Annotated in this window: 92 protein-coding genes and 1 pseudogene (1 of these 93 running past the window's edge); 43 read left to right on the top strand and 50 right to left on the bottom strand. The window is 65.5% G+C overall.

The window, feature by feature from the left end:
- Both aceA and aceB read left to right on the top strand, forming a co-directional pair.
- On the top strand, positions 1 to 1,230 hold the 3' portion of the coding sequence (aceA, locus tag ACP7AX_RS15090) for an isocitrate lyase (protein ID WP_426227460.1). Its footprint begins 87 nt before the window's first position; 1,230 of the gene's 1,317 nt are visible here — the last part of the coding sequence; its start codon lies beyond the left edge, outside the window; it ends in the stop codon at positions 1,228 to 1,230.
- A 225-nt stretch (positions 1,231 to 1,455) separates the two neighbouring features.
- Positions 1,456 to 3,108 carry a malate synthase A gene (gene aceB / locus ACP7AX_RS15085; protein WP_426227458.1) on the top strand — a complete coding sequence of 551 codons (1,653 nt, stop codon included), beginning with the start codon at positions 1,456 to 1,458 and terminating at the stop codon, positions 3,106 to 3,108.
- Positions 3,109 to 3,445: 337 nt separating this feature from the next.
- Here the strand turns inward: aceB and ACP7AX_RS15080 are convergent, their stop codons facing one another.
- Positions 3,446 to 4,627, bottom strand: coding sequence for a CynX/NimT family MFS transporter (locus ACP7AX_RS15080; RefSeq protein WP_426227505.1), 1,182 nt, complete (start codon positions 4,625 to 4,627; stop codon positions 3,446 to 3,448).
- A 144-nt stretch (positions 4,628 to 4,771) separates the two neighbouring features.
- On the opposite strand from ACP7AX_RS15080, the gene ACP7AX_RS15075 reads away from it, so the two are divergent.
- Positions 4,772 to 5,731, top strand: a complete 960-nt coding sequence (locus tag ACP7AX_RS15075; RefSeq protein WP_426227456.1) for a D-2-hydroxyacid dehydrogenase family protein — start codon at positions 4,772 to 4,774, stop codon at positions 5,729 to 5,731.
- A 5-nt stretch (positions 5,732 to 5,736) separates the two neighbouring features.
- On the opposite strand, the gene ACP7AX_RS15070 is transcribed toward ACP7AX_RS15075, so the two are convergent.
- Positions 5,737 to 6,948: an ROK family protein gene (locus ACP7AX_RS15070; RefSeq protein ID WP_426227454.1), complete on the bottom strand. Its 1,212-nt coding sequence runs from the start codon at positions 6,946 to 6,948 to the stop codon at positions 5,737 to 5,739.
- Between the two features lie 134 nt (positions 6,949 to 7,082).
- On the opposite strand from ACP7AX_RS15070, the gene ACP7AX_RS15065 reads away from it, so the two are divergent.
- From ACP7AX_RS15065 to ACP7AX_RS15055, 3 genes are all read left to right on the top strand, one after another.
- Positions 7,083 to 7,841, top strand: a complete 759-nt coding sequence (locus ACP7AX_RS15065) for a sugar phosphate isomerase/epimerase family protein (RefSeq protein WP_426227452.1) — start codon at positions 7,083 to 7,085, stop codon at positions 7,839 to 7,841.
- Entirely contained in the window at positions 7,838 to 8,986 is a 1,149-nt protein-coding gene (locus ACP7AX_RS15060; RefSeq protein ID WP_426227450.1) for a Gfo/Idh/MocA family protein, read from the top strand. The genes ACP7AX_RS15065 and ACP7AX_RS15060 overlap by 4 nt, the downstream gene beginning before the upstream one ends.
- An 84-nt stretch (positions 8,987 to 9,070) precedes the next feature.
- The gene (locus tag ACP7AX_RS15055; RefSeq protein ID WP_426227448.1) at positions 9,071 to 11,545 is read left to right on the top strand and encodes a glycoside hydrolase family 95 protein; all 2,475 of its coding nucleotides are present in this window, start codon (positions 9,071 to 9,073) and stop codon (positions 11,543 to 11,545) included.
- On the opposite strand, the gene ACP7AX_RS15050 is transcribed toward ACP7AX_RS15055, so the two are convergent.
- From ACP7AX_RS15050 to ACP7AX_RS15030, 5 genes are all read right to left on the bottom strand, one after another.
- Positions 11,542 to 12,474 (bottom strand): aldo/keto reductase, encoded by a 933-nt coding sequence (locus ACP7AX_RS15050; RefSeq protein WP_131684170.1) that lies wholly within the window; start codon positions 12,472 to 12,474, stop codon positions 11,542 to 11,544. The genes ACP7AX_RS15055 and ACP7AX_RS15050 overlap by 4 nt on opposite strands.
- Before the next feature lie 281 nt (positions 12,475 to 12,755).
- A complete protein-coding gene (locus ACP7AX_RS15045; protein WP_131684171.1) occupies positions 12,756 to 13,742 on the bottom strand; it encodes a hypothetical protein in 987 nt (328 codons plus the stop codon).
- A 171-nt stretch (positions 13,743 to 13,913) separates the two neighbouring features.
- On the bottom strand, positions 13,914 to 14,135 hold the full coding sequence (locus ACP7AX_RS15040) for a hypothetical protein (RefSeq protein ID WP_131684172.1): 222 nt from the start codon (positions 14,133 to 14,135) through the stop codon (positions 13,914 to 13,916).
- Between the two features lie 153 nt (positions 14,136 to 14,288).
- Entirely contained in the window at positions 14,289 to 14,630 is a 342-nt protein-coding gene (locus tag ACP7AX_RS15035; protein ID WP_426227445.1) for a hypothetical protein, read from the bottom strand.
- Complete coding sequence (locus ACP7AX_RS15030) at positions 14,627 to 15,331, bottom strand: alpha/beta fold hydrolase (protein ID WP_426227443.1); 705 nt, start codon at positions 15,329 to 15,331, stop codon at positions 14,627 to 14,629. Before ACP7AX_RS15030 ends, ACP7AX_RS15035 begins: the two co-directional genes overlap by 4 nt.
- An 87-nt stretch (positions 15,332 to 15,418) precedes the next feature.
- Here ACP7AX_RS15030 and ACP7AX_RS15025 point away from each other — a divergent pair, with 87 nt between their 5' ends.
- A complete protein-coding gene (locus ACP7AX_RS15025) occupies positions 15,419 to 16,114 on the top strand; it encodes an LmeA family phospholipid-binding protein (RefSeq protein ID WP_426227441.1) in 696 nt (231 codons plus the stop codon).
- On the opposite strand, the gene ACP7AX_RS15020 is transcribed toward ACP7AX_RS15025, so the two are convergent.
- Positions 16,098 to 16,952, bottom strand: a complete 855-nt coding sequence (locus ACP7AX_RS15020) for a CPBP family intramembrane glutamic endopeptidase (protein WP_426227439.1) — start codon at positions 16,950 to 16,952, stop codon at positions 16,098 to 16,100. The two genes, ACP7AX_RS15025 and ACP7AX_RS15020, sit on opposite strands and share 17 nt — an antisense overlap.
- A 288-nt stretch (positions 16,953 to 17,240) precedes the next feature.
- Between ACP7AX_RS15020 and ACP7AX_RS15015 the strand changes: the two genes are divergently transcribed.
- From ACP7AX_RS15015 to ACP7AX_RS15000, 4 genes are all read left to right on the top strand, one after another.
- The gene (locus tag ACP7AX_RS15015) at positions 17,241 to 17,690 is read left to right on the top strand and encodes a MarR family transcriptional regulator (RefSeq protein WP_131684210.1); all 450 of its coding nucleotides are present in this window, start codon (positions 17,241 to 17,243) and stop codon (positions 17,688 to 17,690) included.
- Entirely contained in the window at positions 17,687 to 18,949 is a 1,263-nt protein-coding gene (locus ACP7AX_RS15010) for an MFS transporter (RefSeq protein ID WP_426227437.1), read from the top strand. Before ACP7AX_RS15015 ends, ACP7AX_RS15010 begins: the two co-directional genes overlap by 4 nt.
- 536 nt (positions 18,950 to 19,485) lie before the next feature.
- On the top strand, positions 19,486 to 19,842 hold the full coding sequence (locus ACP7AX_RS15005) for a hypothetical protein (RefSeq protein ID WP_426227435.1): 357 nt from the start codon (positions 19,486 to 19,488) through the stop codon (positions 19,840 to 19,842).
- A gap of 99 nt (positions 19,843 to 19,941) precedes the next feature.
- Complete coding sequence (locus tag ACP7AX_RS15000) at positions 19,942 to 21,357, top strand: MFS transporter (protein ID WP_426227433.1); 1,416 nt, start codon at positions 19,942 to 19,944, stop codon at positions 21,355 to 21,357.
- A 16-nt stretch (positions 21,358 to 21,373) separates the two neighbouring features.
- Here ACP7AX_RS15000 and ACP7AX_RS14995 read toward each other — a convergent pair whose 3' ends face one another.
- The 3 genes from ACP7AX_RS14995 to ACP7AX_RS14985 are packed head-to-tail and all read right to left on the bottom strand — an operon-like array spanning position 21,374 to position 24,899.
- Positions 21,374 to 22,393 (bottom strand): LacI family DNA-binding transcriptional regulator, encoded by a 1,020-nt coding sequence (locus ACP7AX_RS14995; protein WP_426227431.1) that lies wholly within the window; start codon positions 22,391 to 22,393, stop codon positions 21,374 to 21,376.
- Between the two features lie 17 nt (positions 22,394 to 22,410).
- Entirely contained in the window at positions 22,411 to 23,985 is a 1,575-nt protein-coding gene (locus tag ACP7AX_RS14990; RefSeq protein ID WP_426227429.1) for a family 43 glycosylhydrolase, read from the bottom strand.
- Positions 23,982 to 24,899, bottom strand: a complete 918-nt coding sequence (locus ACP7AX_RS14985; protein ID WP_426227427.1) for a PmoA family protein — start codon at positions 24,897 to 24,899, stop codon at positions 23,982 to 23,984. Before ACP7AX_RS14985 ends, ACP7AX_RS14990 begins: the two co-directional genes overlap by 4 nt.
- Before the next feature lie 298 nt (positions 24,900 to 25,197).
- On the opposite strand from ACP7AX_RS14985, the gene ACP7AX_RS14980 reads away from it, so the two are divergent.
- The 7 genes from ACP7AX_RS14980 to ACP7AX_RS14950 all read left to right on the top strand — a co-directional run bounded on the left by ACP7AX_RS14980 (position 25,198) and on the right by ACP7AX_RS14950 (position 33,899).
- Complete coding sequence (locus ACP7AX_RS14980) at positions 25,198 to 26,502, top strand: ABC transporter substrate-binding protein (RefSeq protein WP_426227425.1); 1,305 nt, start codon at positions 25,198 to 25,200, stop codon at positions 26,500 to 26,502.
- A 47-nt stretch (positions 26,503 to 26,549) separates the two neighbouring features.
- Complete coding sequence (locus ACP7AX_RS14975) at positions 26,550 to 27,503, top strand: carbohydrate ABC transporter permease (protein WP_131684217.1); 954 nt, start codon at positions 26,550 to 26,552, stop codon at positions 27,501 to 27,503.
- 10 nt (positions 27,504 to 27,513) lie between these two features.
- Positions 27,514 to 28,410 (top strand): carbohydrate ABC transporter permease, encoded by an 897-nt coding sequence (locus ACP7AX_RS14970; RefSeq protein WP_131684218.1) that lies wholly within the window; start codon positions 27,514 to 27,516, stop codon positions 28,408 to 28,410.
- A gap of 102 nt (positions 28,411 to 28,512) precedes the next feature.
- Positions 28,513 to 30,513 (top strand): pectinesterase family protein, encoded by a 2,001-nt coding sequence (locus tag ACP7AX_RS14965; protein ID WP_426227422.1) that lies wholly within the window; start codon positions 28,513 to 28,515, stop codon positions 30,511 to 30,513.
- Entirely contained in the window at positions 30,485 to 31,987 is a 1,503-nt protein-coding gene (locus ACP7AX_RS14960) for a pectinesterase family protein (RefSeq protein WP_426227420.1), read from the top strand. Before ACP7AX_RS14965 ends, ACP7AX_RS14960 begins: the two co-directional genes overlap by 29 nt.
- 95 nt (positions 31,988 to 32,082) lie before the next feature.
- Positions 32,083 to 32,781, top strand: a complete 699-nt coding sequence (locus ACP7AX_RS14955) for a ThuA domain-containing protein (protein ID WP_131684221.1) — start codon at positions 32,083 to 32,085, stop codon at positions 32,779 to 32,781.
- The gene (locus tag ACP7AX_RS14950; protein WP_426227417.1) at positions 32,766 to 33,899 is read left to right on the top strand and encodes a Gfo/Idh/MocA family protein; all 1,134 of its coding nucleotides are present in this window, start codon (positions 32,766 to 32,768) and stop codon (positions 33,897 to 33,899) included. Before ACP7AX_RS14955 ends, ACP7AX_RS14950 begins: the two co-directional genes overlap by 16 nt.
- Here ACP7AX_RS14950 and ACP7AX_RS14945 read toward each other — a convergent pair.
- Genes ACP7AX_RS14945 through ACP7AX_RS14935 form a run of 3 tightly spaced genes read right to left on the bottom strand, consistent with a single transcriptional unit; the run spans position 33,889 to position 36,977 of the window.
- On the bottom strand, positions 33,889 to 34,980 hold the full coding sequence (locus ACP7AX_RS14945) for an SDR family oxidoreductase (protein ID WP_426227415.1): 1,092 nt from the start codon (positions 34,978 to 34,980) through the stop codon (positions 33,889 to 33,891). The two genes, ACP7AX_RS14950 and ACP7AX_RS14945, sit on opposite strands and share 11 nt — an antisense overlap.
- A 32-nt stretch (positions 34,981 to 35,012) precedes the next feature.
- Positions 35,013 to 35,780, bottom strand: a complete 768-nt coding sequence (locus ACP7AX_RS14940) for an ABC transporter ATP-binding protein (protein WP_426227413.1) — start codon at positions 35,778 to 35,780, stop codon at positions 35,013 to 35,015.
- Between the two features lie 33 nt (positions 35,781 to 35,813).
- Entirely contained in the window at positions 35,814 to 36,977 is a 1,164-nt protein-coding gene (locus ACP7AX_RS14935) for an ABC transporter permease (protein ID WP_426227411.1), read from the bottom strand.
- Positions 36,978 to 37,143: 166 nt separating this feature from the next.
- On the opposite strand from ACP7AX_RS14935, the gene ACP7AX_RS14930 reads away from it, so the two are divergent.
- The 6 genes and pseudogenes from ACP7AX_RS14930 to ACP7AX_RS14905 all read left to right on the top strand — a co-directional run bounded on the left by ACP7AX_RS14930 (position 37,144) and on the right by ACP7AX_RS14905 (position 43,565).
- A complete protein-coding gene (locus ACP7AX_RS14930) occupies positions 37,144 to 38,460 on the top strand; it encodes a sensor histidine kinase (protein WP_426227409.1) in 1,317 nt (438 codons plus the stop codon).
- Positions 38,460 to 39,113 (top strand): response regulator, encoded by a 654-nt coding sequence (locus ACP7AX_RS14925; RefSeq protein ID WP_131684227.1) that lies wholly within the window; start codon positions 38,460 to 38,462, stop codon positions 39,111 to 39,113. The genes ACP7AX_RS14930 and ACP7AX_RS14925 overlap by 1 nt, the downstream gene beginning before the upstream one ends.
- Before the next feature lie 49 nt (positions 39,114 to 39,162).
- Positions 39,163 to 40,305 carry a GGDEF domain-containing protein gene (locus ACP7AX_RS14920; RefSeq protein WP_426227407.1) on the top strand — a complete coding sequence of 381 codons (1,143 nt, stop codon included), beginning with the start codon at positions 39,163 to 39,165 and terminating at the stop codon, positions 40,303 to 40,305.
- Positions 40,306 to 40,482: 177 nt separating this feature from the next.
- Positions 40,483 to 41,703: pseudogene (locus ACP7AX_RS14915) on the top strand (MFS transporter); the annotation flags it as partial.
- Positions 41,704 to 41,746: 43 nt separating this feature from the next.
- The gene (locus tag ACP7AX_RS14910; RefSeq protein ID WP_426227405.1) at positions 41,747 to 42,709 is read left to right on the top strand and encodes a LysR family transcriptional regulator; all 963 of its coding nucleotides are present in this window, start codon (positions 41,747 to 41,749) and stop codon (positions 42,707 to 42,709) included.
- Between the two features lie 73 nt (positions 42,710 to 42,782).
- On the top strand, positions 42,783 to 43,565 hold the full coding sequence (locus ACP7AX_RS14905; protein WP_426227402.1) for an SDR family NAD(P)-dependent oxidoreductase: 783 nt from the start codon (positions 42,783 to 42,785) through the stop codon (positions 43,563 to 43,565).
- A gap of 51 nt (positions 43,566 to 43,616) precedes the next feature.
- Here ACP7AX_RS14905 and ACP7AX_RS14900 read toward each other — a convergent pair whose 3' ends face one another.
- From ACP7AX_RS14900 to ACP7AX_RS14865, 8 genes are all read right to left on the bottom strand, one after another.
- Positions 43,617 to 44,408, bottom strand: a complete 792-nt coding sequence (locus ACP7AX_RS14900) for an SDR family NAD(P)-dependent oxidoreductase (RefSeq protein ID WP_426227399.1) — start codon at positions 44,406 to 44,408, stop codon at positions 43,617 to 43,619.
- A gap of 1 nt (position 44,409) precedes the next feature.
- Positions 44,410 to 45,408: a fumarylacetoacetate hydrolase family protein gene (locus ACP7AX_RS14895; protein WP_426227397.1), complete on the bottom strand. Its 999-nt coding sequence runs from the start codon at positions 45,406 to 45,408 to the stop codon at positions 44,410 to 44,412.
- Between the two features lie 10 nt (positions 45,409 to 45,418).
- The gene (locus ACP7AX_RS14890; RefSeq protein WP_131684233.1) at positions 45,419 to 46,489 is read right to left on the bottom strand and encodes an amidohydrolase family protein; all 1,071 of its coding nucleotides are present in this window, start codon (positions 46,487 to 46,489) and stop codon (positions 45,419 to 45,421) included.
- Positions 46,486 to 47,610, bottom strand: a complete 1,125-nt coding sequence (locus ACP7AX_RS14885) for an FAD-dependent oxidoreductase (protein ID WP_426227394.1) — start codon at positions 47,608 to 47,610, stop codon at positions 46,486 to 46,488. Before ACP7AX_RS14885 ends, ACP7AX_RS14890 begins: the two co-directional genes overlap by 4 nt.
- Positions 47,611 to 47,680: 70 nt before the next feature.
- Positions 47,681 to 48,724, bottom strand: a complete 1,044-nt coding sequence (locus tag ACP7AX_RS14880; protein ID WP_426227392.1) for a cyclase family protein — start codon at positions 48,722 to 48,724, stop codon at positions 47,681 to 47,683.
- Positions 48,721 to 49,683, bottom strand: coding sequence for a fumarylacetoacetate hydrolase family protein (locus ACP7AX_RS14875; protein ID WP_131684236.1), 963 nt, complete (start codon positions 49,681 to 49,683; stop codon positions 48,721 to 48,723). The genes ACP7AX_RS14880 and ACP7AX_RS14875 overlap by 4 nt, the downstream gene beginning before the upstream one ends.
- A gap of 7 nt (positions 49,684 to 49,690) precedes the next feature.
- Positions 49,691 to 50,710, bottom strand: coding sequence for a VOC family protein (locus ACP7AX_RS14870; RefSeq protein WP_131684237.1), 1,020 nt, complete (start codon positions 50,708 to 50,710; stop codon positions 49,691 to 49,693).
- Between the two features lie 133 nt (positions 50,711 to 50,843).
- A complete protein-coding gene (locus tag ACP7AX_RS14865) occupies positions 50,844 to 52,379 on the bottom strand; it encodes a SulP family inorganic anion transporter (RefSeq protein WP_131684238.1) in 1,536 nt (511 codons plus the stop codon).
- 214 nt (positions 52,380 to 52,593) lie between these two features.
- Between ACP7AX_RS14865 and mptB the strand changes: the two genes are divergently transcribed.
- The gene (gene mptB / locus ACP7AX_RS14860; protein WP_426227389.1) at positions 52,594 to 54,222 is read left to right on the top strand and encodes a polyprenol phosphomannose-dependent alpha 1,6 mannosyltransferase MptB; all 1,629 of its coding nucleotides are present in this window, start codon (positions 52,594 to 52,596) and stop codon (positions 54,220 to 54,222) included.
- Positions 54,223 to 54,271: 49 nt separating this feature from the next.
- Here the strand turns inward: mptB and ACP7AX_RS14855 are convergent, their stop codons facing one another.
- The 3 genes from ACP7AX_RS14855 to ACP7AX_RS14845 all read right to left on the bottom strand — a co-directional run bounded on the left by ACP7AX_RS14855 (position 54,272) and on the right by ACP7AX_RS14845 (position 58,274).
- On the bottom strand, positions 54,272 to 56,698 hold the full coding sequence (locus ACP7AX_RS14855) for a hypothetical protein (protein ID WP_426227387.1): 2,427 nt from the start codon (positions 56,696 to 56,698) through the stop codon (positions 54,272 to 54,274).
- A gap of 35 nt (positions 56,699 to 56,733) precedes the next feature.
- Positions 56,734 to 57,435 carry a peptidoglycan-binding protein gene (locus ACP7AX_RS14850; protein ID WP_131684240.1) on the bottom strand — a complete coding sequence of 234 codons (702 nt, stop codon included), beginning with the start codon at positions 57,433 to 57,435 and terminating at the stop codon, positions 56,734 to 56,736.
- Between the two features lie 107 nt (positions 57,436 to 57,542).
- Positions 57,543 to 58,274 carry an SDR family NAD(P)-dependent oxidoreductase gene (locus tag ACP7AX_RS14845; RefSeq protein ID WP_426227385.1) on the bottom strand — a complete coding sequence of 244 codons (732 nt, stop codon included), beginning with the start codon at positions 58,272 to 58,274 and terminating at the stop codon, positions 57,543 to 57,545.
- A 163-nt stretch (positions 58,275 to 58,437) separates the two neighbouring features.
- On the opposite strand from ACP7AX_RS14845, the gene ACP7AX_RS14840 reads away from it, so the two are divergent.
- Positions 58,438 to 58,740 (top strand): DUF4193 domain-containing protein, encoded by a 303-nt coding sequence (locus ACP7AX_RS14840; protein WP_426227503.1) that lies wholly within the window; start codon positions 58,438 to 58,440, stop codon positions 58,738 to 58,740.
- Positions 58,741 to 58,770: 30 nt separating this feature from the next.
- On the opposite strand, the gene ACP7AX_RS14835 is transcribed toward ACP7AX_RS14840, so the two are convergent.
- The 6 genes from ACP7AX_RS14835 to ACP7AX_RS14810 form a co-directional block, all read right to left on the bottom strand.
- Complete coding sequence (locus ACP7AX_RS14835; protein WP_426227383.1) at positions 58,771 to 59,997, bottom strand: glycosyltransferase 87 family protein; 1,227 nt, start codon at positions 59,995 to 59,997, stop codon at positions 58,771 to 58,773.
- A gap of 61 nt (positions 59,998 to 60,058) precedes the next feature.
- Positions 60,059 to 61,348, bottom strand: coding sequence for a glycosyltransferase 87 family protein (locus ACP7AX_RS14830; RefSeq protein WP_426227501.1), 1,290 nt, complete (start codon positions 61,346 to 61,348; stop codon positions 60,059 to 60,061).
- A 182-nt stretch (positions 61,349 to 61,530) separates the two neighbouring features.
- The gene (locus ACP7AX_RS14825) at positions 61,531 to 62,640 is read right to left on the bottom strand and encodes a (p)ppGpp synthetase (protein ID WP_131684243.1); all 1,110 of its coding nucleotides are present in this window, start codon (positions 62,638 to 62,640) and stop codon (positions 61,531 to 61,533) included.
- A 113-nt stretch (positions 62,641 to 62,753) separates the two neighbouring features.
- The gene (fdhA, locus tag ACP7AX_RS14820; RefSeq protein WP_131684244.1) at positions 62,754 to 63,974 is read right to left on the bottom strand and encodes a formaldehyde dehydrogenase, glutathione-independent; all 1,221 of its coding nucleotides are present in this window, start codon (positions 63,972 to 63,974) and stop codon (positions 62,754 to 62,756) included.
- Between the two features lie 85 nt (positions 63,975 to 64,059).
- Positions 64,060 to 65,475 carry a ferredoxin reductase gene (locus ACP7AX_RS14815; RefSeq protein WP_426227380.1) on the bottom strand — a complete coding sequence of 472 codons (1,416 nt, stop codon included), beginning with the start codon at positions 65,473 to 65,475 and terminating at the stop codon, positions 64,060 to 64,062.
- Entirely contained in the window at positions 65,472 to 66,776 is a 1,305-nt protein-coding gene (locus tag ACP7AX_RS14810; protein ID WP_426227378.1) for an aromatic ring-hydroxylating oxygenase subunit alpha, read from the bottom strand. Before ACP7AX_RS14810 ends, ACP7AX_RS14815 begins: the two co-directional genes overlap by 4 nt.
- A gap of 165 nt (positions 66,777 to 66,941) precedes the next feature.
- Between ACP7AX_RS14810 and ACP7AX_RS14805 the strand changes: the two genes are divergently transcribed.
- On the top strand, positions 66,942 to 67,874 hold the full coding sequence (locus ACP7AX_RS14805) for a LysR family transcriptional regulator (protein ID WP_426227376.1): 933 nt from the start codon (positions 66,942 to 66,944) through the stop codon (positions 67,872 to 67,874).
- 12 nt (positions 67,875 to 67,886) lie between these two features.
- Here ACP7AX_RS14805 and ACP7AX_RS14800 read toward each other — a convergent pair whose 3' ends face one another.
- The 3 genes from ACP7AX_RS14800 to ACP7AX_RS14790 form a co-directional block, all read right to left on the bottom strand.
- A complete protein-coding gene (locus ACP7AX_RS14800; RefSeq protein WP_426227374.1) occupies positions 67,887 to 69,467 on the bottom strand; it encodes a succinic semialdehyde dehydrogenase in 1,581 nt (526 codons plus the stop codon).
- A 121-nt stretch (positions 69,468 to 69,588) separates the two neighbouring features.
- Positions 69,589 to 70,548: a polysaccharide deacetylase family protein gene (locus ACP7AX_RS14795; RefSeq protein ID WP_131684249.1), complete on the bottom strand. Its 960-nt coding sequence runs from the start codon at positions 70,546 to 70,548 to the stop codon at positions 69,589 to 69,591.
- A 17-nt stretch (positions 70,549 to 70,565) separates the two neighbouring features.
- Positions 70,566 to 72,089: a purine-cytosine permease family protein gene (locus ACP7AX_RS14790; protein ID WP_426227372.1), complete on the bottom strand. Its 1,524-nt coding sequence runs from the start codon at positions 72,087 to 72,089 to the stop codon at positions 70,566 to 70,568.
- Between the two features lie 110 nt (positions 72,090 to 72,199).
- On the opposite strand from ACP7AX_RS14790, the gene ACP7AX_RS14785 reads away from it, so the two are divergent.
- Both ACP7AX_RS14785 and ACP7AX_RS14780 read left to right on the top strand, forming a co-directional pair.
- A complete protein-coding gene (locus ACP7AX_RS14785) occupies positions 72,200 to 73,768 on the top strand; it encodes a PucR family transcriptional regulator (RefSeq protein WP_426227369.1) in 1,569 nt (522 codons plus the stop codon).
- A gap of 182 nt (positions 73,769 to 73,950) precedes the next feature.
- Positions 73,951 to 74,901, top strand: coding sequence for a DUF559 domain-containing protein (locus ACP7AX_RS14780; RefSeq protein WP_426227367.1), 951 nt, complete (start codon positions 73,951 to 73,953; stop codon positions 74,899 to 74,901).
- A 199-nt stretch (positions 74,902 to 75,100) separates the two neighbouring features.
- Here the strand turns inward: ACP7AX_RS14780 and purU (ACP7AX_RS14775) are convergent, their stop codons facing one another.
- The 7 genes from purU (ACP7AX_RS14775) to glyA are packed head-to-tail and all read right to left on the bottom strand — an operon-like array spanning position 75,101 to position 84,021.
- Positions 75,101 to 76,000, bottom strand: coding sequence for a formyltetrahydrofolate deformylase (purU, locus tag ACP7AX_RS14775; RefSeq protein ID WP_426227365.1), 900 nt, complete (start codon positions 75,998 to 76,000; stop codon positions 75,101 to 75,103).
- 3 nt (positions 76,001 to 76,003) lie between these two features.
- A complete protein-coding gene (locus ACP7AX_RS14770; RefSeq protein ID WP_426227363.1) occupies positions 76,004 to 77,377 on the bottom strand; it encodes an L-serine ammonia-lyase in 1,374 nt (457 codons plus the stop codon).
- Positions 77,377 to 78,012, bottom strand: coding sequence for a sarcosine oxidase subunit gamma (locus ACP7AX_RS14765; protein WP_426227361.1), 636 nt, complete (start codon positions 78,010 to 78,012; stop codon positions 77,377 to 77,379). The genes ACP7AX_RS14770 and ACP7AX_RS14765 overlap by 1 nt, the downstream gene beginning before the upstream one ends.
- Positions 78,005 to 80,959 carry a 2Fe-2S iron-sulfur cluster-binding protein gene (locus ACP7AX_RS14760; protein WP_426227359.1) on the bottom strand — a complete coding sequence of 985 codons (2,955 nt, stop codon included), beginning with the start codon at positions 80,957 to 80,959 and terminating at the stop codon, positions 78,005 to 78,007. Before ACP7AX_RS14760 ends, ACP7AX_RS14765 begins: the two co-directional genes overlap by 8 nt.
- Positions 80,956 to 81,408 carry a sarcosine oxidase subunit delta gene (locus tag ACP7AX_RS14755; protein ID WP_426227357.1) on the bottom strand — a complete coding sequence of 151 codons (453 nt, stop codon included), beginning with the start codon at positions 81,406 to 81,408 and terminating at the stop codon, positions 80,956 to 80,958. Before ACP7AX_RS14755 ends, ACP7AX_RS14760 begins: the two co-directional genes overlap by 4 nt.
- Positions 81,409 to 81,448: 40 nt before the next feature.
- Entirely contained in the window at positions 81,449 to 82,669 is a 1,221-nt protein-coding gene (locus ACP7AX_RS14750) for a sarcosine oxidase subunit beta family protein (protein WP_426227355.1), read from the bottom strand.
- Positions 82,666 to 84,021 carry a serine hydroxymethyltransferase gene (gene glyA / locus ACP7AX_RS14745; RefSeq protein WP_131684265.1) on the bottom strand — a complete coding sequence of 452 codons (1,356 nt, stop codon included), beginning with the start codon at positions 84,019 to 84,021 and terminating at the stop codon, positions 82,666 to 82,668. The genes ACP7AX_RS14750 and glyA overlap by 4 nt, the downstream gene beginning before the upstream one ends.
- A gap of 175 nt (positions 84,022 to 84,196) precedes the next feature.
- Here glyA and ACP7AX_RS14740 point away from each other — a divergent pair, with 175 nt between their 5' ends.
- The 9 genes from ACP7AX_RS14740 to ACP7AX_RS14700 all read left to right on the top strand — a co-directional run bounded on the left by ACP7AX_RS14740 (position 84,197) and on the right by ACP7AX_RS14700 (position 96,900).
- Positions 84,197 to 84,850: a GntR family transcriptional regulator gene (locus ACP7AX_RS14740; RefSeq protein ID WP_426227353.1), complete on the top strand. Its 654-nt coding sequence runs from the start codon at positions 84,197 to 84,199 to the stop codon at positions 84,848 to 84,850.
- Between the two features lie 39 nt (positions 84,851 to 84,889).
- Complete coding sequence (locus ACP7AX_RS14735) at positions 84,890 to 86,110, top strand: MFS transporter (RefSeq protein ID WP_426227351.1); 1,221 nt, start codon at positions 84,890 to 84,892, stop codon at positions 86,108 to 86,110.
- Positions 86,111 to 86,284: 174 nt separating this feature from the next.
- On the top strand, positions 86,285 to 87,094 hold the full coding sequence (locus ACP7AX_RS14730) for an IclR family transcriptional regulator domain-containing protein (RefSeq protein ID WP_131684266.1): 810 nt from the start codon (positions 86,285 to 86,287) through the stop codon (positions 87,092 to 87,094).
- A gap of 311 nt (positions 87,095 to 87,405) precedes the next feature.
- The gene (locus ACP7AX_RS14725; RefSeq protein ID WP_426227348.1) at positions 87,406 to 87,570 is read left to right on the top strand and encodes a hypothetical protein; all 165 of its coding nucleotides are present in this window, start codon (positions 87,406 to 87,408) and stop codon (positions 87,568 to 87,570) included.
- Between the two features lie 55 nt (positions 87,571 to 87,625).
- Positions 87,626 to 89,569, top strand: coding sequence for a BCCT family transporter (locus ACP7AX_RS14720; protein ID WP_426227346.1), 1,944 nt, complete (start codon positions 87,626 to 87,628; stop codon positions 89,567 to 89,569).
- A gap of 113 nt (positions 89,570 to 89,682) precedes the next feature.
- Positions 89,683 to 90,570 (top strand): formyltetrahydrofolate deformylase, encoded by an 888-nt coding sequence (gene purU / locus ACP7AX_RS14715; RefSeq protein ID WP_426227499.1) that lies wholly within the window; start codon positions 89,683 to 89,685, stop codon positions 90,568 to 90,570.
- A gap of 60 nt (positions 90,571 to 90,630) precedes the next feature.
- A complete protein-coding gene (locus ACP7AX_RS14710; protein ID WP_426227344.1) occupies positions 90,631 to 93,138 on the top strand; it encodes a GcvT family protein in 2,508 nt (835 codons plus the stop codon).
- A gap of 106 nt (positions 93,139 to 93,244) precedes the next feature.
- Complete coding sequence (locus ACP7AX_RS14705; protein WP_426227342.1) at positions 93,245 to 94,855, top strand: DUF222 domain-containing protein; 1,611 nt, start codon at positions 93,245 to 93,247, stop codon at positions 94,853 to 94,855.
- A gap of 353 nt (positions 94,856 to 95,208) precedes the next feature.
- Positions 95,209 to 96,900, top strand: coding sequence for an alkaline phosphatase D family protein (locus tag ACP7AX_RS14700; protein WP_426227340.1), 1,692 nt, complete (start codon positions 95,209 to 95,211; stop codon positions 96,898 to 96,900).
- On the opposite strand, the gene ACP7AX_RS14695 is transcribed toward ACP7AX_RS14700, so the two are convergent.
- Positions 96,845 to 99,184, bottom strand: coding sequence for an FdhF/YdeP family oxidoreductase (locus tag ACP7AX_RS14695; RefSeq protein ID WP_426227338.1), 2,340 nt, complete (start codon positions 99,182 to 99,184; stop codon positions 96,845 to 96,847). The genes ACP7AX_RS14700 and ACP7AX_RS14695 overlap by 56 nt on opposite strands.
- Positions 99,185 to 99,549: 365 nt before the next feature.
- Here ACP7AX_RS14695 and ACP7AX_RS14690 point away from each other — a divergent pair, with 365 nt between their 5' ends.
- The 3 genes from ACP7AX_RS14690 (at position 99,550) to ACP7AX_RS14680 (ending at position 103,192) form a co-directional block, all read left to right on the top strand.
- Positions 99,550 to 100,953: an MFS transporter gene (locus tag ACP7AX_RS14690; protein WP_426227336.1), complete on the top strand. Its 1,404-nt coding sequence runs from the start codon at positions 99,550 to 99,552 to the stop codon at positions 100,951 to 100,953.
- 59 nt (positions 100,954 to 101,012) lie between these two features.
- Positions 101,013 to 102,269, top strand: a complete 1,257-nt coding sequence (locus ACP7AX_RS14685) for an aminopeptidase P family protein (RefSeq protein ID WP_426227334.1) — start codon at positions 101,013 to 101,015, stop codon at positions 102,267 to 102,269.
- 101 nt (positions 102,270 to 102,370) lie between these two features.
- A complete protein-coding gene (locus ACP7AX_RS14680) occupies positions 102,371 to 103,192 on the top strand; it encodes an IclR family transcriptional regulator (protein WP_426227332.1) in 822 nt (273 codons plus the stop codon).
- A gap of 119 nt (positions 103,193 to 103,311) precedes the next feature.
- Here ACP7AX_RS14680 and ACP7AX_RS14675 read toward each other — a convergent pair whose 3' ends face one another.
- The 5 genes from ACP7AX_RS14675 to ACP7AX_RS14655 all read right to left on the bottom strand — a co-directional run bounded on the left by ACP7AX_RS14675 (position 103,312) and on the right by ACP7AX_RS14655 (position 106,269).
- Positions 103,312 to 103,614, bottom strand: coding sequence for a hypothetical protein (locus ACP7AX_RS14675; protein WP_131684273.1), 303 nt, complete (start codon positions 103,612 to 103,614; stop codon positions 103,312 to 103,314).
- The gene (locus ACP7AX_RS14670) at positions 103,601 to 104,344 is read right to left on the bottom strand and encodes a GAF domain-containing protein (RefSeq protein ID WP_131684274.1); all 744 of its coding nucleotides are present in this window, start codon (positions 104,342 to 104,344) and stop codon (positions 103,601 to 103,603) included. Before ACP7AX_RS14670 ends, ACP7AX_RS14675 begins: the two co-directional genes overlap by 14 nt.
- A gap of 138 nt (positions 104,345 to 104,482) precedes the next feature.
- Entirely contained in the window at positions 104,483 to 105,265 is a 783-nt protein-coding gene (locus ACP7AX_RS14665) for an ANTAR domain-containing protein (protein WP_131684275.1), read from the bottom strand.
- A gap of 10 nt (positions 105,266 to 105,275) precedes the next feature.
- Positions 105,276 to 105,524, bottom strand: coding sequence for a hypothetical protein (locus ACP7AX_RS14660; RefSeq protein ID WP_131684276.1), 249 nt, complete (start codon positions 105,522 to 105,524; stop codon positions 105,276 to 105,278).
- 1 nt (position 105,525) lies between these two features.
- Positions 105,526 to 106,269: an ANTAR domain-containing protein gene (locus ACP7AX_RS14655; protein WP_131684277.1), complete on the bottom strand. Its 744-nt coding sequence runs from the start codon at positions 106,267 to 106,269 to the stop codon at positions 105,526 to 105,528.
- Positions 106,270 to 106,676: 407 nt separating this feature from the next.
- On the opposite strand from ACP7AX_RS14655, the gene ACP7AX_RS14650 reads away from it, so the two are divergent.
- Entirely contained in the window at positions 106,677 to 107,480 is an 804-nt protein-coding gene (locus ACP7AX_RS14650; RefSeq protein ID WP_131684327.1) for a serine aminopeptidase domain-containing protein, read from the top strand.
- 107 nt (positions 107,481 to 107,587) lie between these two features.
- Here ACP7AX_RS14650 and ACP7AX_RS14645 read toward each other — a convergent pair whose 3' ends face one another.
- The 3 genes from ACP7AX_RS14645 to ACP7AX_RS14635 form a co-directional block, all read right to left on the bottom strand.
- Positions 107,588 to 110,749, bottom strand: a complete 3,162-nt coding sequence (locus ACP7AX_RS14645; RefSeq protein WP_426227327.1) for a hypothetical protein — start codon at positions 110,747 to 110,749, stop codon at positions 107,588 to 107,590.
- 139 nt (positions 110,750 to 110,888) lie between these two features.
- A complete protein-coding gene (locus tag ACP7AX_RS14640; protein ID WP_426227325.1) occupies positions 110,889 to 113,414 on the bottom strand; it encodes a rhamnogalacturonan lyase in 2,526 nt (841 codons plus the stop codon).
- Positions 113,415 to 113,578: 164 nt separating this feature from the next.
- The gene (locus ACP7AX_RS14635; RefSeq protein ID WP_426227323.1) at positions 113,579 to 114,586 is read right to left on the bottom strand and encodes a LacI family DNA-binding transcriptional regulator; all 1,008 of its coding nucleotides are present in this window, start codon (positions 114,584 to 114,586) and stop codon (positions 113,579 to 113,581) included.
- Between the two features lie 333 nt (positions 114,587 to 114,919).
- On the opposite strand from ACP7AX_RS14635, the gene ACP7AX_RS14630 reads away from it, so the two are divergent.
- A partial coding sequence (locus ACP7AX_RS14630; protein ID WP_426227321.1) for an extracellular solute-binding protein occupies positions 114,920 to 115,343 on the top strand: 424 nt, incomplete at its 3' end.

Genomic DNA, 115,343 nt, shown 5'->3' with positions numbered 1-115,343 from the left:
GAAGGTGTAACCCGCGACTACAAGGCCTCCGACGTCGTCAAGCTCCGCGGCCGCGTCTCCGAAGAGCACACCCTGGCCCGCCGCGGTTCGGAGAAGCTGTGGAAGCAGCTCACCCAGGAACACAAGACCGGCGGCTACACCAACGCCCTGGGCGCCCTGACCGGCAACCAGGCCGTGCAGCAGGTCAAGGCCGGGCTTCGTGCCATCTACCTCTCCGGCTGGCAGGTTGCAGCGGACGCTAACAACTCCGGCCACACCTACCCGGACCAGTCCCTCTACCCGGCCAACTCCGTTCCCACCGTGGTCCGCCGCATCAACAACGCCCTGCTCCGCGCCGACCAGATCGAGTTCTCCGAGGGTGTCCAGACCGTTGAGGACTGGATGGTCCCGATCGTCGCCGACGCCGAGGCCGGCTTCGGTGGCCCGCTGAACGCCTACGAGCTCATGAAATCCATGATCCAGGCCGGCGCCTCAGGCGTTCACTGGGAAGACCAGCTCGCCTCGGAGAAGAAGTGCGGCCACCTCGGCGGCAAGGTCCTCATCCCCACCCAGCAGCACGTGCGGACCCTGAACGCCGCCCGCCTCGCCGCCGACGTCGCCGGCACCCCGTCCGTGGTCATCGCCCGCACCGACGCCGAGGCAGCCACCCTGATCACCTCCGACGTCGATCCCCGCGACCGGGAATTCGTCACCGGCGAGCGCACCCCGGAAGGCTTCTACAAGGTCCGCAACGGCATCGAACCCTGCATCGCCCGCGCCAAGGCCTACGCCCCGTACTCCGACCTCATCTGGATGGAAACGGGCACCCCCGACCTGGAGCTGGCACGCAAGTTCGCCGAGGCCGTCAAGGCCGAGTTCCCGGACCAGATGCTCTCCTACAACTGCTCCCCGTCCTTCAACTGGCGCAAGCACCTGGACGACGCCACCATCGCCAAGTTCCAGCGTGAACTCGGCGCCATGGGCTTCACGTTCCAGTTCATCACCCTGGCCGGCTTCCACGCCCTGAACTACTCGATGTTCGATCTCGCCCACGGCTACGCCCGTGAAGGCATGAGCGCCTACGTCGAGCTCCAGGAAAAGGAATTCGCCTCCGAATCCCGCGGCTACACCGCAACCAAGCACCAGCGCGAAGTCGGCACCGGCTACTTCGACGACATCGCAACTGCGCTCAACCCGAACGCATCCACCCTCGCCTTGGTCGGATCGACCGAAGAGGGCCAGTTCCACTAACACTTACCGTCCGACGGCGGCGCTCATCTCCGGCCTTCGGACCGGAATCGCTCTGCCTGCTATTCCCCACGTCCCGGTTTCGACCTCGCTGAGCGAGGACGGACCGGGACGCAGGGCCCCTTTTACGCAGGCTGCCGCGTTACCGGCTCCTCGGCCTTGTGCCTCAGTCGCCCACGTGCCGCCAACCGCCGTCGAACTCCCCTTTTCGTCTTTAAGGAGACAGAAATGAACAGCTTTACTGACGACTTCACGATCAACGGAATCACCATGACCGCGCAGCCCATCTGCCGGCAGAACGAGGTTCTTACTCCGGACGCTCTGGAGTTCGTCGCCAAACTGCACCGGGCAACTGCCGATCGCAGGCAGGAACTGCTGCAGGCACGGCGGACCCGGCGGGCCGAGATCGCCGCCGGCCAGGACCCCCGGTTCCTCCGGGCAACCGAGGATATCCGCAACGATCCTTCCTGGCGCGTCGCTCCCCCAGCGCCGGGCCTGGAGGACCGCCGCGTGGAAATCACCGGACCGGTGGACCAGAAAATGACCATCAACGCCCTGAATTCCGGGGCTAAGGTCTGGCTCGCGGACATGGAGGACTCCTCCACCCCCACCTGGCGCAACGTCATCAAAGGCCAGCTGAACCTCACCGACGCCCTGGAACGCCGGATCGATTTCACCTCCCCCGAGGGCAAGGAATACAAGCTCCGCCCCGCCGGCGAACTGCCCACGATCGTGGTCCGCCCCCGCGGCTGGCACCTGCCTGAGAAGCACATGATCATCGACGGCGCCCCGATCGCCGGCGGCATCGTGGACTTCGGTTTGTTCTTCTTCCACAACGCCCGCCGGCTCCTGGCCCAGGGCAAAGGCCCCTACTTCTACCTGCCCAAGATCGAGAACCACCTCGAAGCGCGGCTGTGGAACGACATCTTCATCCTCGCCCAGGACCTGCTCGGCATCCCGCAGGGCACCATCCGCGCCACAGTGCTCATCGAAACCATCACCGCCGCGTTCGAAATGGAGGAAATCCTCTACGAGCTGCGCGATCACGCCGCGGGCCTGAACGCCGGCCGCTGGGACTACATCTTCTCCCTGATCAAGAACTTCCGCACCCGCGGCCCCCGCTTCGTCCTCCCGGACCGCGGCCAGGTGACCATGACCCAGCCCTTCATGCGCGCCTACACCGAACAGCTGGTCCGGGCCTGCCACAAGCGCGGGGCCATGGCCATTGGCGGCATGGCAGCAGCAGTCCCCAACCGCAAGGACGAGGCCGCCAACACCAACGCCTTCGAGAAGGTCCGCGCAGACAAAACCCGCGAGGCCAACGACGGCTTCGACGGCTCCTGGGTGGCCCACCCCGACCTCGTTCCGGTCTGCCGCGAAGTGTTCGACTCCATCCTCGGCGAGCGCCCCAACCAGCTCGACCGCACCCGTGAGGACGTGATCCCGGACGACGCCGCCCTCATCAACGTGGCTGCCACTGAAGGGACCATCACGGAGCAGGGCATCCGGAACAACATCGAAGTAGGCATCCGCTACATCGAATCCTGGCTCCGGGGCAACGGTGCAGTGGCCATCCACAACCTCATGGAGGACGCCGCCACCGCCGAAATCTCCCGGTCCCAGCTCTGGCAGTGGATGTACGCCTCCGCCATCACCGATCATGGCGAAATCATCACCCACCACTGGATCGAGGAACTCCTGGACGAAGAGTTCGCACGGCTGGAACGCTTCGACGGTGACCGCTTTGAAGACGCCCGCGACATCTTCGAGGAAGTCACCCTCGCCCGGGACTTCCCGTCCTTCCTGACACTCCCCGCCTACGCCCGCTACCTCACGGAAGCCAAGACGAAGGCCTCCGCAGAGGAGCTCGCCGCAGCCTAAAGGCAGCAGCCGCATAGAATTCCGTCCGCCGGGCCGGCACGCCCTTCGCAACAGGAACCCCGAAATCCGGGGAGCCGGCCCGGCGACGGAACCACCCTCCAGCCCACCCCGTTGGGACGCTCTCTCACTTAACGCAAAAGATTCGACGACGCTCTCTCACTCTCTTAAAGAAAGTGAGAGAGCGTCGTCGTTTTTGTTGCAGGAACTGATAGAGCGTCAGCGTGGTCTCTGCAGGATCTGCCAAAGCGTCTGAAGGGGTGGGGGGACGGGGGCGCCGGGGGGGGGGGGGCCGCGGGGGGGGGGGAAGGCGAAGAACGCACGACGGCGGCGGGCCGGGTCAGCGGCCCTTGGGCACCAGCCGCACGGAGAGGGTGGTGCTGAGGAAGAACGTCAGCGTCGAGGCCAGAACCAGGAGCAGCGCCGGGGTCCAGGAGCCGGTGGCGTTGTGCACGAAACCCACAAGGGGCGGCGCCACGGCAGCGAAGCAGTAACCGAGCCCCTGGACCGTGGCTGACATCCGGCCCGCGGACACCTGGTCCCGGGCCAGTTTGATGATGGCGATGAAGATGACGGTGATGCCCCCGCCCTGGGCGACGCCGCCGAAGGTGGACCAGAGCCACCACAGGTCCGGCGCGAGCATCAGCCCGCCCGGCACCGTCACCCACATCACTCCCAAGGTGACGGCCGTCGTCGTCGTACTGAAGTATTTGGTGGCGAGGGGCACACCCAGGCCGCCCACGATCGCGAAGATCTGGAACAGGGAGGACCCTGCCCCGGCGGCCGAGGCGGACATTCCCAGCTCGTCGTTGAGGAAGCTGGGCAGCCAGGCGGTCACTGCGTAATAGGAAAAAGCCTGTCCGGCGAAACCTGCTGTCAGCCCGGCGGTAATCCAGCCCGAACCCTTGACCGCCGGATGCTCCTGGCCGCCCGGAACGACGTCAGCCGCGGGCACAAACGCAGTGCGGGCGCCCACAGCCATCGTCCAGAAAATGATGGCCACCACGGCCAGGATGCCGACCGAGGCGAGGGAGATTTGCCACCCCGCCAGCTCGGCGAGGGGCGCGGCCACCATGGACGTCAGGAACGATCCGATGTTCAGGGCCGCCGTGTAGACGCCCATCGCTGTGCCCTGCCGCCGCGGCGAGAAGTCGCGGCGGACGATCAGCGGCACCCCGATGTTGCCGATGGTGATGGCCAGGCCGATCATCACGGTCCCCACGATCACCAGTGCCGGGCCGCCGGCCGAACGGACGATCACGCCTGCCAGCACGCCCAGGATGGTGAGCGTAACGGCGAACTCAGCGCCGAACCGCCGGGCCGTCAGTGACGCCAGCGGGGCGGCGAGCGCAAAACACAGCACCGGGATGCTGGTGAGGAGCCCCAGGACAACCGGCGAAAACCCGAGGTCCGCCTGCATGATGTCCACCACGGGTGCAACGGCTACGAAGGGTCCGCGCAGGTTCAGCGCCAACAGCCCGATGCACGCGAGCAGGATCCAGGATTTCGGGACCCTCGCCATGAGCCGTCCGCTCACGGCATTTCCTGAGGGCTTAAAAATGATTTCATCACCCCCATTGCTATCACGCCCCCACTTGGCTCCGCGCGCGTTGGAGGGGGCCTAGGATGAACATCACGGCCCCGGACCACGGACGAAGGACCAGATATGCAGCAGCGGCTTGCCATCCTTGACGACTACCAGGACGTTGCGCACGGCTTCGCCGACTGGGCTTCACTGGAACAGGCCGGCGTCACAACGTCAGTGTTCCGGGAACCCTTCCAGTCGCCGGATGCGCTGGTGGCAGCGCTTATCGACTGCCGGATCGTGGTGGCGATGCGGGAGCGGACGCCCTTCCCCCGGGCCGTGCTGGAAAAACTTCCTGCCTTGAAACTGCTTGTCACCACCGGCATGGCGAATGCCGCCATCGATGTGGAGGCGGCCAGCGAACTTGGCATCACGGTCTGCGGGACACCCGGCTCGCCCACCGCCGCTCCGGAACTGACCTGGGCCCTGCTCCTGGCACTTGCCCGGAATCTTCCGGCCGAGGAGAACTCCCTGAGGGCCGGAACCTGGCAGACCTCCGTGGGCATCGAGCTCGCGGGCAAGACCTTGGGAATCGTGGGCCTGGGCAAAATCGGGCGGCGGATCGCAGCCTACGGGCAGGCGTTCGACATGGAAGTGCTGGCCTGGAGCCAGAACCTGACAGAGCAAGTGGCTGCGGAGTCGGGCGTCCGGAAAGTCAGCAAGGAGGACCTTTTCAGGAATTCCGACGTCGCCACCTTGCACCTGCGGCTCTCTCCCCGTTCCGAGGGGATCGTGGGCGAGCAGGAACTGCGCCTGCTGGGCCCGGAGGGCCTGCTGGTGAACACGGCGCGGGGACCGTTGGTTGACCAGGACGCCCTGGTCCGGGCGTTGGGCGAGGGCTGGATCCGGGGAGCTGCGCTGGACGTGTTCGACGAGGAGCCAGTCCCCTCGGGCCATCCGCTCCTCAGCGCCCCGAATACGGTACTGTCCCCGCACCTTGGCTACGTCACGCGGGAGAGCTACCGGCAGTTTTACGGGGGCGCTTTCGAGGATGTCAGCGCGTGGCTGGCGGGTTCGCCGGTCCGTGTGATCGGTTCCTGACGCGCTTAGCCGGCCGCCTGGAGGGTTGCCTCAATCGCGGCAGGCGAGAGCACATGTTGGGTGACCATCTGGCTCGCGCCGAGAATGGCCGCCTGGTCACCGGCGATGGACAGGGCGATCCGCAGGTGCGAGGTGGCCAGCGGAAGCGAGCGCCGGTACACCACCTCGCGCACGCCAGCCATCAGATGCTCGCCCACCTGGCCCAGGCTTCCGCCGAGGACGATCACCGAGGGGTTGAGCAGGTTCACCACCGTGGCCAGGACGTCCCCCAGATCGCGTCCGGCCTGGCGCAAGGCCTGGACGGCCAGCGGATTGCCCTCGTTGACCAGCCGCCGGACATCGCTGCCCTTGCTGGCCGGAACGCCCAGCCGGCTGAGTTCTGCGGCTATCGCGGGCCCGGACGCAAGTGCCTCCAAGCAGCCCGTGTTGCCGCAACGGCACAGCACGTTATCACCGCGGGGCACCCTCACGTGGCCAAGATCGCCCGCCGTTCCGTTGGCACCGCGCTGCAGTTCACCGTTGCCGATGATCCCCGCGCCAATGCCGGTGGCTACCTTGATGAACAGGAAATTGCTGTGCTCGGGCCAATGAGCGGCGCGCTCCCCCAGCGCCATGATGTTGACATCGTTGTCCACCAGCACCGGCACCGGCAGCGAACGCTGGACGTAAGTGACGACGTCGAAACCGTCCCAGCCCGGCATGATGGGCGGCTTGACCGGCCGCCCCGTGGCGTGTTCCACGGGACCGGGCAGGCCAATGCCTATGCCGGCAAGCTCGCCGGCTGTCCGCCCGGCCTTGGCGCTGACCGCCAGGCCCTCCTCCACCACACGGTCCAGCACAACCTCCGGGCCGGCTGCCACATCCTGGGCCAGTCGCTGTTCGGCCAGCACCCGCCCGCTGAGATCGGTGACGGCAACGATCACGTGGGTTGCCCCGACGTCGACGGCCAGTACGGCCCGTGCCGCCGGGTTGAAGGCAAAGCGCGACGGCGGCCTGCCGCCACTGGAGTTGGCCTCCCCCGCCGGACCAACCAGGCCGGACAGGAGCAGGGCATCGATCCTTGACGCCACGGTGGAGCGTGCCAGCCCCGTCGTGAGGGCGAGGTCGGCGCGGGTCCGTGCCTTGCCGTCCCGCAGGAGTTGGAAGAGGTCACCGGCACGCGCCAGATTGCCGCCTGAATCGGCTGCAGGCTGGGAGAGGCCGGGGTGCGTGGTCATGAATCATGGATAACACACCAAGCTTCTGCATGTCACGCGGGAAAAGAAATTATCGGTTCAAGCAACTTTTGCTTGACGTCCAGCAAAAGTCGCCTTAGCTTTAGGGGAAATCGTCGTCACTTCAGGAGAGCCCCATGCCGTACTCACTCCAGCTGTACACCGTGCGCAATGCCATTCAGGAGGACCTCCCGGGCACCATCCGGCGGGTCGCCGGGATGGGCTTCACGCAGGTGGAGCCGTACAACTTCGTCGCCACTGCGAAGGAACTTGGCGCTGCCCTGAAGGAAAACGGCCTCACCGCGCCGTCCGGCCACGCACCCCTGCTCAGCCAGGACCAGGATGAAATCTTCGCCGCGGCCAGGGAGTTGGGCATCAGCACGGTCATTGATCCGTTCATCGCGGCCGAGCGCTGGCAGAGCGCTGAGGATATCCAGGCCACAGCGGCCGGACTCAACGCCGCCGCCAAGAAGGGCGCTGACTACGGCATCCGCGTGGGTTACCACAACCACGCCTGGGAGCTGGAGTCCACCATCGAGGGGCGTACCGCGTTGGAGTACTTCGCCGATCTCCTCGATCCTGAACTCGTCCTCGAGGTGGACACGTACTGGGTGGCCGTGGGCGGCCAGGACCCCGTGGACATCCTGGCCAGGCTCGGGGACCGGGTGAAGCTCATCCACATCAAGGACGGGCCGCTGACCACCGACACCAAAGCCCAGCTGCCTGCCGGGAAGGGACAGGTCCCCGTGCTGGACGTCATTGCCGCGGCGCAATCCCTGGAGACCGGCGTGGTGGAGTTTGATGACTATGACGGGGACATTTTTGAAGGGATCGCCGAGAGCCTCGCCTTCCTGAACGCCGCCAATTCTTCCGCAGCCGACGGCGGCAAGGCATGAGCGGCACAGCACCCGCCGGCGCAGGAAATGCAGGCACAGCCTCGGGCCGGGGGCCGGTGGGTGTCGCCGTCATCGGCGCCGGAAACATCAGCAAGCAGTACCTGGACAACCTCACGGTCTTCCCTGACCTCAAAGTCCTTGTCATCGCCGACCTGTTCGAAGAAGCCGCCCAGGCCCGCGCCCAGGAATACGGCATCCCCGAGTGGGGCGGCGTGGAGGCTGCGCTGAACCACCCCGAGGTTGAAATCATCGTCAACCTGACCATCCCGGCGGCCCACGTTCAGGTGGCCACCGCCGCCGTCAAGGCGGGCAAACACGTCTGGACGGAAAAGCCGTTTTCCCTGGACCGGGAGTCCGGCCTCGGCCTGCTGAAGACCGCCGACGACGCCGGGATCCGCCTCGGCTGCGCCCCGGACACCTTCCTCGGCGCCGGGCTGCAGACCGCCCGCCGGATCATTGAACGCGGCGACATCGGCACCCCACTGACCGCCATGACCACGTTCCAGACCCCCGGCCCGGAATCCTGGCACCCCAACCCGGCCTTCCTCTTCCAGTCCGGCGCAGGGCCGCTGTTCGACATGGGCCCGTACTACCTCACCACCCTGATCCAGACGTTCGGCTCCATCCGCAAGGTCGCCGCCGTCGGGTCCAAAGCCAAAGAGGTCCGCGTCATCGGCTCCGGGCCCAAGGCCGGGCAGGAATTCACCGTCGAGGTCCCCACCCACGTCTCCGCGATGGCGCAGTTCGAAAACGGCGCCTCCTCCCACAGCGTCTTCTCCTTCGAATCCCCGCGCGCCCGCATGGGTTTCGTGGAAATCACCGGCACCGAGGCCACACTCTCCCTGCCGGACCCCAACCATTTCGACGGCGACCTCCGGCTCTGGCACGCAGGGGACGAGGCCTGGACCACCGTTCCCGCAACCGGACCGGCGAACGGCCGCGGCATGGGCGTCCTGGACATGGCCCGCTCCCTGCGCGCCGGCGTCCCCCACCGCGCCACCGGCAACCTCGCCTACCACGTCCTGGACACCATGGTCTCGATCACCGAATCCATGGAATCCGGCACGTTCGTGGACGTCACCAGCACCGCTCCCGCATCCCCGGCCGTCCCCGAAAACTGGGCACCCGAAACAGCCACCCTCTAGGAATTGCCCATCTCCAGTGCACAACACTGATGCGGCCCCAGCACTCAGACCCATTTGGCCAAACAGCAAGGAACCACCCTGCACATGAGCACCCCACTTCTTGGAGATCTCTGGTTCAACCGCCCTGCATCGACATGGACGGAGGCTTTACCGCTCGGAAACGGCTCGCTGGGCGCCATGGTGTACGGCGCTGTGGGGACCGAACACCTGCAGATTAACGACAGCACTGCGTGGTCGGGCAGCCCGGCAAGTGAGGCAGTGCCTCCGGTTATTTCCGCTGACGCCGCCGCGGCATCCCTGTCGTCAGCCCGGGCTGCAGTCGCTGCGGGCGACTACCCGGCAGCTGACCAGCAGCTCCGGGGATTGCAGCACCGTTACTCACAGAGCTACCTTCCGTTCGTCGATTTCCATGTCCGGACCGGTGTCACAGGGACTGGCGTGCCAACAACGGAAGGCAATGCCTCGGATTACCGGCGTGCCTTGAATTTGGCAACGGCAACCCACGAAGTCCGGTACTGCACGGACGACGCCTGGGTGACCCAGTGTTCGTACATCAGCCATCGTCACGGTGTGCTGGTGCTGACCATCAGCACAGACCACGCCTCCGGGCTTGATATTTCAACTGCAATGACCTCTCCGCTCCGGATCCTGAGCACTGGGACTACGACGGACACGTCGTTCCTCAACGTCCGGTTACCCTCAGACGTGGAGCCCGCACACGACGCAACCTCGGGGCCGGTGAAATACTCAAACTCCGATGACGGCACGCTGCGCGGCGCCGCCGTGGTCGGCTGGACCCACGACGGCATCCCAGAGGACCACCAGGACGGACTCGCGGCGTCAGGTGTCCACCATGCAACGATTTATCTTGCAACCCAGACCACATTTGTTGGGGTTGGACGAATTCCCTGCGGTGACGCCGAATCCGCACGGCGAAAGGCTATGGAACGGATCAGGACGGCACTGGATCTGGGCGAGCCCGCCCTGCGTACGGCTCACGTGGCGGACTACGGTGCGCTCTTCGACCGGGTGAAAATGTACACGGGAAACGGCCCTGACCTTCCCCTTGACGAACGCTTGTACCGTGCCAACAATCACCCCGGGGGCGTGCTCGCAGCGGACCCAGCTCTGGCAGGGCTGCTTTTCACGTTTGGCAGATACCTGCTCATCTCGTGCTCACGGCCCGGGGGAGTCCCGGCGAACCTGCAAGGCATCTGGAATGATTCCCTCCAGCCGCCGTGGAGCTCGAACTACACCACCAACATCAACCTGCAGATGAACTATTGGCCGGCAGAGGTTGCGAACCTGTCCGAATGCGCCGCTCCCCTCTACGACCTGATCGACGCCCTCACGGTCACTGGCAGCGAGACTGCCCGGCGGCTGTACGGCGCACCCGGTTGGGTGGCTCACCACAACACTGACATCTGGGCATATTCCCAGCCGGTCGGACTCGGAGAGCACGACCCGAAGTGGGCGTTTTGGCCGATGGCAGGGCCGTGGCTGGTCCGCCACTTGTGGGAACACGTCCTGTTCGGGGCTGACGACGACTTCGCCCGTACGCGGGCGTGGAACCCCATCCGTTCCTCGGCGCAATTCTGTCTGGCCTGGCTTCAGGAGCAACCCGACGGCACCTTGGGCACGTCCCCCTCGACGTCCCCGGAAAACCAGTTCGTCTCCAGCCAGGGGATAGTCTCCTCGGTGGGGGCATCATCAACCCTGGACCTTATCCTTGTCTCGGATGTGCTGAAGATGGTGACCTCCCTTGCCGCCCGGCTGGGTGTGGTTGGAGATGACGTTGTAGCGGCCGCCGCTGCGGCCATGCCCCGCATTCCAGGGCCTGTGCCAGGGCAGATGGGAATGGTCCCGGAATGGGTAGCGGACCATGCCCAGGCTGAGCCGCAGCACCGGCACATGTCTCATCTGTTCTTCCTGTACCCGGGCGACACCGCCGTGGATATGGATCTGGCGGCTGCGGCCGCCCGCAGCCTGGACGGACGCGGCGATGAGTCAACGGGATGGTCGCTGGCGTGGAAGCTGTGCCTGAGGGCCCGGCTGGGCCAGCCCGACAAAACAGCAGATCTCATCCGGCTCTTCTTTCGTGACGCGGGCACCGGCCAGGGGCCGTTTGCAGGGGGTCTCTATGCCAATCTGTTTGCCGCCCATCCTCCTTTTCAGATCGACGGTAACTTTGGCTACGTTGCTGGTGTGGCGGAGTGCATTCTTCAAAGCCACCGAGGAGAAATTGAGCTGCTGAAGGCGCTTCCCCCGGAGCTGGCCACGGGTTCGGTGTCCGGTCTGGTTGCACGCCCCGGAGTGGACGTTTCGGTGAACTGGACACATGACCCGGACGGACGGGTGCATCTTGGGCATGCCACTCTACGGGCGCGGCACGAGGGCGCCGCAGGTACACAGCTGGTCACCTTCCGGGGCAGCACCATCGAGGTGGCCTTGCCGTGGAGTCCGAATGAAGCGGACTCCGCGGTGGTGCTGCTCTCGGCAGAAAGTTTCCGCCATGCCGGCAAGCATTTCGGTGATCCGGCCGTGACTGCGGGGATTTAGCCCAGCTCGCCGGTTCCCGCGACGGCGAGGGGGAGGATGCGGGACCAGAATTCCTCAGGAATGTCCCACCCGGCCAGGCGGGCCGTTTGGCCCACCCGGTCGGGTGAAGACATGCCCACAATCGTCGAGGTTATCCTCGGATCCCGGGTGGAGAATTGAAGTGCCGCGGCGGCCAGTGGCACCGAATACTCGTGGCAAAGATCCTGCATCTCCCGGACACGCTCAATGATCTGCCGGCTCGCGGGACGGTAGCAGTAGTTTGGTGCAGCATCCGGGCCCTTGACCAGCATTCCCCCGCCAAAGGGCGCAGCGTTGACAAATGCCACACCGCGGGTTTCCGCCTCGCGCAGGAGCGGCTCTGCGCTCTGATCAACCAGCGTGTACCGGTTGTGGCTGATAACCACGTCGAACACGTCCGTGGCCAGATATTTCAGCTCGAGATCGATCGGGCCGCCGGCAACACCAAGGTGTCCAATGATGCCCTGATCCTTCAGCTCAATCAGGGCTTCGAGGGGGCCGCCCGCTGCAACACCGTCCTCGAAGGAGATCTTCTCAGGATCGTGAAGATACACCAGTTGGAGCCGGTCCAGACCGAGACGTTCGAGGCTTTCCTCAACTGACCGCCGGACCCTCTCGCCTGAAAAATCCGCGGTGCCCGGGACCGGATCCACTTTGGTGGCCAGCACAAACCCATCAGGCAGGCCACCCGCCACGGCCAACGCCTGCCCGATCCGGAGCTCGCTGCCGCCCCCATTGCCGTATTCGTTGGATGTGTCGATGAAGTTATAAGGACCATCCAGGGCACGAAGAATGGTCGCCACGGCCACGTCCGTCCCGTGCGGGGCCGGCGGGCTGCCCAAAGAGCTGGTGCCCACACAAACAGCGGACACAGAGTATCCGGTGCGGCCAAGAGCCCGGGGTGCGTTCATTTGCCGGTCTTCAGCCAGAAGGTGAACCTTGCGATGGGGGATGGCGTAAGAGTCATGCTGCGTCCTTGCATTCAGTGTTCCACCGTGGGCCGAGTTAGTTTATTGCCTGAACTATATTGGCCCGTCTGGCTGGGGTCAATAGGGGCCAAGCAGCGAAAGGCGGCTTTGGTTTTTCATAGGCATAACGCCTAGCCCCGACGCAACAAACGGCGGCCGCCCCGAGGGGGACGGCCGCCGTCGTTCATTCAATTACTAAGCGGGCAAGGCACCCACCTCGTTGCTTAGGACGCCGAAGATGCGGTGGTGTAGGTCTGCTGGATCACTGAACCCCAGTACGGGCCGTACATCTTGGTGGATTTACTGCCGTAGCCGTAGCTGTTCACGGAGTTCTGGTAACCGCTGGAGCTGGCGCCGACGAACCACGGGCCGCCTGAGGAGCCGCCGGTCATGTTGCACGGGATGCCCTGGGAGTTGAACTGCGGGTTGTAGGGATCGTTCGTGGCCGTGCCGGTGCAGCTCTTCAGGGATTCCCCGTTGAACGGCGAGGCTGCGGGGTAGCCGAATGCCTTGTAGGCGAGGCCGCGGGCCGCGTTGAACTGCACGCCGGAGGCTCCGACGACGTCGGCGAGGTTGCGGCCGTTCAGCTGGGACATGACGGCGAACCCGGTGTCATACTGCATGCTGCCTGAGGAGCTCCACTGGGTGGGGGCGTAGAGGGCCTTGGCCGTCCACTGGCCGTAGGGTGCAGCGCCGTTGAGGTACGCGGGAACAAAGGTGAACCGCGTTGCAAAGGCGCCGGGGCCTTCGTTAAGGCAATGCCCGGCGGTGGAAACGGTGTTTTTGTTGGTAGAGACCACCGAGTTTGCCGAGCAGACGTAGTTTGCCCCGCCCAGGGTGAAGAACACCTTGCCGATATGCGGAACGGGGCTTTCGCTGGCGTTGGCCTTCTGCTGGACCTGCGGCGACGAACCCTGGACCTTGCTCTCCGGTGCCGTCGCCTCACGTTCTGCGACGGCGGGCTTGTTGGCCTTCTGCCGGTCAAGCGCCTTCTTCGCCAGGACATCGCCGGGGATGGCGGCGCGCATCCGGTCCGCCGTCCAGTAGCCTGCGTCCGCGGAGGCTGCGACATTTGAGCTGCTGACGCCTCGCGATTCCTCGTTTTCCGGCGCGGGGGGTGCAGCGTTTGCTCCTCCCGCCGAGCAAAGGGCGAGCAACGCGGCTGTGGAGAGGCTCAGAAGGCTTGTGGCCAGAGTCCTGGTAATTGTCATAGTCATCCTCTTCGAACGCATAAAGCGGATCTAGATGTGATCCGCTGGGGATGCTAAGAATTTAGCCGCGTATGACAGGTTTGTAAATAAGTTAACTGAACTTGTTGTGTTGCTTAAACCAAAAGATCCGGCCGGTGCAGGCACCGGCCGGATCTTTCTGACTTCTCGGAATTAGTCCACGTGGTTGGACAGTGCCACCAAGACGCCAGCGGTGGCAAAGTACTTGTTGCTGCCGAGATCCCGGATCGTCTTGATTCCCAGCCCGGCGAGGAGTTCGGCGTGCTTTTCCGTGAGGCCGGCAAGGGCCGACGGCGGAGCGTCGAGGACTTCCTCCAAGCTCAAGTTCTCGTAGTTCTTGTCGAGTTTCTTGCCCAGCTCAATTGAAACGGCCATGATCATCCTTTTCTCGAACGAACAAACAGACATAACCCGGCAGCGTCGCCGGATCGTCAGGGTCCGGGACGTCCCGGGCCTCTGTTGGCAAGGCTAGCCCAGGGTTTGGCGCCGGGGGCGGTATTCCGGGCCTTTTCTCCGGGCGTTCCGCGTTCAGCCCGCCCCCGAAACAACACGCCGGGCCGCGAATCCCGTCAGTACGGCCACTGTGGCGGCCATCAGCAGCCCGGCCAGCAGGTAGACGGCGAACAGAATCGGCACAGGAGTAGTTTCGTCGATAAACGGGGACGGTGCGAGGGTCCACAGGAGGCCGACAGCCCACGCGCCGGCCAGAACCAGGGCAGGATAAACGACGGCGGCTGGTGCGGCGTAGAGGGCTAGCGAGCCGCCGGCGATCGCGGGAATGGCAAACCCTGCGGCCTCCGCAAGGGTCACGGACACAAACCAGCGGCGGAGGAAGCTGTCCCGCACCACCTCCGCAGCCCCCGGTGTCACAAGGTGCGGTCCACTGCCGCCAGGATGGCCTGGGCAAGCTCGGCCGGTTTGGTGAACTGGGGCCAGTGGCCGGTAGGCAGGTCCACGAATTCGACGTCGCGGATGCGGGCCAGTTCGGCCGTGAAGGGGTGGCCGGCGTCGATCCATTCCTGCAGCAGCGAGGACGGGAACTGGCAGGCGATCACCGTGGCGGGTACCTCGTACCTGCGGACATCGTGCAGACGCTGTTTGCCGTAGGCCACGCCCTTGGGTTCGGGGATGGCACGGGCGCGGAACACCATGCGGAGATCCTCCGTGAGATCCACCAGGTCGGCATCCTCGAAGCCATCCCAAGGCGGGAAGGGGACGTCGTCGCCGTCGGCCGGCAGTTCATCATTGATGACGCCCCCTTCGCCCAGGGGCCCGCTGTCCACGTAAATGTTCCGCGCCACGCGGTCAGGCCGTGCGTCCGCCACCCCGTGGATGACCGCACCGCCACCGGAGTGCCCCACCAGCACCACCTTGCCCTCGAGGGCGTCCACCGTTTTCACGACGGCGTTGATGTGGTCCTTGAGGGTGATGCCGGCACGTTTTGCATCCTTCGATTCAAGGCCAGGGAGGGTGAGCGGATGGCAGGTGTGCCCTGCAGCCTCCAGGGCGGGGGTGACCTCCTCCCACGACGAGGCGTCCAACCAGAAACCGGGTACCAGGATGATGTCCATGACGGCACCCTACTCCGCGGCACTGACAGCGGGTAGGGCCGGGCGTACGGGTTCGCGCCGCAGCCTGCGAGCCAGCAGACTGTCCTCATGGAGTGGACGCGTGTGAAGGACTGGCTGATCGGTGCTGCTGGGATGGTCGTTGTCCTGGGGGTTGTGCTTGCGGTCCTTTGGTTGGTGGTGAGCGCTCCTGCCGGTGGGGGCGAGGCGGGGGCTGCTGGGCCGTCGCCGTCTCCGTCGATGGGCGCCGAGACTGATGCAGCGCCTCCGGCGGACCTGCGTGAGGACGAGGTGTGGCTCGCCGACCTTGAGCTTGAGGCAGGAACAGTGGTGGCCGCGGGCTCGACGCTCCGCGACGTCCGGGCTGTCGGGCAGGAGGTGGTTACCGGGCCGGAGGGGCTGGTCGCCGCAAGGCTTTCAGTGGACGCGACGGTGCCGTTCGACGTCGTCGCCGGTGAGCTCGGTGGCGGGACGGTGGTCCGGGCCGCTGGCGGCGGCCAGGCCGCCGTCGTTCGCACTGTGGAGGCCCTTGGCCGGGAACTGCGCGTGACCGCGACCGGCACGGTGGAGGTGGAATCCGGCAGGCTGGTTGTTGAACCGCGATCCATCGATTTTGGTGGGCCGGACTTCCTCTCGGACGCCGTCGGCGCAGTGGTGCGGGGGCTGGTGACCATCGAGCACGAGATTGAGGGCCTACCCGAGGGCCTGGTGCTTCAGGACGTCTCCGTCCAAAGCGACGGCTTCCGTGCCAATCTCCGGGGCGAGGACGTCAAGCTGGTTCCGTAGCTTCCGATGGACCCGATTCCGTTGTCCGCCGCAACCGGGACGCCCGGGGTGCCGTGGCTGCGGCGACCACTCCGAGCAGGACGATCAGGGCGGCAATCTGCTGCCAGCCGCCGTCGAACACGTCCAGCTTTGTCGACGCGGAGGCGTTGAAGGAGGCGTGCAGCAGCCCTACGATGAGCAGGCTGTAGCCCGTGCCCAGGTAAGCGAGTCCCATAAGTAAGCGGAAGAACGGGGCAAGAACGAACAGGACCGCCCAGGTGACCGCGACGTCGGTCCAGGAGGTGCCGGAGAAGCCCCGCTCGGAGAAAGCGAAGGGCAGGTGGATCAGTGCGAACGGGATGGCTGTCAGTAAGGCGGCCTTGGCAGGTCCGTGCCTGTCAATGAGCCGGTGCTGCACCACACCGGTCCAGGCGAGCTCCTCCCAGATGTTGGCCAGCAGGGCGCCGATGATCACGGTGTTCAACAGGTAATTACCGAGTTGGGGCAACCAGCCGCCACCGGGCGGGTGCGAGGTTCCGGTGACCGCTGCAATGAGCACCGTGAGCGCGGGAAGGGCCAGCACCGCTGCTACGTACCAGCCGGGGGAGACCCTCCAGCGGAACGCCCGGCGGAACAGCTCACGCACGGCTGGCCGGCCATCCGCGGCGGCGGTGACCAGGGTGGCCGTTCCCAACAGGATCAGCAGCTCGGCGAGGATCCCCGGCAGGATGTTACCCACCAGCACAAGGGCGAGGATCTGCGCTGCCCAGGACAGCGGGATGGCGATGACCACGAAAGATGTCACCGGATGCCGTTTGATGACGGACGGGAGGGTGGTGGGGGTGCCACGCGAGTTCATCGGGAGTACCGCCGTTCCGGGGTTCCGATAGGAAGGGCGCCGCAGCGTATGCCGCCACGTGCCGCAGGATCGCTGAGCCGCTGACGTGGGAATCAGCACCATTATCTGCCGCCGGAACGCCGGCGACAAGGGGATGCAGGTCAGCACTCGTCGGCGAATACGACGGCGGCGGGAGAGGGACTGGCCATCCCGGCGCCGAGGATCCATAATGGTTAGCAGGACTAATTAGCATTGCTAACTATCGTCCGGGGCGGGGGCCCCGCGACGGTAATGAAAGGGATGAACGCCATGGCCAGCCCGGTCGCCAGCGAGCAGGACAGCATCCAGCCGGATACTTTGGCAATCGACTTAAGGACAGCGGTGATGCGTACGTCCCGCCGCCTGCGCATCGAGGCAACGGGGGATGTCATCACTCCGGGCCAATACACCGTCCTGGCGCACCTCCGGGTGAAATCCCAGACCCTCCGCGAACTGGCCGACCAGGAACACGTGCAGGCCCCGTCAATGACACGGATCGTCAACGCCCTCACAGATCAGGGATTCGCGTCACGATCACCCCATCCGGAGGACGGCCGCCAGATCCGGGTCAGTATCACCCCGGCCGGGGAGGCCGTGCTCGCCGAGGCCCGCAGCCAACGGACCGCGTGGCTGGCCCAACGCGTCGCCCGGCTCAGCGACGAGGACCGCCGCACCCTCAGCCGCGCCGCCCACATCATGCAGGAACTGAGTGCCCGATGAGCGCCATGTTCCAGGCACTCGAAAACCGCAACTACCGGTTGTGGGCTGGCGGGGCGCTCGTGTCCAACATCGGAACCTGGATGCAGAGGATCGCCCAGGACTGGCTGGTGCTGACCGTCCTCACAAACAACTCCGGCACCGCCGTCGGCATCACCACGGGACTTCAATTCCTCCCCATGCTGCTGCTTGGTCCGTACGCGGGAGTGCTCGCAGACCGCTACCGGAAACGCGTGATCCTGCTGTGGACGCAGACGGCCATGGGTCTGGTCGGGCTCATGGTGGGCATCTTGGTGCTGACCGGGACGGCGCAGTTGTGGCAAGCCTACGTCGCGGCGCTTTGCCTCGGCCTGGCCAGCGCCATTGATGGACCGGCCCGCCAGGCGTTCGTCTCCGAAATGGTGGGTCATAAACACATAGCCAATGCGGTGGCACTGAACTCTGCCTCGTTCAACACGGCGCGGCTCACCGGTCCCGCGATCGCAGGCCTGCTCATCGCGTGGATAGGCACAGGTCCGGTGTTCCTGCTCAACGCGGCCAGCTTCGCCGCCGTCATCCTCTCGCTGTGGCGGATCCGGACGTCGGAACTGGCACCTTCCGAGCCCGCAGTCCGGGGCAAGGGCCAGGTCTCAGAGGGCCTGCGCTACGTCCGGCAGCGTCCGGACCTGGTGCTTATCCTCGTCATGGTGGGGATCCTCGGGGCCTTCGGCATGAATTTCCCCATCATTAACGCACTGATGTCCACTGCGGAATTCGGGATGGGTGCGGGTGAATTCGGGCTCCTGGGGTCCGTTATGGCCGTTGGGACTTTGGCAGGAGCGCTGCTTGCGGCACGCAGGTCCGGTCCGCGGCTGCGGTTTCTGCTCGGCGGCGCTGTCGGGCTGGGCCTGTTTACCCTGATTGCGAGCGTATCGCCGTCGTTCTGGCTTTACGCAGCGGTCCTTATTCCAGTGGGCTTGGCCGCCATCACGTTCCTGAACAGCTGCAACACCAGCATCCAGCTGTCCGTGGATCCACAGTTCCGGGGACGCGTTCTGGCCCTCTACCTGGCAGTCCTGCAGGGCGGCACAGCCCTGGGGGCGCCATTGATGGGGTGGATCGGTACAGACTTCGGGGCGCGCTGGTCCGTAGCAGTTGGCGGGGCGGTGGTGCTGCTGACCGGGCTTATTTCGGTGATTGTGGTCAGCCGGAGGAGCAGGCTGACATTTCCGCAGCAACTGAGGGCTGTAGTCGTCCGGAAGCGCTCACGAGGTGCTGCGTAACATAAACGATGCCGCCGGTGCTTATGGCGGATATACCGGCGGGTAATGACGAAATGGACGCAGTCTGCCTTGGAGAGCTGGCGAAAACACCTCTCCAAAACATGGTGGCAGGGATTTCCGAGTAATAAAACCCTGACTCTTCCCCCTTTTCAAGGACCCCAGTATTCTTGATTCCACGTCCCTCCCAACGAACATAATGGCGGACGGAAGCTGATCACCTGAGAGTCCACAGACCGGCACGAGGGTCTTGAATCCGGCGCTCAATCTAAAGTGCCCCTCTGCATCTGACGTGAATCAGCAATCACTCACAGCACCCTTCACCAAATGAACCGGGGGAAGTAAAAGGTTCATTGTCTTGGTGCGGGGGCTGGCACCCTCAAGCGCGGTGCCTCTTACGCACCGAACAGGCTTGGGAGAAAACCGTAGACAGGCGTGTCAACAATGGAGTGGACCGCCCAATGACGAGTTGTGCCCACTCATCCTGCGCTCCTGTTCCTGCGGATTTTCGATCATTCGATTACGCAAGGAATATTCAAATGAACAAAGCATCCCGCCTCTTTGGCTCCGTTGCACTTGCAGCAGGTCTGACCCTCGGCGGTTCAGTGACAGCCGGCGCAGCCTTTGCTGACGGCGGTTCAAGAGATGACCACCGCTCGTCCCATCACCATGATCGCGACCGGGACGGCGACCGCCATCGCTACGATACGAGCGGTTATGACTACTGGGGCTACGACAACAGGGGTTACAACCGGCATGGGTTCGACAAGAACGGCTACGACTGCAACGGTTACGATCGGCACGGCAAAGACCGGTACGGTCACCACCGCAATCACCATGCCTGGTACACGGACCGCTACGGAAATGTTCGCTACATCATCTACATCCTGAAGTAGTGATTCCAGGTTGGCAGCGCCCGGTGAACCCGGCCGGGCGCTGCCAAACCCCGCCGAAAACCATGTCCCCCTCAAGCGGTTCTCAGTAAACTGGACCCCATGACCGAGCACGAACCGGCCCCTTCCACGGCCGCGGAGGCTCCCGCCGCCGTCGACACTTCTGTGCGCAGCCCGGCGGAGCGGTCCCGCACCTTCGCGGGCATCCTGGTGAACACCGGCGTCGCCAACATCACCACCAGTTACCTGTGGTTCGCCCTGACCTTCTGGGTGTATCTGGAGACGCGGAACGTGATAGCCACCGGGGTGATCGGCGGCGCGTACATGCTGCTGATTGCACTCTCCAGCATCAGCTTCGGCACCTTCGTGGACCGCTACCGCAAACTGGCCGTGATGCGATTCGCCGCCGGCTTCACCCTGGTGATGTTCGTGCTGTCCGGGGTGTTGTTCCTGCTGACGCCACCCGCCATGATGCTGGACCTCACGCAGCCGTGGTTCTGGGTCCTCACCGTGATCATCCTGATCGGCGCGGTGGTGGAAAACATGCGCAACATCGCCCTGTCCACCACCGTCACCATCCTCATCGAGCCGGACCGCCGGGACAAGGCAAACGGGATGGTGGGCATGGTGCAGGGCCTGATGCTGATCGTCACCTCGGTGCTCTCCGGGCTCTCGGTCGGGTTGCTGGGGATGGGCTGGACGATCGTTGTCTCGTTGGTGCTCACGGCGCTCGCCTTCGCACACCTCCTCACCCTGCGCATGCCGGAGGAGGTGCAGGCAGCCGCTACGGACGCGCACGGCGGATTCGACCTGCACGGCTCCCTCGCCGCAGTACTGGCAATTTCCGGCCTGTTCGCGCTGATCGTCTTCTCCACGTTCAACAACTTCATCGGCGGCGTCTACATGGCACTGATGGATCCCTACGGCCTGGAGGAGTTCCCTGTGGAGCTCTGGGGGACTTACTTCGGGGTCGCTTCCACCGGGATTCTCGTGGGCGGGGCGCTGATCGCCAGGTTCGGGCTTGGGCCCAACCCCCTGCGTACCTTGCTCGTCGCCGTGATTGTGCTAGGGGTCCTGGGGGCGGTGTTCACCTTGCGGGAATGGGCGTGGCTGTACATCGCGGGCATCTGGCTGTACCTGGTCCTGGTGCCCTTTGTGGAGGCCGCCGAGCAGACCGTCATTCAGCAGGTGGTGCCGCTGCCCCGGCAGGGCCGGGTGTTCGGCTTCGCCATGGCGTTCGAGTCCGCGGCAGCGCCGGTCACTGCCTTCCTCATCGCCCCGATCGCCCAGTTCTGGATCATCCCTTATGCGAGGACGGCCGACGGCGCCGCGCAGCTGGAACCGCTGCTGGGCGAGGGCGTCTCCCGGGGGATCGCCCTGGTGTTCCTGGTGGCCGGGATCATCATGATCATCGCCGCGCTGCTGGCATTCCTCACCCCGGTTTACCGCCGGCTCTCGGCGTCATATGCCCAGACGGCAGCTGAGGCGGCGGAGAACCGCGCGACGGCGGAACCCTAGCCAGCCTGCGCGCGCCTTAGCCCGAGCGCGGCGGGGCGGTGCTGCCACGCACCACCATTTCTGTGGCCAGTTCCAGGGCAGCCGGTGTGGCCGGCCGCTGCTGGTCGAACTGTTCCGTCAGCATGCTCACGGCCATGGATGCCAGCTGGGCGAGAGGCTGGCGGACGGTGGTCAGGGGCGGTGAGGTCAGGGCCGCCTGTGCAATATCGTCGAACCCCACCACGCTCAGATCCGCCGGAATCTTCAGCCCGCGCCCCGTGGCTGCGTTCATTACGCCCAGGGCCTGCAGGTCATTGGCGGCGAAGATCGCCGTCGGAGGCTCCGGCAGGTCAAGGAGTTCACCGCCGTGCCGGACTCCGGCCTCGATGCTGAAGTCGCCGTCGCGCACCAGCTCCGGCAGGACCGGCAACCCTGCTTCGTGCAGGGCGGCGGCATACGCGGCATACCGCGCGCGGCTGTGCCCGGACCCGTGCCCCCGGCCGGTGATGGTGCCGATCCGGCGGTGGCCCAGTTCCAGGAGGTGGCCCACCGCGGACAGGGCTCCGGAGAACGACGCCGGGCTGACGCTGGGGATGGTGAGACCCTCCGTGCTTTCGGGGTCAACAGCCACAGCGGGGATGTTGAGGCTGCGGAGGGTGGTCACCAGACGCGAACCGCGGCGCGGAGCCAGGAGCACCACGCCGGCCAGCCGGTTGGCGGACGACTCCCGGAGCTTCCGCCAGGACTCGGCCGTGGCGTGCTCCGCCCGCGTGTAAACGACGGAGTAGCCAAGCCTTGCGGCGGCCTCCTCCGCCCCGGCCATGATCTCCAGCACCCACGGCGAATCGAAGTTATTGACCACCAGCTGCAGCAGCCCCGGCTGGTCCGCAGGCACGTTCCGCTTGGTGTAATCCAGCTCCTCCAGGGCCTGCCGGACCTTGGCTCGCGTGGCTTCGGAAACGTGCGCCCGCCCGTTGAGGACCTTGGACACAGTGGGGACCGAGACGCCTGCCGCGGCGGCCACATCTGCGATCTTGGGGCGCGGAGTGGCGGTCAACAGAGCAGTCCTTGGGGTCATCGGGAAGCGGCGGCGAGATGCGCTGCGAATGCCCGGCGGACCGGCGCAGTCTCAACCCGCACGGGACCAACGATAACACTGCCGCTTTGCGGTGATCCCAGCGGCGAAGCCGTGAAGATCCCCAGTTCCGCGCCTATCCATTTGCCTTCCACCACCTCGAAGTTCCACCCCTGGACTTCCCAGGGGTCAGCCCGCCCGGCACGCCAGGCGAACGTGGAGCGCGGGGTGCCGTCCGTGCGGATCTGCAGTTCAATCCGCGGGCCCGCCAACGGGACCGGCCTGCCGAGCGGCAGCTCGTTCGGGGAGTCGCCGCCCGTGCCGCTTCCCAGGATGTAGCCGTCGGCGGTTTTGATGATCCCGAGCCACGCGTACCGCTGCCCGAGGACGACGACGCCGGCCCGGGTACCTCCCGGGACGCCGTCCAGTTCCAGCGTGGTGGTGAACACGGACGGCGTGCCCGGCAGGATCTGGCCCAGCACGTTGGGCAGTTCGCGAAGGTTCCCGGGATCGTTGGCCTGCGGACAAAGAACCAACTGCCCACCTCCGGGCTGGCGCGACCACGAATCCACAGGGTTTGCCTGCCAGTGCCACTGCGGCCCCAGGCCAGGGGATTCGAAGGTGTCGCCGGCCGGCGGCGCCGCCTCGTCAATTACTGTTCCCGCAGGGTACGGGTGGCTGACTACGGGAGTCCCCGGGCCGCCGTCGTCCGCTGGTGTTCCCATCCACGGCCAGCCGTCCTCGCCCCAGCCCATCGGCTGGAGGTGGACCACCCGGCCGTAGGGACCGCGGTCCTGGAAATGCACGAACCAGTCCTGGCCCTCGGGCGTGGTTACCCAGGCGCCCTGGTGGGGACCGTTGACCTCGGAATTTCCCTGTTCCAGCACCTTGCGGCCCTCGTAGGGGCCGAACGGGGAGCGGGAGCGGAAAACCGATTGCCAGCCCGTGGCCACCCCGCCAGCGGGGGCGAAGATCCAGTACCAGCCATCGCGTTTGTAAAACTTGGGGCCTTCCAGCGTGGTGTAGCCGGGGAGGTCCGTCCCTTTGATCACGTGGGTGCCATTGTCCAGGAGCCGGTCCGCGTCCGGGCTCATGCGGTGGACCGTCAGCCGGTTTTTGACACCAACCCGGCTGTGCGCCCAGCCGTGGACCAGGTAGGCCTCGCCGTCGTCGTCCCAGAGAGGGCACGGATCGATGATCCCGCGCCCGGCGTACAGCAGGTGCGGCGTGGTCCAAGGCCCTTCGGCACGTTCGGCGCTGAGGACGAAGATGCCGTGGTCCGGGTCCGGGTAGAAGATCCAGAAGCGGCCGTTATGGTGGCGCAGAGCCGGCGCCCAGACCCCGCTCCCGTGGCGCACCAGCGAGTAGTGGCTGCCCTGCGGCAGTTCGGCGAGGGCGTGGCCGGCGTGTTCCCAGTCCACGAGGTTCCGCGATTTCAGGACGGGCAGCCCTGGAACCCGGTTGAAGCTCGAGGCGATGAGGTAGTAGATGCCGTCCACCTGCACCGCATCAGGGTCCGGCCAGTCGCCATTGAGGATGGGATTGGAGTAGAGGGGGGTGATCCGGGTTGTCATGGTGTCCTGTCGGATGTGCCGGGGCGGCTGGTTCGTGGGTGGTGTTGGAGAAGGTCAAGGGCGCGGGTTGCCGTGCGCACGGGGCCATCGTGGATCACTGCGTGGAGACTGAGCCTGAGCGGGCGGCTGTGGTCCACGGCCGCTGCATCCGACCAGGCAACCGCGGGTCCTGCCCCCAGGTAGCCCTCGGCCCTGATGAACCACGGGAGTGGGAAATCGGGGGCCTGGGCGAGGACAACGCTGACCGGTGCACCGTCGATCTGCATGGTGACCGAGAGCCACGGTGACCTTGACCCGTGGGTGGCGTCGGCGCCGCTGCCGGCGTCGGACAGGATGTGCGGGTCTCCGGTGCCCCGTGGAAATCTCCAGAAGATTCCGCCGTAGCCCGCGCCTGCCCTGCCCTTCACGGCCGACGACGATACCAGCAGCCGCTCGACGCCCGCCGCCGGGGAGATCACCGAGGTCAGGGAAAGGCTCCAGCTTCCGGCCTCAGGGTGGGTGAAGCGCTCGATGCGCCGCTGCTCAACGGCGAGCTCGTTATCCGATTCCGACCGCCAGGAGATGCTGCCCGCTTCTGTTGAGCCCGCCTCGTTTTCGGATGATTGCCAGCCCAGGGGGAGTTGCCTGCCGTGGTTGGCCAGGAGCATGGGGCCGGTGGCGGCGCTGTAGGTGGACCCGCCCCAGAAGTTGGTTCCGTTGACGTCGGAAAAGGCAACGGACAGGCCCAGGTGATGCGGGTGGTCCGCCGGCCCGGCCTCGGTCACCGTGGCGCCCGCGAGGGAACGCACTGGATGGAGGAAGGGGCGGGGCGAACTGCTGGCGGGCTGCCGCAGGGTGGTGACGTGGTGCGCAAGCTCCTGTCCCGCTTGTGCAGGGCTACTGGGTGCTTCCGCCGGGATCGCGTGGGTGGCCACAGGACCTCCTGGTTGATTGATGACCGGTGATGTGGGGATCAGCATAGCCATCACGGAAAGCTCCGGCAAGTAGTGCAGAAAGTTTCTGTACTCATGTTGTCTGGCGGCTTCAGAAAATTGTGTTGACAGTCACAGTAACTTCTTGATAGAAAACGTTTACTCACTTTTTCTGAAAGCTGCGGACCGAATCCATGTCATGGAGTAGAGTCCGTGGTTAGCTTCAGAAAGTTTCCTGACTCCGAGGCGGTCCACCAGCCGCCGGGAGCCAGTCCGGACATCCCTAGAGAGGCGTCATTCGATGAAGAAGACAGCGAACACCCGCATCCCGCGCAGAATCATCCTTGGAGCGGCGATCACCGCTGCAGGCCTGGCCCTGAGCGGCTGCGGCGGAGCATCCACCCCTTCGGCAGGCGGCAACGTGGAACTGAACTTCGTCTACTGGGGTGATTCCAACCGCGCCAAGATGACGGACGCCGCCATCAAGATCTTCGAGGAGAAGAACCCGGGGATCACGGTCAAGAGCGAATACCAGGACAGCGGGCCCTACGCGGACAAGCTGGCCACCCGGTTCGCCGGCGGCAACCCCCCGGACGTGCTGAACATGGCCAACCGGACCCTGCTGGAATACGCCCAGCGCGGCACCCTGGCGGACCTGAAGACGCTGCCGGAGATTGACCTGGCCAAGATTCCCGAAACCATCCAGAGCCGCGGCGAGGTGGACGGCAAACTGTATGGCCTGGCCACCGGCGTCAACCTCATCGGCATGGTGGTGAACAAGACCATCACGGACCAGGCCGGCGTCACCATCCCGGATGACAAGACCTGGAGCTGGGAGGACTACGCCAAGTTCGCCACAGAGGTGTCGCAGAAGACCGGCGGAAAAATCTACGGAGCGGGCTACGACGTCGCCACCGAGACGGGCCCCATCCTGTTCGCCCGGCAGCGCGGCGAGGACTTCTACACCAAGGACAACAAGCTCGGCGTGAGCGAGGAAACCATCCGCGAGTGGTTCCAGTACAGCGTGGACCTGCGCCAGGCCGGCGGCTACCCGCCCGCCGGGTTCTTCGAGCAGATCGGCGGTTCGCCCGCGCAGTCCTACCTCGCCAAGGGAACTGTCGCCTCCCAGATCATTCCCATCAACAACTTCAAAGGCTACAACGAGGCCTCCGGCGGGAACCTGGTCCTGCTGCGTATGCCCGGTGAGACCACTGAAAAGCGCCGCGGCTACTCCGCGGATCCCAGCATGCTCTGGTCCGTAGCCGCGAAGTCCAAGCACCCCAAGGAAGCGGCCAAGCTGCTGAACTTCCTGATCAACGACGTCGACGGCGCCGCCCAGACCCTGACCCAGCGCGGTGTGCCCATCAACCCGGACGTTACCGAGGCCATCCTGTCCAAGCTGGGGCCGGACGACACCAAGTTCGTTGAGATGGTGGCTGACATCCAGAAGGACGATCTGCCGCCCGCCTACGTCTACCCCAAGGGCGCCAGCGTAGTGGCGGACACCCTCAAGCAGCTCGGCACCGAAGTCGAATTTGGCCGCATCACCCCGGCAGACGCAGCAAAGACCTTCCTCGAGAAGAGCAATGCCGCCATCAACAAGTAGCCGCTCCGCGCCCAGACACCCAGCCAAGCAGATAGGAGCCTGACACCATGTCAGTGCTGACCAAGCAAGCCTCCGGCGCTGCCGCCACCCTCGCAGCGCCGGGGCGTGGCAAGCCGAAGCGGGGCCCCTCCCGGCGGACAAACCAGCGCTCGGGCTACCTCTTCCTGTTGCCGTGGTTCCTCGGCATGCTCTTTACGATCATCCCGTTCTTCGCCTCGCTGTACCTCGCCTTTACGGACTACAACCTCTTCACTGAGCCGAACTTCGTGGGGCTGGCCAACTTCCAGGCCATGTTCGAGGATCCCCGGCTCCTGCAGTCCCTGAAGGTCACGTTCATCTACACCTTCGTCTCGGTGCCGATCTCGCTGGCCATCGCGCTGCTGGTGGCACTGGTCCTGAACCGCGGACTCAGCGGCCTCTCGATCTACCGGTCCGTCTACTACCTGCCGTCCCTGCTGGGCGGCAGCGTGGCGATCGTGATGCTGTGGCGCTACATCTTCGGCAACGACGGAATCGTCAACGGGTTCCTGGGCTGGTTCGGCATCCAGGGTCCGGCCTGGGTCACCGACCCTGAATTTGCCTTGAGCACCCTGATTGTCCTGAACGTGTGGACGTTCGGCTCGCCCATGGTGATCTTCCTGGCCGGCCTGCGGCAGGTGCCCACCATGTACTACGAGGCCGCCTCCATTGACGGCGCTTCGAAGTGGCGGCAGTTCCGCGCCATCACCCTGCCGCTGATCAGCCCCATCATCTTCTTCAACCTCATCATGCAGCTCATCGGGTCCTTCCAGACCTTCACCCAGGGCTACGTGATGAGCGGCGGCACGGGCGGCCCGGCGGATTCAACGCTGTTCTACAACCTGTACCTGTACCAGAAGGGCTTCACCGAATTCGAGATGGGTTACGCCTCCGCGATGGCATGGCTGCTGCTGATGATTATTGCGATTTTCACGGCCATAAACTTCATCGCATCCAAGTTCTGGGTCTTCTACGACAATTAAGGCAACCGCTATGGCTCTCCTCGAACTACCCGTCAAGAACAAGCAAAAAAAGGAAGAAGCTCCGGAAGATGCGCTGACCGGCACGCCGGGAACCCGCTTCTCCCGCCACCTGATCCTGTGCCTGGTGGGCCTGGTCATGCTGTATCCGCTGCTGTGGCTGATCTCCAGCTCTTTCAAGCCAAGCAACGACATCTTCCGCCAGCTCGGCCTGTGGCCGGAGAACTGGGACTTCAGTAACTACGAACAGGGCTGGAATGCGCTGAACCAGCCGTTCCACGTCTACCTGATCAACTCCCTGATCGTGGTGGTCTTCTCGATCATTGGGAACATCTTCTCCTGCGCCCTGGCCGCCTACGCGTTCGCCCGGATGGAGTTCACCGGCCGGAAGCTCTTCTTCGCCCTGATGCTGGGCACCCTGATGCTGCCCGGCCACGTGCTCCTGGTGCCGCAGTACATCATTTTCTCCCAGCTGGGCTGGCTTGATACCTACCTGCCGCTGATCGTGCCGAACTTCATGGCAACCAACGCGTTCTTCATCTTCCTGATGGTTCAGTTCATGAAGGCACTCCCCAAGGAACTGGACGACGCCGCCCAGATCGATGGCTGCGGACCGTTCCGCACCTTCCTCCGGGTGATCATGCCCCTCTGCATCCCGGCCATGGCCACCACCGCGATCTTCACGTTCATCTCCACCTGGAACGAGTTCTTCGGGCCGCTGCTCTACATCCAGAACCAGGACCTCTACACCGTTCCCCTGGCGCTGCGTGCCTTCATGGACTCGGAAGGCCAGAGCATGTGGGGCCCCATGTTCGCCATGTCCGTGGTGTCCATCGCCCCCATCATCGGCTTCTTCATCGCCGGCCAGAAGTACCTCATCAACGGCATCGCCACCACGGGACTCAAGTAGATCCGCCCCGCACTTCTCCGTATGCATCGCTGACTGAACAACACCCTTCAATGAATACGTCCTGGCTGGAGGCTGCCCGGACACAAAACAAAGGAGTTTTGCATGAGTTTGCGACGCCTGCTCGGCGCGGCCACCGCCGTCGTGATGCTGGGGAGCCTCACGGCGATCCCGGCCGCGAACGCGGTCCCTGCCGATACCCGAACCGTCAAAGCCGGTACGGATGTTCAAGGTACTCCCGAGGCCATGTGGAAGGAGACGCCGGACGGGTTCGCTTCCCTTCCCGGCTACGGCCTGTCCGGAACCACCGGCGGCCAGGCAGGCAGGATCGTCACGGCCGCCACCATCCAGGAGCTCAAGGACTACGCGGCGGCAAGCGAACCGCTGGTCATCTTCATCCGCGGCACCCTCACTGCTGCTGACTACATCAAGATCCCGGTGGCGGCCAACAAGAGCTTCATCGGGGTGGGGGCGGATGCGGAGGTGGTGAACGCCGGCTTCAAACTCAACAGCGTCTCCAACGTCATCTTCCGGAACTTCACTGTCAGGGATTCCTACATTCCCGGGGACTGGGACGGCAAGAGCCCTGAGAATGACCGCGATGGCCTCCAGCTCGACACCACCCACCACGTCTGGGTTGACCACATGAAATTCCAGCGGATGGGCGACGGCCTGATCGACACCCGCAAGGATTCAGACCTCGTCACCTACTCGTGGAACGTCTTCGCAGACAACAACAAGGCCCTCGGCGTCGGCTGGTCCGCGAACGCGGTGACCCGGATGACCGTCCACCACAACTGGATCCGCAACACCACCCAGCGCAACTTCAGCCTCGACAACACGGCGGCCGCCCACGTCTACAACAACTACCTGCAGGACATCGGCCAGTACGGAATGATGGGCCGCAACGCCGCGAAGGTGGTCCTGGAGGGCAACACCTTCACCGCCGTCCAGGATCCGGTGGTGGCCAAGGATCCCGCCACCGAGGTGGTGAACCGGGACAACATCTTCAACGGCACCCGGGGCCGCAAGGACAACGTGGGTGCGGCATTCGATCCCACCCAGTACTACACCTACCAAAAGGACGACGCCGCCCGGGTACCGGAGATCGTGGCCGCCGGCGCCGGTCCCCGCGGGAACAGCGCACCGAACAACACCACGGAAATCACCGTTGCCCTGGACGGCACCGGCGATTACGGCAGCCTCCAGGCCGCCATCGGATCGGTCCCCAGCGGCAGCACCCTCCCGCGCACCATCACGGTCAAACCCGGCACCTACCGGGAATCCGTCAACATCTGGGCCGACCGCCCCAACCTCACCATCCAGGGCGCCACAGCCAACCCGGCCGACGTCGTCATCACCTACGACCTCCCGGCCAGCGGCGTGAAATTCTTCGGCGGCACCTGGGGTGCCGGTGGCAGCGCCACCCTCAACGTCCTCGCCGAGGGCACCACGGTGCGGAACCTCACCGTGGAGAACGCCTATGACGAAGCCGCCAACGGAGGCAGCCAGGCGCTCGCCGTCCGGACGGTGGCGGACAAAGTGACGTTCGATGGCACCCGCTTCCTGGGCAACCAGGACACCTACCTCGCGGACACCACGGGCCGCGACGCCACAGCGCGCACCTACCTCAAGGACTGCTACATCGAGGGTGACGTGGACTTCATCTACGGCCGCGGCACGGCAGTGCTGGACGGCTGCACCATCCACTCCCTGGACCGGGGAAGCGCAACCAACAACGGCTACATCGTGGCCCCGAGCACCAAGAACTCCAACCCATACGGCATCCTGATCACGAACAGCACGCTCACTTCCGACGCCGCCCCCGGCACCGTCAGCCTGGGCCGCCCCTGGTTCGCCAGCAGTGACCCGGCTGCGCACCCGATGGCAGTGATCCGGGACTCGGTCCTGGGCAACCACATCGCCGTCCAGGGCTGGGCAGACATGAGCGGCCACGCCTGGACCGAGGGACGGTTCGCCGAATTCAACAACACCGGACCCGGCGCGTACGTCAATGAATTCCATCCCCAGCTTTCGCCCGCGGAGGCCCTCACGTTCACCAAGGAAGCCTTCCTCGGTGACTGGACCCCGGAAGGACGTGGCTGAGATGGCCCAGTTACCTGAGATCAACGTCCGACGGCGGAGCCTCCTTGCGGCCGGACTGACAGCGGGCGCCGTGGTTGCGTCGGGCATGCTTGGCCCGGCAGCCAGGGCGGCGGGTCGTGCAGGACTGGACGCCGCCGTCGGCTCCAACGGCTTTGCCGAGGCGGGGCTGCCGGTGGGCCGCGCGCTCGGCGGCGCCGCGTGGACTGATGGGCCGGAAGGGTTTGCTGGCGTGGCAGCCCACGGCCGCGCCGGCACCACCGGCGGGGCGGGAGGCCAGCTGGTCCGCGCCACGACTCCGGACCAGCTCCGCGCCTTCGCCAGGAGCACTGAGCCGCTGGTGGTGATCATCGAGGGCGAACTGGTGTTCGAGCAGTACGAAAAGCTGACCGTCACAGCCAACAAGTCCTTCCTCGGGGACGGTGAAGGAGCCGCGGTGGTGAACGCCGGCTTCAAGCTCATCAATGTCTCCAACGTGGTGTTCCGCAACTTCACCGTCCGGGACTCCTACATCCCGGGCGATTTCGCGGGGAAACGGCCGGACAACGACAGGGACGGCATCCAGATGGACACCTGCACGCACGTCTGGGTGGACCACATGCACTTCACCCGGCTGGGCGACGGCCTGGTGGACATCCGCAAGGACTGCGACAACGTCACCGTGTCCTGGAACGTCTTTGCGGACCACAACAAGGCGCTGGGTGAAGGCTGGACGCAGAATGTTGTCACCCGGCTGACGCTGCACCACAACTGGATCCGGAACACGCACCAGCGCAATGCCAGCCTTGACAACACGGCAGCCTCACACGTCTACAACAACTACCTGGAGAACATTTCCAGCTACGGGATGCTGGGCCGGAACGCGGCGCTGCTGGTGGTGGAGGGCAACTACTTCCGGAACGTCCGTAACCCGCTCCATCACCAGGGATCGGGCGGCGAACTGGTGGCCCGGGACAATGTCTTCGAAGCGTGCAGCGGCAACACCGGTGTGCCGCGGGGCCAGTCCTTCGATCCGGTGGCGGCGTACCCCTACGAGCTCTCACCTGCCCAGGCTGTCCCGGCACTGGTGCGTGCCTTCGGAGGTCCGCTGGGCGGGACGGAACCCGCAGCGGCGAAGCTCCTGACCGTCGCACTCGACGGCACCGGGGATTACGCCAGCATCCGGGCGGCCGTGGGGGCAATTCCACCGAACAATCCGGGGCACGTGACCGTCCTGCTGCAGCCGGGCACCTACCATGAGCCCTCGATCATCTGGGGTGACCGGCGCAACGTCACCCTGGCGGGGGCAACGGGAAACGCCGCGGATGTGGTGCTGACCAACAGCGAGGGGGTCACCCTGCTGGTGGCGGCGGACGGCTCGACGGTGCGGGACCTTACCGTCACTTCCGACGCACGGCAGGACGGCCACGTCCTCCTGGCCACAGGACACAACTTCACCTACTCGAACGTGACAGTTCTCAACGGCACGTCCGGCTAGCCTGACATCCCGCCGCAGTGGCCTGCCCGCAACATCGGGCAGGCCTCTGCATGGGAACGCATCACCTCCCGCTGAGAACCACAAGAATGAGACCAATGAAAACCACCAAGACTGCCCTCGTGGTGCGGGGCGGCTGGGACGGGCACCAGCCTGTCGAAGCCACGGAACTGTTCATCCCGCACCTCAAAGAGCACGGTTACGACGTCAGGGTTGAGGAATCACCCAAGATCTATGCCGACGCCGATTACCTTGCCGGGGTGGACCTCATCATGCAGTGCGTGACGATGTCCACCATCGAGAAGGACGAGTTGCTGGGGCTCCGCACCGCCGTCGGGAACGGCACCGGCCTGGCGGGCTGGCACGGCGGGATCGCCGATTCGTACCGGAACAGTGCGGATTACCTGCACCTGATCGGCGGCCAGTTCGCGTGCCATCCCGGCAAACACCCGGACGAGCGGACCGGCGAACGCTCGGACAACTACGTCCCTTATACGGTGAACATGCTCCCGGCTGCAGCGGATCATCCCATTACCAGGGGTATCTCCGACTTCGATCTCGTCACCGAACAGTACTGGGTGCTCACCGACAGCTACATCGATGTCCTCGCAACCACCACCCAGCGGGTCCGCGAGTGGGACCCGTGGCACCGCGAAGTTACCTCGCCCGCGATCTGGACCCGGCAGTGGGGCAAGGGCAGGATCTTCGTGTGCACGCCGGGCCACGAGACTGACGTCCTCAAAGACACCAACGTCCGCACCATTATCGAAAGGGGTTTGCTGTGGGCAAGCCGGTAAGAGTTGGCATCATCGGCTGCGGGAAGATCGCGGGGCAATACCTGGAGAGCTTCCGCCGCCTCGAGGACGTCATCCTCGTGGCTGTGGCCGACCTCGACCCTGCCCGCGCGCAGGCCGCTGCCGACACGTGCGAAGGCGTGCGCGCGGTGCCGGTGGAGGCACTCCTGGCCGCTGACGACGTCGACCTCGTCCTCAACCTGACCGTCCCCGCAGCCCATGCCGGCGTGGCGCTCCGGGCCATCGCCGCCGGCAAACACGTGTACGGCGAGAAGCCGCTGGCCGCCACCACCGCGGAAGCCCGCGAAGTGCTCGACGCTGCCCGGGCGGCCGGTGTTCTCGTCGGCTGTGCCCCGGACACGGTGCTCGGCACCGGCATCCAGACCGCCCGGAAGGCGATCGACGACGGCCTCATCGGCGCGCCGGTCGCGGCCACAGCCACAATGCTGACGCCCGGCCACGAGCGCTGGCACCCGGATCCGGACTTCTACTACCAGCCCGGCGGCGGCCCCCTGCTGGACATGGGCCCGTACTACATCAGCGCGCTCGTCACGCTGCTGGGACCTGTCAGTTCGGTGATCGGCGCCGCCAGCGCCGGCCGCAGCGAACGGACCATCGGCTCGGGGCCACGCGAAGGGCAGCCCGTACCCGTGGCCATCGACACCCACGTGACAGGCGTCCTGGAGCACACCTCGGGTGCCATCTCCACCCTCGTCATGAGCTTCGACGCCGTCCAGTCGACGTCCGCGAACATCGAAGTCCACGGCCAGCAGGGCTCCCTCGCCGTCCCGGACCCTAACCATTTCGACGGCGACGTCCGGCTCTTCGCGCTCGGCGCCGAAGACTGGGTAGCGCTGCCGGTCTCGGCCGGGTACCTCGGCTCCGGACGCGGCTACGGCATCGCAGACCTCGCAGCGACGCCGCAAGGGGATGAGCCCCGGGCCGGCGGCACCCTGGCCTATCATGTGCTGGACGTTATGGACTCCTTGCTGGCCTCCGCGCACACCGGGCAGGCGGTGGCAATCCGGAGCACAGCCGAACGCCCGTCCGTTGTCGCGCTCGCGGACATCGCCAGCCCGGGGGTGCCGGTGCCTTCCGGCAGCACCGCGATCAGGGAATGAGTTTCTCGGCCCGGTACCGGTCGAAGAGTGCAGTGAAGGCGTCCAGGGTCCGCCGGTAACCGGTGAACCCGGCATCCCGGCTCTTGCCCATGTCTGTCACTACCTCGATGCCCCGCCCGAGGTCGCCGTCGGTGTGCCACCACGAGGCCACGCGGTCCAGGTCCGGCTCGCTGAGGTTGTGGCGCCCGGCCAGCTCCCTCCACTGGTCCGCCCGGCCTGCCATGGACTGCTCGAGGGGGCGGGGCTGGCCCTCGTAGCCCTCCCACTCCACACCGAAATAGGCGGCGAGCTTCGGCCACATCCAGCGCCAGCGGAAAATGTCGCCATTGACGATATTGAACGCCTCGTTAGCGGCCTTCGGCGTGGTGGCGGCCCAGATCATGTGCTCGGCGAGCAGGCCGGCCTCGGTCATGTCGGTCAGCCCGTTCCACTGAGTTTCCGAGCCCGGGAAGACGAACGGCTCACCGCTCTCCCTGCACAGAGTCGCCTGGGCGGCCAGCGTGAGGCCCATGTTCATGGCATTGCCCACCGCGTGCCCGATCACCGTGTGCGCGCGGTGCACAGACCAGGTGAACCCCTGCTCCGCGGCCGCAGCCCAGAGTTCATCCTCCTGGGCGTAGTAGAAGTTCGGCACCGGCAGGCGCGGCTCCTCCTCGTGGAAGGGCGTATCGGCCATCTTCCCGGCTGCATACGCCTCGAAGGGTCCAAGGTAGTGCTTGAGGCCGGTCACCAGCGCAACGTGGGCCACGTCCTTGCCCCGGAGCGCAGCGAGGAGATCGCGCACCATGCCGGCATTGACGGCGATGTTCTCCTCCTCCGTCTCGCGCCGCGACCACGCCGTGAAGAACACATGCGAGGGATTCTCCGGCCCGAGAACTTCGGTCAATGACGCCGCCGAGGTCAGGTCCGCGGAGAGCCAGCGCACCCCGGGGCGCTCCGCTCCGGGCCTGCGGGACAGGGCAAGAACGGCCCACCCCTCGGCGGTAAGGCTCTCGACGAGCGCGGATCCGGCGATGCCGGTGGCTCCCACTACAAGTGCCGTGCGCTCCGTGCCCGCTGTTGTTCCTGTGCCGATGGTCATGGCGCTCCTTCTGGTGTTTTGTTGCCGTTACCCTAGAGCGACAAGCCAGCGCCACGGGCAGATATTCCAACCGGCAACACCGGGGCGGCCAAGAGACCGTCGCGCATCACGGCGACGGCGTCGGTCAGCGGGACGAATTCGGTGTCGTGGGTGACCATCACCGTGGCCACCTGGAACTCGTCCGTCACCTGCCGCAGCAGCCCCACGATCGAGGCGCTCCGCGCATGGTCCAGCGCCGCCGTCGGCTCATCCACGAGCAGCACCTTGGGGCTGCCCATCAGGGCGCGGGCGATGTTTACCCGCTGCCGCTGGCCGCCCGAGAGCTGGTGCGGCCGCTTGTCCGCGGAGGCGGCCAGGCCCACCAGGTCCAGGAGCCCGGCCGCCCGGGCACGCGCGGCTTTCAGCGGCTTGCAGCGCAAGTGATCGCCGATCATCAGCTGCTCGACGGCGGTCAGAGAGGCCAGGAGGTTGGGCTGCTGAAAGATGATGCCCACCGTCTCCCTGCGCAGGGCGGTGAGTTCCCTGTCCTTCAGGCCGGCCGTGTTGGTCCCGTCGATGATGACGTCCCCGCTGCTGGGACGGACAAGGGTGGCGGCAACCGCCAGGAGGCTGGACTTGCCCGAGCCGGACGGCCCCACGAGGGAGACCATCTGGCCCGCCGCGACGCTCAGGGTGACGTTGTCCAGCGCTTTGATGGTGCCGCCCCCGTCCGGGTATTCGAGGGTGACATTGCTGAGGGAAAGCGGCTGGGAGAGGGTTGAGCCGGCGGTAGCTGCGGCCAGGGGTGACGTGACAGACATGGGAAGAACCTTTCGGAAGGAAAGAACGGGGGGTTAGTTGCCGCCGAGGGCGATCAGCGGATCGACGGCGGTGACGCGGCGGACGGCCAGCGCCGCACCGGCCAGCCCCAGGGCCACAATCCCCAGCACCGGAAGCAGGGTGGTGGCGGGCGTGATCAGGAACGGGGCGGCCTGGGCTGCGGCGAATCCGCCGAGGACACCGATAGCCCCGCCAACGCCAGCGCCCGCCAGCAGCACCAGGGCCGCCTGGGCCATGGCGTCGCGCAGCACGTAGCCGCCGGAAGCACCCAGCGCCTTGAGGACGGCGATATCGCGGGTCCGCTGCACCGTCCACACGGTCAGGAACGCAACAATCACCAGCGCCGAAATGCCGTAGAGGAACGCCTGCATCAGCATCAGCGAACCGTTCTCGCTCTTGTAGGAGCCCAGCGCCTGGAACGAACCGGTGCGGCTGGTGCTGACCGTTCGCGCCAAGGCGTTCGCGGCCTCCTCGTCCACCACGGCACCCTCCTTGTACGTGACCGCTACGACCGTTGCCACCGGCAGGTTGCGCTGGCCGCTGCCCGGCAGGTTGCCCTGGCCGCTGCCCGCCGGGGCAAGGTGAGCCACTTCCGCCCAGGTGGGCAGGGCAGTCCACACCACGCCCGAGTGGGAATACCACTGGTCCTCCACCACAGCGCTGACCGTCAGGTCGGTGCCGCTCACCGTGGCGGTGTCCCCGACGTCGAGCGACAGATCCGCCGCCACGGTTGAGCCGATCACCACGGACCCCGCCCGGACAGGCGCGGGAGCCAGCTGGCCGCCGTCGGCAACGCCGAACACCGCCACATTGGTGGTGCCGCCGTCGCCGCCCTGGAGGCGGGACTGGCTGATGCCCAGGGCCTCGGCCCGTTCCACTCCCGCGGCACGCTGCCAGCTGCCCACCTGAGCGGCCGTCACTTCGCTTTCGGTGAAGGACGCCGTGGGTTCGTTGGTGCCCGGCGCGCCGAACACGATGCTGTCCACCGGCCGGGACCCGGCTCCGGAACCACTGCCTGGCTCCGAGCCCAGCTTTCCGATGGCGGAGGTGGACTGGTCGCCCAGCCCGGCGGTGAGCCCGGAGAGCAGCACCAGCAGGACCGTCACCAGCGCCACGACGCCACCCATCAGGGCGAACCGTCCCTTGGCGAACCGGATATCGCGGATTGCGAGAAACACGTTGTACTTCCTTCAGTCGGGGCGGGATTTCCTTCTACCTCCACTGTCCTTTCCGGAGCCGCCGCCCACATCGGGGACTTGGTTGAGCGCGGAGGGACGTAAGGCTGATGCCGCGGTCAACCTTTCGGTTGATCCGTCCCGCCCCGCTGGCGCATAAGCTGATGAAATGCTTGCCGCGGACCCACAGACCACGCCGTCGGGTGCCGCCATCCTCCGGTTCCTGCGGGTGACGCTGCACACGGGGTTTGCGGTGCTGCTGCTGGTCGCCATTCTGCGCCTCCACCTGGGGGACGGTACGGCCGACGGCGGCGCTCCCGCGGGTGCGCAACGCTACATTTGGTCGGTGCTCGCCCTTGCCCTCGCGGCTGCTTACGTCGCCGGGACGGTGCTGGAGAAGCGGTACGCCGCGGGCCGTTCCGGCTTCAACCCGCACCCTTACGCCGTCCCGTGGCTTGGCCTGGTGACGGCGCTATGGGGTGTCCTCCTGGCTGGCAGCTCCGATTTTTCCTGGCTCGCCTTCCCCCTGTTCTTCCTGCACCTGCATGTGCTGCCGCGCCGGGTTGCCCTGCTCACCATCACCCTGATGACCGCGGCCGTGATTGCCGCGCAGTGGCTGGCCAGCGGACTGCCGGCGCCCACCCTGCCCGTGGTCCTGGGACCGCTGCTGGGTGCCGGGTTCGCCGTGGTCACCGGCCTCGCCTACCGGGCCTTGTTCATGGAAGGTGAGGCGCAGCGGCTGGCCGCGGACGAACTCCGGCGGACCCGTGCCGAGCTGGCCAGCACCCAGCACAGGGCCGGGGTGGCGGCCGAGCGGGAGCGCCTGGCCCGCGAAATCCACGACACCCTGGCCCAGGGCCTGTCCAGCATTGTGCTGGTGGCGCGGGCCGCGGAGAAGTCCCTTGCCGCCGGCGATCATGCCACCGCCGCCGGGCACTTGGCGCTGGTCCAGCAGACGGCTTCCGGAAACCTGGCCGAGGCCCGCAGCTTCGTCCGCGGGCTCACCTCCCCGCAGCTTCAGGAGTCCTCGCTGGCGGAAAGCCTGCAGCGGCTCTGCGGGGAAACCGAAACCCTGGCGGCTGCCCGGGGAAGCGGGTTGCGCTGCCGGTTCGAGCTGGTGGGCGGCCCCGCCGAGCTGCCGCCGCAGTACAGCGTCACCCTGCTCCGGGCAGCCCAGGCCAGCCTCGCCAACGTCAAGCAGCACGCAAAGGCAAGCACCGCCGTCGTCACCCTGGCGTTCCTCGGTGACGAGGTCACCCTTGACGTGTACGACGACGGCATTGGCTTTACGCCGGAAGCGGCGGATTCCGGCGTGGCCGGGCGGGCGGACGGCAGCGGCTTCGGGCTGCGCTCGCTGGCTGCCCGCGTGGGCGAACTGGACGGCTCCCTGGAGGTGGAAGCGGCACCCGGCGAAGGGACCGTCGTCGCCATCCGGCTGCCGCTCACCGCAGCCTCGGGAAACAACGTGGCGGGGGAGCGGTCCTGATGGGGCGCCTGCGTATTCTGCTGGTTGACGACCACCCTGTGGTCCGTGCCGGGCTGCGTGCCATGCTTACCGAATTCGAAGACTTCATCGTGGCGGCCGAAGCGGCAGACGGGGACGCTGCGCTGCGTGAGCTCGCCCGCCTCCGGGCCCTGGGGGAGCAGGTGGATGTGGTGTTGATGGATCTGCAGATGGGCGCCGGGATGGACGGTGTGACGGCCACGGCGGCGATCCGGAAGCTGGATTCCCCGCCGCCGGTGTTGATCCTGACCACGTACGACACCGAATCGGACATCCTGGCGGCGGTGGAGGCCGGCGCGAGCGGCTACATGCTCAAGGACGCACCACCGGAGCAGATCCGGCAGGCCGTGCTGTCCGCGGCTGCCGGTGAGACGGCGCTGGCGCCGAAGGTTGCGGCCTTGCTGATGTCGCGGATCAGCAGCCCGCAGACGGCCCTGACCGCCCGCGAGGTGCAGCTGCTTGAACTGCTGGCCACCGGGCTGACCAACCGTGCCATCGCCCGGAAACTGTTCATCTCCGAGGCCACAGTCAAGACCCACCTGGTGCACATCTACGGCAAGCTTGGCGTGGACAACCGCACCTCCGCCATCGCACTGGCGGCGCAGCGAAGGATCATCCGCACTCCAGGCCATTAACGGTGCGATACTGGGCGTTCAGCTCTTCGTCGTCAGGGGAACTTCGGAAATGGTCCTGGATACAGCTACGCTGCGGGTCGCCTTCGGCGTCATGGCTTTGGTCCTCGGATTGCTGTTCTATTTCTCGTCCTACCGGTACACGCGCTCCCCGTACAGCGGCTGGTGGTGCCTGGCGCTGGTGTTCTTCCTTGCCGGGTCCGCCGCTTTCCTCCTTGACGGGACATCCCATCAGTGGTGGGCCAATCCGCTGGGCAACGTCCTGCTGGTCCACGGCGGCGTGGCGGTCTGGGCAGGCGCCAGGTCGCTGCGCGAAGTGCGGCCCCAGCGGTGGGTTTTTACCGGCGTTCCACTCGTCACCCTCGTGGCGTCCGCACTCGATAACCCTGCCACCAACACCTGGTCCGGCGGTCCCGTGTTCCTTGGCGCGATGTGCCTGACCATTGGGCTCGCGGCCCGGGAACTATGGCGGCTGGAGCCCGGCTATTCCCGTGTCCGCGTGCCAATGGCGGCCGCCGCGGCCGGAATGTCCGTGTTCTATTTCGGCCGGACGGTTGCTTTCCTGCTGGGGGGCCAGAACGGGCACGTTTTCGTCACGTACTTCGGTTCGGCAGTGACCACGCTGGTGACCATGGTGCTGCTGGTGGTGGTGTCCTTCAGTATGTCTGCCCTCAGCAATGAACAACAGACCCGGACCCTGCGGATGGTGGCCACCCGGGATGATCTCACCGGGCTTCTGAACCGCAAGGCATTCCTGGATATGGCCGCGGAACTGCTGGCCGATCCAGCCGTCACCCAGGGCACAGGCGCCCTGATCCTTGCTGATCTTGACCACTTTAAATCCGTCAACGACACCCACGGCCACGCCGCCGGTGACGTTGCCCTGCAGTCCTTCGCCGCTGCGTGCGTGAATACGGTCCGGTCCACGGATCTGGTGGGCAGGTACGGCGGGGAAGAGTTCGTCCTGCTGCTGCCGGGGGCTTCAGCGGCGCGGGCGGAAATGATTGCGGGTGAGATCAGCCGCCACCTCGCCCAGGTCCCCACTGCCGGCGGCCTGGAAATGCCCACCGTCAGTTATGGCGTTGCCCAGTACGACGCCGGGACCTCCGGCGTGGAGGACCTCATCGCCTCCGCGGACCGGGCGCTGTACATGGCAAAGTCGCAGGGCAGGAACCGGACTGTGCACAGCGAGTAAGCATCCTGAGTCGGGCGGCACGCCTTTAGGGCCCCCAGGCATCCGCCCCGTGGATACCAGCTATCCCAAATGCCTGATTCCCCGATACCCCAAGCCTTGCCACAGTGAGGGAAGTCACTTTCGGCGCCTGAACAGCGCCGGCTCCTCCGTGACCATCAAGAGGCAAAGGAAAGTTCAATGGAGAATATTCAGCTCGCTGGTACTGAAAAAAGAGACGGGACACCCGCTGCCGGGGCGAAGACCGGGGCGAAAACACCAGGACGGCTCCAGGCCGCCCTCCTCGTCGCTGGCAGCTGCATGCCGGTCCTGGGCGCGGTCCTGCTGGCACCGGTCCTGCCCACCCTGAACCAGGCGTTCGCGGACACCCCCGGGGTGGCCATCCTGGTGCCGCTCACCCTCACGCTTCCGGCCTTGTTCGTTGCGCTCTTCTCGCCTCTCGCCGGGTACGTCGCGGACAGGGTGGGCCGGAAGCAGCTGCTCATCTTCGCCATGCTTGCCTACGCGGCGTTCGGGACGGCCCCGCTCTGGCTGGACACGCTGGAATCCATCGCGCTGTCCCGGGTGGGCGTTGGCATCGCCGAGGCCGCCATCATGACCTGCTGCACCACGCTCATCACCGACTACTACGCCGGACAGCAGCGGAACAAGTACCTCGGCCTGCAGACCATGGTCAGCGCGCTCGCGGCCACCGCCTTCTTCGCGCTCGGCGGCGCCCTGGGCAGCATCAGCTGGAGGACGCCGTTCTGGCTCTATGCCGTCAGCGCCGTCATTGTGATTCCCATGATTTTCAAGCTCTGGGAGCCGGCCAAGAGCCAGCGGACGACGGCGGCCAGGACGCCGGTGCCATGGCGGCAGATCGGCGCCCCGGCCGCGGTGACGCTGTTCGGCGGGATCGTCTTCTACGCACTGATCGTGCACCTGCCCTACGTCATCACCGGACTGGGCGTCGGCGACGCAGCGCTGATTGGCCTGGCCGCAGCCATCGCTTCCCTCGCCACGGCGGCGGGAGCGATCTCCTTCCGGTACCTGGCGAAGCTGGGCACCCGGAATCTGTTGGCGCTCGCCTTCGGGCTGGCCGCCGTCGGACTCTTCCTGGTCTCCATTGCCGGCAGCGTCCCGCTGGCCATTGCGGGTGCAGTGATCGCCAGCGCCGGAACCGGCGTCCTGCTGCCCACCCTGCTGACCTGGGCGGTCAACGGCCTCGAATTCCAGCAGCGCGGCCGCGGCACAGGCATCTGGACCGGAACGCTGTTCATCGGCCAGTTCCTCACCCCCATCGTCCTCGGCGTGGCTGCGGGCGCATTGGGCAGCCTCAGCATCGCTCTGGGTGCGCTGGGCATCGCCTGTGTGGTGGCATTCCTGGCAGTCCCGGTCCGCGGGCCCAGGATGCGCCCGTCAGTCACTGAACGGGCGGAACTCCCGCCGCGGATAGCCTATGGGTATGAAGAACCTGGACCTGAACCTGCTGCCCCAGCTGCAGGTCCTGCTGGAGCTGAAGAACGTTTCCCGGGCGGCCGAGCGGCTGCAGCTCAGCCAGCCGGCCACCAGCGCGGCGATGGCCAGGCTCCGGCGCCATTTCGACGACGAACTCCTGGTCCGCAACGGCCGCACCTATGAGCTGACGCCCTTTGCGCAGTCGCTGGTCCCGCTGGTTGATGAAGCGATGCTTCACGTCCAGCGGGCCACGCGAGTGCGGTCCGGTTTCGATGCCGCGTCGAGTGAGCGGGAGTTCATCATCGCCGCCTCGGACTATGCGGCGGCCCTGATGGTGGGGCCGCTGCGGCGGATCCTGTTGGATGAGGCGCCGAACGTCTCCGTGGACTTCGTGCCCACTGCCGGTTCAGGGATCCAGGGCCAGATGGCCGACTACTCAAAGATCGACCTGCTCGTGGGGCCCACCGGTTACCACATGCAGGGCGCCACGAAGCAGCTCTTCCGGGACAGCTTCGTCGCAGTGGCCGACGCCGGCAACCCCCTGCTCCAGCAACCCCGGCTGACGCTGGCGGATCTGGCCACGGTGCCCCACGCCGTCGGATATTTCGGCGAGGGAATCAGCACCCCGGCGGACAGGCTGTTCGACGCCGGCGGTGTGCAGCGCCGCGTGGCAGCCGTGGTGGCGGGGTTCCTGTCCCTGCCGCTGCTTGTTGAAGGGACTGACCTGGTGGCGCTGGTTCCGCGGATGCTGGCGGCCCGGGCCCAGCGCGGTGGGGACATTGTGGTGCTGGAGTTCTCCGAAGGCACCGAGGCGTCCCTGGTGGAGGCCATGTACTGGCACCCGTCCCAGACGGAGGACCCTGCCAGCGTCTGGCTGCGGTCTGTGGTGCAGCGGGCGTGCTCGCGGCTGCACGAACTCTTTCCCGTCACGGCCCACCCGGTGACTATCGACGCCGCGGATACCAGGTAGACCAAACCCGCCGTTCCCCTTCCCGGGCATCCCTGCGAGAGTCGTTGGAAACGTACTCCAGGAAGGACCACCCATGCCCGTTTCCAGCCAGCGCCTCGCCGGCAAAACCGCCGTGATCACCGGAACCGCGAGCGGGCAGGGGAGGGCGGCGGCGCTCGCCTTCGCCGCCGAGGGTGCGCTGGTGGTGGGCTGCGACATGGACGACGACGGCGCCGCGGCCACCGTTGGGCAGGTCACCGCTGCCGGTGGCCGGATGAGCAGCAGCCGGATTGATCTGACGGATGAAGCCGCCGTGGAGTCGTGGGCGCAGGACGTGGCCGCAACCCATGGCCAGGTCCATATCCTCTACGCCAACGCGGCGGTCACCCGGTTCGCGCCGGTGGAGCAACTCACGTTCGCCGACTGGAAATGGAATGTGGCGCACGAAATGGATGTGGTGTTCCTGCCGGTCAAGTACTTCTGGCCGCAGCTGATCCAAGCAGAGAACGCATCCATCATCCTGGTGGGTTCCACTGCCGGGGTCACCGGGTCCATGACCAACGGCCGCCTGGCCCACACCGCCACCAAGGGAGCCGTGGTGGCCATGACCAAACAGCTGGCAGCCGAAGGGGCTCCGCACGGCCTCCGCGTCAACGCCGTCAGCCCCGGCATGATCCGGACCGCGGCCACCGAAGGCAATCTCCTCGCTCCGGACCATCCCATGCGGACCATCGCCGGCAGCATCCCGCTGGGCCGGATCGGTGCGCCGGAGGAGGTCGCCAAGTGCGCGTTGTTCCTGGCCTCCGACGAAGCCTCGTACGTGACCGGGGCCAACCTGATGGTCGACGGCGGCTGGTCGGCTGTGCTGCCCGGCTGACCGGCAGTGCGCTGGTCGGCTGCTCAGCCAGGCTAAAGGGGTTGGGCGCGGCTAGCGCAGGGCGTCGGAGACCGACTTGGCCCCGCCGTGGCCCGATTGGCCGCCGTCCACGGGGATCTCCGCCCCCGTCACGAACGAGGACAAGGGGCTGAGGAGGAACAGCACGACGCCGGCCACCTCGTTGACGCTTCCCGTGCGGCCCAGCGGGGTTTCGGCGAGGGTGGCTTCGCGGAATTCCGGCTTGGCGCCCGCCGTCATGGGTGTGTCGATGAAGCCGGGGTGGACGGTGTTGACGCGGATGCCGTGCGGGCCGAGCTCCATGGCGGCCACCTGGGAGAGGCCGCGCAGGGCCCATTTGCTGGCGGTGTAGGCCGCCGGATAATGCGCAGTCAGGCCCGCCACCGAGCCGACGTTGACGATCGATGACCCGCTGCCCATGAGGGGAGCGAGTGCCTGGATCCCCAGCAGGGAGCCGGCGACATTCACCTCGTAGACCCGCTGCAAATCGGCCACCGAAGCGTCCAGCAGCCGGCTGCGCGCCGTGATTCCCGCATTGTTTACCAGCCCGTCAACGGCCCAGCCCTGCGCCTGAATCCAGCTTGCAAGGCCGGACCAGCCGGACGCGTCGGTGACATCCAGCTGCCGGTAGATCAGCCCGGCCCCGGCGCCAGCCGAAGCCGAAGCCGAAGGCAAACCGGCCAGCTCCGCCGGGACATCCGCCGCAAGGTCCGTGGCGATGACGCGCGCCCCGGCTTCCACCAGGAGCCGCGCCTCGGCGGCACCCTGCCCCTGTCCGGCGCCGGTGACCACCACGGTCCGGCCTTCGAGCTGAAGGGAAACCACCCTAGTGCCCTGCAGAGACCGCTGAGGCAACCCGGTTGCGGGGACGCGGCCTTGCAGCCACCCGGGTCACGGCCTCGCGCCGCGCACCCACGGTGTTCTCGATGGTCCCGATGCCCTCCACCGTCATCCGCACCACGTCGCCGGTCTGCAGCGGCGGGGGAGTCTTGGATCCGTTCCGCCCCCAGAGTTCCGCGAGGCAGCCGCTGCCGCAGGTCCCCGAGCCCAGGACGTCGCCGGGCCGAACTACCGAATCCTGCGAGGCGTAGGCCACCAACTCGGCGAACGGCCAGCCCATGTTGGAGAGCAGGTCCTGTCCGATCGCCTCGCCGTTGACCTGCACGGCCATGGAGATGGGCAGGAATCCCTCGGCATCGTGCCGGTCCTCGAACTCGTCCGCGGTGACGATCCACGGCCCCAATGTGTTGGAGAAGTCCTTGCCCTTGCACGGCCCCAGGCTGACTTTCATCTCGCGGCGCTGCAGGTCCCTAGCCGACCAGTCGTTCAGGATCGTGTACCCGAAGATGTGCCGGTGGGCTTCCTCCGCGCTCAGGTTGCGGCCGTCGCTCCCCGGCACGCGGCCGACGACGGCGGCAACTTCAGTTTCGAAGTCCAGGTCCGTGCAGCCCGCAGGAATTCCGATCACCTCGCCGGTGCCTGTCACGGTGTGCGGATTGGTGAAGTAGAAGGTGGGCGCCTCGTACCATTCGGGCACTACACCGGCCACGCCGTCGATGCTCTTCCGCACCCCTTCAACGTGCTCCTCGAACGCCACGAAATCCCGGATGGTGGCAGGGACCAGCGGCGCCAGCAGCTCCACCTCGGCCAACGGCACCGGAACGGCGGAACCGATCGTCTCCCGGGCGGCACCCAAGGCCGCTTCCAGCCCGCCGTCGAGCATGGTTTGGACGCTTTGGCCGGCCGGCAGCGCGTAGCAGTTTGCCCCATCCACAAACCCGGACTGCGTCCCGCCGTCGTGGTTCCAGCGTGCAATTTTGACCATTGAGTGTTCCTTAAACCGTGGGGTGTTCGGAGAGCAGGGCGGCTGCGGTGATGCCCAGCGTGCGTGCGTTGCCGCCCAAAACCTGGACCTCGTCGTCGGCAGGGAGTCCGGCGGCCTGGACTTCGTCCACCGGAAGGTCCGAGCCCATGTCGAACGGATAGTCGGAGCCCAGCAGCACCTGCTCCGGCCCCGCGGCAGCAACGAGAGCGCGGAGTTCGGCGGCGCTGTGGACCAGGGAGTCGAAGTAGAGCCTTTTCAGGTACGACGACGGCGGCTGGGCGCAGCCGTGTGCCTCCGGCCGGACCTTCCACGCGTGGTCGGAGCGGCCCAGGCTGGTGGGCAGGTAGCCGCCGCCATGGGCAGCCAGGACTTTGAGGTCCGGGTGCCGGTCCAGCACACCGCTGAAGATCAGGTGGGACAGGGCAACTGCGTTTTCGGCAGGCTGGGAGACGGTGTTGGCCAGGTAATAACGGTCCAGCCGCTCATCCAGCGAGCAGCCGAAGGGGTGCAGGAAAATCAGGGCGCCCAGTTCTTCGGCGCGGGTCCAGAACGGTTCAAGCCGGGGATCGGAAAGCTCAACCGTGCTGCGCTCGGCATCTCCCGGGGTGGCGGCGAACGAGCCGATTTCCACGCCCAGCAGGCCGCACTCCAGCACGGCGTGCTCGAGTGCTTCGACCATGAGGGCCGGGTACTGCAGCGGAACCAGGCCCAGCCCGTTGAGGCGTTCGGGCGCCCGGTCCACAAACTCGCGGACAGCGTGGTTGGCGGCTTTCGCCAACTCCAGGGAGAGCTCTTCGCCGGCGAAGTAGTAGAAGTGCGACGGCGACGGCGAGACCAGCTGCACGTCCACGCCTTGCGCATCCATGTCCGCCAGCCGGCGGCCCAGATCGGTCAGCTGCGGCCAGCGTTCCTTGATCATCCTGCCCGAGGCTGCCATGGATTCGGGTCCGTTGCGCCGGACCTCGAGTGCCTGCTGGGCTCCGAAGCCCTCTGGATCGGCTTCGGCCACCAACTGCTGGAGGGCAGGCAGGAGGACGTGCGCGTGGACGTCAACGGTGGGGTTGGTTCGTTCTTCGCTCATGCCGGTTCCTTGACCATGCTCGAGATGGAATGCATGAGGCCTGGCACGTCGGCGTCGCGGACGCCGTCGAGCATCCACTGGCCCAGCTGGACGGAAGCGGTGACAACCGCTTTGGTGCGGTCCAGCCGGCGGTCGGTGAATTCCTTCCACAGCGTCTCGGAGACCTCGTCCGCATTGATCAGCAGTTCCGCCAGCACGGCAGCGTCCTCGAGTGCCATGGCCGCACCCTGGGCAATCGTCGGCGGGCAACTGTGCGCGGCGTCGCCGATGATGACCGACCGGCCGCGGTTCCACGGCCCGTCCACCAGGTGGGTGGTGAACCACGTGTAGTTGATGCGGGCGCTGTGGTCCAGGTTGGCGCGGATCTCGTTCCACGGGCCGCCGTAGTCCGCGGCGAGCTCGGTCATGATGCGCGGGCCGTGCTCGGGCTTGCGCTCCTGGGCCTTTTCCACGAGGTACGCGTAGATGGTGTCCGGGCCGGTGGGGCAGTAGCCGGCAATGAAGCAGGGACCACCGTAGGTGAGGTCCGTGCGCACCACGTCGGCGGGCCGCTCCACGAAAGCACGCCAGATGCCCATGCCAGTGGGCTGGGGTTCGACGTCGATGCCAATGGCCTTGCGGACGGCCGAATGCAGGCCGTCGGCACCGATCAAAAGGTCATAACGGGAGGTGGTGCCGTCGGTGGTGCTCACGGTGACGGAGCCGCCGTCGTCCGTTACTCCGGTGACGCCTTTGCCGTAGCTGATCCGCGCCCCCGACTTCTCGGCGCGCTCGCGGAGGATGGCCGTGAGGTCCGGGCGGTACATGCCAAGGGTGGCGGGGAGGTCCTCACCGCCGGTCCGCATGTCATCCAGGACCGCGATGACTGTGCCGTCGGGGTTCGGGGCGCGGAGGCCGAGGGTGCTGAATGCATAACCCTTCGGCTCCACCTGGTCCCAGACGCCGAGCTGGCGGAGGATCCGCAGCGCGTTTCCCTGCAGGGTGATGCCGGAGCCCAGCGTCTGCGGGGTTTCTGCCTTTTCCAGGACTTCCACCTGGATTCCGGCGTCGGCCAGCAGGATGGCTGCGGTCAGTCCCGCGGCTCCCGCTCCGACGATTCCGACGTTCTGTACTGCTGCCATCGCTGACTCCTTTGTATTGACGGCGTTACTGCTGCTGGTTTTTGGTGCCTGATTCCGGCCGATCCGGGCCCTACCTGAGGGCGATCGGATTGACCGGTGACCCCACTGCTCCGGTGATGGGAAGCGGTGCCGCGGTGAGCAGGAAGTCGTACCGGCCGTCCGCGGCGCAGGCTTCGGCGAGGCCGTCCGGGTCCCACATTTCGCCGAGGAACAGCCCCAGGTTGGGGATGGCGATCTGGTGGAGGGGCTGGAAGGCTTCGTCGAACTCGTTCGGCCGGACCTCAAAGCCCCAGGTGTCCGTGGCTATTCCGGCGATTTCGCTGCTGTGTAGCCAGGGGGCTGTGGTGAAGGACAACCCGGGAGCCGCGCCGCCGGCGTAGTCGCCCCAACCGTCGCGGCGGGTACGCGTGTACTGGCCGGTGCGGATCACCACGATGTCACCCCGGCCCACCTTCGAGCTGGGCCCCTGCAGTTCGATGGTCCGCTCGAGGTGTTCCGGGGTGATGGCGAAACCGTCCGGCAGCTCGCCGTCGTTCCGTCCCAGGTCCGGGCCCAGTGCGCGGCCAACGTCGAGCAGTACACCGCGGGTGACGATCTTGGCCGCAGCCGTTTCGATGCCGGTGACCAGGTCGCCTTCGGAGGTGACTACGTCGCCGGCGGCCCTGCCGTTCCAGGCCTTGCCCTGGTCGAAGATGTGGCCCAGGCCGTCCCACTGGGTGGAGCACTGCAGGGGCATGGAGATCACGTCGTCAGCACCGCCGATACCGTGCGGGAAGCCCTGGTTGCCGCGTTCGGCGTCCACGCCGGTGTCAGTCATGGTGTGCACCGGGTTGGTGCGCCGGCGCCAGCCCTTCTGGGGTCCGTTGGTGTCGAACGGCTGGGACAGCGAGAAGGCTTCGCCGGTCTTCACGAGCGCTGCTGCTTTGACGCGCTTGGCCGCATCAATGAAGTTCAGGGTTCCCAGAACGTCATCGGAGCCCCAGCGGCCCCAGTTGTTGTGTGCTGCCGCCATGGCCCGGATGCTGGCCAGCGGGTCAGAACGCCGGATTACCGGGGAATCAGCTGATTCCCCGGTGCCGGTGGTGCTCGTATGAGTGGTGTCCTGCGTGGTCACTGCTGGCTGCCTTCAGTGAACGCTTCGTCCTTGCAGTGAATGAGCTGCGTGCCCAGCCCGGTGATGGTGCCCTCCATGACGTCGCCGTCCTGCAGCAGCCGTCCCCAGTGCTGGCCGTTGCCGGCGGGGCTTCCGGTCAGCACCAGGTCGCCTGGGCGCAGCGGCATGTTCTGGGAGGCTTCGCTGACCAGCTTGGCCACCCCGAAGATCATGTCCTGCGTGGATTCGTCCTGCATGGCCTTGCCGTTCAGCTTCAGCGTCACCTGCACGTTCTGCGGATCGCCGAAGAACTTCGCGGGCACCAGCAGCGGGCCGGTGGGCAGGAAGCCCGGGGCGTTCTTGGCGCGGTACCAGTCCGAGCCGATGGCGGGCATGTCCTTGCGGAAAACGTACTCACGCGTGGTGATGTCGTTGACCATGGTGTAGCCGAACACATACTCCAGCGCCTCCTCCGGCGTGACCCGGAACGCCGTCTTGCCGATGACTGCCGCCAGTTCCAGCTCCCAGTCATGGGACTTGGAGTAGGCCGGCAGCGTGAGGTCCTCCGTGGCGGAAGCGATCGCCGTCGGGAGCCCGATGAAGAAGTACGGCGTGCCCTGGCCTGCGCGCTTGTCCATCATGGCTGCCGTCTTGGCGCGGACTTCATCTTCGTCCTGGCCCGGTTCGCGGTGGGCCGCGGCGAGGTCGATCACGTGCTTGCGGTAGTTCGCTCCGGTCTGCAGGACCTGGACCGGCTCCACCGGGGCAAGGACCTCGACGTCGGCCAGGTTGAGGCCCGCGCCCTCTCCGGCGGATGCGGCCAGCGCATCAAGCTGACCCTCGGTGGTGTCCCAGTGCTCGATCAGGGAATTGATGTCCCCGTCCAGCGGCAGGACCCGGCCGCCGGTCAGCAGGCCCACGCGGGCCTTGGAGTCACCTTGCTCCTGGAAGCGGATCAGGGAATATGTCGATTCAGGCATATTTACTTTAGCCCCGTCCGTGCTTGGCATACGGATTCAGGAGTGCTTCCTTCATTGCGGGGGAGGCACCTTCTTCGGTGGCAGTGAAACCTTCTGCGGGCGGGAAGGATTCGGTCATGGAGTGCGGCATGGCGCCGTTCTTGTAGAAATTGTTGGACCCCAGCGACGGCTTCCAGGTGTTCGCCTCCCAGTCCGGGACGTAGTTGCGGTAGCCGCCGGAGTTGAGTTCCACACGCAGGCCTGACGGGTCGCGGAAGTACAGGAAGTTCTGCTCGCCCACGCCGTGGATGGAGGGGCCGTATTCCATGGGGGTGCCGTTTTCCATCATGACGTCAGCGGTGCGCAGCAGGTCCTCGGTGGCGTCCACCCAGAAGGCGATGTGGTTGACGCGGCCGGGGCGTCCTGAGGTGTCCAGGACCACGCCGAGGTCGTGGGATTTCTCGTTGGTGGTCAGCACCGAGAAGACGGTGATGGGTGCTTCGTCCAGGTCCACGAAGGCCATGACGCGGAAGCCCAGCGCCTCGTTGTACCACTTGGCGAAGCCGCGGACGTCGGAGGTGGCTACGGTGACGTGGTCCAGGAAGCGGGGTGCGGCGGCGTGGCTGCTGCGGCGCTCCGGACGGTCCGGGTAGGTGGACTCGAAGCCGGGTTCGGCGACGAACTTTTCGACGTCGAAGAAGAGGCGCATATGGTGGCCGTAAGGTCCGGTGAATTCGTAGGCCTTGCCGTAGCCGTGGCCGCCGGCGGTCCAGGTGCCCTGGACGCCCGTTGATTCGACCCGGGCGGCTGCGGCTTCAAGGGCGGCTTGGGAATTGGTGCGCCAGGCCATCCGGCCCAGGGATGCTTCCGGTCCTTCGGTGATCACCAGGCTGTAGCGGTAGTAATCACCCCAGCAGCGCAGGTAGACGTTGCCGTCCGCACGGTCGATGATGCGCATGCCGAATTTTTCCTCGTAGAACCGTGCCGAGGCTTCGACGTCCGGAGCGGTGATCTCGAGGTGGGCAAGATGGGAGAGGGGAGTTTCCACGTTGAATTCCTTTTCGAATACTTGCTGCTGCTTGCTGCAGTCTTAGGACTACTGTGACGCAGCACATGTATTCGAGGAAGGCGAAGTTTTTGATAGCAAGTATCCGTCCGGCAGATAGTCGGACGAACCCCCGCTACCCGTCCGCGTTCAGCTTCCCCGCCAGCCGTTCGCGCATCTGGATGCTGGCCTCGTTCAGCCCGATCAGTTCCACTTCGCGGCCGTGCCGGCGGTACTTTTCCGTGACGGCGTCGAGCACGGCAATGGTGGAGGCGTCCCAGAGGTGCGAGGCGTGCAGGTCCACCACCACGCGGCTGATCTCCGGTTCGGCGTCCAGGGCGTACTCGAACTGTGTGTACAGGTCATTGGAGGAGGCGAAGAACAGCTCGCCGTCCACGGTGTAGGTGGCCACGTTCTCGCCGTTGAGTTCGACGACGGTGCGCTCCACGGTGGCGAAGTGCGCCACCCGCCGGGCGAACAGGGCCATGGCCGCCAACACACCGGCCCCGACGCCGATGGCCAGGTTGTGCGTCACCGACACGACTGCGACGGTGATCAGCATGACGGCCGTCTCGGATTTGGGCATCCGGCGCAGGGTCCGGGGAGCGATGGAATGCCAGTCGAAAGTAATGGCGGAAACGAAGATCATCACGGCCACCAGGGCGGCCATGGGGATAAGGCCCACCACATCACCAAGGACCACAACCAGGATGAGCAGGAAGACGCCGGCAAGGAACGTGGACACCCTGCTCCGGGCTCCGGCGCCCTTGACGTTGATCATGGTCTGGCCGATCACGGCGCAGCCGCCCATCCCGCCGAAGAAGCCGGTGACGATGTTCGCCACGCCCTGGCCCCAGGATTCGCGGGTTTTATTGGAGCGGGTGTCCGTGATGTCATCCACCAGCTTGGCGGTCATCAGCGATTCCAGCAGGCCCACCAGCGCCATGGACAGCGCGAACGGGGCGATGATCTGGAATGTTTCCCAGGTCAGCGGCACGCTTGGGACAAAGAGGGAGGGCAGGCTCTCCGGCAGCTGTCCCTTGTCCTGGACGGAGGGCACGTCCACGCCGGCCAGCACGGCAAACAGGGTGAGCACCACGATCGCCACCAAAGGTGACGGCACCGCCGTCGTGATTCTTGGCAGTCCCACCACAATGACCAGGCCAACGGCCACCAGAGGGTAAACCATCCACGGCACGCCGATCAGCTCCGGGACCTGGGCCATGAATACCAGCAGCGCCAGGGCGTTGACGAAGCCCACCATCACCGAGCGCGGGATGAACCGCATGAGCCGGGTGACGCCGAGGACCGCCAGCAGGATCTGGAAAACGCCGGCCAGAATCACCGCCGCGATGAGGTGGTCCAGGCCGTGGCTGCGCATCAGCGGTGCGATGACGAGGGCGACGGCGCCGGTGGCCGCGGAAATCATGGCGGGCCGGCCGCCCACAAAGGAGATGGTCACCGCCATGGTGAAGGAGGCGAACAGCCCGATCCGGGGGTCGACGCCGGCGATCACCGAGAACGCGATGGCCTCCGGAATCAGGGCCAACGCCACCACGAGGCCCGCCAGCGCCTCGGTCTTGAGGCGGCGCGGAGAGCGGAGGGTGGCGCGGACCGACTGGAGCTGCTGCGGAGTGCCGGTCCGGGCGTCCGGGACGGTTCGTGCGGCCATGGCGTGGTCCAATCGTGCTGTCGAAGTGCGTGGCGGCGGCTTCGGGTTTCGTCCGGGCTGGGGCGGGGCTGCGTCACACCGGGAAATGAAGGGGCGCGGCAGCCCCTAACATTCTGGGGCATGCCGCAGGCCAACTGCTAAAATGGCGTGGTTGAAGGGCGGCCTATAGCTGGTCCAGCCAGCGCCGTAACGCAAGTAGGGGACCACACATCACATGACGGCAGGCGGTTCACACCTGAGCACTTCGGAGAGTTCCCCTGGCCCGTCCAAAAAGACGGCGGCCGCGGCGGAACTCCCGCGCTCAGTAGTGCCTGAGCCCACCCCTTCGCCGGCCAAGCGCCGGGCCTACATCGCCATCTGGCAGGGGTTCCTCGGCGCCCTGATGATGTTTGTGGGCTCCATCGGAACAGGGTGGATCGCCAACGGCTCGCCCATGATCCGCCAGCCGGTGGTCATCGCCCTGCGGACCGAGGGCTGGGGCGTCACCCTGTCCACGGTCCTGCTGACGGTGGGGGCCATGCTGCTGATGCGCTCCTGGCTGCGGCTGGGGCAAAGGCTGGACGACTGGAGCGGATCTGCCCTGCGCTCGGTGGTGATCGCCATCTCGGCCTGGTCCCTTCCGCTCCTGCTGGCCGTTCCCATCTTCTCCCGCGACGTCTACGCCTACACGGGCCAGGGCCGCCTGGTCCTGGAGGGCCAGAACCCGTACGACGTCGGCATTTCCACCCTCAACAACTGGTTCTCGCTCGGCGCCGACCCTGCCTGGGCAGAAGCCCGGACACCCTACGGGCCGTACTTCCTGTGGCTTGCCCGCGGCGTGGTTGAACTGACCGGAGCACAGCCGGACGTCTCCGTTCTGCTGTTCCGCCTGCTCGCCGGCGTCGGGGTGGTGCTCTGCGTCATCTACGTGCCCAAGCTGGCCGAACTGCACGGCATCAACGGCGCGCGTGCCCTCTGGATCGCGGTAGCCAACCCGCTGTTCCTCATCAGCTTCGTGGCCAGCGCCCACAACGACGCCCTCATGGTGGGCCTCGCCGTCGCCGGTGTCTACTTCGCCGCAACAAGGCGCTACCTGCTGGGCATCCTGCTGGTCACTGCGTCCATCGGGATCAAGCCGATCACCGTTCTGCTGCTCCCGTTCATCGGCGTCATGTGGGCCGGGCATGGTGCCTCGTGGACCCGGAGGTTCCTGATCTGGGGCGCGACGGCGGGAATCAGTTTCGGCGTGCTGGCCGTCAGCGGCCTGCCGTACAGCCTCGGGATGGGCTGGGTCTGGGCGATTATGGACCCGACGCCGGGTTACACCGGCTATTCGCCGTCAGGCTTCCTGGGGCAGCAGGTGGAGTTCCTCGGCAACGTGCTGGGACTGCCCGGCGGCACCTTCGCCGACCTGTTGCGCACCGGCATGAAGTGGGCGGCCATCGGGCTGGTCCTGCTGCTGATGTTCCGTGGCGATTATTCGCGGGCGGTGCGCCGGATGGCCCTGGCGTTCACCGCCGTCGTGATGCTCTCACCCATTATCCAGCCCTGGTACATCCTCTGGTTCCTGCCGTTCCTGGCGGTCACGGGCATCCGCAACGACTGGCAGATCCGGAGCCTCTACGTGGGCGTCACGTTCTTTGTGGTGTTCGGCGCGCAGGACCAGCTTTCGGTCTGGTCCTTCGTGGAACTGCCCATCGATGCGTCGTCGCTGGCGTTCATAACGGCACTGCTGTTCACGTTCTACCTGCTGTTCCTCGACGTCCACACACGGAAGCTGCTGATCGAGGCCAAGCCCTCGGACTCGGCCCGCAAGGCTGTCCGCTGGGTGCAGGAGCAGTGGCGGGGCATCCGCGCCCGCTGAGCCTTTGGAACGGCGCCAGTAGCTCCCGGCGGGCGCCAGTCCGTTGGGGTCACCCTCCGGTCATGGTTGGAGCCGGTGCCGGGATCACCGGGGTGGTGGCGGTCGGCTCCGCGGCGGGGGCTTCGGTTGGAGGTGTTGTTTCGGCCACCCCACCGCCCGTGCCGGGTGCCGCCGTCGTTGTTCCAGAAGGCGCGGGTGCCGGCACCGAGGCGTCAGGGGCAGGCATCCTGCTCGCCCCTGATGTTGCACCGGGCGACGGCGTGGCAGCCGTGGTCGGCGCTGCAGGGCCTGGGGTTGCGGGGGTTGCCGTGCCCGTTGTGGCGCTGGGGTCGGTCTGAACGATTTCCAGGATCTGTACCTTGAATGCGTTAAGGCGGCCCTGGATCTCGGACAAGGGGACGTTCTGCAGGTTCCGGCCGAACTCGGCGATCTCCGCCCATAGGTCGTTGAGCCTGGCCGTGCCGGCATCGCTCAGCGGTCCGTCCAGGGTAAGGACGAGTTGGCTGGCCAGAGCGTAGGTCAGGCAGCGGAGGCAGTCGTAATTGGCGGCCGCAGACAGGTTCTGCGGGACAATCACGTCTGCCTGGCCCACGATCAGCACCACCTGGAAGCCCACGGCCACCGCTGTGCAGTCGGCGCAGCTGGCGAAGGCATAGGCCTCATTGGTGGCATCCACGGGGCCCCCGTCTTCGGCCCACACGAGCGCGAACGCGACGTCGTAGGCAACCGAACCGTCCTCGGTGGTTACGGCCAGAGCCTGGTTGCCGTCTTCTTCCGGCGCGGCGGGCCGGTTGAAGGGGAAGACCCACGACGGCGCAGGCGCGGACGCTGCGTCAGTTGCGGTGCCTGTGGTGGTCGGTTTGGGCACCAGGACCATGCTGAGCTGGGGCTGGTCCCGGGTCGGTTTGGCTGCACCCTCTGGCCAGAGCGCCACAGTCTTCCCGGCCTGGCCTTCCCGCAGTGCTGTGTAATCGGACGCCGGGAAGACGGCTGTGGTGACGTCGGCCAAGGTCCCGCGTTCGTACGGCTGGACCGGACGGTAGGTGTCTGCACCGGGCCACCAGGCCCAGGCCAGCCCTGCTGTTACTGCGGCAATTGCGGCCATGGCCGTTCCCCGCTGAAGGGCCTTGCCGCGGGTCTTCTTCCAGAGCCCGGTGGTCACTTGCCGGATCAGCCGGACAAGGATGTAGAAGATGCCCAGGACGGGCAGGGCTACAGCTGCGATGGCCAGGGCGCGGACCGCGGCGCCGGCGATGTCCCCGGCGGCCAGGCTGTCAGAGAGCTGGGACTGCTGCTCCACGATGCTGGCCCACGCCGTGCCCAGGAGCCGCGGCAGGGAGAGAACCATCAGGACCAGGCTGAGCACCAGCAGGGGTACGGTGACCAGCACCCAGGTGGTGACTACCGCGCGCGCCCACGGTTTGAGTACCTGGGCTTCGGGCTCGGTCCGGCGCCATGGCAGCAGCCCGAGCAGGGTCGGTTTGATCCGTTGGAAGAGGTCCGGGACGCCGGTCGCGTCGGCCAGGATGTGGTAGCCATCGAACCGGACCAGCGGAAGCAGCTGCCTGACCATCTGGAGGATCTGGGTGACCACCACCAGCAGCAGGGCATCAAAGCCGGTGGTCCACCAGAGACCCATGATGGCCACCGCGACGATCGCGTTGAAGTACAGCCCGCCCAGGTCGGTGCGGATCCGGCCGCCGCGGCCCAGCCGGTAGGAATCCGTGACATCCGTGAAGAAGGCAGGCCAGATCAGGTAGAGGCCGGCACCCATGGCTCCGGGGGTAGCCCCGCCGCGACGGGCAGCTGCGGCATGGCCGAATTCATGGAATCCAGCGGACAGGACTGTGACTGCAAGGACCAGCAGGAGCAGTCCCGGGTTCGCAAACGCATCATGGGTTGCGGAGCCGAGGCCCTTCACCATAAGAACCCACCAGCACGCGGCGAGGAAAGCTGCGCACACGACCGCAATGATCAACGGGTGGAAGAGCGCCGCGAACGGCGCTGTGAGCTTTCGCGTCCGCTCCGGGTCCGTCACTGTGTAGCGGAAGCGCATGCCCAGCAGGGGATCGGCCTTCTTCACCTCCGGCTGTGAACCGTCCGCCAGCCGGAGCAACCCCAGCGGCAGCAGCTGGGAAGTGACCAGGGTTCGTACGTTGTCGCCGCTCACGAGCTTCCCGAAGCGGGCACTCACCTGGGCGGCCACCTCCTCGGGCGTGCGTTGACCGTCGATGGCTTCCAGCACCAGGTACAGCAGGCGCGTCAGCGCAATGGCCTGTCCGTCTGCCCTGCGGACCAGCGACGGCGGTTCACGGTAGCCGGAACCTTTCGTTTCGCCGATCAGCTCGACGCCGTCCGCCCGGACCGGGACGTCGGCCGGATGGACGGCTGGCACGCCGGACGTGCCGGACGAGTCGGACGCAGGAGAAGGCGGCGGGCCGTCCAGCCGGGACGGCCCGCCGTGCACTGTGCTCATGAATGCTTGTTCACGTGGGAGGTGGCGTCCGTGCTCTACTGGCGGAGATCGGACTGCTGATCGGCGGAGGCGGTTGCGCTGCCGTCGATGTGCTGGCTGATGATGGCGTCCTGCTGGGCCACAGCAAAGGCGTCGCTGTCGATGGAGCCGATGTTGGCCGCGACGGCGGCATCGATCGGTGCCGCCACGTTGGCATTTGCTGCAACAGCGCCGTTGATCGGCGCCGCGATGTCGGCCTGCGCGGCCAGGTCCACATTGACGTTGAGCAGGTCCCCGTCCAGGGCGGCGGAGGGATCCACCGGCAACGCGCCGACACCAGTAGTCCCGTCCTCGGGAAGGAGCCCGCCGTCGGTGGCTCCGGCGTCACCGGTGCCGCCATCGGTGGCTCCCGCGTCACCCGCAGCCGTATCGGTGCCTTGGTCAATGGTGCTGTCCTGCGTGGACTCTGCTGTGGCATCCGCCGTGATGCCCTGCTCTATGATCACTCCCTGGTCAGCAAGAGCCTGCGCCTCGGAGCCGAACGAGAGGATGTTCGCCGAGGCAGCCGCATCAATCGGAGCTGCGACGTTGGCGTTGGCCGCGACAGCGAGATCGATCGGTGCCGCCGCATTGATGCCCAGGTCCAGGTCGGCATTCAGGTCCAGGACCGAAGCGACTTCCTTGTCCGGCAGCGCCGTGCCACCCTGAGCAAGCAGTTCTTCATCTGTAAGCGGGGTCAATCCCTGTTCAGTGCTCATGTGAAGCTCCAGTTCCGGCACGGGTCCGCCGCTGCCCCCAGTGAGCAGGTCTACCGATGTGCCTAACGCAACACAATACTAAGCATGATGATCATCCTTGGACATCTTCAGGTCATCCGCTGCCCGGTGACGGTGGCCAGGTAGTTCAGCAGCGCGTCCTGGAACGCCCGTTCGGAAACCGCGGGGTGTGCCTTGCTCCGGTGCTGGTGATGCCAGTAGCCGCCGCTCGTCAGCGCCTCCGGGTCGCTGCTGGTGGCAAGCCATTCCTGGGTCAGGTGGCCGAGCCTCAGATCGTCCGGAGCGCCGGGGCCGCCCATTTTCGTGGGCACCCAGCCGGGATCCACGGCGTTGCTGAGCACCTCAGGCCATAAACGCGCGACGGCGGCGCTCAAGGCGGTGACGTAGAGCTTGCTGTCGGAGTAGGTAGTTCGTTGCGGCTGGCCGCTCGTGCCGCTGCCGGGCAGGGCCGCGCGGCCGCCGCGGTGCATGCCGCTGGTCACGTAGATCAGCCGGCGCGGGCGCGTGATCAGGGCGGTCAGCAGGTACGGTGCGACGACGTTGACCTCGAAGAGGTGCGGGCCCGTGTACACGCCTGCATTGTGGATCACGGCGTCCACGGGACCCAACCGATTAACCTGGGCAGCGACGTCGCGCGTTTGTTCTGAATCCGACAGGTCACCCACCACGCCCGTTGCGCCGCGGTCGAGGAGGTCCTGTGCCGCGGCCAGCCGGGAATCGCTGCGCGCGTGCAGGATGAGTTCGTGGCCGCCGTCCAGAAGCGTCTGGGCAGTAAGCCGGCCGAGCCCATCGGCGGAGCCCGTGATGAAAATGCGCGCCATTTTTCCTCCTTCTCCTCCGCCAGTGTCCCACCACCCGAGGTCCCGAGGCCGCGTCGGAGCCCTGCCCACCAGGTTTCCGGTTGCGGGAACAACCGCGCCTTGGTGTACGTTGCAGTGTCGTCAGAAACGATCATCAAATACGTCAGAAATGAGAATCACCCAAGTGGCAACCGATTACGACGAAGTCCGTTCCGATGTCAAGGAATCCCAGGACCGTTCATTGGAGGCGCTGCAGTCCGCAAACGCGCCGGATGCCCGCAGCGTGGTCAGCGAACTGGACCAGGCCGATGCGCTCGATGAAGGCATGACCCCCGGGGGCGAGATTGTTAGCGAAGAGCTCATCGTTCAGGTCATTCCCCAGGCTGCGGATGAGTTCACGTGCTATTCCTGTTTCCTGGTGCGGCACCGCTCCCAGCTCGCACGGGAGAAAGACGGCCACAAATACTGCGTCGAGTGCGAGGGCTAAACCTCGCCTCCACGGCCGGCCCCCGCCGGCTCAGGCCGTCTTAGCCTCCGGCACAACCTGTGATTTCCGCCCCAGCTCAGCCGTCCGCTTCACCGACCACCACAGCAGCACCACCAGGAGCACGTTGCGGGTGGTGAGGATGGCGGCCATCACGGGGTGCGCGTGGATGAGCGGCGTGTAGAAGAGCGGGTAGATCACGAAGGTGGTGACGGCGATCCCCATCAGCAGGGCCGCCGGAACCTTCCAGCGGTCCCAGTCATGCGTCAGGCCCGCGATGATCACCGGCGCCAGCCAGATGATGAACTGCGGCGAACCCACCTTGTTGAACACGATGAACGCCGTGGTCATCATCAGGGCACCCTCGAGGAACAGCTCTTCCCGCTCGGCGCCGCGGTTCAGCGCACGGATCAGCAGGACTGCGGCCACCACCGCAGCGAGGATCAGCAGCGGCTGCATCAGGAAAGCCGCCACAGACGCGCCCGGCCCGTACACCTCGGTGGAGTTGATGGCCGTGTTGTCAGCCATCTTCGAGCCCGCGATGTTGAACACGCTCAGCCATACCCAGGGCGTGGAGAACGTGGCCTCAAGCTGCATGCCGCGCTCGCCCTGGTTGGTGAGGAAGTCCAGGATGTGCGGGAGCCCGCCGGTCAGCCAGGTCCCCAGGCCGACGACGGCGGTCACCGCCACGCCGGAGGCCAGCACCTGAAGGCGCTTCCTGCTGGCAATGATGATGGGCACCAGGACTGCGGCGGGCGCCACCTTGATCCACGTGGCAATACTCAGCAGGACGCCGGCCACCACGGGGCGTTCAGCGGCGTACAGCAGGGCAATCAGCACGATTGGCGCCGTGATGCCCTCCACCCGGGCGAAGCTGAGGTAGCCCATAAAGACGGTGAAAAACAGCCACCACCAGGCGGGGGCAATGCCCTTCGCCTTCCGTGGGCCGCGGGTCAGGAAAGCGAGCCCGACGGCGTTGAGGGCTGTGATGATCAGGAACCACACCAGGAGGTACAGGTCAGGACCCGCGATGCCTGCGAGGAAGATCGGGATCTGCGCCAGCACGGGGTACACCCAGGGGCTGATCTTGCCGTCCAGGCTCTCCGGGTTGTAGCCATCCATGGCCCACTGGCGGTACTGCTCGGTATCGCTGAACGTACCGCCGCTGAGGAAGAAGGACGCCATCCAGCCCAGGAAGTACAGGTGGACCACGGCGAAGCCCCACCAGACGCTGGACGGACGGGCGAACCAGTCCACCACGGATGCGGGCAGGACGGCACTGCGGACGCTGACCAGCCGGTCAAAGAACTTCGTGGAAATGTCAGGACTCCTTGAGCGCAGGGACTGACGCGGAAGTCTTCTTGCCCAGCGAATACAGGCGCCGCACCGACCACAGGAACAGGACCACCAGCAGGACGTTGCGGATGGTCAGGACGCCGGCCATCAGCGGGTTGTTGTGGCTCAGGGCGTCGTAGAACAGCGGGTAGATGAAGAACGTGGCCACGGCAATGGCGATCAGCATCGCCGCCGGAACCCGCCATTCGCGCCAGCTGTGGGCCAGGCCGACGGCAACAGCCGGTGCCAGCCAGACCATGAACTGGGGCGAGCCCACCTTGTTGAAGACCACAAAAGCGGTGGCAAGCGTCAGGGCGCCGGCGAGGAGCAGTTCGGTACGGTCAACGCCGCCGTCGGGCTCGCTGCTGCCGTTGACCTTTCCGTTGTGCAGCGCCCAGAACGTCAGGCCGGCCACCAGGAGCGCGGCCAGGATGAGGAGGGGCTGCATCAGGAAGGACATGACTGCGGTGCCGGGGCCGTCCACCTGCATCGAGTTGATGTCCGTGTTCATGTACATCCGGGAATCGCCGATATTCAGCACGGACAGCCACAGCCACGGCGTGGTGAAGGTGGCCTCCAGCTGCATGCCCCTATCGCCCTGCTGGGTGAGGAAGTTCAGGAGCCGGGGTACCGTGCCTAGGACAGCGGCCAGGGCCACGACGGCGGCCGAGGTGACCACGCCGGCGAGGACCACCAGCATGCGGTTCTTGACCACGGCGAACAGCGCCAGCATGATGGCGGCCGGCCAGACCTTCATCCACGTGCCGATGCTGAGCAGGATTGAGGCGATGAACGGGCGCTGCACGCCGTAGGCCAGGGCCACCAGGACGATCGGGGCTGTCAGTCCGTCCACGCGTGCGAAGCCCAGCCAGCCCAGGAGCAAAGTGAAGACCAGCCACCACCAGCCGGCGGGAATCGCGTCCTGGTTGCGGCCGCGGTCCGTGAGCTTCAGCAGGCCCCAGCCGTTGAGCAGGCTGGTCATCAGGACCCACAGGAAGAAGAACGGACCGGGCCCCGCCAGGCCTGCGATGGCCATGGGGATCAGCGCCAGGATGGGGTAGACCCAGGGGCTTGGCCCGCCGCTGAGGTTCGCCTCGTTGAAACCGGCCAGCGCCCATTCACGGTAGATGAAGGTATCACTGAAGGCTTCGCCCCGCAGGGAAAGCAGCGCTCCGAAGATCAGGAACCCCAGGTGCACGGCGATGAAGCCGGCCAGCAGCCCCCGCGGCGTGTTGAGCCAGGACCGCGCAGCCGCCGGGAGGATGACGTTGCGGATCCGGGTGAGCGTGCCGAAGAATGCGTCCGTGGAAATGGCGGAATCCTTGTCAGAGAGGGGCTAAACAGGGGCCGGATCTTGCCGCTGGGCTGGAACCGGGAGCACGAGGGGTCCGTTTACAACAGCCTCCGCTATAGGTCAAGGGTAGTTGAATGCAGCCGGTGCCGAATAATCCGGTGGCCCTATGTGGACTTGGAGTGGCGGTACCGTTCAATCTGTTTAAGCCGCCGCAGGAGGCTGTCGCGCCGCGGGTGCGGGACGGCGTCGGGCGCTTCAGCGGTGAGGTCAATATGCTTGGTGCCGTACTGCCACAGCAGCAGGTCATCCAACAGCCGGTCCGGGCCGGGGGAGTACCGGTGGTCCAGCGCCTTCCGGACCTCGGTGATCCGCTGGGCGCTGAGCAGACCGGCCAGCTGGACCGTCTGGTTCAGGCCATGCGCCGCCATCAGTTCAGCCGCCCAGCCCCAGTCATCATCCACTTTGCGGTCCACGTGCGGCAGCAGCGTGCGCCAGACATCGCGGATCCGGTTGGGGGTGAGTTGCGCGGCGCCCTCGCCCTCCATGTCCCAGTAGCTGCGGACTTCCTCGTAGCGTTCGTGCAGGTCCGCGAATGCGCCTTCGACTGTCTCCAGCATGGCCGCGGTGGCGGTGAACTGGCGGTCGAAATGCGGGGTCCAGGCGCGCGGGTCCTCGGCTTTGAAGCGGATGTCGTGTTCGATCTCGCTCCACGCGTGCGCGAAGACCGTGCGGATCTGGCACTCGAAGAAATAGCTGCCGTTGGGCTGGACGTCAGGGTTGAAGACCGACTGGTACTCCTTGACGGCCTCATTCTGGATGGTGCGCAGGATGAGGTGCCGGCTGGAGTAGCCGTAGGTGCCGGACTCGATGGAGCCGATGTCCTTTTCCCTGTCTCCGCGGCAGTCGAACACCTGGCGCTGGCGTTTGATGATGTTGGCCACCAGGGCATTCTCCGTGGGCAGCTTGGTGATGACGCGTACACCCACCATGTCATTGAGCGTGCGGAACGGGTCCGGGAACTTCAACACCGGCGGCCCGCCGGGCTCCAGCGGCTCCTCGATCCGGGAGATCTTCTCGCGGAACGACTCCACGGATTTGGTGCGCCCGGTGACAAACAGCGGCGTGACCTCGGTGTCCTTGAGCATGCCCCGGAGGATGTGCAGGACATCGCGGGTGACCAGCTTCAGGGCAGGCCGGACGCGCTCGTAGATCTCAACGTTCTCCTGCACGGATTCACGCTGGCTCACGTCCAGGCTGTCCCAGTTACTCGGCATGGTCCCAGCTTACGGCGAGGGTGTGACAGCGCCGCCGCGGCCGTCAGGGTGCGGCGCCGTCAACACCATGCCCGACGGACCCGGCGTTGCCCGCCATCCCCCAGGGAACGGTGCTAGTTGCTGAGGTAGCCGTTCGGGTCCAGGACATACTTTGTGGCCGCTCCGGCATCAAATTCGGCGTACCCCCGCGGGGCGTCCTGAAGCGGGATTGCCGCGGCGTTGACCGCTTTGGCGATGTGGATCCTGTCATGCAGGATTGCCATCATCAGCTGCCGGTTGTACTTCATCACCGGGCACTGGCCGGTGGTGAAGGAGAGGGACTTCGCCCACCCGGTACCCAGCGACAGGGACAGGCTGCCCTTCTGGGCCGCTACGTCCGCGGCACCCGGATCCCCGGTGACATAGAGTCCGGGAATGCCCACCGACCCACCGGCGGCGGTGAGGTCCATCAGCGAATTGAGCACGGTGGCCGGCGCCTCCTGGGCTCCGGCGCCGTGTCCGTGTCCACGGGCTTCGAAGCCGACTGCGTCGATGCCGGCATCGACCTCCCGGACGCCGAGAAGCTGCTCGATCTGGTCGGCCGGGTCGCCGTTGGCCACATTGACGGTTTCGCAGCCAAAGGACCGGGCCTGGGCCAAGCGATCCTCATTGAGATCCCCCACAATGACCACCGCGGCCCCCAGCAGTTGGGCGCTGGCCGCCGCGGCAAGCCCCACGGGACCGGCGCCGGCAACATAGACGGTGGATCCGACGCCGACCCCTGCCGTGACGGCCCCGTGGAAGCCGGTGGGGAGGATGTCCGAGAGCATGGTCAGGTCCATGATCTTTTCCAGGGCCTGGTCCCGGTCCGGGAACTTCAGCAGGTTCCAGTCTGCGTAAGGAACCAGGACGTATTCGGCCTGGCCGCCGACCCAGCCGCCCATGTCCACGTAGCCGTAGGCGGACCCGGGCCGGTCCGGGTTCACGTTCAGGCAGATACCGGTCTTGCCCTCCTTGCAGTTCCGGCAGCGCCCGCAGGAGATGTTGAAGGGGACCGAAACGATGTCCCCGACCTTGATGAACTCGACGTCGGGCCCGGTCTCGATGACTTCCCCGGTGATTTCGTGTCCCAGGACCAGGCCAGCCGGGGCGGTGGTGCGGCCACGGACCATGTGCTGGTCCGAACCGCAGATGTTGGTGCTGACGGTGCGCAGGATGACACCGTGCGGGACCTTCCGGCCGACATTGACGGGGTTGACCCCGGGGCCGGCCTGCAGTTCAAAGGTGGGATAGGGGGTATCGATGATTTCCACGATTCCCGGCGCCTTGTATGCAACGGCTTTGTTACCTGACATTGAATGGCTCCTCTGGGTTTGGTGATGGTTCCGTGATGCAAGTTGGGTCAGCTTTGCGCTGTCCGGGCAGGACGGCTGCAAGCGGCTAGGCGTCGATCACCAAGTCGCTCCGCGCGGTGGAGCAGCAGGGCAGGAACTTGCCTGCATCAATTTCCCGTGCCCGGATCCCGCCCTGGTGGTTCATCTCGACCTCCCCGGAAAGCTTGACCACCTTGCAGGAGCCGCACATGCCTTCTTTGCAGTTCGCACCGATCCTGACGCCCGCGCGCTGGGCCACCCCAAGGATGTGTTCTGTAGGGTCTATACGCACATTGATGCCGGTGCGCATGAAGGACAGGGTGAGGCTTCCCGTTCCCACCGTGTCGAAGGCCGAGGCATCTGGGGCCCCGGTGTCCGGTCTCAGGTCCGGACCGCCGTCGGGGGCTTCGGGACAGGGCGCATCCTCGTCGGCGGTTTCCAACGGCAGCCCCGTGGCCTTCAGGGTTCCCTCGGCATCATAGCCGGGCTCGTAGAGCCCGAACGCGGTGGGCTGGCTTTCGTAGTAGTCCTCGGCGGAATCGGCGATCTCTTCGGCGATTTCCTCCGCGATGTCCACGGCAAGCGCGAGCTCCGCCTGGTATTCAAGGAGCGTCTGGCGGTCTCCCGAGAAGAACTCCATGTGGATGGAGGTGTCGTCGACGCCCACCTTCTCGAGGAGCCCGGTGGCGGTGTTCAGGTAGCCCTCGGGGCCGCAGGCATAGACCTGGCGGCCGTTGGCATCGGGGGCCACCTCCTCGAGCATGGCCGCCGTCAGCCTTCCGGTGAGCCCTTCCCACCCTTCAGGTTGGCTGCGGTCTCCCAGGGAGTAGAAGACTTTGACGCGCGAGTCAACGGAGGCGATATAGGCCAACTCCTGGTGGAACGCAAAGTCTCCGGCTGCTGCTCCGTGGTAGAGCACCACCACATCGGCCTGTCCGGGCAGGGAGTGGATGGTGCGCACCATCGACATGATGGGGGTGATGCCTGCCCCGGCGGCAAGCAAGAGATACCGAGCCCGCCGGTCGGCGTCGGGCAGGTGGAATGCCCCCACCGGTCCGAGCATCTCGAGGACCGTGCCGGGCCTGACGTTCCCGTGCACCCACGGTGAGACCAGGCCCGTGGGGTCGCTCTTGACTGTGATGTTGAAGGTCCACGGCTGGGTGGGCGAACTGGACAGCGAGTAGCTGCGGTCCACCGCCTCCTGGTTCTCGCCGTTGACGGGAAAGGCAACGTTTACGTACTGGCCCGGACGGAACGCCAGGGGCGCACCATCGGAGCGGCGGAACACAAAGGTCATCATGCCGCCGGCCTCGGGAACGGTCTCCACACATTCGGCCATGAACTCCTGCGGATGCCAGGGACCCAACGCGCGGGCAGCGCCGGCGGGGCCCCCGGTGCTGGCCATCACCCTGTTCCACGGCATCTCAAGACCGCGGATGCGCTGCGGTTCCTGGGTTGCCGTGACGGTGCGGACTTCGATCATGCCAAGTGCTCCTGTACACGCTGCACGTACCAGTTGATGAACGCCTCCACCTGGTATTCGCTCTTCATGTAAGGGCCGGGCTCGTAAGCGGGGCTGCCGGCACCCTTCTGGCACAACTCCACGAAAGCCTTATCCTGCAGATTGGTCTGCTTCCAGGTGTAGGTGAGTTTCTCCAGATCGTAGTCAACGCCTTCCTGGGCGTCGTCAGCCACCAGCCACGTGGTGCGTACCAGGGTCTGGTGTTCGTTGACGGGGAAGACGGCGAAGGTGATGACGTGGTCCCCGAGGAAATGGAACCAGCTGTTGGGCTGCAGGTGCATCGAGCAGCGGCCAAGGCGGAAGTCCGGCAAGTCGCCGAGCAGCTTCTTGGAGAGCCTGTGCCCATCGGGCGAGAACGATTCGCCGTCACCGTCGAGCGGCTCCCGTGAGATGCGGATACCCGCTACGCGGGTGTCGAGCTCCTCGAAGACCTCATAGGGAAGGCCATAGCGGCGGCAACGCTCCTCAAGGGAGGACTGGGCTTCTTTGTTACGGTCCCACACCTCCTCGAGATGGGCCGGGACCAGGCCCTCCGTCAGGCCCCAGGTGGGAAACAGGGAGCAGGCGAGTTCCGGGTGGCCGTCGCAGTGGTAGCACTCACGGTTGTTCTCCATGACGAGCTTCCAGTTGCCCTCCTCGATGATGTTCTGCTGGTAGGCGATTTTCGTCTTCGCCAGATCGTGGGGCGCCAGGTAAGGCTCGAAAATCTTACCGGTTTCGTCGAAATCCGTGGGTGGATCTTCGGCAATGCAGACAAAGATCAGTCCTGCGAACACGCGGCTGTGGGCACGCTTGAGGCCGAAGCAGCCCCTGTCGAATTTCGTTTCCCCCGGTGCCGAGGCATGGATCAGATTGCCCTCGGGGGAGTAGGTCCAGGAGTGGTAGCCGCATACCAGGTTTCCCGTTGTCCCTGCGGGTTCGGTGAGGACACGGGCGCCGCGGTGGCGGCACACGTTGTGCAGGACGTTGACGCCGCCGTCGTCGTTTCGCAGCACGATCAGGGAGTAGGGCCCGTAGTCGACGGTGACGTAGTCGCCCGGTTCCGGAAGCTCGGCAGTGCTGGCCGCAAAGATCCAGTGCTGGCCAAAAATTGCCTGCATGTCGATGGTGAAGATGGCCGGATCGGTGTAGAAGGGGGCATCGAGGGAATAGCCCGGGCGCCGGAAATCGAACAGCTCGTTGATCTCCGCCAGTTGCTCTGCCGGCAATGATGAAGCGAGTTTGCCGCGTGATTTGAGGGGTGCGTTCACTGGAGCAGACATGGGTTTCCTCCCGGAAGGGCTGCGGTAGAAAGTGTGGGATCCGCGGAGACCACGGGTTGGCGGATGCAAACCGGCGTTGTCAAAGACCTCTTAGTCATGAGATTAGAGACCATCGATCTGCAACAAAAGCGCAAGATTCAGGAGAGAACCATGCACAATAGGTGCATGATCGATCCACGGCTCATCACGCTCCGGGTGTTTGCCCGGTGCGGCACCGTTGGCGCCACCGCGGAACTCACGGGTTATTCCCCCTCCGCCGTCTCCGCGCAACTGCGGGAGCTCCAGCGCGTGCTTGGAATGCAGCTGTTGACGAAGGACGGCCGGGGCGTGCGGCTGACCGCCACGGGCCGCTTTCTCGTGGCGGGCTCGGACGCCCTCGTTGCGGAGTGGGAGAGCCTGCGCGCCGCGGCCATGGAGGCCGGCGATCAGGTCCAGTCCCGTTTTGGTCTTGGCGGATTCTCCACGGCGGCCGCCCAATTGCTCGCGCCGCTGGCCGCCACCCTGCGCTCAACACGCCCCATGCTGGAGGTGCAGGTACTCGAGGCCAACCCGGCCCGCTGCTTCGATCTGTTGGTTGCCGAGCGAATCGACCTCGCGGTCGTCGTCGCGATGCAATCCGAAACCTATGTGGAGGACGATCCGCGCTTCGAACAGACCGTCCTGCTCGACGACCCCCTCGACGTGATCATTCCTGCCGATCATCCGTTCGCATCGCGGGAAACGGTGACGCTCGAAGAGCTGGCGTCGGAACCCTGGATCACCGAGGCCGCCGGATCCACCTACCACGCCCTGTTCACTGCGGCTTTTACAGCGGTCGGGGTGACGCCGCGGATTGCCCATGAAGCCGTTGAATGGGAGACGCAGATCGCCTTCGTTGGTGCAGGGCTGGGCGTTGGCCTGCTGCCGCGCCTGGCACCCCTGCATAGTGCCGAAAACGTGATCAGATTGCGCATTACCGGCAGAGGGAAACCCGCGCGCCGCATTGTCGCCGCCGTGCGCAAAGGCAGCCTGGCATCGCCCCTGATTCAGGAGTCCCTCGGCATCCTGCAGGTCAGAGCCAACCGGATACTCGCCGCCCGGCCCGAAGACGATCTCTGAAACGCCGCCTTCTCAGGGGAACCAGTTCATGGCCCTGATTGCGCCCCTGGTCAACCGCGCGAACATCTCATTGGTCACCCCGGGAGGAGGGCCCACCGGGAACAGCCGCTGCACGGCAACCGTTTGGGCCTCGGTGTACTTCAGGATGCCTTCCCGGCCATGACGCCGCCCCACCCCCGAGTCCTTCATCCCGCCCATCGGCGCATCATGGGAAGCCCAGGCTGCCGCATACCCGTCATTGATGTTGACCGTTCCTGCCAGCAGGCGGCGGCCAACGGCTTCGCCGTGCCGGGCTGACCAGACGCTGGCATTGAGTCCGTAGGGGGAGTGGTTGGCCCTGGCCACCGCCTCTGCGTCGTCCCCCACACGATAAACGGCGACGACGGGGCCAAACGTTTCCTCCCCTGCCACGAGCATGTCCTCGGTTACGTCGGTGAGGATGGTGGGTTCGTAGAACAAAGGACCGAGATCCGGCCGGCCTTGCCCGCCGGTCACCAGCCGGGCCCCCTTGGCCAGGGCGTCCTGGACGTGCGAGCTCACCCTTTCGAGCTGCCGACGGCCGGTCAGCGATCCCATGTCGATGTCCCAGCCGGTGCCCGGGCCGATGCGCATCGTCTTCACCTGGGCCGTAAAGGCCGCCAGGAAAGCATCGAAAACGGCATCATGAACGTAGATCCGCTCGATGCTCACACACAGTTGGCCGGTGTTGGAAAAACAGGCCTGCCTTGCACCCCGGGCGGTCCTGGTGATGTCCGCGTCGGCCAGAACCAGCATGGGATTCTTCCCGCCGAGCTCGGCCGAGTACCCTATGAGCCGCTCCGCGCATTGCTTGGCCACAGTCTTTCCCGTGGCGGAGGATCCGGTGAACATCAGGAAGTCCACGCCGGCGATGAGGGCTGACCCCAGCAAAGGCCCCGGCCCGGTGACGATCTGGAAGAGGTCCTGTGGAAGCCCGGCCTCCCGCAACAGCTTCAGGGCCAGCAACGCTGTAAAAGGTGTCTGGGAATCGGGTTTGAGGACTACTCCGTTTCCTGCAAGGAGTGCGGGGAGGGCGTCCGAAAGGGCAAGGGTCAACGGATAGTTCCAGGGGCTGATGATCCCCACAACGCCCCTTGGGAGGCGGTGCTCCACGGTTCTGGTGAGGATGGGTGCGGCACCCTTGCGGCGGGCGGGCCGGAGGTACCTTTCTGCGTTGCGCCCGTAATAGCCGGCGGTCAGGGCCACGTCAGCCAGCTCCTCGAAGGCGCCCAGCCTCGACTTGCCGCTCTCGGCCTGCACCATGTCCAGGATCTCCGGCTCCCGCTCGAAGAGCAGCCCACGGAACCGCCGGATCACCGCACGGCGTTCCTTCAGGGGTGCGGCGGCCCACAACCGCTGTGCCGAGCGGGCGCCGGCGACTGCTGCATCGACGTCGTCCGCGGTGCACACCGGCACGTTCCCCAGCAGGCTGCCGTCGAACGGAGCATGCGAGGCCTGGGTGGGACGCCCGGCGGAGGCGGTCACAAGACCGGAGAGATGGGATGCACTGGCAGGGGCGCGCCACTTCCCGCCCGTAACGGCCGACGTCGGGCCCGGTTCCGTGATGCTGGTCATCGGTGCGCTCTCCTCTTCGGGGACTGACTCTCCTGAGCCTAACCGCCCCGCGAGGTCCCCAGCCGGAAACAGGAAAACTCCCGCCGGAACGAACCGGCGGGAGTTGTCGTGTCTGATCTGCTCAGCCCAAGCTGGCGGTCGGTTTCGTCTGCAGAACCTCCGCTGGCGTGAATCGTGCGCCCGTATCCGGGAAGGACGGGACCTCGATCCGGGCGTGGGTGTGGATCTCCTGGACAGTCTTGCGCGTGTGCTCGGCGATCTCCTCCATGGTGGTGACCCACATGCCGTCCATGGACTTGACCCGTTCGATCAGCTTTTCCAGGGCCACCGCCTTGGAGGGCCGCCCGGAGATGAACGGGTGGTTGGTCAGGACGAAGCAGCTTCCCTGGGCATGGTGTGCCTCGGCTTCAAGAGTCCACATCTCCAGCACCTTGGCGGGGCTCTCGATGACGCCGCTGCCGGTCACGCCGGGGTAGAACGCGTACTGCTCCCAGTCATCCAGTGCCCAGTCCACCGGGATCTCCACGATGTCCCGGCTGTCACCCGGGGCGACGCTGAAGCGGTAGGGGGCGTCGCCGTCGAGCAGGCTCGAATCGTAGAGGAAGCCGCGGTCCGCGAGCAGCGCGGCGGAGTGCCAGTTCAGTTCCCACCACGGTGCCCGGTAGCCGACAGGCTCGACGCCGGCGGCCTTGGCAAGTGCCTCCAGTCCCCGGTCGATGTACCGGGACTCCGTCTCGGCGTCGATGCCCTGCATCGGCTCGTGCAGGTAGCCGTGGTGCGCCACCTCGTGCCCGGCGTCCACAATCCGGCGGACCGTGTCCGGGTAGCACTCGGCGGTGAAACCGGGGACGAAGAACGTGGCACGGATGTCCTGGCGCTGCAGGATCTGCAGGAGCCGCGGCACGGCAACCTTGGGCCCGTAGGACTGGTGGGTCATGAGGGACATCCGGCGCGTGCTCTTCGGATCGTGCGCGATGGTGCAGGATTCGGCGTCGACGTCGAAGGTGAAGGAGGCGGCTGCCTGCTTGCCCTCGGGCCAGGTGATGGGGTGGGCGGAGTCCGGAAATGCTGCGGTGGTCATGTCAGGGTTCCTTTTATCTAGAATCCGGCCGGGGTGCTGGGCCGGGTTTCAAAGCGGAGGTCAGCAGTGGCCTGCGCAACGGTTGCGGCCGGCAAAGCGGAGTCCAGGTACTTGCGGTGTACCCTCGGGCCCATGATTGCGTAGCAGGTGGCGCTGGCTACGCCGCCTGCGAGCCATGACAGGTCCCAGCCGCCCAGGGCCACGGCGATGGGGCCCTGCATTGCCGGAACCAGTCCGTACATGAACAGCCACGTGGCGAAGATGCCCACCAAGAGGGAGGTCACACCGGCCCAGTTGACGCCGGGGAGGCGCTTGGTGCCTACTGCGTCGAACAGCCGCTCCGGGTTGCCCGGCCACTTCTTGTCGATCCAGAAGTAGTGGACCAGCATGACTCCGCCCCACGCGGCAACCCAGGCAACCAGGCCGATGAGCCAGGCATCCAGAACTGCTGCGAAGTCTTCCTGAAAGATGAAGAAGATGACGGCGATGAGGGAGAAGACGCCCACGAACAGGTTGAGCTTGCGGCGGCTGATGGTGATGTCCAGCGACTGGGTGGCCACGGAGAAGGTGTAGATGTTCAGGATGTTCGTTGCGATGGGGCCGTGGAGCACCATCAGCAGGACAGGCAGGGCGAGCACGCCGAAGTTCTGGACGATGAGCTTGCCCGGGTCCACTTCACCGCTGTTGGTGGCCAGGCTTGCGCCCAGGATGCCCAGCCATACGACGGGGATGAACTGGCCCAGGACCGAGGCCAGGTAGACCTTCTTTTTGGGGACTTCGGTACTGACAAACCGGGAGTAATCGGCGGCGTAGGTGAACCAGGTGATGCCCCAGCCGATGCCGATGGCGGTCATCACAGCGCTCATGGCCGCGATCCGCTCCGAGCCTTCCAGGATGTTACCGGCAGGGCCCGCGTAGGACCAGTTGATCTTCATGCCGAACCAGGCCACCGCTGACATCACGGCGAGGATGATGATGGTGGGCGGGACGGTCCACTTCTCGAAGGCGGCGATGGCCTTGTAGCCGAACCAGGCGATGGCAACCTGGGCCGCCATGATGGCCGTGGCCACGCCGATCTTCCAGCCGTAGTTCTGCGCCTCAGGATCAACCCAGCCGAGGGTGCCGAACAGCGCCATGACCAGGTCCAGGATGATCCAGGTGTTGACTGCGCACCAGCCGATCACCAGGAGCGCCTGGATGGAGGCCGGCAGGTAGTTGCCGCGGCGGCCGAAGGCTGCGCGGGCCAGAACCATGCCGGTGGCACCCGTCTTCTGGCCCAGCAGGACGAAGCAGCCAAAAAGCAGCATGCCGATCAGGTTGCCCAGGACAAGCACGATGACGGTGTCTGCGAAACCCAACCCCAGGTGGATTCCCAGGGCACCGAGCACCCAGTTGATGGGCGCGAGGTTGGCACCGGCCCAGATCCAGAACTGTCCTGAAACCTTGTGCGTGCGCTGGGACTCCGGAATGGGCTGGAGCCAGGCTTCGCAGTCTTCATCAGGCTGCTGGGCTGCTCCTGCGGTGGAGTTGTGTTGTTGCATGGGTGGCCTCTTCGTTGAGGGGATGGGGATTACTCAACTTTAAGTGGCCCAGCGCACATGCACCATATATGATGTGTATCTAAATCCTCCCTTCCAATTGACGGAGTGTCATGTCTATCCGCCTGCTGGATGTTTTGGAACATTCCACCCTTACCCCGGCTGATCCCGTGATCCGCGCGGCAGCTGCGGTGGCGGCCGAAACCCAGCTTCGCTGGATCCACTCCAGTGAGGTCCTGGACATCGCCCCCTTGCTTAGCGGCGGCGAACTGCTCCTGACCGGCGGCCAGGCACTCGCGGCGGCCAGCGACAAACGGCGCACCGGCTACATCTGGGAACTGTCTGAACATGGCGTGGCTGCGCTGGCCATTGAGACAGGCGCGGCACTGCCCTCCATCCCGTCGTCGATGATTGCCGCAGCTGAATCCGCCGGCCTTCCCTTGGTGGAGCTACGCAAGCGGGTGCCTTTTGTGGGGGTGATGGAGGCGATCAACTCGCTGCTGGTGAGCGAATCCGCCGGCCAGTTGCAGCAGGCCGACCAGGCAAGCCACGCGATGGCGGTGGAGCTGGCCCACGGCGGCAGCCTCGACCGGGTCCTGACCGTGCTTGCTGATGCCACCGGTTCGGAAGTGGTCCTGACAACCAACGCGGGGGTCACCCTCGCCAGCGCCCTGCCGGCTGGGCACACTGAAGAATCCGAACCTGCAGCCTCTGCCGAGGCCGGGCCGGATCCTGTCCGCGAGATCCACGTTGACGTTTCTGTCCGAGGCATTCCGTCGGCACGGCTCACCCTCTACGTCCGCGGCGACGCCGATATAAACCTGGCCAGGATCGCCGGGTCCCGTTCGGTGGATATCCTGGCCCTGGCCCTGCTGCAGCGGATGCCTCCCGGCCTCAAGGAAATGGCCGGCGCGGCGCTCATCCGTGCAATTGACTCAGGAACGCAAAGTTGGCGCCTCCAGCAGCTCGCACCTGCTGCCGGGATCGCGGCCCAGGCCCACCTGGTAGCCGTTGTTGTCCGCTCCGCCGGTTCACGGCAGACCCGCACAAATGTGGACCATCTCCTGGACCGTGTGGCCCGGCACAGCGTCAGCTACGCGGACAACGCCGAGCTGCTGGCCCTGGCGGTCCTGCATCCTGACAGCCTTCAGGATGACCGGAACGCCATTGTTGCAGGGCTGCAGTCCATCGCCTTCGCGGCAGGGATTGTGGGTGCGGTGGGACCTGTCGCTTCGGGAATTTCTGTTGCGCCGTGGTCCCTGACGGAAGCCCGGCTTACTTTGGATCTTGCGGCCGACGGCGATCCGGGCCGTGCGGGGCACGGACAGTCAGGTGCGGCCCTCGACGCCGAGGCCTTCGCCGTGGAACGGCTCGCCTTCCACTCCCTGGACGAAGGACTCCGCACGGATTTCGTCCGCCAGCAGTTGGGTGCGATCCTCGACTACGATGCCCAGCGCAGGTCCCTGCTGGTGGAGACGTTGAGGGTCTGGCTGGATTCAGGCTGCAACACGGCCCAGGCAGCGCGGGAGCTGCATCTGGAACGCCAATCCATGCACCAGCGTCTGCAGCGGATCTTCTCACTCTGCGGCGGCGACCCCCGCGGAACAGGCCGCCTTGCGGCGCTGCACCTCGCCACCCGCCTCACGCCCCGTCTGGCAACAACCCTCCTCACCCAGACCTAGCCGCTCCCCCCCCCCCCCGACGCCCCACCCTCCCGACGCTCTCTCACTTAACGCAGATTCCTGGGCGATCCTCTCTCACTTAATGTGGATTTTTGCCGAACGCTCTCTCACTGGCCGCAGCGGAACCAACAGCCTGTGGATAACTTCTGCAGCGTCCTGCCGTTACGCGTCACAATGCCAGCATGCGAAAGCAAGATTTTCTGCCCGAGCCGTTGTCCACGGCTCCGTTCACCTTCGGTTCGGCTCTGAGCGCAGGCGTCACCTTGAACCGGCTCCGCCGGAAGGATGTAGTCAACGTGGGCCGCGGGCTCTATCGCCCCGCGGACTGGGACTTCGACCTGGAAGGCGCCGCCAGGGCTCTCTCGGCTGCATCACCCGGAGCCTGGATTTCGCACGTCACCGCTGCACGGCTTCGACGCCAGCCGCTGCCCCCTTGGCTTGCGGATTCCACGGAGCTCCATCTGAGCAAGCCCCGTTCGCTGCCGTCCGTCCGGCGGAAGGGCGTGGTGGGCCACACTGTTTTCACCCTCGAGGACGAGATCGAGCTGATCGACGGTATCCGCATGAGTACACGGTCCCGGACGTGGCTCGATTTGGCACGAATACTGCCGCTCAACGGCCTCGTCAGCATGGGAGATGAACTGATCCGCATCCCGAGGGTTGATTTCGAGGGAAGGACACAGCCCTACGACACGGTGGCGGGGCTGAGTATGCTGATCGGCCGCCACCCGAATTTGCAGGGCATCGTCCGGGCGCGGGAAGCCCTGGACCTGATGCGGGTGGGTGCCGATTCTGCCCCCGAGTCACTGCTCCGCCTGGCAATCGTCGACGCCGGGCTCCCGGAGCCCGAACTTCAGGTGACGCTCCGCGCCGGAGACGCCCGGTCGCCGTCGGCCGATCTCGGTTACCGCCACCGGCGGCTGGCGATCCAGTACGACGGCGGACATCACCTTGGTGACGCTCAGATCCACAGCGACCGGAGACGGGACAAGGCGTTCGAAGCGGCCGGCTGGACGGTCCTTGTTTTCGACAAGAGCGATCTCGCGGACGATTTTCAGCGTGCCGTCACCAGGATCAAACGCGCGCTGCGCAACGGCTGGCTTGACCACCCCCAAGCTGCGGGTTTTGCCTGAAGCGGTTGAGCTGCCAAGGAAAACTGCGGACCGAATCAAGATGGCCATTAAAGCCGTGACGCCCCCTCACCACAGTGAGAGAGCGTCACGCCAAAACCCACATTTAGTGAGAGAGGATCGCCGGAAAACCCACATCTAGTGAGAGAGCGTCCTGTGGGAGGGGAGGGGGTGGGGAGGGGGAGGGGGAGGGAGACGGGGGTTACTTGAGGACCACCGTCCTGTTGCCCAGGAGGATCACGCGGCCTTCGCAGTGCCAGCGGACCGCGTTGGACAGGGCCTTGCACTCGGTGTCCCGGCCGGCGGCCACCAGATCGTCCGGTCCGTAGGTGTGGTCAACTTCCACCACCTGCTGGGAGATGATCGGGCCCTCGTCCAGTTCGCCGTTGACGTAGTGCGCGGTGGCACCGACGGTTTTGACGCCGCGGGCGTAGGCCTGGTGATACGGCTTCGCGCCCTTGAAGCTGGGCAGGAACGAGTGGTGGATGTTGATGGCCCGCCCGTCCAGCTTGCGGGTCAGTCCGTCGCTGAGCACCTGCATGTAGCGGGCAAGGACCACCAGTTCCACGTTGTACTCGTCCACAAGTTCCAGCAGCCGCGCCTCCGCGGCAGGCTTGGTGGCCGCGGTGACCGGTACGTGGAAGAACGGGATCCCGTGCCACTCCACGAGGGTCTGGTGGTCTGTGTGGTTCGAGACCACGGCCACGATGTCCACGGGCAGTTCGCCGATCCTGGCGCGGAACAGCAGGTCGTTGAGGCAGTGCCCGAACTTGGACACCATGATCAGCACCTTGCGCTTGGAGCCGTGCGGCTCGAGCCGCCAGCGCATCCCGAAGCGTTCGGCTACCGGGCCGAAAGCGGCCCGCAGCGTATCCGCCGTGGAGGCGTCGCCGTCGGATGTGAAGTGCACGCGCATAAAGAAGTGGCCTTCGGAGCGCTCGCCGAACTGCTTGCTGTCCAGGATGTCGCAGCCGTGCTCGAGCAGGAAGCCGGAGACGGCGTGGACGATGCCCGGGGACTCGCTGCAGTCCAGAGTCAGGACGTGCTCAACGGTGGTCACCGGCTGGCCGGAAAGGGAGGTTTCAGTCTGAATGGTAGTCATGGCTCAGCACTCGATCACATTCACGGCGAGGCCCCCGCGGGACGTCTCCTTGTATTTGGTCTTCATGTCCGCTCCTGTTTCACGCATGGTTTTGATGGCTTTGTCCAGCGATACCTTGTGGCTGCCGTCCCCGTGCAGGGACAGCCGCGCCGCATTGATGGCTTTCACGCTGGCAATGGCGTTCCGTTCGATGCACGGGATCTGCACCAGGCCGCCCACGGGATCGCAGGTCAGCCCGAGGTTGTGTTCAATGCCCACTTCGGCGGCGTTCTCCACCTGCTCGGGCGTGCCGCCGAGGACTTCGCAGAGCCCTGCGGCGGCCATGGAGCAGGCAGAGCCCACTTCGCCCTGGCAGCCCACTTCCGCGCCGGAGATGGAGGCGTTGATCTTGAAAAGTATCCCGACGGCGGCCGCGGCCAGCAGGAAACGCACCACACCGTCGTCGTCCGCTCCGGGAACAAACTTGACGTAGTAGTGCAGGACGGCGGGAACGATCCCCGCCGCGCCGTTGGTGGGGGCGGTGACAATCCGCCCGCCGGCGGCGTTCTCCTCATTCACCGCGAGGGCGAACAAGTTCACCCATTCCATCGCCCGCAGCGGATCGGTCACGCCGGTGTCCGCGGTGAGGGTCTGGAATAACGACGGCGCCCGTCGCCTGACGTTCAGGCCGCCGGGAAGGATCCCTTCCGCGGCGCAGCCGTTGTCCACGCATTCGCGCATGACGGCCCAGAGCTTCAAGAGCTTCTCGCGAAGCTCTGCCTCCGTGTGCCACATGAGCTCGTTGGCGAGCATCACGTCGGAGATGGACATGCCTTCGCGCTTGCAGATCGCCAGGAGTTCGTCCGCGCTGGTGAAGGGGTAGGGGAGTACGGTGTCATCGGCCACCACCTTGTCCTCGCCCGCGGCGTCGCCGTCAACAACGAAGCCGCCCCCAATGGAGTAGAAGCTCCGTTCGCTGAGCACGGCGCCGGTGTGGTCCAGTGCCCGGAACGTCATGCCGTTGGGGTGGGCCGGGAGCGACTTGCGGCGGTGCAGGACCACGTCCTCGTCCCAGTTGAAGTCCACGCGGTGGTCCCCGCCGATCCGGAGTTCGGCGTCGAGCGCGGCGGCAGCCACTTGATCGTCAGCGGTGGAGGTGTCCACCGTTTCCGGATCCAGGCCCTGGAGTCCGAGTACCACGGCCTTGTCGGAACCGTGGCCCCGGCCGGTGGCACCGAGGGAACCGAACAGTTCAGCCTGGACCCGTGTGGTTGAGCTAAGCAGTCCGCCGCCCTTGAGGCCGTCGGCGAACTGCTTCGCCGCCCGCATCGGGCCCACCGTGTGTGAGGACGACGGCCCGATGCCAACGGAGAAAAGGTCCAGGGCGCTCAGCGCCATCAGGGAACCTCGGGGGACGCGTATTCCCTCATGGCGTCCAGCAGCCAGCGGCCCAGGAAGTCCGCGAACGAGGCCCGCGGGAAGAGCCGGAAGCTTTCCTCGCCGGTCTTCTGCAGGACCACCGGGATGTTGCCCACCTCGGTGGCCAGGGCGGTTCCCGGAGTGAAGCTGCGCGGGTGCAGGTCAAGGGCGCAGCCCTTTTCCAGGACCGCGCGGGCGCGCGGGCCGGAGAGTTCGAACGTGGTGCGGTTGGCGGAGAGGTCCACCACCTGGCCCGGGGCGTCGCCCAGTGCCTCCACGAGGGAGCTGATGAGGTTGCCGCCCAGCGAATCGTGGGCCTCTTCCGGTGCCACGGCCATGAACTCGGAGGGTCCGAGCCAGAGGACGCTGATGCTGTCCGTTCCCGTCACCTCGCCGCAGCGTGCGGGCAGGCCGCCGGTTACGGCTGCGATCCGGGAGGCTTCCTCGGAACGGGGGTCAACGCGGATTCCGGCCATGGTCTGGAAGGGGCCTTCGGCCAGGATGACCTTGCCCGGGACGGAGCCTGCTTCCAAGGCGGGGGCGAGGTGGGAGGCGGGGCTGCGGCGGATGTCCCGGAGTCCATTGATGCCTGTCAGTGCTGCTGTGTTAGCCATCTTTGCGGGTCCCTTCGGGGTCAAAAAGTACGGTTTCTGCGATAACGACGTCAAGCAGCTGGTCGCCGGCGGCGGCCACGAGGGTCTCGCCGATGCGGTTGCGGCCGTTCTTGATCAGTGCCAGGCCAAAGGAGCGGCCCAGGGCGGCGCTGTGGTAGCTCGAGGTCACGAAGCCCTGCATGGGAACCGGGCCGTAGGCGGGGGTGGTGGGGATCCCCTTTTCCACGAGCTGGGTGCCTTCCGGGAGCCGGAACGAGCCGTCAACGGGCAGCACGCTGACCAGGTGCTTGCGGTCTTCACGCTGCGCGTCGGCCCGGGCGTAGGAGCGCTTGCCGATGAAGTCCTTGGCCTTGGAGACAACCCATTCCATGCCGGCATCCTGCGGGGTGACGGTGCCGTCGGTGTCCTGACCCACGATCGGGTAGCCCTTTTCGGCGCGGAGCACGTGCATGGTTTCGGTGCCGTAGGGGGTGATGTTGAATTCGGCCCCTGCGGCGGCCACGGCTTCCCAGGTGTTCAGCCCGTACCAGGACGGGATGTTGATCTCGTAGGCCAGCTCGCCGGAGAACGAGATCCGGCAGACCCGGGCCTGCACACCGGAGGCGAGGGTGGTTTCGCGGAAGGTCATGAACGGGAAGTTTTCTGCTTCCAGTCCGCCGTCTTTGGCGAGTTCCGGGGCTACCTTGGCGAGGACCGCCCGGGATTTGGGTCCGACGACGGCAATGGTGGACCACTGTTCGGTCACCGAGGTGCAGTGGACGTCCAGCTCAGGCCATTCGGTCTGCAGCCATTCCTCCAGCCAGTCCAGGACCTTCGCGGCCCCGCCGGTGGTGGTGGTCATGAAGTAGCGGTCATCGTCCAGGCGGAGGGTCACTCCGTCGTCGAAAATCATGCCGTCAGCCATGCACATCACGCCGTAGCGGGCAGAACCCGGGGCGAGCTTCTTGAACGCATTGGTGTAGATCCGGTTGAGGAACTCACCGGCGTCCTTGCCGCGGATTTCGATCTTGCCCAGCGTGGTGGCGTCCATAAAGCCCACGGAATCGCGGACGGCGGCGCATTCGCGTAGCACTGCCGCGTCCATGTCCTCGCCGGCCTGCGGGTAGTACCAGGGACGCTTCCACTGCCCAACGTCCTCGAACAGTGCGCCCTTGGCAACGTGCCACGGGTGGATCGAGGTGACGCGGGCGGGATCAAACAGTTCGCCGCGCTGGCGTCCGGCCAGTGCCGCGAATGCCACCGGGGTGAACGGTGCGCGGTAGGTGGTGGTGCCGATATCGCCGATGCCACGGGAGGCTTCGCCTGCGGTGCGGAGCGCTGCGGCAATGACGCCGATCGCGTTGACGCCGGAGGTCTTGCCCTGATCGTTGGCGGTGCTGATGGAGGTGTAGCGCTTGATGTGCTCCACGGACCGCATGCCGGCGCCGGTGGACCGCAGGACGTCAGCCACGGACTGGTCCCGCTGGAAGTCCACGTAGTGGTGGTGCCAGTCATCCGGCGTGCCCTGCTCGCCCGGAACCAGCCACAGCTGGCGGGTCGGGGCTGAGGCCTTCGGCTCGCCAAAGGCGGAAGGCTCGACGGCGGACGCGAAGCCCGCGGCGATGGCGGCGGCTGCTCCGGCTGAGATTCCCTCGGCGAGGACGTCCGCGAGTTCGAAGCTGCCGCGGCCGGAGCCGATGGTCTGCTGGTTAGGGACCACGGTGCTCGGCACGAAAGCGGCGAGTTCGTCGTCCCAGCGCAGCTTGCCCTGGCGCTGGGAGTGGAGGTGCACCAGCGGGCTCCAGCCACCGGAAACTGCCAGCAGATCGCAGGCGATCTCTTCGACGCCGGAGGTGAGTTCGCCGTCGTCGTTGATGCTGCGGACGGTGACGGCGTTCAGCCGGCCGTCCACTGTGCCTTCTCCAGAGGAGGATGTGTTGGCCACCGCGCTGCCGATCAGCACGCGGATGCCGGCTTCGACGGCGGCCGCAGCAACTGCGGAGAGCTGCGGGCGGGCGTCCACGACGGCGGCGAGCTTGACGCCGGCGGCGCGGAGATCCGCGGCCAGGGCGTAGGCGCTGTCATTGGTGGTGCTGATGACAACGCGCTGCCCGGCGGCCACTGCGTAGCGGTTGAGGTAGCTGCGGACGGCGGAGGCCAGGATGATGCCGGGGCGATCGTTGTTCTCGAACACCAGCGGCCGTTCGTGCGCGCCCGGAGCCAGGACAACCTGCTTGGCGCGGACGTGCCAGATGCGCTGCCGGGACACGCCGGGGGCGGCCGGGCTGGACAGGTGGTCCGTGCGGTTCTGGACGGCGATGACGTAGTTGGCGTCGTAGGCACCGAAGGCGGAGGTCCTGTTCAGGACGGTGGATTCGGCGCCGGAAACCAGCTCGGCTTCCACATCGGCCACCCATTCCAGGGCGGGCTTGCCTTCGATGGTTTCGGCCAGTTCAGGGGCGGTGGAGCCGGAGAGGAGGGAGCCGCCCAGTTCCGGTTGGTCGTCCATCAGGATGACGCGGGCGCCGGTGCGGACAGCTTCGCGGGCTGCGGCGAGGCCGGCAGGGCCGCCGCCGATCACCAGGACGTCGGTGTGGACGTACTTCTTGTCGTACTCGGCGCGGTCGTCCTCCGGGTCGAGCTTGCCAAGGCCGTTGAGCAGTTCCGCCTTGAGGCCGTCCACCAGGGTGACGGTGGTGGCGGGGAGCATGGACTCTGCCACGTCGCCGGGGAAGCGCGGGGAGATCTTGACCATCGCGTTGGATTCCTCGACGCCGGCGGACATGATGCCGCGGGGCCGGTCCTCGTAGAGCGAGTTGCCGGCATTGATGCGGCCGTTGGCAATCAGGGCAGAGGCGAGGGTGTCGCCGGGATGGCCCGTGAATTCCTCGCCGTCCACGGTGAAACGCCAGGAGATGGTGCGGTCGATGCGTCCGCCGGAGGCGAGGCGGGCGTTCTGGGAAGTCACTTGGTTGCTCCCTTCGGGGCGGTGGTGCTGGCGGCGGTGGTGCTTGGCGCTGCGTTGCTGGAGGCCGAATCGGCCGGCGCGATGCTGGTGCCGGAGATGCTGGGTGCGGCGTTCCCGGTGGTGGTGCTGTCAGCGGCGGTGCTGGCAGTGCCTGATTCGGGGGCGGCCTTGACCGTCAGGTCAGGCCGGGGCGTGCCCATCGGGTAGATCGCCTGGATGTCGTAGGTGACGGTGTCGCGGAGCATGTTGAACCACTGGCGGCAGCCGGTGCTGTGCAGCCAGCGCTCGGCGAAAATGCCCTTGGGGTTTTCCCGGTAGAACAGGAAGCGGGCCCATTCCTTGTCGTCCAGCTCGTTCGGGTTTTCCGGGTACGGCACGTGGGCCTGGCCGCCGTAGTGGAACTCGGTCTCGTCACGCGAGCCGCAGTTGGGGCATGCGATAAGCAGCATGTGCGTCTTCTTTCTCTGTGTGCAGGGTCCGCGGCGGCGGCTAGTGGGCGACGGCGGCTGCGCCGTGTTCGTCGATGAGGGCTCCGGTTTCGAAGCGTTCCAGCGCGAACGGCTTGTTCAGCTGGTGCGGGGTGCCGGTGGCGATGTTGTGGGCGAAGGTGAGGCCGGCAGCCGGGGTGGCCTTGAAGCCGCCGGTGCCCCAGCCGCAGTTCACGAACATGTTCTCCACCGGGGTGTTGCCCACGATCGGGGAGGCGTCCAGGGTGGTATCCACGATCCCGCCCCAGGTCCGGAGCACGTGGGCCCGGGCAAAGATGGGGAAGAGCTCGACGGCGGCTGCCATCTGGTGCTCGATCACGTGGAAGGATCCGCGCTGGCCGTAGCCGTTGTAGGAGTCAACGCCGGCGCCCATGACCAGTTCGCCCTTGTGGGCCTGGGAAACGTAGACGTGCACGTGGTTGGACATGACCACCGTGGGGTGGACCGGTTCGTGCAGCTCGGAGACCAGGGCCTGGAGCGGGTGGGACTGGATGGGGAGTTCAAAGCCGGCCATTTCGGCCAGGACCGAACTGTGTCCGGCAGCGCAGAGGCCCACCTTTTCGGTGTTGATGGTGCCGCGGTTGGTCTTGACGCCGGTGACCCGGTTGCCGTCCTTGATGAATCCGGTGACTTCGCAGTTCTGGATGATGTCCACGCCCATTTCGTCGCACTTGCGGGCGAAGGCCCAGGCAACGTGGTCGTGCTTGGCGATGCCTGCGCGCGGCTGGTAGGTGGCGCCCATCACGGGGTAGCGGATGTTGTCACTGATGTTCAGGATGGGGCAGAGTTCCTTGACCTGCTTCGGATCCAGCCACTCAGCGTCCACGCCGTTGAGCTTGTTGGCACCCACTCGCCGCATGCTTTCACGGACGTCACCCAGGGTGTGGGCCAGGTTCATGACGCCGCGCTGGCTGAAGAGGAAGTCGTATTCGAGTTCCTCAGGCAGGATTTCCCAGAGCTTGAGGGCGTGCTCGTAGATGGCCGCGCTCTCGTCCCAGAGGTAGTTGGAACGGATGATGGTGGTGTTCCGTGCCATGTTGCCGCCGGCGAGCCAGCCCTTTTCCAGGACGGCAATGTTGGTCATCCCGTGGTTCTTGGCCAGGAAGTACGCGGTGGCCAGGCCGTGCCCGCCGCCGCCCACAATCACGGCGTCGTAGGAGGATTTGGGCTCAGGGTTGCGCCAGAGGAATTCCGGGTGCTCGGGAAGCTGCTGGGTGCTCACTGGGCTGCTCCAATCAGGTCTGATTCGAAGGCGGCGATCGCGGTGCCTTCATTGAGGTGGGGGTAGAGGGGGAACTTATCGGCCAGGGCCGTGACGCGGGCACGGAGTTCGACGACGGTGCTGTCGCTGAGGGGCGAGGCCCCGGCGGTGCCGTCCGCAGCCGCAGCGATCAGCGCCGTCGCGATGATGTCCGCAACCTCGGTGAATTCCGTGGCGCCGAAGCCGCGGGTGGCCAGCGCCGGTGTGCCGATCCGGAGTCCGGAGGACACCATCGGCGGACGGGGATCGAACGGGACGGCGTTGCGGTTCACGGTGATGCCGATCCGGTGCAGGGCGTCTTCGGCCTGCTGTCCGTCCAGTTCGGAGTTGCGGAGGTCCACCAGGATCAAGTGCACATCGGTGCCGCCGTTGACCACGGAGATGCCTGCCGCGGCGACGTCGTCCTGGAGGAGGCGTTCGGCCAGCAGCTTGGATCCCTGCAGGACGCGTTCCTGGCGTTCCTTGAACTCGGGGGAGCCGGCGAGCTTGAAGGCTACGGCTTTGGCTGCGATCACGTGCTCCAGCGGGCCGCCCTGCTGGCCGGGGAACACGGCGCTGTTGATCTTCTTGGCGTACTGCTCCTTGGCCAGGATGACGCCGCCGCGCGGGCCGCCGAGGGTTTTGTGCGTGGTGGTGGTGACCACGTCGGCGTAGGGGACCGGGTTGGGGTGCAGCCCGGCGGCCACGAGGCCGGCGAAGTGGGCCATGTCCACCATCAGGTAGGCGCCTACGAGGTCGGCGATGCGGCGGAACTCGGCGAAGTCGAGCTGGCGGGAGTAGGCGGACCAGCCGGCCACGATCAGCTTGGGCCGGTGTTCCAGGGCGAGTGCTTCCACCTCGGCCATATCGATCCGGAGGTCGGATTCACTCACGTGGTACGGCACTACGTTGTACAGCTTGCCGGAAAAGTTGATCTTCATGCCGTGGGTCAGGTGCCCGCCGTGGGCCAGGCTCAGGCCCATGATCGTGTCGCCCGGGTTCAACAGCGCGAACATGGCGGCGGCGTTGGCCTGCGCGCCGGAGTGCGGCTGAACGTTGGCGTATTCCGCGCCGAACAGGGCCTTGACCCGGTCGATGGCCAGCTGCTCGATCACATCAACGTGCTCGCAGCCGCCGTAGTAGCGCTTGCCGGGGTAGCCCTCGGCGTACTTGTTTGTCAGGACTGAGCCCTGCGCCTCCATGACTGCGGAGGGGGCGAAATTCTCCGAGGCGATCATTTCCAGGGTGGACTGCTGGCGGCCCAGCTCATTGGCGATGGCCTGCTGGACCTCGGGATCGACTACGGAAAGTCGCTCGTTCAACTGCTCAACCACGGATGCTCCTTATGAAATACCACTGTTGCAATGACTGATATATCAGTGTGAGGTCAATGGTATGATCGGAATCACAGTGAGTCAAGGGCAGGAAGCAAAGTGGCACCATGCTTCCGCTGGCGGCTCGGACATTGAGTCTGAAGAACGGAGCGTCGCTTTGCACGCATTTCCAGCCATGCCTTCCGCTGACGGCGAAGCGTTGTCCCAGGCGGAGGCCGCCTACCGGCAGCTGCGCGACAAACTGATCATGCTCGAGATCCGGCCCGGTGAACCCATCAATGACGGGCAACTGGCTGCCGAACTTGGCTTCGGCCGCACCCCTGTCCGCGAGGCAATCAAGCGGCTCGAGGTGGACCACCTGGTGGTTTCATATCCACGGCGCGGCACCTTTGCCACCATCGTGGACATCACCGAGCTCGCAGACGTTTCGGACATCCGGGAGCTGTTGGAACCACTGGCCGCCCGCCGCGCCGCCGTCAACGCCAGCTCAGAGATGCGGGCGGAAATCCGGTCTGTGGCGGAAGCCATCGCGGGCATGGACACCACACCTGCCGACAAGCGCGAACTCATGCGGTACGACCTCACCGTGCACCGGCTGATCTACCGTGCCGCCGGCAACCGCCACCTTGAAGACTCGCTCATCCGTTACGACAACCTGGCCACGCGCATCTGGTGCCTGGTCCTGGACAAGGTTCCGTCGGTTGCGGGCCACATCACCGAACACGTGCGGCTGCTTGAGGCAGTGGCCGACGGCGATGCGGAGTTGGCGGCGAAGCTGGCGTTGGAGCACGTCTCAAGTTTTGAGAAGACCATCCGCAAGGTGCTGTAGCTGCGCCGCTGAACCCACCGGTGCTCGAGACCCCAAAGGATGGAAGAACGCACTATGCCCGCTGCCACCCGGAACGCCCCGGACCGCGCCGTCAGATACGGCTTCGCCTTCATCGGCGTTCTGCTGATCGCAGTTAACCTTCGGGTGTCCTTTGTCAGCGTGGGGTCCGTGCTCTCCAACATCAGCAACGATCTTGAGCTATCCAATGCCGCAGCAGGATTCCTTACCGGCCTTCCGCTCATTGCTTTCGCAGTATTCTCACCGGTGGCGCCCGGGTTCGCTTCCCGCCTGGGCCTGGACCGGGCGCTGTGGATGTCCCTGCTGATCCTTGCCGTGGGCATCGTGCTTCGATCCTTGCCGCTGCCCGGCCTTATCTGGGCGGGCACGGCCATAATCGGCTTGGCTATCGCATTTCTCAATGTCCTGGTGCCATCCCTCCTCAAGCGGGACTTTCCGGCGAGAGTCAGCCAGGTCACCGGAACTTACACCGCCACGCAGGCCGCCTTCGCGGCGATCGGGGCCGCCGTCGTCGTTCCCGTGGCACAAACATCACCAGCGGGATGGCGGCTTGCCCTCGGAATCTGGGTGGGCTTTGCTCTCATTGCCATGGCGGTGCTCCTGCCCTGGCTGCGCAGGCACAGGTCCGGCACGGACCCCGCCAGTACCCCGAAGCTCGCCTACCGTTCGCCCTGGACCTCAGTCCTGGGCTGGCAGGTGACGATCTTCATGGGACTCCAATCGATCGCGTTCTATGTCCTGATGGCATGGCTGCCCACCATCGAACAAAGCCGCGGGGTGCCCCCGGCAACTGCCGGCATCCACCTCTCTGCTTTCCTGCTCATCAGCGTTTTCGCCAGCCTTGCCGCGGGGCGAATCCTTCACCGGGGTTCGGATCAGCGGCTTGTTTCCTTTGCCAGCGGTGCGCTCATGACCGTGACCTTCCTGGGGCTGGCTCTTGCGCCTGACTTGATCGTGCTGTGGGTTCTTCTCGGCGCGGTCGGTTGCGGGAGCCTCATTGTCATCGCGCTGTCGCTGTTCAGCTTCAGGACGGTGAATTACCCGCAGGCCGCGTCACTGTCCGGCATGGCGCAATCCGTCGGCTACGGTTTGGCTGCCTTGGGGCCGGTGATGTTCGGGGGGCTTCGCGACGTCAGCGGAGGCTGGACGCTTCCACTGTTGGCCGCCGCGGGCATCATGGCGGTGCTCGCCGTGATCGGTGTGCTTGCCGGGCGGGACCGGGTGATCGGCGGCTCAAGCTGAGCAGCTCCACGCCGGCAAGGGCTCGCGGGGACTGCAGTCCGGCCTGGCCGCGCGCAACGTCCTCTGCTTTTTCCGTGGACCCCATAGGATCGGAACGGTGAACCCAACCGGGAGGACGCTGCAGACGGCCTTGTGGCGGGTACGTAAGCCGCAAACTACTTGAGAGTATGGATCATGGCTTCGAACAATGACCGCGAATCCGACGTCGACGCGGAAACCGGCCAGCACGGTGGCGTCCAGTCCGTTGACCGCGCCCTTGCGGTCCTTGAGATCCTTGCGCGCGATGGCCACGCCGGCGTGAGCGATATTGCCGAGGAGATGGGGATCCACAAGTCCACAGTCTCAAGGCTGCTGGGTTCGCTGGTAAGCAGGGAAATGGTCCACCAGAACAGCGATCGCGGAAAATACCAGCTCGGCTTCGGCATCCTTCGGCTGGCCAGCTCCATCCCCGGGCGGTTGAGCATGGTCCGGGAAGCACGGCCCATCCTGGAAAACCTGGCCGAGCAGTTCAAGGAGACGGTAAACCTCGCCGTCCTGCGCTCCAATTACGCGGTGAACGTGGACCAGGCCATGGGTCCGTCCACCCTTGCGACGTACGACTGGGTGGGCAGCCTGACACCACTGCACGCGACGTCGAGCGGCAAAGTCCTGCTGGCGGCACTGCCGGCGGATGAGCGGGACCGCATCCTGAAAGAGACCGGGTTGCCGGCCCGGACTCCCCGTACCATCACCGACCGGAAAGTGCTGGAAACCCAGCTCATCGACGTCGCCCGCGCCGGCTACGGGGTGGTGCGCGAGGAGTTCGAAATCGGGCTGACGGCGGCTGCTGTGCCCGTTTACAACCACCTTGGTGCCGTGATCGGTGCCGTCAGCATCTCCGGCCCCGCCTTCCGCTTCGACCCGGAAAAAGAACCGGGCCTCCTTGCCGGGCTGAAAGAGGCCGGCCTGCAGATCAGCGCAAAGATGGGCTACAGAGGGCGCTGACCCCCGGAAAATTCCGCTAGCTCAGAAATCTGCGGCAGCTCAGGTGTGACTCCCGCCGGCGGCCTCGGACCGCACCGCTCGCTCGGGACCGGCACGCCGCCCTTTGGCGTGTGTCTTCGATGCCATGCCGGGCTGGCAGCTGACTCTCAAGGGTGCGGTCATGAAAGGCTGCGGCGCTGCAATACAAAGGAAAACCCTTGACAAGAACCCTGACTGGGCCGCAATCTGTTGCTTATTGCGATTGCTGTTGTTCCATGTGGAACTTAGCGGATCGCACGCTCCGGACCCCCACTTGAGGAAGAGGTCACTTCATGCGCAAGGCATGCCCGCTTCACGCCTCCCGTTTCAACCTGCGCACCGGAAGCGTTGATGCGCCGCCGGCCAAGCTGCGGGTCCGCTCCCACGAAGTAACAGTGATCGACTGCGACATCATGATCACCGCATCAACGGAAGTTCCCAACCTTCCCCCGGCCTGACTGTTGACGGCCACATCTAGCGTCAGCCCATGAATCCGAACAAAAGGACTTGCTCATGGCATTGAACAGCGACACCCGCATTACCAGCGACATCCACGTTGAACCGGAGGCCCCTTCCGCCTCCCACCATCCGCTCGCCGAGTCGGAGGACACCGAGCAGATCATGCAGGAGCTCCGCCAGTCGAAGGCGGAGCAGGCGGTGGCCGAACGGCGGAACCGCAAACTCACCCTCGACAAGACCACTTTCGGAATCACCGGCGTCCTCGCCCTGGCTTTCGTGGCCTGGGGTTTCCTTGGGCGGGACAGCTTGTCCGCTACCTCAACCCTTGCCCTGGACTGGGTGATGGAATACACGGGCTGGCTGTTTATGGTTCTGGCCTCGTTGTTTGTTGTTTTCGTCCTCTGGCTGGCCCTCGGCAAATGGGGAAACATCCCCCTCGGCAAGGACGGGGAGAAGCCCGAGTTCCGGACAATCTCCTGGGTGGCCATGATGTTTGCCGCCGGCATGGGCATTGGCCTCATGTTCTACGGCGTAGCCGAGCCCCTTTACCACTACATCTCACCACCGCCCGGAACGGTTGACGGGCGAACCCCGGCGGCCATTCAAACGGCCATGGCCACCTCCATCTTCCACTGGACCCTGCACCCGTGGGCGATGTACGCGGTAGTTGGCATCGCCATGGCCTACGGAACCTACCGGTTGGGCCGCAGGCAGCTGATCTCCGCAGCTTTCAGCTCCTTGTTCGGCATCAGGACGGTGGAAGGACCCGTAGGCAAGTTCATCAACATCCTCGCCATCTTTGCCACACTCTTCGGCACCGCCGCTTCCCTCGGACTCGGCGCACTCCAGATCGGCAGCGGCCTGAGCTCCAACGGCTGGATGGGCGAGGTCGGCACACCCGTGTTGGTGGCCATCGTGGCCATCCTTACTGCGTGCTTCGTTGCATCAGCGGTTTCCGGAATCAGCCGCGGCATCCAGTGGCTCTCCAACATCAATATGGTCCTGGCCGTCGTTCTTGCCGCCATAGTTTTTGTCGCCGGGCCCACACTTTTCATCCTCAACCTCATCCCCGCAGCCGTAGGGGACTACGCCCGGGACCTGGCTGAGATGGCCTCCCGCACCGAGGCGGTGGGGGACGAGTCACTCCGCACGTGGTTGTCCGGCTGGACCATCTTCTACTGGGCATGGTGGGTTTCCTGGACGCCCTTTGTGGGCATGTTCATCGCCCGCATCAGCCGTGGCCGCACCATCCGCCAGTTCGTCACAGGCGTCCTCCTGGTCCCGAGCATCGTCAGCGTCATCTGGTTCGGAATCTTCGGCGGAACGGCTTTCCATGTCCAGCAGGAAGCCGACAAGGCGAACCAGCCCGGGCTCGTGGACATGAGCAGTGGTTCCCCGTCCGTGAACTTCGACGGCGCACTGTTTGATCTGGTGAAGAACCTGTCCATGCCCGGCTGGCTGACCGCTGCCGTCATTGTGCTGGCGATGGTCCTGGTGGCGATCTTCTTCGTGACAGGCGCGGACTCCGCATCCCTGATCATGGGGTCCCTTAGCTCGAACGGTTCCTCGGAACCGAAGCGCGGCCTCGTCATCTTCTGGGGCCTCCTCACCGGAGCCGTGGCGGCCGTCATGCTGCTGGCTGGCGGCAATGAGCCCTCGCAAGCACTGGCGGGGCTGCAGCGAATCACCATTGTGGCGGCGCTGCCGTTCGTGCTGGTCATGCTGCTGCTGTGCTTTGCCCTGGTCAAGGACCTGCGCAGGGACCCCCTGTCCCTCCGACGGCGGCTCGCGAACTCCGTCGTCGAGCGCGCCATCCGCGACGGTGTTGACCAGCACGGCGGCGTCCAGTTCGATCTGGTCACCAGGCACGAATGCGGCGGGCGCTGTTCAGTGGACACCCCCTGCCCCGGCGACGCCTCGAATACCGGCGCCATCGCCGTCGTGACAGTACCAGCCGCCACCACGAAGCCCACCCCAGCTGTGCAGGAGAAACCGTGACCACCATCGTTGAAGGCCGCCAGGCTGTTGATGGCCGCCCGGCCACTGAAAGGCGCCCATCCACTGACAGCCGCCCTGCTGGTGGCATTGCAGTAGCCGCCCCGGTAACTGCCGTGGCTGGCACTGCCACTGCGGATGCCAAGACCCGCCCGGCCCAATTTGTCCTCACCCTGTCCTGCCCGGAACAGCCCGGCATCGTCCGGGCGGTGACGGCCTTCCTGGCCGACCGCGGCTTCGACATCGTGGAACACCAGCAGTTTGATGACCACGTCAGCGGAAAGCTCTATCTGAGGACAGCCTTTACCGGCGACGGTGTGGACGAGCTGAACCAGCAGGTACTCACAGCCGGCTTTGCGGGCATAGCCAAGGAATTCGGCATGGAGTTCACCATCCATGACGGCCGGCCGCAGCGGCTGCTGGTGATGGTCTCAAAGTTCGGGCACTGCCTCAATGACCTCATTTTCAGGTGGCAGGCAGGCAGCCTCGGCGCGGAGATCGCCGTCGTGGTTTCCAATCATGAGACCCTGCGCCCCATGGCGGAAGCAGCCGGCCTGACCTTCATCCACGTTCCGGTCACCGCTGCAACCAAGCCGGAGGCAGAGGCGCGGCTGTTGGAGCTCGTGGCCGAGTACGACGCTGACCTGGTGGTTCTGGCCCGTTACATGCAGGTCCTGTCCAACGAGTTGTGTGCCAGCCTCCGCGGCCGGGCCATCAACATCCACCACTCGTTCCTGCCCGGTTTCAAGGGGGCAAAACCGTACCACCAGGCCTATGACCGTGGCGTAAAGCTCGTCGGCGCCACCGCGCACTACGTGACCGCAGACCTAGACGAGGGTCCCATCATCGAGCAGGAAGTCTTCCGGGTGGACCACAGCCTTGACGCGGATGCCCTGGTCACCGTGGGCCGGGATGCCGAAACCCAGGCCCTGTCACGCGCGGTGAAGTGGCACTGCGAGCACCGCGTCCTGCTCAACAACACCCGCACCGTCGTCTTCCGCTAACGCGAACGCAGCAACGCGAACGCCAAGCAAACGCCCGCAGCAAAACAGGAGAATCATTTTATGAGCGCATCACCACGCGTTGTCATCATTGGAGCCGGAATCGTCGGCACCAACCTTGCCGATGAACTCGCTACCCGGGGCTGGACCAACATCACAGTGGTGGAACAGGGGCCGTTGGAGCTGGCGGGCGGCTCCACCTCGCACGCGCCGGGGCTGGTTTTCCAGACCAACCCGTCCAAGACCATGACTGAATTCGCCAGCTACACGGTGGACAAGCTGCTCTCGCTCACCGCCGATGGGGTGTCCTGCTTCAACCAGGTGGGCGGACTTGAACTGGCCACCACCGAGGCGCGGCTGGCGGACCTTCACCGCAAGCTCGGCTACGCCACCTCCTGGGGCATTGAGGGCCGGATCATCGACGCCGACGAGTGCGAGAAGCACTATCCGCTGCTGAACACCGGCGCGCTCGCGGACGGGCGCCGCATCCTCGGCGGACTTTACGTCCCTTCCGACGGCCTGGCCACGGCGGCCCGCGCGGTGCAGCTGCTGATCGCGAAGGCGCGTGCAGCCGGCGTGACCTTCCGCGGTTCCACTGCGGTGACCGGAACCGAGCAGTCAGGCGGCAAGGTCACCGGCGTCGAAACGGCCGACGGCGTGATCCCGGCGGACATTGTGGTGTCCTGCGCCGGATTCTGGGGACGCGAACTCGGCAAGATGGTGGGCCTGAAGGTTCCGCTGTTGCCGCTGGCCCACCAGTACGTCAAGACCACCCCGTTGGACGGTCTGCGGGGTGTGAACGATCTGCCCAACGGAGCCAGCAAGCCGATCCTGCGTTACCAGGACCGCGACCTGTACTTCCGCGAGCACGGCAACCGGATCGGCATCGGCAGCTACGCCCACAAGCCCATGCCTGTGGATATGGACCGGCTGCCCCACATCGGTGCCGAGGAAATGTCCGATCACCTGATGCCGTCCCGCCTGGACTTCACTTTGGAAGACTTCTCGCCCGCCTGGGAGGACTGCCAGGACCTGCTGCCGGCCCTGCGCAAAACGCGGATCGACGACGGCTTCAACGGCATCTTCTCCTTCACCCCCGACGGCGGCCCGTTGATGGGTGAGGCGCCCGATCTTGCCGGCTTCTTTGTGGCCGAAGCCGTCTGGGTCACCCACTCCGCTGGCGTGGCCAGGGCCATGGCCGAGTTGCTGATCGAGGGCCAGTCCCGCACTGACCTGCACGGCTGCGAGCTGACCCGCTTCGAGGAAGTCCAGACGTCCGATCAGTACGTCAGCGAAACCTCCCAGCAAAACTTCGTGGAAATCTATGACATCCTGCACCCGCTCCAGCCCAGGGAATCCCCACGGGACCTGCGGGTCAGCCCGTTCAATGTCCGTCAGAAGGAGCTTGGCGCGTTCTTCCTGGAGTCCGCGGGCTGGGAGCGTCCCCACTGGTTTGAGGCCAACCGCGGCCTCCTTGCTGAGCTTCCGGCAGAATGGCAGGCGCCAGAGCGCGACGAGTGGTCCGCCATGTTCTCTTCCCCCATTTCCGCGGCCGAGGCGTGGAAGACGCGCACCGCCGTCGGACTCTACGACATGACGCCGCTCAAGCGGCTGTCCGTCACGGGTCCCGGCGCCATGGCGCTGCTGCACCGGCTCAGCACGGGCAACATCACCAAAAAGCCCGGTGCTGTGACGTACTGCCTGCTGCTGGCGGACGACGGCGGCATCCGCAGCGATGTGACCGTGGCGCGTCTGGGGGAGGAAGATTTCCAGCTGGGCGTGAACAGCAACGTGGACTTTGACTACTTGCGTGTGGAGGCCCGGAAGCAGTCGGCCGCGGATCCTGCCCAGTGGGTCCATGTCACCGACATCACCGGGAGCACCTGCTGCATCGGGCTGTGGGGGCCGCTGGCGCGTGAAGTGATGGGCAAGGTCAGCAGCGACGACCTGACCAACGACGGCCTCAAGTACTTCCGGACCAAGCAAATCTCGGTGGGCGGCATCCCCGTCACGGCCATGCGGCTTTCTTATGTAGGCGAGCTCGGCTGGGAGCTGTACACCACGGCCGAGTACGGGCTCAAGCTCTGGGACCTGCTGTTCGAGGCGGGCCGCGAGCACGGCATCATCGCGGCCGGGCGCGGTGCATTCAACAGCATGCGGCTTGAGAAGGGCTACCGGCTGTGGGGCACGGACATGACCTCCGAGCACCACCCCTACGAGTCCGGCCTGGGCTTCTCGGTGGCCAAGGACAAGACCGCCTTTGTGGGCGCTGAGGCGTTGGTTGCCCGGAAGGAGGAGCCTGCCACCCGCGCACTGCGGTGCCTGACGGTCGACGACGGGACGTCCATCGTGCTGGGCAAGGAACCGGTGTACGTGGACGGTTCTGCGGTTGGTTACGTCACCAGCGCCGCTTACGGCTACTCCGTCCGAAAGCCGATCGCCTACGCCTGGCTGCCGGCTGCCGTTTCGGTCGGGGATTCGGTGGAGGTGGAGTACTTCGGGAAGCGAATTGCCGCCACCGTCACGGCCGAGCCACTGTTCGATCCGGGCATGGAGCGGCTGCGCGGCTGAGCTGCTCTCTTAGGGGAGCGCGGGTGGACCGGGGCCCGCTGGCCGACAGTTCCCGGTTTTCACGCGTGCTCTCTTAATTGTCAGACCCACCTGTGATGATGAATTCATGGGAACAAGCGCGGTGGTGGCGGAGGCTTTGGCGGCGATCAATGCCGGTTTCGCTGTGCTTGCCGCCGTGGTCACCGAGGCCCGTGTGGGAGCGGATTCCGGGGCGGATTCCCTTGCGGATGCCGGGACGGATTCCGGTGCTGATTCCGGGCCGGCTTCCGGCTCGGAATCCGGTGCTGATCCGGCGGCTTGCCTGGCCGAGGATTGCCTGGAGATCCTCGCCGGGATCGCGGGATCGGAGCCCAGGTTGGCCGCCGTGAAGGCCCTCGCCGCGGCGAAATACGTGGAAACCGCGGCGTTGATCGCCGGTCCCAGCACCGCGCCCGGGGACGCTGCAGGGCAGGAAATGGCGGTCCGGGCAGAAATCGCCTGCGTCCTGACCATCGGCGAGCGTGCCGCCGGTGCCCTGCTGGGCCAGGCACAGATGCTCACCACCGCCCTGCCGCTGACCCTGGCCGCCCTCCAGGCCGGGACCATCTCCTGGCAGCACGCCCGGGTCATGGTGGACGAAGCCGCCACCCTCGACCCCGATGGTGCTGCCGGGCTGGAAGCGCACTTCCTGGACCCCGGCCCGGACACCCCGGACCGGGCCCGGGCCTGCCCTGCAGGACAAATGCCGGCGTTCCGGTTCCGGTCCAAGGCCCGGACCTGGCGCGAACGCCACCACACCGAGAGCATCGAGGAACGCCACGCCAAGGCCGTCCTGGACCGCAGGGTCGAATACACCCCGGACCAGGACGGGATGGCCTGGATCTCCGCCCATCTCCCGGCCCACCAGGCCGCAGCGATCTGGAACCGGACCACCGCCATCTCCCGCGGCCTGCAGGGCCCCGGGGAATCCCGCACCCTCACCCAACTCCGCGCCGACACGTTCGCCGCCGCACTCCTGACCACCGGCACCCCGCACACCACCGGCACCCCGCACACCACCGGGAAAGTGTCCGGCACCTGGGAAGAGTCCGGCGCCGGGGAAGGCCATGATCCGGGCAGGGTCCCCACCCCGCGGGCGCAGGTCCTGGTCACGGTGTCGGTGTTCGCCCTGCTCGGTGCCACCGATGAACCCGCGATGCTCGACGGGTACGGGCCGATCCCGGCCTCGATGGCCAGGGAACTGGTCGCCAACGGGGCCGAGTCCTTCTACCGGGTCCTCGTTGACCCCCGCTACGGGGCACCGCTGGAGATCGGCCGGACCAGCTACCGGCTCACCAAAGCCATGAAACACGCCCTTCACCTCCGCGACGGCAGATGCACCTTCCCCGGCTGCAACAACCAGTCCCTGGACAACGACACCGACCACCTCACCGCCTGGGCCCACGGCGGAACCACCGGCATCAGCAACATTTCGCAGCTCTGTCCCAAACACCATCAGCTCAAACACGGCAGCGGCTGGACACCCACCGCCGCCGCCAGAAACCAATCCCCCGGCTGGACCTCACCCACCGGCAGGCATTACACAGCCGAACCCCACGACTGGGAACCACCCCACTGGCCCCCACAACCCCAAACACAACAAAAACCCACACCCGGTCCCGGACACCCTGACCTCATCCACACCGGCATCTCCCTCGGAGAAGACGGTATCGAACGGTTCCTCCACGCCGCCGTCTAGAACAGGCAGAGCCCCGACTCCCCGGCTAGGACCATCAGAGACGGAATCGCCACGCCCGGAAGCCGTGCCGACCAAGGCGTCATCCCGGACCTAATGGTCCTTGGATCAGTCATCGAAAGATAGCTCCGTCATAGAAAGATGGACGCTGGGCTGCGGATATGGGGCATAGGGAAATAGCGGGACAGCGCTCAGCAGCATGGGCAGGAGTGGCGGGATCGCTGCTCGTAGCGGGGCTACGCATTTGCCGGTGCCTTACAGGTTCTGGTGTGGAATCCCCACACGATGGCGCTACCCGTGATGTACTTTGATGCTGCCCATGGTTGCCGGGGGCCGGAACGGGGTAGAACTAAGTCATGACGACGTCGCCCCTGGTCCTTGGCCCCATGATGAGATACGTCGATGAGACCTCAGCCAGTATTTGGGTGGAAACCCGCAGCGACTCCCACGTCACAGTCAGGGCCGGCCACCGGAGCTGGGCGGCCCGCACCTTCGCCGTGCACGGTCATCACTACGCCTTGGTGGAGGCGGGCGGGCTGGAGCCGGGTACCGTACTGCCCTACACCTTAGAAATCGACGGGACTCAGTGTTGGCCCGAATCCGCATCCGAGTTTCCGCCGCCGGTAATCGCGGCGCTCAAGCCGGGCAAACCGCTGCGCATGGCCTACGGCTCCTGCCGCACCAGTGTGCCGCACGACGAATCCGGTAACCGGACCCACGGGGTCGATTCACTCCGCGCCTTCGCCCTGGGGATGGCCTCCGGCGATGAGCTCCCGTGGCCGGATCTGGTGGCCTTTCTCGGGGATCAGGTATACGCCGACCTGACCAGCGAACAGATGCAGGAGTTCATTCGGGCCCGGCGGGATATTGATGCGCCGCCGGGGGAGGAGCTCAAGGACTACGAGGAATACGCCCACCTTTACTTCCTGGCCTGGTCCGACCCGGCGAACAGGTGGCTGCTGTCCACCCTGCCCAGTGCAATGATCTTTGATGACCACGACATCCGCGATGACTGGAACACGTCCCTGAGCTGGAAAAAGGAAATGGAGGCCACCTCCTGGTGGCACGGGCGGATCGTCGCGGGGCTGGCCTCGTACTGGGTATACCAGCACCTGGGAAACCTGTCACCGCAGGAGCGCGACGCTGATCCCATCTGGCAGCAGATCGCCGGCCACACGGGGGGAACCGAACTGGACCTCAGTGCGGCGCTGGATACTTTCGCGGACCGGGCTGACCAGGAACCGGAATCGTACCGGTGGAGCTACTGCCGGGATATCGGCGATACCCGGCTGATTGTGGTGGATTCGCGCGCCGCCAGGAACCTGGACCCGGACAACCGTGCCCTGCTCGACAAGGATGAAATGGCCTGGCTCAACGGCCGGATGCGGGGCGATTGCCGAAACCTGCTCATAGCCACGTCACTTCCGTTCCTGCTGCCAATGGGCCTGCACTACGTGGAATCCTGGGATGAGGCCATATCCCAAGGCGCATGGGGAAACCGTGCCGCCAGAGCCGGGGAGAAGGTCCGCCAAGCGGTGGACCTCGAACACTGGGGCGCCTTCCAGGACAGCTTCCATCAGGTGGCGGACATGGTCACCGAGGTCGCCGACGGCAAACGCGGCACCGCCCCGGAAACCATCATGTTCCTCTCCGGGGACGTCCACTATTCCTACGTCGCGGAGGTGGAGCGAGCTGCCGGGAGCCGCATCATGCAGGCCGTATGCTCGCCGATCCGCAACCCCCTGCCCCGCTTGATGAGGTCCTTCGCTGCCATCATGTCCTACGGCGTGGCCGCGCCGATCGGTGCCCTGGTGGCACACTCAGCGAAGGTGCCGGACCCGCCCTTCCGCTGGAAGGGGGTCAAAGGGCCGTGGTTCACCAACAACCTGGCCTGCCTCGAAGTTGCCCCGGAGGGGCTGAAACTGTGGTGGCAGACCGGCGTGGTCAGCGGCGGTGACGAGATGCACCCCACACTCGAACGGGTAGCATCCCTTACTGTGGCTCCGCGGAACTCCCAGCAGCGTGCGGCACAAACCGGACGAACATAGCCTTAAATCCAGGGGTGTTGGATTCCCGGGCCACGTTCTCCTTGTGCACCAGCGCGTTGGCCTCGGGGAAGTACGCGGCGGCGCAGCCCTTCGCCGTCGGGTAGGCCACCAACCGGAACTTGTCCGCCTGCCGGTCATGGCCGCGGAAGGTGCTCACCACGTCCACGAAGTCCCGGTCCTGGAACCCGAGTTCGGTCAGGTCTTCCGGGTGGATCAGGATTACGCGGCGCCCGCCGGAGATCCCGCGGTAGCGGTCGTCCAGGCCGTAAAACGTGGTGTTGTACTGGTCGTGGCTGCGAATGGTCTGAAGCACCAGGTGTCCGTCGGGTGGCGTCAGGTATTCCAGCGGGCTGACCGTGAAGCGCCCGCGTCCGATGTCCGTCTTGAAGGAACGGGTGTCGCGCGGCGGGTTGGGGAGCACGAAGCCATTCTTGGCCCGGATCCGGGCGTTGAAGTCCTCGAAGCCCGGGATGACGCGTGAGATGTGGTCCCTGACCACGTCGTAGTCCGCTGCCATGGCCTTCCAATCCACGGCACTGCCGTCACCAAAGGTGGCATCGGCCATGCGCGCGATGATCACCGGCTCTGCGAGGAGATGCTCGGAGACCGGGGTCAGCCGGCCCTGGGTCGAGTGGACCACGGACATGGAGTCCTCTACGGACAGGAACTGGGCGCCGTTCGGGTGCTTGTCGTCCTTGTCCGTCCGGCCCAGCGTGGGCAGGATAAGCGAGGTGCGTCCGTGCACAATGTGGGAGCGGTTCGGCTTGGTGGAGACGTGTACGGTCAGTCCGATCCGCTGCATCCCGGCTTCCAGGGCTGCCGTGTCAGAGCAGGCGAGCGAGAAGTTGCCGCCCATGGACACGAAAACGTCCACCTCGTCACGCTCGAACGCCTCCATGGCTTCCACGGCATCAAAGCCGTGATGACGCGGCGAGGTGATCCCGAACTCCGTGTCCAAAGCCCCAAGGAGCCACTCCTTGGGCTTCTCCCATATGCCCATTGTCCTGTCGCCCTGGACGTTGGAGTGCCCGCGGACGGGGCAGGCGCCGGCGCCGGTCTTGCCGAAATTCCCCTGCAGAAGCAGGACGTTGACCATTTCCTTGATGGTGTCGACGGAGTGCGGCTGCTGCGTGACGCCAAGCGCCCAACAGAAGATGGTGGCCTTGGACCGGATCAGCATCCCGGCCACATCCTCGATCTGCTTCCGCGCCAGACCCGTCGCCTTCTCGGTCTCAGCCCAGTCCAGCTCGCGGCGGGCAACGCTATACGCGTCGAACCCGTCCGTTTGCGCGTCAATGAAGGAACGGTCGACGACGGTGCCCGGGTTGCGCTCTTCCTCCGCCAGGAGGAGGTGGCCCAGTGCCTGGAACAGCGCCAGGTCGCCGCCCACTTTGATCTGCAGGTACTCGTCGGCCAGCGGCGTCCCGCCGCCCACCACTCCGGAAACGGTCTGTGGGTCCTTGAAGTTGAACAGCCCGGCCTCGGGGAGCGGGTTGACCGCCACCACCTTGCCGCCCTTGTCCTTGCATTCCTTCAGGGCTGAGAGCATCCGGGGATGGTTGGTGCCGGGGTTCTGGCCCACCACGAAGATGAGCTCCGAATCGTGGATGTCCTCCAAGGACACGGTGCCTTTGCCGATGCCGATGGTCGGGTTCAGCGCCGAGCCCGAGGACTCATGGCACATGTTGGAGCAGTCCGGCAGGTTGTTGGTGCCCAGGGCCCGCGCGAACAGCTGGTACATAAAGGCCGTCTCATTGGCGGTGCGGCCGGAGGTGTAGAAGACGCAGCGATCCGGCGTCGAGGCCCGGATGTGCTCGCCGATCAGGGCGAAGGCCTCCGCCCAGGAGATCGGCGAGTAGTGGGTGTCGCCCTCGCGGATGACCACCGGTTCACTGAGCCGGCCCTGGTTGCCCAGCCAGTACTCGGTCTTCCCGGCCAGCTCGGCGATGGAGTGTTTCGCCCAGAACCCGGCCCCGACTGTCCGAAGGGTGTTCTCCTCGGCCACGGCCTTTGCGCCGTTCTCGCAGAATTCGGCCACCTTACGCTTGGTAGCCGATTCCGGCCAAGCACAGCCGGGGCAGTCGAATCCGCCCTGCTGGTTCAGCCGCAACAGTGATTGGGCCGTGCGGGTCACTCCGGCCTGTGCCACGGCGCGCTCCAGGGCCACCATCACAGCCTTGACGCCAGCAGCCTTGGTTTTGGGCTGGTGGACTTCAAGCTCATCCTCGTTGATGTCCGCCACGGGGGCGGGCTGCTTGCCGAACTTCACTGAACCGACCTTCATTGGACTACTTTCACTCGACCGTGACCACGGGGGGACTTGATTGCGTATTACACAACAAGGTGCGCATGACGCGTGCTCGAAATATGTCAGTCACTGCCGGGCGAGTCAATAGATCGCGCCAGAACTGCGCCCCGCCGTTTCCGATCGTGCGGACAGCCACTGTTGCCACTGTGCAACACGATTCCTTCCCACGCAACTAGCCGTGAGCCTATCGATGTCCGAGCGAACCTGGCGATGGCCGGCGATGCAAGGCCGCACATACAGACCAATATTTACGAAATGGGTCTTGACTGTGTTGCAGCTCACCCCTAGTCTGATGCAACAGCGTTGCGCTGATTGCAACCCCAACACAACTTGGTGGATACATGAGTAACGAAACTTCGTCTCCCGCTCTTGCGGGAAAACCCGGCACGGAGCCGCATGGCACCCATGGCGGTACCCGGGCCGGCCGCAGCACGCTGAGCGGCCAGAATTTTGAGCCTGCTGACAACGGTGTCAGCAAGGAAACCCGCCGCAGGGTTATTGCGGCAAGCTTCATCGGCAACTTCGTTGAATGGTTTGATTACGCCGTCTACGGCTATTTGGCCGTCACGATCGCCACAGTCTTTTTCCCCGAATCAGATCCCCAGACCGGGCTTCTGCTGACCTTCGCCCTGTTCGCCATTTCGTTCCTGGTCCGCCCGCTCGGCGGATTCGTCTGGGGCCACATTGGTGACAGGGTGGGCCGCCGGACGGCTCTGTCTCTGTCCATCCTGATCATGTCCGGAGCGACCTTCTGCATCGCACTGATCCCGGGCTACGACACGATCGGTATCTGGGCCCCGGTCCTGCTGCTGATCATCAGGGTTATCCAGGGCTTCTCGGCCTCCGGCGAATATGCCGGAGCCTCGGCCTTCCTCGTCGAATACGCACCGGCCAACAAACGCGGCCTGTACGCGGCAGTGGTTCCGGCCAGCACCGCTGCGGGCCTGCTCCTCGGCTCCCTGATCGCGGGCCTGCTGACAGTCCTGCTCACGTCCGATGCGATGCAGAGCTGGGGATGGCGCCTGCCGTTCCTGCTGGCTGCTCCGATGGGACTGATTGGCCGGTACATCCGGACCAAGCTCGAAGACACCCCGGTGTTCCGCGAAATGGCGAAGGAGGACCAGGCCGTCAAGGCTCCGGTATCCAGCCTTTTCAAGAACCACTGGCGGCAACTGCTGCTGGCCGTCGGCGCCGTGCTGCTCAACGCCGTTGGGTTCTACGTGATCCTCAGCTACATGCCCACCTACCTGTCCTCCGAGCTGGGACTGGGCGAAACCGAATCATTCCTGGCCACCACCATCGCGCTGGTCACCTACATCGGGTTCATCTTCCTCACCGGGATGCTCTCGGACCGGTACGGCCGCAAGAAGGTGCTTATCAGCGCCTCTATTGCGTTCATCGTGCTGACGGTGCCCGCGTTCGCGCTGCTGGGAACCGGTAACTTCCTGGTCATCGTCCTGGTCCAGATCCTGCTGGGGGCCATGCTCACCCTCAACGACGGGACGCTCCCCAGCTTCCTGGCCGAAATGTTCCCCACCAGGGTCCGTTACAGCGGCTTTGCGGTCAGCTTCAACCTCTCCAACGCCCTGTTCGGCGGCACGGCCCCGTTTATGGCGACGCTGCTGATCGCCGCCACCGCCAACGATCTGGCTCCGGCCTGGTACCTGGTGGGCGCGGCAATCATCTCGCTGATCGCCGTCGCGCTTTCCCGGGAAACCTGCAAAGAACCGCTGCGCCACGAATAACCCACAACCTTTCCCCACTTCCTTCGTCAAGTAACTGCACTAAGAAAGGCACCACCACAATGACCACCACAGCATCCGAGAACGCAACGTCCGTCTCCGAACTTGAGCGGGTCAAGTTCCTCAAGAACGGCGAGAAAGTCAGCCTCACGTTCTCAGACACCGAGTTCGAGCGTCGTCTCGCCGGCCTCCGCCGCATCATGGCAGAGAAGGAACTCGACGCCGTCGTCCTGACCAGCTACCACTCCATCAAGTACTACTCCGACTTCCTCTTCACCACCTTCGGCCGTTCCTACGCCATGGTGGTCACCAAGGATGACAACGTCACCGTCACCGCCAACATCGACGCCGGGATGCCTTGGCGCCGCAGCTACGGTGACAACATCATCTACACGGACTGGCGCCGCGACAACTACATCTTCGCCATCCAGGAAGTCCTCCGCACCCGCGGCATCAACCCGCGCCGCCTCGGCGTCGAGGATGACTCGCTGCCGCTGGACAACCGCAACAAGATCCAGGCAGCCTTCGCCGGCGCAACCCTGGTGGACGTGGCCCAGGCGGCGATGCGCCAGCGCATGATCAAGTCCGCCGAGGAGATCGAGGTCATCAAGCACGGTGCACGGATCGGCGACCTGGGCGGCGAAGCCATCCGCAATGCCATCACCGCCGGGATCACCGAGTACGAGGTGGCCCTGATCGGCACCGAGGCCATGGTCCACGAGATCGCCCGGACCTTCCCGAACTCCGAAATCCGCGACACCTGGGTGTGGTTCCAGTCCGGCATTAACACCGACGGCGCCCACAACTGGGCCACCACCCGCAAGATCCAGGAACACGACATCCTGTCCCTGAACTGCTTCCCCATGACCTCCGGTTACTACACCGCCCTGGAACGCACCCTGTTCTACGGCGAACCGGACGCCCGCTCCCTGGAGCTGTGGAACATCAACGTCGAGGTCCACAAGCGTGGCCTGGAACTCATCAAGCCCGGTGCGGTCTGCAAGGACATCGCGGCGGAGCTCAACGAGATCTACGTTGGCCACGGGCTGCTCGCCAACCGGACGTTCGGCTACGGACACTCCTTCGGCGTCCTGAGCCACTACTACGGCCGGGAAGCCGGGCTGGAGCTCCGCGAGGACATCGACACCGTCCTGGAGCAGGGCATGGTGGTCTCCATGGAACCGATGATCACCGTCCTGGACGGCCAGCCGGGAGCCGGCGGCTACCGCGAACACGACATCCTGGTGGTGGGCGAGGACGGCGCGGAGAACATCACCAAGTTCCCGTTCGGTCCTGAATACAACATCATCGGAGCCTGACCCGCTCCACGGCGAAAGCTGCCGGCGGCGCCGCACCCAGTGCGGCGCCGCTTTCGGCTGACAATCGCTTTCGGCTGACATGCGGAATGATAGTGAGCACCATGACCACACCAGACTCCAGTGATACCAACGCCAAGAGTGACACCAAAGGTGCCTCCGTCATCGTCAATGCCATTGCGGTCCTGCGCTCCTTCACGGCGGACGAACCGCTGCTGGGGGTCACCGAGATCGCCAATCGGGTGGGCATGCACAAGAGTACGGTGTCCCGGATACTGGCAACCTTCGAACAGGAAGGCCTCGTGGAGCGGGATCCGGACACGCGCCGCTTCCGCCTGGGACTGGGGCTGATCGCCGTCGCAGGTCCACTCCTGGCTGAGCTGGAGGAGCGCCGCGTTGCCTACCCTGTCCTGCGCGAGCTCACGGAGCGGACCGGCGAAACCAGCGCTCTCATGATGTGGGAGGGCAACGAGTCCATCTGCGTGGAGCAGATCGCCAGCCGTCACCAGATCAAGCACACCGCGCCGCTCGGGGCGCGGTACAACGATGCCCTGAGTTCCTCCGTCCAGGTGTTCCTGGCCACCGAACCTGAGGAGCGGGTCCGTTCCCTCCTGCTCAGCGGCGCGATCGCCTACCCCGGGCTGGATGAGTCCAGCCTCGAGGACTACCTGCGCCGCCTGAAGGAAGATTCCAGCCGCGGATGGGCCATTAACTACGGGGAGTCGTCGCTGGATGAGGTGGGTGTTGCTGCCCCGGTCTACGACCACCGCGGCGACGTCGTTGCAGCCGTCCTCATCCCGGCACCACGGTTCCGGGTCTCCCAGGAACGCCTGCAAAGCCTAGGCGAATCGTGTGCCGCAGCTGCAGACAAAGTCACCGCGCGCCTCGGCGGCCATGCGCCGGCGACCCGGCGCGGCGAAAGCTGAGCCCCGTGAAACCCTCTCTCACTTAACGCGGAAAAAGCAGCGACCCTCTCGCACCAGTGAGAGAGCGTCGGGCGGAAACCTGCAGTAAGTGAGAGAGCGTCGGTGCGGGCTAGAGGGCGTCAGGCGGGATCCTCGGGCCCCGGGGCATCGGCCGGCGGATTGTCGGTGCCGAACTCGTCGGAGTAGGGGGCACGGTGGCCGGACTTGCCTGAGAAGAGCTCGTTGGCGGCCATAGCCAGCAGGTCCCGCTGCAATTCGGGGAGGGAAAGGAGGCCCTGCAGGTACGCCTCAACCTCGTACTCGCCCACCGATCCGCCGATGCCGAAATAGTACAGCCACAGATCACCCGTGCTGATCTGCGCTGCTGACAACGCCGCCTGCAGCCTGCTGCGTTGCTCGGGTTCGCTGCTATCGAAACCCATCACTTCTGCCTCTGTCCGGGGCGGATGTGACGCCGGCCAGGATTGCGGCGCTTACCTCCCTGAGTGTGCTGTGGGTCAAGCGGGTCTCCTGCATGAGGAGCTGAAGCGCCTGATCCTGCGTCAGTGTGTGGCGCTCCATGAGTACGCCGCACGCCCGGTTGATCAGGTCCCTGCTGTACAGGGCGGCCTGGAGGCTTTCGCTGATGCGTTCCGGAATTTCCGCGGTCTGGATGTGCGAGAGGAGGGTTGCCGCCGGCGAGGCAAAAAGTTCCATGAGCGCCGCCGTGGAATCCTCAAACGCCCCCGGGCCGGCAGCGTAAATCTTCATGGCACCGATGCCCTGCCCGTCCGCGATGAGGGGGGCACTGATCACTGACCGGATGGACAGGTCCCGGACGGCTGAACTCCAGCCAGGCCAGCGTGGGTCTGCAGCAATATCGTGCACAAGCACGCTTTCCTGGGTAGCCCACGCCGTAAGGCACGGCCCTTGCCCCAACTGGTACTGGAGGGCGTCTGCCCGTTCCACGATCGCGTCCGTGAAGCCGGAGCTGACGGGCCGGGCCTGGGAGTCGAGGATGGAGACGCCCGCGCCTATGGTTCCCGGGATTGATTCCTTGACGGCGCGGGAGAGGAGCTGCACGGCGTGGTCCACTTTTTCTTCGGTCAGAAGCAGCCCCATGATCCTGCCAATGACAGAGGAAAGCTCGTCCAGGGGATACTTCCTGATCATACGTTTGCCTCCGGCCATTTCCGCTCGACCCGTCCCCGGGGGCCGTTTCACCCGGTATCGACCGTTCATTTACTTCAGATAAAGACTATCGCTTGTGGTGGACTGCTACTCCGCCGGGCACGAATTCCATGCATGGCGCTATTCGGCGTAAGTGGTGGATATTTCCTGCTCGCCCGATATTGAAAAAATTATTGCGGCGGCGAGTTCCCTCAGCTTGATGTTCCGGTGGCTGGAGGTTTTGACCAGGATCTGGAATGCCGCGTCACGGCTGCACCGGTTCTGCGCCATGATGGCGCCAATGGCGGTGTCAATAACGGTGCGGGACTTCATTGCCGCCGTGAGGTCGTCGCGGGCATCGCGCAAATGTGCGATGTTCAGTGCGAGGTCCAAGGCCTTGGCTGAGATGCCGGTGAGGCCTTCCGCTTCATCGGTGCCCTCCGGAGAGAAACCGTGCGCTGTGGGCGAGTAAAGATTCACTACGGCCTGCGCCTGGTTTTGGAGGTGCATCGGAACGGCAAGGATGGACCCGATCTTCGCTTTGCTGGCGGCGCGGAGGTACTTGGGCCAGCGGCTGTCAGAGCCCGTGTCCGGCACAGAGACCACGGTCGCTGACCGGAGGGCCGTCAGGCAGGGGCCGTCGCCAACGCTGTTCTGGAGTTCGTCCAGGCTTTGCGCCTGGCGGTCACTGCTTGCCACGGCGGCCGGCCTCTTATGCCTGACCACTGTGATGCCACAGGAGATGCGGTTCCCATCCCGCGAGAGCCGCCCGGCGATGATCGTTGCCATCTCGGTCAGGAAATTGCGCACGTCCGAGCTTTCCAGGACGAGGTCCTGGAGGAGGAGCATGAAGTCCTGCAGTCCCGTTCCGGCCTGCTCAAGGCCGCCGGCGGGTGTTTCGCGGATTTCTACGTTGTCCGACATGGCAGCTCCTTTATGCTCCGTCCGCCGTGATCTCCTCGATTGCAGTGTGGATAAGATCCATCTGCAGGCGAGGCAATTCCATCATCTCGTGAAGATAGGCGTCCAGCACCAGCTCGTCAGCATTTCCGCCGATGCCGTAATAGTAGGTCCACAATCCGGTCAGATTGAGGTTCCCGTTCCGGTAGCACGTTGCGGCGAGGTTACGCGGGTCGGGCACTTCGCCCGGCTGCTGAATCCCCAGAATGCGGTCGTCTTCCATGTCATGCCTTTTTGTTGATCTCCCCGCCGGGGGCTATGCCGGGGATGTCCGAGGTGTTCTTCAGGATGTCCTGGGCGATGTCGTGCAGGCGGCGGTTGCTGCTGCGCGAGGCAAGATGCAGGAGCCGCACGGCATCTTCGCGTCCGCAGCGGTTGTGCACCATGATCAGGGACACCGCGGCATCCACAATTGCCCGCGACTGCAGAGCGGACCGCAAATGCTCAGGGTAGACGTCTGTTGGATGCACACGCATCGCAAGACGAAGAATCCTTGACAGGGACGCCGCATGCTCTTCAACGGCGGCCACCGTTCCGGGATCGAAGGTGCCCGCGAGGGTGGAATAACAGTTGAGCGCGGAGCGGGAGCCGTTGTCCGACTTGATGGGGACGGCCAGGACGGTCCGTATACCTTCGTCCGCAACAGCCCGTGCGTACCAGCCCCAGCGCTCATCGGATTGGAGGTCAGGGATCAGGACCGTGTGCTGCTGCCGGAGCGCGGTCAGGCAGGGGCCGTCGTCATAGGCGTATTGGCGCTCATCCAAGGCCCGCGCCGCCTCGGTACTGCTGGCCACCGTGGCTGGCCCGGCTTCCCGTTCCACGGTGATGGCGCACAGCAGGGGTGTTTCGCCGCCCAGGAGGGACGCGGAAATGGCTGTGAGTCCCAGCAGGAATTCCGTGAACCCGGGGCTCTCCAGCAGAAGATCCTGGAGCTGCTCGGCAGTGGGGAGAGGATCGTTGGCGGCCATGCGGCCTCAATTCCGTGCAACGTCGGGTCATATCGCCCCGGCTGGCGGCTGTGCGCTCTATGCGCGCGCGGCCCGAATATTCAACCCCGGACCGTGACATGCCACCCGAAATCTCCTACTACTGACATTACGCTTAACCGGCCTTCCCGCGGGGGTTCCGTCAGACATTGCTGACCGCCTGTTCCCTTCAGGCGGCAGAATCCGCAGGCAGGGTGAAATGGTGTCTGCAAACTTGTCCAATACGCACGCTGTAGGCTCGGCACATGGCTGATCTGCGGCGTCGGACGTTTGTCTTCCGCACGCTGGTTGGCGCGGCCGCCGCGGCGGCCGTTGGAACTCTCGGCGCCGCGTGTTCGTCCGGCGCCGGACGGGAAGGTGCCGCCGGCGGCGGCGCCAAGGGGGATGCAGTGAAGCGGCACAAGTACCAGTACGGCGAGGACGCGAGCCAGTGGGGCGAGCTCTTTCTGCCGGACCTGCCCGACGGCGGTGAGCACCGCGGCGTGGTGGTGGTGATCCATGGCGGCTACTGGCGCTCGCAGTACGGGGCAGAGCTGGGGGAGCCGCTCGCCAAGGACCTGGCCGCGCACGGCATGGCCGCCTGGAACCTTGAATACCGCCGGGCCGGAAACGGCGGCGGTTGGCCGAACACGTTCGCGGACGTTCTTGCCGGTATTGATAAACTCGGCGATCTCGCGGCCACGCACGCTTTGAACCTTGGCCCGGTCGTGGCTCTGGGCCATTCGGCCGGCGGGCATCTGGCTGCCTGGGCGGCGGGCAGGGGCAAGCTCGCCCAGCTGGGAATTCCCGATGTCGACCGCCAGCTCCTGCGGAAATCGGACGGCTCGGCGGTGCACCTGACAGGTGTGGTCAGCCAGTCGGGACTGCTCAACCTCGCCGGGGCAGAGCAGCTGAACCTCAGCAACGGTGCCGTGAGCAACCTGCTGGGCGGATCGTCGTCGAAATATCCGCTCCGTTACAAATACACGGACCCCATGACCGCCCTTCCGCTGCCCGTGCCGGTCTACGCCGTTCATGGGTCCGATGACGACACCGTTCCGCTGAGCCAGTCCGAGTCATATGTCAACGCCGCTGCGGGTGCCCGGATGGATACAAAGTTAGTTATGGTCCCGGGCGATCACTACGCCCTCATTGATCCGAAAATGCCGGCCTACCGGACGTGCCGTGAGCTGGTCCGGTCGCTTCTGGGCTAGGTTTCGCGGCAAACAGAAAGACCCGGAGACGTGGTCTCCGGGTCTTTCTCAGCCGTCCGTCAAGGTTGTTGTGGCCGGACCGGCCGGCTGCTTGGGATTAGCCTTCCTTACCGCGGACCCGTGACCTCCAGGCGGTCCCATCCACGGAGATCGCCGCCTGCGTTGAAGAGGACGAACCGGTTGTCTCCGGGTCGCGTTCCTTCCGGCGTCGTCACCGGTACCGTGCCATCCTCCAATGCTTGGTACCAGCCGAGGCCGCCCTCGTTGAAGTACACGTAAACCCATTGGCCAGGCTCGAGATTGGTCAGGGTCACCTGGGATGAGCCGCGGGGGAACTTCTTGCTACCCAGCCCGAAGTCGATTTCATTGAGCTCAGTGAGCGCCTTTTTCTGAGCGGGTTCTGGTGTGGAGGTCGGTTTCGGGTAGTACGTTTCTGCCGTCAACCGCTCCCCGTCGACGTACTTGATGCTCGCTACCGGCGGTGCTGCCATGTCCGTGCCGAGGAAGAAGCTCGGCCACGGGGGCTGGTTGTAGGACGTGTTCTGCCATGCCACACCGGTCCGGTACTGGGAGTCATGCATGAGCGTCGGCAGCCGCGTTTCGGTGACGTCGACGGTCGTGTACAGGCGCATCGCGCTGTAATCCTGAAGCGGCCAAACCAGCTCCTCGCGCCAGTCCCCGAGAAGGTCCGCCTGGATCATGGGAGCCGCCTTGGTGCCGTCGACCGACCACAGTTCGTCGTCCCGCAGGATGATGTCGGTGGTCTTGGTCTCCGTATTCCACTTGCGGATCACAGGGATGCCGCGCTGCGTTGTTGTGTTGAACTCGGTCACATCGGGTATCTCGCGGAGGAGGTCACCGTCCCACCACGAGGTGAACAGTGCTGGCGGGATCGCCGTGGAGATCAGTTCGCCTGCCGCGGATTTCATGGTGCCGGTGGGGGAGTTGTAGACGTCGCCGCCGATGGCCCAGGTTTCATTGCCCGGGTAGTTCGGGTCGATGTCGCCCGCGGAGGCGCGTCCGGTGTCTTCGGAGGCCGGCGTCGAGTAGAGCACCTCGCCGGTCTCAGCGTCCCTCAACGCCGAACCGATGCCACCGTTGTGCGGGATGTCCTCGAGGGCCCCAAAGATCTCCAGGCCGGGGCGTGCCGGATCGTGGTCCGCTACATGCAGGGCGTCACCGTGATACAGACGTGAGTTGTACAGGGGCTTTCCGTTGTCGTCGATGGTCATCGCGCCGAAGACGATCTCGTCCTGGCCATCGCGGTCGACGTCGGCAGCGGCGAGGTTGTGATTGCCCTGGCCTTCGTACTCCTTGCCCCAGTCGTTGCTGTCGAAGACCCACCGCGACTGCAGTTTGCCGTCCACCAGGTCCCATGCACCGATGACGGTGCGGGTGTAGTAGCCGCGGCTCATGATGAGGCTTGGGTGCACGCCGTCCAGGTACGCCGTCGCGCCGAGGAAGCGGTCCACGCGGTTGCCGTAGGCGTCGCCCCAGTCAGCCACATTGCCGCGCTGCGGAATGAACTCCACGGTGTCGATTTCGGCGCCGGTGAGGCCGTCGAAGACCGAGAGCCACTCCGGTCCGGAGAGGACGCGGCCAGTTGCATCGCGGTGATCGGCGTTCGGGTCACCCAGTACATGCCCGGTGCCGTCGACGACGCCGTCGGACGTCTTGAAGGAAATCTCGGCCCGTCCGTCGCTGTCGTAGTCGAAGACCTGGAATTGCGTGTAGTGAGCGCCCGCGCGGATGTTGCGGCCCAGGTCGATGCGCCAGAGCTGCGTGCCGTCGAGCTTGTAGGCGTCGAGGTACTGGCTCTGCGTGAAACCGGCGACCGAGTTGTCCGGGAAGTTGGCCGGGTTCCAGGAGAACACGATCTCGTAAGTGCCGTCGCCGTCGAGGTCGCCGACGCTCGCGTCGGCAGCGCGGTAGCCTTCGCCCGGCGACTTGATCGGGATGTCAAGGTACTGCTCCGCCCGCGGCTGGAACTCCTCGGTGACCGAGATCTCCCGGTCGCCGTCAATCGCGGTCACGACGTAGCGCGAATCGGCAGTGCCCTGGGGGTCGACAAAGTTTGTCGCACCGGTTATGGGTTCCGGCGTGATCCGCACGTCGTCGCGGTAGATGTTGAATCCGAGCTGCCGGTCATCTCCGCCGAGGAGACGCCAGCCGAGGTAGACGCCGCCGTCGACTACGACACCGACGGGAGCACGGTCGAGAAACTCCATGTCGCGGACGAGCGTGGTGGTTACCGCGGTGCTCAGCGTCGCTGAGGGGGCCGAGTAGCCGCCGCTGTTCACGGCCACGATGCGGTAAAGGTACGGGCGGGTGGTCAGGACGTCAGAGTCCGTCCACGTCGGCTCGGTGGTGGTTCCCACAAGCGTGAACGGGATGTCTTCGCGGGTGGTCCGGTAGATGCGCCACCGCTGCACGGCGTCGTCATCGTCCCAACTCATCGTGAGCTCGCGTTCCGCAATCGAGGGGACCGCGAGGCCGGTGGGTGCCGCCGGCGCCGAAACGCCGGCGTCGATCACCTGCACAGCGAGGGCTTCGCTCCGTTCCGACTGGCGTTCACCGGAAATCGCGCGAACCGCATAACTGTAGGGCTCACCGACCTCCACGTTCTCATCGAGGTAGAGCGGCTCGGTCGTCGTTCCCACTGATTCAAGTGGGGTCGTCTCGGTCGAGCGGTAGATCTCGTAGCTCGTCGCGCCGTCCACCGCGCCCCACGTCAAGGAGACGCTCGGGTTCTCCGAGGTATCGACAGCGGAGGTCAGTGAAGCCGGGACGGCAACGGGTGCCTGCACCAGCAGGCCGTTGATCCGTCCGTCACGTGCTCCAAGTACGTTCAACCGGCCGTCGGAGACCTGGACGGTGGTCACGTGCTTGTCCAGGGCGCCGAGGGCGGTCTTGCTCGTGTACTTCACGCCCTCGACGGTGAAGTCGGTCGTGTTGCCGGTGGTCAGGTCACCGCTCCACGTTGTCACCTCATACGTTCCGTTGGGCAGGTCGACAGCGAACTCCCACGCACCGTTGACAAAGTCGCGCTCCATTGACGTGCCCGTGCCGGTGCGGTCTCGGAAGCTTGTTCCGCCCGAGAGGAATCCGTAGCCGGCCGAGGACGAGTATTTACTACCCGCTGCCACCTGGGTCCAGCCCGCCTCGACCGGCGAGGTGGGCCCGCCGAAATCGAACTTCAGGGCAGGCTCTGCCGCATACGTCGCAGCCGGGACTGAAATGAACGCGGCACCCAGGGCGACAGCAGTCAAGACTGCGCTGCCTGACCTGCCAATTCTGCTTTTTCGTTTCACACTCATGTGATCTCCATTATTGGGGGGACCGCTCCGAACGCCGGCAAGGAGGTGGCGGCGTTCGGAGCGGTTGTATTGAGGGGATGGTGCTTGGTATTTAGCGCTGGCCGAAGTTGTGGGTCCAGGTAGCGTCCGCACCGTCGGCAACTGCGAAGTACGGCTTGGGAACCGCCGCAACTGTCACCGCTGTGCCTGGTGCCTTATGCCCACCGGCTGACACCTTCTCACCGTTGATGTAGTAGTCGACATCCTTGCTCGGCGGCACCACAATCAGGCCGCTCGCGTCAATGAACTTGGGTTCCTTCGGCGTTACCGGCGACGTGAGGATTGGTACGGTCGACCAATCGGTGTCGCTCGCGAGGTAGAAGCCAACCTGGGTGGGATAGTTGTAGACGGTGTTCTGGCGGGCGATCTCGGCGCGGTACTGCTTGTCGTGCATCAAGGTAGTGAGCTTGTGGGTTGTTACCTCGGTACTCGTGTAGATGCGCATCTTCGTTGAGTCTTCGGTGCGGATGAGAAGCTCTTCGCGCCAGTCGCCAAGGATGTCAGCGACGAGCGGCGGATTGCCTGCGGTGTCCTCTTCGGTCAGCAGGGTGCCCCGCTCCCAGTCGACAATGCGTTTGGCACCGTCCCGGTCTCCTGAGATCGTCTGGGTGGTGGGCTCAGCGGCGAAATGAATGGTGGCATCCACCAGATCCGGCTTCTTGGCCGAGAGGATCTCGCCCTTTGCGCTGAGCAAACCGCTGGCGGTGGTACCCGCTGGCATCGACGCCCATACCTCGAGGCCGGGTACGTCTGTCCGAACATCGCCCACCAGGCCGTTACCGGTGTCCTTGCCGGAATACGCACCGAACAGCACCTCACCCGTTGCAGCGTCGCGCATGGCGGCACCGTAGGGGGCGTTTTTCGCACTCTCATGTACCGAGAAGATCTCCAGTCCGGGCCGGCTTGGATCGATGTCCGTCACGTACATGCCGTCACCGTGGCCGAGTTTCGCCAGTGTTCCCGGCGCGGCGCTTCCTTCGGGAAGCGTGGCGTAGGAGCTGTACAGAACGCTGCCGTCGTCATCCAGTGTGGCGGAGCCGTAGACGATTTCGTGCTTTCCGTCGCCGTCGACGTCTGCCGCACTGAGCGAGTGGAAGCCCTGGGAAGACATGGTGCCCCACTCCGGATCGGTCCCTTCCCGGCCGTGCGGGGTGTCCTTGAACGGATTGGTCAGGGGCACGTGGCCACTGTCGACGAACCAGCGCTCCTTCAGCGATTTGCCGTCCCAGTCGTACGTCACCATCGTCATGCGCGTGTAGTATCCGCGGGCGAAGACAGCCGATGGGCGCTTGCCGTCCAGGTAGGCGACACCGGCGATGAAGCGGTCCACCCGGTTGCCCGGCTCGATGACGCCGTATGCGTAGTCACCCCACAACAGGCCGTCGTCACCGCGGCCCGGCTTGTACGGGATGGTCTGCAATTCCTTGCCCGAGGCGCTGTCGAACACGGTCAGGTACTCGGGGCCGTCGAGGATGAAGCCCTCAAACTGACGCAGCAGGTTTCTCGGGCTGCGGGAAGGCGCGTACACGTCGATGAAGTAGTCGGCCAGTTCCACGGCGCTCTGCTCGGAGAGCGGGTATTCGTGGGTCACCGGAATGCCGAGCGACTCCTCAACGGTGGCTGGCCAGTTTCCGGCCTTCACCTCAGGATGCTCGCTCCAGCCCTGCAGCATCGACACCAGGTGCGCGTGGTAACCGTCTGCGCTGAGCCGGTAATCATCGGTGTGGGCATATCCCGCGTCAAGATCGGACTTGGGCATCGTCACGTAGCCCTCGTTTGCGACGGAGCCGTCGGCGTTGTAGCCGGTGGACTTCGTGCCGGGAGCGGTCTTCAGCATGGTTTCGGAACGGCCGTCGCCGTCGAAGTCGTAGACCATGAACTGCGTGTAGTGCTGGCCTGCCCGGATGTTCGGGCCGAGGTCGAGGCGGTTGAGGAGCGTTCCGTCGAGCTCGTAGGTATCGACGTAGACAGTGCCGGTGTAGCCCTTCTGCGATACGTCCTTCTGGTTCGAGGGGTTCCAAAGCACAACGAGCTCGTAGGCGCCGTCGCCGTCGACGTCAGCTGGTGAGGCATCAAAGGCGTGGTAGGTGAATGCCTCGCCAGTGGGCGTGACACCGTCGGCGGGCTTCTTCAGCGGCACGTCGTGGTAGCCGTTTTGCCACGCAGTAACCGGGGCACTGGCCTCCAGTTCGACGCCGCTCACCACCGCGGCGACGGTGTAGCTGGAAGTCGGTGTTCCCTCAAGGTCCGCAAAGTTGGTGCTGTCGGTTACGGTCGCGATTGCCTGGCCGTCGCGGTAAACGGTGAAATCGGGACCGGCAAGGCCGGTCGCCGTGGCGCCCGTTGCCTCCGAGCCCAGCAGGCGCCAGCTCAGGAAGACCCCCTCGTCAGTGCTTACAGCTACCAGGCCGCGATCAAGCTGCTCAAGTTGGAATGGTGCGTCGGCTTTGTGTCCACGGGCATCGGATACGGGTCCGACGGCGGGGGAGGAGTTCGAGGGGACGGCAGGCAGTGCCACTCCGGCGAGCATCACCCCCGCCGTCAGCAACGCAGGGATCAGTTTTCGTGCACGATTCATCGTTGAATCCTTTTCTGGATCACGTCGTAGTCGGGACGGCGATTTCTGGCCATGCGGCGCTCGGTGCCGTGACGGGTCACACATTCGGAGACCGTGACCGGTCACGGAAAACACTAAGTAGGTTTGCTGTCTGTGTCAACGAAAGATTCTGGAGACCCTTCGGGTCAGGCGGATTCCCGCCAGAGGACCGCGGGTGTGACGGCGCGCGTGATTGACGCCGATGGCATGGGCTCGCTGGCAAAGAGTTCAGCAAGGATGGAAGCCGCTTCGGCCGCTACAGCGTGAGTCTCCAGGGACAGGGTGGTGAGGGTAGGGCTGATCGCTTCGCCCAGGGCGATTCCGTCGATCCCGACGATCCGGACCGTCCCGGGCACGTCAACTCCCAAAGTATGCGCTCCCTGCACAGCTCCCATCGCCATGAGGTCGTTGAACGCAAGGACTGTGTCGATTTCAGGATCCTCAGCCAGCAGCCTCTTGAAGCCGTTCGCGCCTCCGGCGATCGTTTCGGGTTCGGTGACCACCAGGCACGGTGCTCCGACTGCTTCCTCGAAGAAGCTGCGGCGCGGTGACCCGGCGGTGACTCCCTCGGAGTTTGTTATTGCGGCATCAATCATTGCGAAACGCCGGGCACCTTTTGCCCTGAGTCCGGCGACCAGATCGGTGATGCCCGTCCGGAAGTCGAGTTCTACCGAATGCACCCCGGGTATCGTTGCCCGCTGTTCGAGCTGGACAATGGGAACGCCCCTTGCTGCCGCTGCAAACTCCTCCTGCGGCCTGACGAAGTAGCCGATAATGGCATCGGCTTGCGATGCCATTGATCGGACCGCTTCGGCCTCGCCCTGCTCAGCGGTGCCAACAACAACCTGCCAGTCGCGACGCCGAAGTTCAGTGATGAAAGCGTCGGCAAGCTGTGCGTAGTAAGGGTTGAGGAACGTCCGTACGATCAGGCCGACCGCGTGGGTCCTTTGCCGGGAGAGATCGATGGCGAAGCGGTTTGGCCGGTACCCAAGTTCCTCAACAGTGCGCATGACGCGCTGCCGCGTAGCCTCACTGATCTCGGGCATCTCATTGATCGCTCGGGTGACCGTCTGGCGCGATACGCCGGCGGCACGGGCAACATCGCGGATTGTCACCCGGCTCGGCGGCGTGCCGCCCACCGCAGGCGCGGTCACGGATTGCCCGCGATGAATTTGTGGCGAAGCGGCTGCATTGAGGCCCATCGCTGCTCAGCCGGCCGGAAATTGCACATGAGCAAACTATAGTCGGGCACGTTTCCGGTTGGGTGCACGCTCTGCAGCAACCCCTCTTCGGCATCATTGACATTGCCACGGGGCCTATTTACTATTACGTGACCGGTCACGGCTTAAACCACGTGACCGGTCACGGCAGAACTTTGGAGAGTGCCGGTGCGAGAGCACCAGGTTTCGCTTGCGAATGCTCCAGCACTTGAAAAACGCCCGGCAGTCGGGCCGCCCAAATTTACGTACTCGAGCAAGGAGGCTCTCATGATCAACAGAAGAAATTTCCTCACCACGGTGGCTGTCGGCACGGCATCTGCGGCGGCTTTGGCGGCATGTGGAACCGGGTCCAGCTCCACCAGCGGCGGAGCCACGGGATCGGCGGAGAACCCGGTCACCCTTAACTACACCTGGTGGGGCAACGATGACCGCGCTACCCGGACGCGGAAGGCCATTGAGCTCTTCGAGGCCAAGAACAAAGACATCAAGGTCAACGGCAACTTCACCGACTTTGCCGGCTACTGGCAGAAGCGGGCCACCGAGGCTGCCGGCGGCGGTCTCCCGGACGTCATGCAGTGGGACCTCTCCTACCTCCGTGACTACGGCCAGCGCAACCAGCTCCTGGACCTGGGTACAGTCAAGATCAACACGGACGCCTTCGAGAAATCGCTGCTGCCTTCCGGCCAGATCA

Origin of the sequence: Pseudarthrobacter sp. DSP2-3-2b1, from assembly GCF_049895945.1 — a bacterium.
Lineage (GTDB): Bacteria > Actinomycetota > Actinomycetes > Actinomycetales > Micrococcaceae > Arthrobacter.
Note: the sequence above shows the minus strand (reverse complement) of the source record. Positions and strands in the feature narration are given on the sequence as shown.

What these genes read in the sequence shown, in the direction of transcription:
- aceB (WP_426227458.1), top strand. Translation starts at nt 1,456, where the DNA reads ATGAACAGCTTTACTGACGACTTCACGATCAACGGAATCACCATGACC.
- ACP7AX_RS15080 (WP_426227505.1), bottom strand. Translation starts at nt 4,627, where the DNA reads ATGGCGAGGGTCCCGAAATCCTGGATCCTGCTCGCGTGCATCGGGCTG.
- ACP7AX_RS15075 (WP_426227456.1), top strand. Translation starts at nt 4,772, where the DNA reads ATGCAGCAGCGGCTTGCCATCCTTGACGACTACCAGGACGTTGCGCAC.
- ACP7AX_RS15070 (WP_426227454.1), bottom strand. Translation starts at nt 6,948, where the DNA reads ATGACCACGCACCCCGGCCTCTCCCAGCCTGCAGCCGATTCAGGCGGC.
- ACP7AX_RS15065 (WP_426227452.1), top strand. Translation starts at nt 7,083, where the DNA reads ATGCCGTACTCACTCCAGCTGTACACCGTGCGCAATGCCATTCAGGAG.
- ACP7AX_RS15060 (WP_426227450.1), top strand. Translation starts at nt 7,838, where the DNA reads ATGAGCGGCACAGCACCCGCCGGCGCAGGAAATGCAGGCACAGCCTCG.
- ACP7AX_RS15055 (WP_426227448.1), top strand. Translation starts at nt 9,071, where the DNA reads ATGAGCACCCCACTTCTTGGAGATCTCTGGTTCAACCGCCCTGCATCG.
- ACP7AX_RS15050 (WP_131684170.1), bottom strand. Translation starts at nt 12,474, where the DNA reads ATGAACGCACCCCGGGCTCTTGGCCGCACCGGATACTCTGTGTCCGCT.
- ACP7AX_RS15045 (WP_131684171.1), bottom strand. Translation starts at nt 13,742, where the DNA reads ATGACAATTACCAGGACTCTGGCCACAAGCCTTCTGAGCCTCTCCACA.
- ACP7AX_RS15040 (WP_131684172.1), bottom strand. Translation starts at nt 14,135, where the DNA reads ATGGCCGTTTCAATTGAGCTGGGCAAGAAACTCGACAAGAACTACGAG.
- ACP7AX_RS15030 (WP_426227443.1), bottom strand. Translation starts at nt 15,331, where the DNA reads ATGGACATCATCCTGGTACCCGGTTTCTGGTTGGACGCCTCGTCGTGG.
- ACP7AX_RS15025 (WP_426227441.1), top strand. Translation starts at nt 15,419, where the DNA reads ATGGAGTGGACGCGTGTGAAGGACTGGCTGATCGGTGCTGCTGGGATG.
- ACP7AX_RS15020 (WP_426227439.1), bottom strand. Translation starts at nt 16,952, where the DNA reads ATGAACTCGCGTGGCACCCCCACCACCCTCCCGTCCGTCATCAAACGG.
- ACP7AX_RS15015 (WP_131684210.1), top strand. Translation starts at nt 17,241, where the DNA reads ATGGCCAGCCCGGTCGCCAGCGAGCAGGACAGCATCCAGCCGGATACT.
- ACP7AX_RS15010 (WP_426227437.1), top strand. Translation starts at nt 17,687, where the DNA reads ATGAGCGCCATGTTCCAGGCACTCGAAAACCGCAACTACCGGTTGTGG.
- ACP7AX_RS15005 (WP_426227435.1), top strand. Translation starts at nt 19,486, where the DNA reads ATGAACAAAGCATCCCGCCTCTTTGGCTCCGTTGCACTTGCAGCAGGT.
- ACP7AX_RS15000 (WP_426227433.1), top strand. Translation starts at nt 19,942, where the DNA reads ATGACCGAGCACGAACCGGCCCCTTCCACGGCCGCGGAGGCTCCCGCC.
- ACP7AX_RS14990 (WP_426227429.1), bottom strand. Translation starts at nt 23,985, where the DNA reads ATGACAACCCGGATCACCCCCCTCTACTCCAATCCCATCCTCAATGGC.
- ACP7AX_RS14980 (WP_426227425.1), top strand. Translation starts at nt 25,198, where the DNA reads ATGAAGAAGACAGCGAACACCCGCATCCCGCGCAGAATCATCCTTGGA.
- ACP7AX_RS14975 (WP_131684217.1), top strand. Translation starts at nt 26,550, where the DNA reads ATGTCAGTGCTGACCAAGCAAGCCTCCGGCGCTGCCGCCACCCTCGCA.
- ACP7AX_RS14970 (WP_131684218.1), top strand. Translation starts at nt 27,514, where the DNA reads ATGGCTCTCCTCGAACTACCCGTCAAGAACAAGCAAAAAAAGGAAGAA.
- ACP7AX_RS14965 (WP_426227422.1), top strand. Translation starts at nt 28,513, where the DNA reads ATGAGTTTGCGACGCCTGCTCGGCGCGGCCACCGCCGTCGTGATGCTG.
- ACP7AX_RS14955 (WP_131684221.1), top strand. Translation starts at nt 32,083, where the DNA reads ATGAAAACCACCAAGACTGCCCTCGTGGTGCGGGGCGGCTGGGACGGG.
- ACP7AX_RS14945 (WP_426227415.1), bottom strand. Translation starts at nt 34,980, where the DNA reads ATGACCATCGGCACAGGAACAACAGCGGGCACGGAGCGCACGGCACTT.
- ACP7AX_RS14940 (WP_426227413.1), bottom strand. Translation starts at nt 35,780, where the DNA reads ATGTCTGTCACGTCACCCCTGGCCGCAGCTACCGCCGGCTCAACCCTC.
- ACP7AX_RS14930 (WP_426227409.1), top strand. Translation starts at nt 37,144, where the DNA reads ATGCTTGCCGCGGACCCACAGACCACGCCGTCGGGTGCCGCCATCCTC.
- ACP7AX_RS14925 (WP_131684227.1), top strand. Translation starts at nt 38,460, where the DNA reads ATGGGGCGCCTGCGTATTCTGCTGGTTGACGACCACCCTGTGGTCCGT.
- ACP7AX_RS14920 (WP_426227407.1), top strand. Translation starts at nt 39,163, where the DNA reads ATGGTCCTGGATACAGCTACGCTGCGGGTCGCCTTCGGCGTCATGGCT.
- ACP7AX_RS14910 (WP_426227405.1), top strand. Translation starts at nt 41,747, where the DNA reads ATGAAGAACCTGGACCTGAACCTGCTGCCCCAGCTGCAGGTCCTGCTG.
- ACP7AX_RS14905 (WP_426227402.1), top strand. Translation starts at nt 42,783, where the DNA reads ATGCCCGTTTCCAGCCAGCGCCTCGCCGGCAAAACCGCCGTGATCACC.
- ACP7AX_RS14895 (WP_426227397.1), bottom strand. Translation starts at nt 45,408, where the DNA reads ATGGTCAAAATTGCACGCTGGAACCACGACGGCGGGACGCAGTCCGGG.
- ACP7AX_RS14890 (WP_131684233.1), bottom strand. Translation starts at nt 46,489, where the DNA reads ATGAGCGAAGAACGAACCAACCCCACCGTTGACGTCCACGCGCACGTC.
- ACP7AX_RS14885 (WP_426227394.1), bottom strand. Translation starts at nt 47,610, where the DNA reads ATGGCAGCAGTACAGAACGTCGGAATCGTCGGAGCGGGAGCCGCGGGA.
- ACP7AX_RS14875 (WP_131684236.1), bottom strand. Translation starts at nt 49,683, where the DNA reads ATGCCTGAATCGACATATTCCCTGATCCGCTTCCAGGAGCAAGGTGAC.
- ACP7AX_RS14865 (WP_131684238.1), bottom strand. Translation starts at nt 52,379, where the DNA reads ATGGCCGCACGAACCGTCCCGGACGCCCGGACCGGCACTCCGCAGCAG.
- mptB (WP_426227389.1), top strand. Translation starts at nt 52,594, where the DNA reads ATGACGGCAGGCGGTTCACACCTGAGCACTTCGGAGAGTTCCCCTGGC.
- ACP7AX_RS14855 (WP_426227387.1), bottom strand. Translation starts at nt 56,698, where the DNA reads ATGAGCACAGTGCACGGCGGGCCGTCCCGGCTGGACGGCCCGCCGCCT.
- ACP7AX_RS14850 (WP_131684240.1), bottom strand. Translation starts at nt 57,435, where the DNA reads ATGAGCACTGAACAGGGATTGACCCCGCTTACAGATGAAGAACTGCTT.
- ACP7AX_RS14845 (WP_426227385.1), bottom strand. Translation starts at nt 58,274, where the DNA reads ATGGCGCGCATTTTCATCACGGGCTCCGCCGATGGGCTCGGCCGGCTT.
- ACP7AX_RS14825 (WP_131684243.1), bottom strand. Translation starts at nt 62,640, where the DNA reads ATGCCGAGTAACTGGGACAGCCTGGACGTGAGCCAGCGTGAATCCGTG.
- fdhA (WP_131684244.1), bottom strand. Translation starts at nt 63,974, where the DNA reads ATGTCAGGTAACAAAGCCGTTGCATACAAGGCGCCGGGAATCGTGGAA.
- ACP7AX_RS14815 (WP_426227380.1), bottom strand. Translation starts at nt 65,475, where the DNA reads ATGATCGAAGTCCGCACCGTCACGGCAACCCAGGAACCGCAGCGCATC.
- ACP7AX_RS14810 (WP_426227378.1), bottom strand. Translation starts at nt 66,776, where the DNA reads ATGTCTGCTCCAGTGAACGCACCCCTCAAATCACGCGGCAAACTCGCT.
- ACP7AX_RS14805 (WP_426227376.1), top strand. Translation starts at nt 66,942, where the DNA reads ATGATCGATCCACGGCTCATCACGCTCCGGGTGTTTGCCCGGTGCGGC.
- ACP7AX_RS14800 (WP_426227374.1), bottom strand. Translation starts at nt 69,467, where the DNA reads ATGACCAGCATCACGGAACCGGGCCCGACGTCGGCCGTTACGGGCGGG.
- ACP7AX_RS14795 (WP_131684249.1), bottom strand. Translation starts at nt 70,548, where the DNA reads ATGACCACCGCAGCATTTCCGGACTCCGCCCACCCCATCACCTGGCCC.
- ACP7AX_RS14790 (WP_426227372.1), bottom strand. Translation starts at nt 72,089, where the DNA reads ATGCAACAACACAACTCCACCGCAGGAGCAGCCCAGCAGCCTGATGAA.
- ACP7AX_RS14785 (WP_426227369.1), top strand. Translation starts at nt 72,200, where the DNA reads ATGTCTATCCGCCTGCTGGATGTTTTGGAACATTCCACCCTTACCCCG.
- ACP7AX_RS14780 (WP_426227367.1), top strand. Translation starts at nt 73,951, where the DNA reads ATGCGAAAGCAAGATTTTCTGCCCGAGCCGTTGTCCACGGCTCCGTTC.
- purU (WP_426227365.1), bottom strand. Translation starts at nt 76,000, where the DNA reads ATGACTACCATTCAGACTGAAACCTCCCTTTCCGGCCAGCCGGTGACC.
- ACP7AX_RS14770 (WP_426227363.1), bottom strand. Translation starts at nt 77,377, where the DNA reads ATGGCGCTGAGCGCCCTGGACCTTTTCTCCGTTGGCATCGGGCCGTCG.
- ACP7AX_RS14765 (WP_426227361.1), bottom strand. Translation starts at nt 78,012, where the DNA reads ATGGCTAACACAGCAGCACTGACAGGCATCAATGGACTCCGGGACATC.
- ACP7AX_RS14755 (WP_426227357.1), bottom strand. Translation starts at nt 81,408, where the DNA reads ATGCTGCTTATCGCATGCCCCAACTGCGGCTCGCGTGACGAGACCGAG.
- ACP7AX_RS14740 (WP_426227353.1), top strand. Translation starts at nt 84,197, where the DNA reads ATGCCTTCCGCTGACGGCGAAGCGTTGTCCCAGGCGGAGGCCGCCTAC.
- ACP7AX_RS14735 (WP_426227351.1), top strand. Translation starts at nt 84,890, where the DNA reads ATGGAAGAACGCACTATGCCCGCTGCCACCCGGAACGCCCCGGACCGC.
- ACP7AX_RS14730 (WP_131684266.1), top strand. Translation starts at nt 86,285, where the DNA reads ATGGCTTCGAACAATGACCGCGAATCCGACGTCGACGCGGAAACCGGC.
- ACP7AX_RS14725 (WP_426227348.1), top strand. Translation starts at nt 87,406, where the DNA reads ATGCGCAAGGCATGCCCGCTTCACGCCTCCCGTTTCAACCTGCGCACC.
- ACP7AX_RS14720 (WP_426227346.1), top strand. Translation starts at nt 87,626, where the DNA reads ATGGCATTGAACAGCGACACCCGCATTACCAGCGACATCCACGTTGAA.
- ACP7AX_RS14710 (WP_426227344.1), top strand. Translation starts at nt 90,631, where the DNA reads ATGAGCGCATCACCACGCGTTGTCATCATTGGAGCCGGAATCGTCGGC.
- ACP7AX_RS14705 (WP_426227342.1), top strand. Translation starts at nt 93,245, where the DNA reads ATGGGAACAAGCGCGGTGGTGGCGGAGGCTTTGGCGGCGATCAATGCC.
- ACP7AX_RS14700 (WP_426227340.1), top strand. Translation starts at nt 95,209, where the DNA reads ATGACGACGTCGCCCCTGGTCCTTGGCCCCATGATGAGATACGTCGAT.
- ACP7AX_RS14695 (WP_426227338.1), bottom strand. Translation starts at nt 99,184, where the DNA reads ATGAAGGTCGGTTCAGTGAAGTTCGGCAAGCAGCCCGCCCCCGTGGCG.
- ACP7AX_RS14690 (WP_426227336.1), top strand. Translation starts at nt 99,550, where the DNA reads ATGAGTAACGAAACTTCGTCTCCCGCTCTTGCGGGAAAACCCGGCACG.
- ACP7AX_RS14685 (WP_426227334.1), top strand. Translation starts at nt 101,013, where the DNA reads ATGACCACCACAGCATCCGAGAACGCAACGTCCGTCTCCGAACTTGAG.
- ACP7AX_RS14680 (WP_426227332.1), top strand. Translation starts at nt 102,371, where the DNA reads ATGACCACACCAGACTCCAGTGATACCAACGCCAAGAGTGACACCAAA.
- ACP7AX_RS14675 (WP_131684273.1), bottom strand. Translation starts at nt 103,614, where the DNA reads ATGGGTTTCGATAGCAGCGAACCCGAGCAACGCAGCAGGCTGCAGGCG.
- ACP7AX_RS14670 (WP_131684274.1), bottom strand. Translation starts at nt 104,344, where the DNA reads ATGATCAGGAAGTATCCCCTGGACGAGCTTTCCTCTGTCATTGGCAGG.
- ACP7AX_RS14665 (WP_131684275.1), bottom strand. Translation starts at nt 105,265, where the DNA reads ATGTCGGACAACGTAGAAATCCGCGAAACACCCGCCGGCGGCCTTGAG.
- ACP7AX_RS14660 (WP_131684276.1), bottom strand. Translation starts at nt 105,524, where the DNA reads ATGGAAGACGACCGCATTCTGGGGATTCAGCAGCCGGGCGAAGTGCCC.
- ACP7AX_RS14655 (WP_131684277.1), bottom strand. Translation starts at nt 106,269, where the DNA reads ATGGCCGCCAACGATCCTCTCCCCACTGCCGAGCAGCTCCAGGATCTT.
- ACP7AX_RS14640 (WP_426227325.1), bottom strand. Translation starts at nt 113,414, where the DNA reads ATGAATCGTGCACGAAAACTGATCCCTGCGTTGCTGACGGCGGGGGTG.